General features: G+C 71.5%; 77 protein-coding genes and 4 pseudogenes. 41 read left to right on the forward strand and 40 right to left on the reverse strand.

Annotated features, from left to right (window positions below):
- Positions 1–138: 138 nt before the first annotated feature.
- Both AB0N07_RS20285 and AB0N07_RS20290 read left to right on the forward strand, forming a co-directional pair.
- On the forward strand, positions 139–492 hold the full coding sequence (locus AB0N07_RS20285) for a DNA-binding response regulator (protein WP_365836840.1): 354 nt from the start codon (positions 139–141) through the stop codon (positions 490–492).
- Positions 489–1757: a glycoside hydrolase family 5 protein gene (locus AB0N07_RS20290; protein WP_365836842.1), complete on the forward strand. Its 1269-nt coding sequence runs from the start codon at positions 489–491 to the stop codon at positions 1755–1757. The genes AB0N07_RS20285 and AB0N07_RS20290 overlap by 4 nt, the downstream gene beginning before the upstream one ends.
- A 58-nt stretch (positions 1758–1815) precedes the next feature.
- Here AB0N07_RS20290 and AB0N07_RS20295 read toward each other — a convergent pair whose 3' ends face one another.
- The 11 genes from AB0N07_RS20295 to AB0N07_RS20345 all read right to left on the reverse strand — a co-directional run bounded on the left by AB0N07_RS20295 (position 1816) and on the right by AB0N07_RS20345 (position 14799).
- Positions 1816–3747, reverse strand: a complete 1932-nt coding sequence (locus AB0N07_RS20295; RefSeq protein WP_365836844.1) for a glycoside hydrolase family 15 protein — start codon at positions 3745–3747, stop codon at positions 1816–1818.
- Positions 3748–4222: 475 nt separating this feature from the next.
- Positions 4223–4903: a response regulator transcription factor gene (locus AB0N07_RS20300; RefSeq protein ID WP_365836846.1), complete on the reverse strand. Its 681-nt coding sequence runs from the start codon at positions 4901–4903 to the stop codon at positions 4223–4225.
- A gap of 108 nt (positions 4904–5011) precedes the next feature.
- Positions 5012–5923: a phosphatase PAP2 family protein gene (locus tag AB0N07_RS20305; protein ID WP_365836848.1), complete on the reverse strand. Its 912-nt coding sequence runs from the start codon at positions 5921–5923 to the stop codon at positions 5012–5014.
- A 367-nt stretch (positions 5924–6290) separates the two neighbouring features.
- A complete protein-coding gene (locus tag AB0N07_RS20310; RefSeq protein ID WP_365836850.1) occupies positions 6291–7055 on the reverse strand; it encodes a methyltransferase domain-containing protein in 765 nt (254 codons plus the stop codon).
- Positions 7052–8620 carry an NAD(P)/FAD-dependent oxidoreductase gene (locus AB0N07_RS20315; protein WP_365836982.1) on the reverse strand — a complete coding sequence of 523 codons (1569 nt, stop codon included), beginning with the start codon at positions 8618–8620 and terminating at the stop codon, positions 7052–7054. Before AB0N07_RS20315 ends, AB0N07_RS20310 begins: the two co-directional genes overlap by 4 nt.
- A 457-nt stretch (positions 8621–9077) precedes the next feature.
- Positions 9078–11318, reverse strand: a complete 2241-nt coding sequence (locus AB0N07_RS20320) for a tetratricopeptide repeat protein (protein WP_365836852.1) — start codon at positions 11316–11318, stop codon at positions 9078–9080.
- 62 nt (positions 11319–11380) lie between these two features.
- The gene (locus AB0N07_RS20325) at positions 11381–12178 is read right to left on the reverse strand and encodes an oxygenase MpaB family protein (RefSeq protein ID WP_365836984.1); all 798 of its coding nucleotides are present in this window, start codon (positions 12176–12178) and stop codon (positions 11381–11383) included.
- Positions 12179–12247: 69 nt separating this feature from the next.
- A complete protein-coding gene (locus AB0N07_RS20330) occupies positions 12248–13426 on the reverse strand; it encodes an acyl-CoA dehydrogenase family protein (protein WP_365836855.1) in 1179 nt (392 codons plus the stop codon).
- Positions 13427–13570: 144 nt separating this feature from the next.
- Positions 13571–14323 carry a CbtA family protein gene (locus AB0N07_RS20335; protein ID WP_365836857.1) on the reverse strand — a complete coding sequence of 251 codons (753 nt, stop codon included), beginning with the start codon at positions 14321–14323 and terminating at the stop codon, positions 13571–13573.
- 25 nt (positions 14324–14348) lie between these two features.
- Entirely contained in the window at positions 14349–14417 is a 69-nt protein-coding gene (locus tag AB0N07_RS20340) for a CbtB-domain containing protein (RefSeq protein WP_365836986.1), read from the reverse strand.
- A gap of 10 nt (positions 14418–14427) precedes the next feature.
- A complete protein-coding gene (locus AB0N07_RS20345) occupies positions 14428–14799 on the reverse strand; it encodes a ferredoxin (protein ID WP_365836859.1) in 372 nt (123 codons plus the stop codon).
- 110 nt (positions 14800–14909) lie between these two features.
- Here AB0N07_RS20345 and AB0N07_RS20350 point away from each other — a divergent pair, with 110 nt between their 5' ends.
- Together AB0N07_RS20350 and AB0N07_RS20355 are read left to right on the forward strand one after the other, a co-directional pair.
- Positions 14910–15275, forward strand: a complete 366-nt coding sequence (locus AB0N07_RS20350; protein ID WP_365836861.1) for a DUF6479 family protein — start codon at positions 14910–14912, stop codon at positions 15273–15275.
- Positions 15276–15717: 442 nt separating this feature from the next.
- Positions 15718–16086: a hypothetical protein gene (locus tag AB0N07_RS20355; RefSeq protein ID WP_365836863.1), complete on the forward strand. Its 369-nt coding sequence runs from the start codon at positions 15718–15720 to the stop codon at positions 16084–16086.
- A gap of 331 nt (positions 16087–16417) precedes the next feature.
- Here AB0N07_RS20355 and AB0N07_RS20360 read toward each other — a convergent pair whose 3' ends face one another.
- On the reverse strand, positions 16418–17695 hold the full coding sequence (locus AB0N07_RS20360) for a chloride channel protein (RefSeq protein WP_365836988.1): 1278 nt from the start codon (positions 17693–17695) through the stop codon (positions 16418–16420).
- 254 nt (positions 17696–17949) lie between these two features.
- Here AB0N07_RS20360 and AB0N07_RS20365 point away from each other — a divergent pair, with 254 nt between their 5' ends.
- Both AB0N07_RS20365 and AB0N07_RS20370 read left to right on the forward strand, forming a co-directional pair.
- Entirely contained in the window at positions 17950–19341 is a 1392-nt protein-coding gene (locus tag AB0N07_RS20365) for a glutamate decarboxylase (protein ID WP_365836865.1), read from the forward strand.
- Positions 19342–19541: 200 nt separating this feature from the next.
- Positions 19542–19939: pseudogene (locus AB0N07_RS20370) on the forward strand (hypothetical protein); the annotation flags it as partial.
- 92 nt (positions 19940–20031) lie between these two features.
- On the opposite strand, the gene AB0N07_RS20375 reads toward AB0N07_RS20370, so the two are convergent.
- From AB0N07_RS20375 to AB0N07_RS20385, 3 genes are all read right to left on the reverse strand, one after another.
- Positions 20032–21642, reverse strand: a complete 1611-nt coding sequence (locus AB0N07_RS20375) for an MFS transporter (protein WP_365836867.1) — start codon at positions 21640–21642, stop codon at positions 20032–20034.
- A gap of 122 nt (positions 21643–21764) precedes the next feature.
- A complete protein-coding gene (ppdK, locus tag AB0N07_RS20380) occupies positions 21765–24473 on the reverse strand; it encodes a pyruvate, phosphate dikinase (protein WP_365836869.1) in 2709 nt (902 codons plus the stop codon).
- 9 nt (positions 24474–24482) lie between these two features.
- On the reverse strand, positions 24483–25385 hold the full coding sequence (locus AB0N07_RS20385; RefSeq protein WP_365836871.1) for a universal stress protein: 903 nt from the start codon (positions 25383–25385) through the stop codon (positions 24483–24485).
- A 164-nt stretch (positions 25386–25549) separates the two neighbouring features.
- On the opposite strand from AB0N07_RS20385, the gene AB0N07_RS20390 reads away from it, so the two are divergent.
- The 12 genes from AB0N07_RS20390 to hypE all read left to right on the forward strand — a co-directional run bounded on the left by AB0N07_RS20390 (position 25550) and on the right by hypE (position 37297).
- Positions 25550–26380, forward strand: coding sequence for a universal stress protein (locus AB0N07_RS20390; RefSeq protein WP_365836873.1), 831 nt, complete (start codon positions 25550–25552; stop codon positions 26378–26380).
- Positions 26381–26457: 77 nt separating this feature from the next.
- Entirely contained in the window at positions 26458–26964 is a 507-nt protein-coding gene (locus AB0N07_RS20395; protein WP_365836875.1) for a hydrogenase maturation protease, read from the forward strand.
- Positions 26961–29252 carry a carbamoyltransferase HypF gene (gene hypF / locus AB0N07_RS20400; protein WP_365836877.1) on the forward strand — a complete coding sequence of 764 codons (2292 nt, stop codon included), beginning with the start codon at positions 26961–26963 and terminating at the stop codon, positions 29250–29252. The genes AB0N07_RS20395 and hypF overlap by 4 nt, the downstream gene beginning before the upstream one ends.
- A 6-nt stretch (positions 29253–29258) precedes the next feature.
- Positions 29259–29516 (forward strand): HypC/HybG/HupF family hydrogenase formation chaperone, encoded by a 258-nt coding sequence (locus AB0N07_RS20405; RefSeq protein WP_365836879.1) that lies wholly within the window; start codon positions 29259–29261, stop codon positions 29514–29516.
- Between the two features lie 480 nt (positions 29517–29996).
- Positions 29997–31127, forward strand: coding sequence for a 4Fe-4S dicluster domain-containing protein (locus AB0N07_RS20410; protein ID WP_365836881.1), 1131 nt, complete (start codon positions 29997–29999; stop codon positions 31125–31127).
- Positions 31127–31591 (forward strand): cyclic nucleotide-binding domain-containing protein, encoded by a 465-nt coding sequence (locus tag AB0N07_RS20415; RefSeq protein WP_365836883.1) that lies wholly within the window; start codon positions 31127–31129, stop codon positions 31589–31591. The genes AB0N07_RS20410 and AB0N07_RS20415 overlap by 1 nt, the downstream gene beginning before the upstream one ends.
- A complete protein-coding gene (locus AB0N07_RS20420; RefSeq protein ID WP_365836885.1) occupies positions 31588–32394 on the forward strand; it encodes an FAD/NAD(P)-binding protein in 807 nt (268 codons plus the stop codon). Before AB0N07_RS20415 ends, AB0N07_RS20420 begins: the two co-directional genes overlap by 4 nt.
- Before the next feature lies 1 nt (position 32395).
- Positions 32396–33163 (forward strand): oxidoreductase, encoded by a 768-nt coding sequence (locus AB0N07_RS20425; protein ID WP_365836887.1) that lies wholly within the window; start codon positions 32396–32398, stop codon positions 33161–33163.
- Positions 33160–34533, forward strand: coding sequence for a nickel-dependent hydrogenase large subunit (locus tag AB0N07_RS20430; protein ID WP_365836889.1), 1374 nt, complete (start codon positions 33160–33162; stop codon positions 34531–34533). The genes AB0N07_RS20425 and AB0N07_RS20430 overlap by 4 nt, the downstream gene beginning before the upstream one ends.
- The gene (locus AB0N07_RS20435) at positions 34526–35146 is read left to right on the forward strand and encodes a CBS domain-containing protein (RefSeq protein ID WP_365836891.1); all 621 of its coding nucleotides are present in this window, start codon (positions 34526–34528) and stop codon (positions 35144–35146) included. Before AB0N07_RS20430 ends, AB0N07_RS20435 begins: the two co-directional genes overlap by 8 nt.
- 16 nt (positions 35147–35162) lie before the next feature.
- Positions 35163–36266 carry a hydrogenase formation protein HypD gene (gene hypD / locus AB0N07_RS20440; RefSeq protein WP_365836893.1) on the forward strand — a complete coding sequence of 368 codons (1104 nt, stop codon included), beginning with the start codon at positions 35163–35165 and terminating at the stop codon, positions 36264–36266.
- Entirely contained in the window at positions 36263–37297 is a 1035-nt protein-coding gene (gene hypE, locus AB0N07_RS20445) for a hydrogenase expression/formation protein HypE (RefSeq protein WP_365836895.1), read from the forward strand. The genes hypD and hypE overlap by 4 nt, the downstream gene beginning before the upstream one ends.
- 2 nt (positions 37298–37299) lie before the next feature.
- Here the strand turns inward: hypE and AB0N07_RS20450 are convergent, their stop codons facing one another.
- The 5 genes from AB0N07_RS20450 to AB0N07_RS20470 form a co-directional block, all read right to left on the reverse strand.
- Positions 37300–37908 carry a TetR/AcrR family transcriptional regulator gene (locus tag AB0N07_RS20450; protein WP_365836897.1) on the reverse strand — a complete coding sequence of 203 codons (609 nt, stop codon included), beginning with the start codon at positions 37906–37908 and terminating at the stop codon, positions 37300–37302.
- A 27-nt stretch (positions 37909–37935) separates the two neighbouring features.
- A complete protein-coding gene (locus AB0N07_RS20455) occupies positions 37936–39996 on the reverse strand; it encodes a discoidin domain-containing protein (RefSeq protein WP_365836899.1) in 2061 nt (686 codons plus the stop codon).
- 212 nt (positions 39997–40208) lie between these two features.
- Positions 40209–40718: a flavodoxin domain-containing protein gene (locus AB0N07_RS20460; protein ID WP_365836901.1), complete on the reverse strand. Its 510-nt coding sequence runs from the start codon at positions 40716–40718 to the stop codon at positions 40209–40211.
- 16 nt (positions 40719–40734) lie between these two features.
- A complete protein-coding gene (locus tag AB0N07_RS20465) occupies positions 40735–41466 on the reverse strand; it encodes a CBS domain-containing protein (RefSeq protein WP_365836903.1) in 732 nt (243 codons plus the stop codon).
- An 11-nt stretch (positions 41467–41477) separates the two neighbouring features.
- Positions 41478–44171: a GNAT family N-acetyltransferase gene (locus AB0N07_RS20470; RefSeq protein WP_365836990.1), complete on the reverse strand. Its 2694-nt coding sequence runs from the start codon at positions 44169–44171 to the stop codon at positions 41478–41480.
- Positions 44172–44548: 377 nt separating this feature from the next.
- Between AB0N07_RS20470 and AB0N07_RS20475 the strand changes: the two genes are divergently transcribed.
- The 10 genes and pseudogenes from AB0N07_RS20475 (at position 44549) to AB0N07_RS20520 (ending at position 54638) form a co-directional block, all read left to right on the forward strand.
- On the forward strand, positions 44549–45430 hold the full coding sequence (locus tag AB0N07_RS20475; protein WP_365836905.1) for a universal stress protein: 882 nt from the start codon (positions 44549–44551) through the stop codon (positions 45428–45430).
- 29 nt (positions 45431–45459) lie between these two features.
- Positions 45460–47784 carry a heavy metal translocating P-type ATPase gene (locus AB0N07_RS20480; RefSeq protein WP_365836907.1) on the forward strand — a complete coding sequence of 775 codons (2325 nt, stop codon included), beginning with the start codon at positions 45460–45462 and terminating at the stop codon, positions 47782–47784.
- A 399-nt stretch (positions 47785–48183) separates the two neighbouring features.
- Positions 48184–48681: a hypothetical protein gene (locus AB0N07_RS20485; protein WP_365836909.1), complete on the forward strand. Its 498-nt coding sequence runs from the start codon at positions 48184–48186 to the stop codon at positions 48679–48681.
- A 229-nt stretch (positions 48682–48910) separates the two neighbouring features.
- Positions 48911–49102: a hypothetical protein gene (locus AB0N07_RS20490; protein ID WP_365836911.1), complete on the forward strand. Its 192-nt coding sequence runs from the start codon at positions 48911–48913 to the stop codon at positions 49100–49102.
- A gap of 13 nt (positions 49103–49115) precedes the next feature.
- Positions 49116–50255, forward strand: coding sequence for a site-2 protease family protein (locus tag AB0N07_RS20495; RefSeq protein ID WP_365836913.1), 1140 nt, complete (start codon positions 49116–49118; stop codon positions 50253–50255).
- Positions 50256–50653: 398 nt separating this feature from the next.
- Positions 50654–50909: pseudogene (locus AB0N07_RS20500) on the forward strand (respiratory nitrate reductase subunit gamma); the annotation flags it as partial.
- Between the two features lie 323 nt (positions 50910–51232).
- Positions 51233–51907: a CBS domain-containing protein gene (locus AB0N07_RS20505; protein WP_365836915.1), complete on the forward strand. Its 675-nt coding sequence runs from the start codon at positions 51233–51235 to the stop codon at positions 51905–51907.
- 120 nt (positions 51908–52027) lie between these two features.
- Positions 52028–53053 (forward strand): 6-phosphofructokinase, encoded by a 1026-nt coding sequence (locus AB0N07_RS20510; RefSeq protein ID WP_365836917.1) that lies wholly within the window; start codon positions 52028–52030, stop codon positions 53051–53053.
- A 96-nt stretch (positions 53054–53149) separates the two neighbouring features.
- Positions 53150–53332, forward strand: coding sequence for an isochorismatase family protein (locus tag AB0N07_RS20515; protein ID WP_365836919.1), 183 nt, complete (start codon positions 53150–53152; stop codon positions 53330–53332).
- Between the two features lie 313 nt (positions 53333–53645).
- Positions 53646–54638, forward strand: coding sequence for a GAF domain-containing protein (locus AB0N07_RS20520; protein ID WP_365836921.1), 993 nt, complete (start codon positions 53646–53648; stop codon positions 54636–54638).
- Between the two features lie 718 nt (positions 54639–55356).
- On the opposite strand, the gene AB0N07_RS20525 is transcribed toward AB0N07_RS20520, so the two are convergent.
- The 4 genes and pseudogenes from AB0N07_RS20525 to AB0N07_RS20540 form a co-directional block, all read right to left on the reverse strand.
- Positions 55357–55695 (reverse strand): hypothetical protein, encoded by a 339-nt coding sequence (locus AB0N07_RS20525; RefSeq protein WP_365836923.1) that lies wholly within the window; start codon positions 55693–55695, stop codon positions 55357–55359.
- Between the two features lie 897 nt (positions 55696–56592).
- Entirely contained in the window at positions 56593–56811 is a 219-nt protein-coding gene (locus AB0N07_RS20530; RefSeq protein WP_365836996.1) for a hypothetical protein, read from the reverse strand.
- Positions 56812–56984: 173 nt separating this feature from the next.
- Positions 56985–57293, reverse strand: a pseudogene (locus AB0N07_RS20535) (NmrA family NAD(P)-binding protein); the annotation flags it as partial.
- Positions 57294–57478: 185 nt separating this feature from the next.
- A complete protein-coding gene (locus AB0N07_RS20540) occupies positions 57479–57604 on the reverse strand; it encodes a hypothetical protein (RefSeq protein WP_365836925.1) in 126 nt (41 codons plus the stop codon).
- Between the two features lie 280 nt (positions 57605–57884).
- On the opposite strand from AB0N07_RS20540, the gene AB0N07_RS20545 reads away from it, so the two are divergent.
- Positions 57885–59246 (forward strand): bifunctional o-acetylhomoserine/o-acetylserine sulfhydrylase, encoded by a 1362-nt coding sequence (locus AB0N07_RS20545; RefSeq protein ID WP_365836927.1) that lies wholly within the window; start codon positions 57885–57887, stop codon positions 59244–59246.
- The gene (locus AB0N07_RS20550) at positions 59243–60388 is read left to right on the forward strand and encodes a homoserine O-acetyltransferase (protein WP_365836992.1); all 1146 of its coding nucleotides are present in this window, start codon (positions 59243–59245) and stop codon (positions 60386–60388) included. The genes AB0N07_RS20545 and AB0N07_RS20550 overlap by 4 nt, the downstream gene beginning before the upstream one ends.
- On the opposite strand, the gene AB0N07_RS20555 is transcribed toward AB0N07_RS20550, so the two are convergent.
- Both AB0N07_RS20555 and AB0N07_RS20560 read right to left on the reverse strand, forming a co-directional pair.
- The gene (locus tag AB0N07_RS20555; protein ID WP_365836930.1) at positions 60325–60738 is read right to left on the reverse strand and encodes a rhodanese-like domain-containing protein; all 414 of its coding nucleotides are present in this window, start codon (positions 60736–60738) and stop codon (positions 60325–60327) included. The two genes, AB0N07_RS20550 and AB0N07_RS20555, sit on opposite strands and share 64 nt — an antisense overlap.
- A 425-nt stretch (positions 60739–61163) precedes the next feature.
- A complete protein-coding gene (locus AB0N07_RS20560; RefSeq protein ID WP_365836933.1) occupies positions 61164–61856 on the reverse strand; it encodes a hypothetical protein in 693 nt (230 codons plus the stop codon).
- Positions 61857–63903: 2047 nt separating this feature from the next.
- Here AB0N07_RS20560 and AB0N07_RS20565 point away from each other — a divergent pair.
- Complete coding sequence (locus tag AB0N07_RS20565) at positions 63904–64887, forward strand: GerMN domain-containing protein (protein WP_365836935.1); 984 nt, start codon at positions 63904–63906, stop codon at positions 64885–64887.
- A 47-nt stretch (positions 64888–64934) separates the two neighbouring features.
- Here AB0N07_RS20565 and AB0N07_RS20570 read toward each other — a convergent pair whose 3' ends face one another.
- Entirely contained in the window at positions 64935–65840 is a 906-nt protein-coding gene (locus tag AB0N07_RS20570; RefSeq protein WP_365836937.1) for an NAD-dependent protein deacetylase, read from the reverse strand.
- Positions 65841–66010: 170 nt separating this feature from the next.
- On the opposite strand from AB0N07_RS20570, the gene AB0N07_RS20575 reads away from it, so the two are divergent.
- From AB0N07_RS20575 to AB0N07_RS20595, 5 genes are all read left to right on the forward strand, one after another.
- Positions 66011–66376, forward strand: a complete 366-nt coding sequence (locus tag AB0N07_RS20575; RefSeq protein WP_365836940.1) for a hypothetical protein — start codon at positions 66011–66013, stop codon at positions 66374–66376.
- A 773-nt stretch (positions 66377–67149) separates the two neighbouring features.
- A complete protein-coding gene (locus tag AB0N07_RS20580) occupies positions 67150–68217 on the forward strand; it encodes a S1 family peptidase (RefSeq protein ID WP_365836941.1) in 1068 nt (355 codons plus the stop codon).
- Between the two features lie 222 nt (positions 68218–68439).
- Entirely contained in the window at positions 68440–69501 is a 1062-nt protein-coding gene (locus AB0N07_RS20585) for a hypothetical protein (protein WP_365836943.1), read from the forward strand.
- Positions 69494–72163 carry a lectin gene (locus tag AB0N07_RS20590; protein WP_365836944.1) on the forward strand — a complete coding sequence of 890 codons (2670 nt, stop codon included), beginning with the start codon at positions 69494–69496 and terminating at the stop codon, positions 72161–72163. The genes AB0N07_RS20585 and AB0N07_RS20590 overlap by 8 nt, the downstream gene beginning before the upstream one ends.
- A 29-nt stretch (positions 72164–72192) precedes the next feature.
- Entirely contained in the window at positions 72193–73542 is a 1350-nt protein-coding gene (locus AB0N07_RS20595) for a S53 family peptidase (RefSeq protein ID WP_365836946.1), read from the forward strand.
- 526 nt (positions 73543–74068) lie between these two features.
- Here the strand turns inward: AB0N07_RS20595 and AB0N07_RS20600 are convergent.
- The 3 genes from AB0N07_RS20600 to AB0N07_RS20610 form a co-directional block, all read right to left on the reverse strand.
- Positions 74069–74668: a hypothetical protein gene (locus tag AB0N07_RS20600; protein WP_365836948.1), complete on the reverse strand. Its 600-nt coding sequence runs from the start codon at positions 74666–74668 to the stop codon at positions 74069–74071.
- Positions 74669–74867: 199 nt separating this feature from the next.
- Positions 74868–75332 (reverse strand): cyclic nucleotide-binding domain-containing protein, encoded by a 465-nt coding sequence (locus AB0N07_RS20605; RefSeq protein ID WP_365836950.1) that lies wholly within the window; start codon positions 75330–75332, stop codon positions 74868–74870.
- 234 nt (positions 75333–75566) lie between these two features.
- Entirely contained in the window at positions 75567–77951 is a 2385-nt protein-coding gene (locus AB0N07_RS20610; RefSeq protein WP_365836952.1) for a phosphoketolase family protein, read from the reverse strand.
- Between the two features lie 50 nt (positions 77952–78001).
- Between AB0N07_RS20610 and ppk2 the strand changes: the two genes are divergently transcribed.
- Positions 78002–78805, forward strand: a complete 804-nt coding sequence (gene ppk2 / locus AB0N07_RS20615) for a polyphosphate kinase 2 (protein WP_365836954.1) — start codon at positions 78002–78004, stop codon at positions 78803–78805.
- Between the two features lie 14 nt (positions 78806–78819).
- On the opposite strand, the gene AB0N07_RS20620 is transcribed toward ppk2, so the two are convergent.
- From AB0N07_RS20620 to AB0N07_RS20630, 3 genes and pseudogenes are all read right to left on the reverse strand, one after another.
- Positions 78820–79692 (reverse strand): universal stress protein, encoded by an 873-nt coding sequence (locus AB0N07_RS20620; RefSeq protein ID WP_365836957.1) that lies wholly within the window; start codon positions 79690–79692, stop codon positions 78820–78822.
- Between the two features lie 29 nt (positions 79693–79721).
- Positions 79722–80061: pseudogene (locus AB0N07_RS20625) on the reverse strand (zinc-binding dehydrogenase); the annotation flags it as partial.
- Between the two features lie 102 nt (positions 80062–80163).
- Positions 80164–81069 carry a universal stress protein gene (locus AB0N07_RS20630; RefSeq protein ID WP_365836959.1) on the reverse strand — a complete coding sequence of 302 codons (906 nt, stop codon included), beginning with the start codon at positions 81067–81069 and terminating at the stop codon, positions 80164–80166.
- A 169-nt stretch (positions 81070–81238) separates the two neighbouring features.
- Between AB0N07_RS20630 and sulP the strand changes: the two genes are divergently transcribed.
- Entirely contained in the window at positions 81239–82933 is a 1695-nt protein-coding gene (gene sulP, locus AB0N07_RS20635; protein WP_365836962.1) for a sulfate permease, read from the forward strand.
- Positions 82934–82938: 5 nt separating this feature from the next.
- On the opposite strand, the gene AB0N07_RS20640 is transcribed toward sulP, so the two are convergent.
- Positions 82939–83163 carry a hypothetical protein gene (locus AB0N07_RS20640; protein WP_365836964.1) on the reverse strand — a complete coding sequence of 75 codons (225 nt, stop codon included), beginning with the start codon at positions 83161–83163 and terminating at the stop codon, positions 82939–82941.
- Between the two features lie 196 nt (positions 83164–83359).
- Here AB0N07_RS20640 and AB0N07_RS20645 point away from each other — a divergent pair, with 196 nt between their 5' ends.
- Both AB0N07_RS20645 and AB0N07_RS20650 read left to right on the forward strand, forming a co-directional pair.
- Positions 83360–83824 (forward strand): cyclic nucleotide-binding domain-containing protein, encoded by a 465-nt coding sequence (locus AB0N07_RS20645; RefSeq protein WP_365836966.1) that lies wholly within the window; start codon positions 83360–83362, stop codon positions 83822–83824.
- Between the two features lie 23 nt (positions 83825–83847).
- The gene (locus tag AB0N07_RS20650) at positions 83848–84534 is read left to right on the forward strand and encodes a CBS domain-containing protein (RefSeq protein ID WP_365836968.1); all 687 of its coding nucleotides are present in this window, start codon (positions 83848–83850) and stop codon (positions 84532–84534) included.
- Between the two features lie 34 nt (positions 84535–84568).
- Here the strand turns inward: AB0N07_RS20650 and AB0N07_RS20655 are convergent, their stop codons facing one another.
- Entirely contained in the window at positions 84569–85156 is a 588-nt protein-coding gene (locus AB0N07_RS20655; protein WP_365836970.1) for a hypothetical protein, read from the reverse strand.
- A gap of 228 nt (positions 85157–85384) precedes the next feature.
- On the opposite strand from AB0N07_RS20655, the gene AB0N07_RS20660 reads away from it, so the two are divergent.
- Entirely contained in the window at positions 85385–86086 is a 702-nt protein-coding gene (locus tag AB0N07_RS20660; protein WP_365836972.1) for a response regulator transcription factor, read from the forward strand.
- Here the strand turns inward: AB0N07_RS20660 and AB0N07_RS20665 are convergent, their stop codons facing one another.
- From AB0N07_RS20665 to AB0N07_RS20685, 5 genes are all read right to left on the reverse strand, one after another.
- Entirely contained in the window at positions 86087–86878 is a 792-nt protein-coding gene (locus tag AB0N07_RS20665; protein ID WP_365836974.1) for a universal stress protein, read from the reverse strand.
- Between the two features lie 123 nt (positions 86879–87001).
- Positions 87002–87991, reverse strand: a complete 990-nt coding sequence (locus AB0N07_RS20670; protein WP_365836976.1) for a nitroreductase family protein — start codon at positions 87989–87991, stop codon at positions 87002–87004.
- Positions 87992–88028: 37 nt separating this feature from the next.
- Positions 88029–88295 (reverse strand): SHOCT domain-containing protein, encoded by a 267-nt coding sequence (locus tag AB0N07_RS20675; protein ID WP_365836978.1) that lies wholly within the window; start codon positions 88293–88295, stop codon positions 88029–88031.
- Positions 88296–88420: 125 nt separating this feature from the next.
- Complete coding sequence (locus AB0N07_RS20680; RefSeq protein ID WP_365836980.1) at positions 88421–90790, reverse strand: glycosyl hydrolase family 65 protein; 2370 nt, start codon at positions 90788–90790, stop codon at positions 88421–88423.
- Entirely contained in the window at positions 90787–91512 is a 726-nt protein-coding gene (locus AB0N07_RS20685; protein WP_365836994.1) for a beta-phosphoglucomutase family hydrolase, read from the reverse strand. Before AB0N07_RS20685 ends, AB0N07_RS20680 begins: the two co-directional genes overlap by 4 nt.
- Positions 91513–91644: the final 132 nt, after the last annotated feature.

Here is a 91644-nt window from a genome sequence, read left to right on the forward strand (position 1 = left end):
GGTCTACCTCGATTGAGGTAGACCGAATTCGGCCGTTTGGTGTGCGCGGAATTCGGTCGCCCGTACGACGATTCGATCGCGGCTCCTTTTCTAATCTCGTGGGCACGGCAGCAAAAAGCCCTAAGGAGTCCGCCGCCCATGAAAAGAGTTCTCGTCGTGGAGCCACACCCGCAGGTGCGGGCGGCTCTCGCTGACCTCGTAGAGGACGAGCCCGGTTATGAACTCGCGGGCGCCGTGGCCACCGCAGCCGAAGCGATATCGCTGGTCGGCGCTGTGATCCCGGACGTGGTTCTGATCGACGCGGACACACCGGACCGGCGGTCCGGGCAGTTCGGCCATCAGCTCGGCGAACTCCTCCCGATGGGTCTGCTCGTCCTTCTCTTCGCAGCCACCGAACCACAAATGGAGTGCCCGGAATCGCCGGAGAAAACACCCCACACCAGCATTCTCAAGACCGCCGCACTCGAATTCCTGAGGAGTCTCAGCGCATGAATTCCACCTTTGAGAACCACCCGGACTCGACCCCGTCCACGCCTGCTAAGAGGCGAGGCCTCAGCCGACGCCGGCTGGTGCTCGGTGCCGCGGGAGCGGCCGTCGCGATCGCGGCGGTCGGCGGTGCCGTCACCGCGCTCACGGTGAACAACGCGGACGCCTCCGACAAGGGCAGTGCCGTACGCGGCCCGCTGCACACCCAGGGCGGCGACATCGTGGATGCGAGCGGCAAGAAGGTGGTCATGACCGGCGTCAACTGGTTCGGCATGGAGACCGGCACATTCGCGCCGCACGGCCTGTGGAAGCGCAACCTCGACTCCATGGTCGAGCAGATGGTCGACACCGGGTTCAACACGCTCCGGCTTCCGTACTCCAATGAGCTGTTCAATGCGAGCAGCAAGCCGAACGGCATCGACTACAAGCAGAACCCCGACCTCAAGGGGCTCAACGGCCTCCAGATCATGGACAAGGTCGTCCAGAGCGCCACCAAGCACGGACTGATGGTCATCCTCGACCAGCACCGCCCTGACCAGTACGGCCAGAGTGAGCTCTGGTACACCGAGAAGCTTCCCGAGAGCAAGTGGCTGTCGGACTGGAAGATGCTCGCCGAGCGCTACAAGGGGAACAACAAGGTCATCGGTGCCGACCTGCACAACGAGCCGCGCGGCCAGGCCACCTGGGGCGACGGAAATGCCAAGACCGACTGGAAGATGGCCGCGGAGAAGGCCGGCAACACCATCCACTCGGTCAACAAGAACTGGCTGATCTTCGTCGAGGGCAACGACAAGTTCAAGGACGAGTCGACCTGGTGGGGCGGCGAACTGCGGGGCGCCAAGGAGCACCCGGTCAAGCTCAAGGAGGCCGACAAGGTCGTGTACTCCGCGCACGACTACGGGCCCGGTGTCTACAACCAGAACTGGTTCATGGACAAGAACTTCCCCAACAACATGCCCGCCTTCTGGGACAAGCACTGGGGCTACCTGAAGAAGTCCGGCACGGCTCCCGTGTGGCTCGGTGAGTTCGGCGGCAAGCACAGCACCGGCAACAACACCGAGGCCGTGTGGCAGAAGAGCCTGATGCAGTACCTGAAGAAGAACGGCATCAGCTACACCTACTGGTGCTGGAACCCCGACTCCGGTGACACCGGCGGCGTCCTCAAGAACGACTGGACGACCGTGGACCCGGGCAAGAAGGCTCTGGTCTCGATGTACCAGGCCCCGGTGCCGGGGGCGAAGATCACGGGGACGCAAGAGGCAGCGAAGTAGTTGCACAGGCCGTGACAAGCGGCACCCAGAGGCCGCGGACGACGACGTCCGCGGCCTCTCAGCCGTGCACCGCGGCCTCCGCCCGCCCGATCGCCCAGGCCGCGTTGACCAGGCCGATGTGGCTGAGTGCCTGCGGGAAGTTGCCCAGCAACTGGCCTCCCATCGGGTCCACTTCCTCCGCCAGCAGCCCGACGTCGTTGGCACACGCGACTGTCCTCTCGAAGACTTCCCGGGCCTCGCCGACCTCCCCCATCAGGGCCAGCGCGTGGGCGAGCCAGAAGGAGCACATGAGGAAGGCGCCCTCCTCGCCCACCAGTCCGTCGTCGACCCGCTCATAGCGGTGGACCAGGCCGCTCGGACCGGTCAGCCGCTCCCGTACAGCGACGACTGTGGCCCGCGCCCGGGGATCGTCCGGCGCGGTGAACCCGGTGATCGGCAGCATCAGCGCGGAGGCGTCCAGCAGATCGGACCCGAACGTCTGACTGTAGGCCCCGGCGCGTCTGCTCCAGCCCTGTTCCTCGATCGCAGCCCGGATCACCGCGCGGGCAGACCTCCACGCGGGCACCTTGGCGGCGGCGTCAAGCTCGTCCGCCAGCGCGATGGCCCGGTCCAGCGCCACCCAGCACATGAGCTTGGAGTAGACGAAGTGCTGCGGGCGTCCGCGGACTTCCCAGATACTGTGATCCGGTTCGGACCAGTGGGCCGCTGCGGCATCGGCCAGACTGATCAGGAACCGCCGGCTGTGCCCGTCCAGCCGGCTCAACCGGCCGCGCAGCAGATGCGCGGCGTCCAACAACTCACCGTAGATGTCGAGTTGGCGTTGCCGCCACGCGTCGTTGCCGATGCGCACGGGCCAGCTGCCGCCCCAGCCGGACAGATGGCCAAGCGTGTGCTCGGTCAGCTCTCGCTCGCCGCCCACCCCGTAGAGCACCTGCAGCTGCTGGCCGTCGGCAGGCCCCTCGGCGGAGACGGTCCGCGCCATCCAGGAGAAGAACGCCTCCGCCTCACCCGGGCAGGCGGCGACCGACAGGGCGTGCAGGGTGAAGGAGGCGTCCCGCACCCACGAGAAACGGTAGTCCCAGTTGCGCTCGCCACCCACGGCCTCCGGCAGTGATGTCGTGGGCGCCGCCACCACAGCGCCGGTCGGCGCGAACGTCAGCGCCTGAAGCACCCGGCCGCTGAGGTGCACCGCGTCCCGCCAGGGCCCTTCGTACCGCTGGTTCAACGCCGCCCAGGCCCTCCAGGCATCCAAGGTGGTGGACAGGGCCGCCTCGATGTCAGCCTGTGTCCACAGGTGTGGTTGGCTTCCGACCGGCACGTACTGCAGAGCGAAAGCCGCCCGCTCCCCGGCGCTCAGCACCACCTGCCCGCGGGCCGTGGCCCGTCCCTCGATGCGCACCGGTGAGGACAGCAGCAGCGATCCGGAGCCGAACGGGCACAGCAGCCCTCCATCGGACGGCACCAGCGGCGACCGGATCGAACCGTATTCCGGTCTCGGGGCGTACTCCACCGCCACCCTGGCCGATCCCTGCGTGCACTCCACCACACGCAACAGCGCGTGGGGCACCTCGCGGCCGAGGACCCGGCCGCTCGCGTTCTCGCCTACCGCCAGCGCGTCGGTCAGCTGGACGGTTCCCGTATCGGTGCGGAACTCGGTGCGCAGCACCATCGTCGTGTCCACGTACGCCCGCTGCGCGCTGAAGACACCGGCCGGCCGGATCCACCAGTGCCCGGCGGAACCGTCCAGCAGTCGCGCGAACACGGAGGCAGAGTCGAAGCGGGGAAAGCACAGCCAGTCCACCGACCCGTCACGCGCCACGAGCGCCGAGCCCTGGCAGTCCGACAGGAGCGCGTAGTCCGCTATCGGCCGGGCCTGAGTACCCACGGCCGCAAGGGGGGTGGGCGAGCGCACAGGATGACCGTCCATCACGGGGCCCGGTGAGACTACTGCGGGAGCGGGGACCCACGCCCGTCCGGGGATCTCAGTCACGGCATCTCCCTGAATGCGAAGTGACACCGGCCCGAACGAAATGGAAACCCGTTCCATAGCGGGCGCATTCCATCACCTGAGCCCCGACATGGACACGCGAGCAACGACTTCCAGAGATCTTTACGGCGCGGCTCACGCCGAGTCGTGACGGCTGTCGTGGGCAGTGCCAGGCCGGGAGGAGAAGGGGTCCCGACGGCGATGCTTCGACGGCCGAAGCACGGGCGGCGGGCAGTCGGCAGCCCCTCACTCCGAAACCGCCGTACTGACGTGGCCTCTCCTGATCTCGGGGCGGCTCGACGTCCGGCAGCGCCCAAAAACCTACCGGAGCGCGTTTCGAGAAACGCCCCGGCGCACCTTCGCGGCGCGGCAGCCGAACGCGCCCCGCGGTGATCCGCCCGCTCAGCACATGCCGGCGGGGATCCCGGCGAGGGGCGTGGTGCCCAGCACTATCGGCATCGCTGCCGGAGGGAAGTCGTCACGCCGACCACTGGTACTCGTCACTCGGGACCATGCCACCAGCGAGCTCACCGGACGGCACCAATCCCAGCCGCAGGGCGTGCGCGACCGCCTGAGTGCGGCTGTGCACCCCGAGCTTGTCGAAGATGTGGCTCACGTACGTCTTCACCGTCTGCTGCCCGATGCGCAGCTCGCGCGCGATTTCCTTGTTCGCCTTGCCATGAGTGAGCATGACAAGGACCTCCGACTCGCGTTCGGTGAGCCGCTCCGGCCGGGTCCGGTCCGTGACCTGGTCGACCAGACGGGCGACGGCAACGCTGGAGACGTACGTTCTCCCGGCCGCCGCGGCCTTGACCGCGTGCCGCAACTCGTCGGCCTCCGCGTTCTTCAGCAGAAACCCTGTCGCGCCCGCCTGCACCGCCGCCATCACCGCGCCCCCGTCGCACGCGCTCGTCAGTGCCACGACCCTGACCTCGGGCAGCTCCCGGCGGATCTGCTCCGTGGCCTCGATGCCGTCCATGACCGGCATCATCAGGTCCATCAGCACCACATCCGGGTTGATTTCCCGGGCCAGCCGCACGGCCTCCCGGCCGTTGGTCGTCTCACCAGCCACCGCGATGTCGCCGTCAACGCTCAGGAAGTCACGCAGGCCTTGCCGGACCACCGCGTGGTCCTCCGCAATCAGAACATGCACTACCACGGGTGATCTCCGTTGTCGAGCATCAGCCAGGCACCCACCGCGGCTTCGCGCGGTACGCACCTCGAGGCCGATGCAGTCGGCATCGCCCCAGGTGTTCATTCCATGACCTCAGGCCGCAGGGAACATAAAGGGGGGATTTTGTGACAAACAGGGAACCCGCGGCGGCCCTCGCTCATTCCATACTCTCGGATGGAAACCGTTCGCTGTCGTAACGGGGTTCACCTGCGGCGACATCGACGCACGGAGCACTGATCGCGACGTGACCGCTCCGAGTGCCGAGGGCAACCCTGCAGCCGCCGACCCGCACCGCCCGTGACGCCGACGGCGCCTCGGCACCCCGCTGACGGGACCGCTCCGCAGGTGCCCGCAGAGCCCCCGGCCCCATTCGGCCACCCACTCGGCGAACCGCTCGCAGCTCGGCAGAGCCAACAGCACCAGCGCCCCGGCAGCCCAGCCGCCCAGTGCGTCGGTGAACCAGTGATAGCCCAGGTAGACGGTGGTCAGGCCGACCACCAGGGCGGCCAGCGCGGCCAGCACGCCCGCCGCCCGGCGGTGACGAGGGGCGAGGTGCGCGAGCGTCCCCCAGATGACGACACTGTTGGCCGCGTGACCGGACGGGAAGATGTCACCGCCCCGGAAGAGCTCGGCGGACCCGATGGTGTAGGCGTAGCTGGGCCCGAGACGTCCGGCGCCCAGCTTGACCGCACCTACGCTCACATTGAGCAGCGCCAGCGCCGCGAGGAAGACCAGCAGGGGGCGCGGATCCCGGCCGCGCCAGGAGCGCCACCCCAGCCATGACAGCGCCACCGCCACAGTCGGCCCCCGCTGCCCCGCGACAACCAGGACGTCCAGCACCCCCTGCAGCTGCGGCCATTGTCTGGACGGCCGCCACATGGCTATCCGCCAGTCGAAATCCAGCAGAGGAGAACGGGTGAGCACCATCATGAAGACGGCCACGTACGCCCCAGCCACCAGAACAGCGAGACTCGCTCGCCTCATCGGTAGAGCCAAGATGCTCATGTCGCACTCCCGGCCCCCTCGGGGACTCTGACCGCTCGCCCTCGACCCGGATCAGAGTTGCGACGTCTCCCGACGCAGCCGCATACCGAGGGGAAACCCGCACCGTTTCACCCAAGATTCCTTTTGCGTCACATATATTCCCACGAGTTCGGGCTGCCCTCACCCCGAGACTTCGTGGCCAGGAACGCCACCGGGCGTACGTCACCCGAGGGATTCCGCCGGCTCTCTGACGAGCGAGGCCGTCTTGTCACCGTGCTCGGCGGCGATCGCTTCAAAGGACGGTGCGATCTGGCGGCAGGACGGCACCACCGGTCACCAACACGATCCGGTCGGGTCGCCCCCTCCATCGCCTCGCTCGTCGAGTTGCCTACGCCCTCGCAGCCAGGACCGGTTGATAGAAACCGCTGGTGTCCGGCATGCGCCATGCGATGTCGGTGAAGCCGGCTGCGGTCGCGGCATCCGTCACCTCTTCCCGGCTCAGCGCCCAGGATGTGGTGCGGCGGACCCGCACCTCCCATCCCGCTTCTTCGGGCAGGAGCTGAAAGTACTCCTGGTCGTAGCGCTCGCCGTCGTCGTGCCAGTGCCACAGCTGGAAGGTGATCGACCGGCCGTCCGAACCGTGCGAGACCTGGGGAGGCTGGGAGGCGGGCCGGGTCCGGCGGAGGTCGTCGTAGTCCCGGAGGGTGAGCAGGAGCAGGCCGTCGTCCGTCAGCACCCGCCGCATCTCGCGCAGGGCCGCCGCCACATCCCGTGCCGTCAGCAGGTGGGCGAGCGAGTTGTCGGCGCACACGACCACGTCGAAGGCGCCCGGCGCGAAGGGAAGTCGACGCATGTCCGCCGCCGCTACGGGCAGAGCGACGCCGCGGGCCGCGGCCTCGACCGCGGCCCGCGCGGCGGCGACGGGGCTCACATCACTGCCGACCACCCGGTGTCCGGCGCGGGCCAGCCCGATCGCCTGGGTGCCGATGCCACAGGCGCAGTCGAGCAGCCGGTGGGGTCCGGTGCCGAGTTCCCTGCGGACGAGAGCGTCCAGGGTCGCGGCCTGGCGGGTCATGCTCGCATCCCAGTCCGGGAAGATGCGGTGGTAGTCGGCGGCGAGTGAGTCGTAGAAGTCGCGTGCCGAGTCCTTCACTCGCCCGTCGCCTCCAGCACCGCCATCGCCGCGTTGTGCCCCGGCACCCCGCTCACACCCCCGCCCCGCACCGCGCCCGCCCCGCACAGCAGCACGTTCGCGTGCCGGGTCTCCACGCCCCAGCGGCCCGTGCCGTCCTGGGCGTAGGGCCAGGCAAGTTCGCGGTGGAAGATGTTGCCGCCGGGCAGGCGCAGGTCGCGCTCCAGGTCGAGCGGGGTCTTGGCCTCGATGCAGGGGCGGCCGTCGGCGTCGGTCGCCAGGCAGTCGGCGAGAGGCTCGGCGAGGTGGGCGTCGAGCCCGGCGAGGGTGGACTTCAGGAGTTCTTCGCGTACGGAGTCGTTGTCGCGTTCGAAGAGCCGGGCAGGTGTGTGCAGACCGAAGAGGGTGAGGGTCTGGTAGCCCCGGTCGACGAGGTCGGGGCCGAGGATCGTCGGGTCGGTGAGGGAGTGGCAGTAGATCTCCGAGGGCGGCGCGGTGGGGAGCCGGCCGGAGGCGGCCTGGGCGTGGGCGGCGGCGAGTTGCCGGTAGCCCTCGGCGATGTGGAAGGTGCCGGAGAACGCCTCGCGCGGGTCGACGGAGTTGTCGCGCAGCCTCGGCAGCCGCTTGAGGAGCATGTTCACCTTGAGCTGGGCGCCCTCGGCGGGGGTTGGGGGCGTGTCGCCGGTCAGTTCGGCGAGGGCCTGCGGGGAGGCGCCCACGAGGACGTGCCGGGCGGCTGCGACGCCTTCCCCGTCCGGCGTGCGATAGGTGATCTCGGCGGTTCGGCCGTCCGTGTCGATGCGTACGGCCTCGTGTCCGGTGGCGAGGACGGCGCCCGCATTCCGGGCGGCCCCGGCCAGGGCGTCGGTCAGGGCGCCCATGCCGCCGACGGGGACGTCCCAGGCGCCGGTGCCACCGCCGATCACGTGGTAGAGGAAGCAGCGGTTCTGGGCCAGTGAGGGGTCGTGGGCGTCGGCGAAGGTGCCGATGAGGGCGTCGGTGAGGACGACGCCCCGCACGAGGTCGTCGGCGAAGCGGTCCTCGATCGCGGTGCCGATGGGCTCCTCGAACAGCGTCCGCCAGGCCTCCTCGTCGCCGATGCGGCGGCGCAGTTCGTCGCGGGTGGGCAGCGGCTCGGTGAGCGTCGGGAAGACCCGCTCGGCGACGCGGCCGGTCATGCCGTAGAAGCGCTGCCAGGCCTCGTACTCGCGGTCGGACCCGGTGAGCCGGGCGAAGGCCTCCCGGGTGCGTCTCTCGCCGCCGCCGACCAGGAGTCCGGTGGGGCGGCCGTCCCGTTCCACGGGGGTGTACGAGGAGATGGTGCGGGCGCGGATGCGGAAGTCGAGGCCGAGGTCGCGCACGATCTTCTTCGGCAGCAGGCTGACCAGGTAGGAGTAGCGCGACAGCCGTGCGTCGACGCCGGCGAAGGGGCGGGTGGAGACGGCGGCGCCTCCTGTGTGGTCCAGCCGCTCCAGGACCAGTACGGACCGACCGGCCCGGGCCAGGTAGGCGGCGGCGACCAGGCCGTTGTGGCCTCCGCCGACGATCACAGCATCGTATGTCCGGTGTCCCTCGTGTGCAGCCATGGTTCTTGGTAACACGCGATGATCGTCAGCGGCCAGAGGTGTACGGCGACGGGGTCGGCGCCCGCCCGACGCCCCCTGCCGGCGCAATGCCGCCACCCGGCGGTACAGCTCGACGGCCTCGGCGCCGCGGCCGAGCTGCTCCAGGCAGTGGGCCTCGTCGTTCCGGCCGGCGAGGGTGCCGGGGGGCCGGGCCTTGGACATGCTCGCGGACGGCAGCGGCACCACGGTGCACGGCCCACCCGTCGACCCCCGGCAGCGTCCGCCGGACGTGCGCCGCCGATGCTGTACCGCCACCCGGCGGTACAGCTCGACAGCCTCGGTGCCGCGACCGGCGAGCGTGCGGGGCGGACGGGCGCTGGGCATGTTCGCGCGCGGCGGCCACGCCCGCCGTGCCACGGCCCGGCCGGCCAAGGCCCACGACACCCCGGGTGCCCGGCCACCAAGAGCCTGAGGCGCCTCAGCGCCCGCCCGACGCTCGCTGCTGCCGCAGTACCGCCACCCGGCGGTACAGCTCGACGGCCTCGGCGCCGCGGCCGAGCTGCTCCAGGCAGTGGGCCTCGTCGTTGCGGCTGGCGAGGGTGTCGGGGTGGTCGGGGCCCAGGACGCGTTCGCGGGCGGCGGCCACGCGGCGGTATTCGATGAGGGCGTCGGACCAGCGGCCCAGCCAGCCGAGGCCGACGGCGACCTCGCGGCGGCTGACCAGGGTGTCGGGGTGGTCGGGGCCCAGGACGCGTTCGCGGATGGCGCAGACGTCGCGGGACTCGGCAAGGGCCTCCTCCCAGCGGCCCAGGCGGCCGAGGTTGACGCCGAGGCCGTGGCGGGCGCGCAGGGTCTCGGGGTGGGTGGGGCCCTGGACGCGGGTCCGGTCGTCGATCAGGGCGCGGTAGAGGGTGAGGGCCTCGGCGCTGCGGCCCAGGCGGCCGAGGCTGATGCCGACCTCGTAGCGGGCGGCGAGGGTGTCGGCGTGGTCGGGGCCGAGGGCCTGGGCGCGGGCCTCGGCGACCTCGCGGTAGGTCTGCAGGGCCTCCGGCCAGCGGCCCAACTGACCGAGGGCGTAGGCGACTTCGTAGCGGGTCACGAGGGTGTCGGGGTGATCCGGGCCCAGCACGCGGGCGCGGGCGGCGGCCACCTCGCAGGCCATGCGGTACGAGTCCTCCAGGCGCCCGAGTCTGCTGAGGTTGAAGGCGAGGTTGTGGCGGCAGCGCAGGGTGTCGGGGTGGTCGGGGCCCATGCCGCGCTCCCGTGCGGCCAGCACGGCGGTGTACACCTGGTGGGCGTCGAAATGACGGCCCAACTGGCCCAGCACGTAAGCCATTTCCTGGCGGGCGGCGAGCGTGTCGGGGTGGTCGGCGCCCAAGGCGCGGGTTCTCGCGGCGGCCACGAACTTGTACTCCTGCAGGGCGTCGGCGGCGCGGCCGGTGCGGCTGAGGGTGAAGGCGACCTCGTAGCGGCTGGCGAGGGTGTCGGGGTGTTCGGGGCCGAGCAGATGGGCGCGTTCGGCGGCGACCGCGCGGTGCACCTCGCCGGCCTCCGCCCAGCGGCCGAGTCGTCCCAGGCTGAGCCCGGCGTTGTGCCGTCCGGCGAGGGCGGTGAGGATCTGCGCGGAGGGGGCAGGACGCCGGTCGGGAGCGGGGTCCTCGCTCCGCCCGTTCGCGGGCCGCGGAATCCATTCGCCGGTCAGGCCCGCTCCGGCGTCCGGAGGCGTGCTGCCGAGGCCGGTGCCGGTGGCCTTGTGGCCGGTGGTCATGCCGCGGGTCCAGGAGGGCAGGCGAGGCTCACGGGAGGGGGCCTGCTCCGGCGGTCGGAGCACCGGCTGAGGGGTCACGACGGTCGGTACGTACGCCGGTGTCGTCCGGCCCGCAGTGATGCGGCGGCCCAACTCACGTGCGTCGTGCGGGCGTTGCTCGGGGAGTTTGGCCAGCAGGTCCAGGATGATCTTCTCTAGGTATTCGGGGAGCTCGGCACGCCGGCTGCGCGGCGGGCGGGGCGGGGTGTCGCGGTGGCCGACGAGGATCGCCCAGGCGTCGTCGAGGTCGAACGGCGGTGCCCCGGTGGCGATCTCGTACAGGACACAGCCCAGCGAGTACAGGTCGCTGCGCTGGTCGACCTCCGAGCCGCCGATCTGCTCCGGCGACATGTAGTGCGGGGTGCCCATGGCGATGCCGGTGCCGGTCAGCCGCGAGGTGAAGCCGATGTCGTGGCCGAGGCGGGCGATGCCGAAGTCACAGATCTTCACCGTGCCGTCCGTGAGCCGCATGATGTTGGCGGGTTTCAGGTCGCGGTGCACGATGCCCTGCTGGTGGGTGTAGGCGAGGGCGGAGGCGACCTGGTCGGCGATCTCCACGACGTCTCCGACCGGCAGCGGGTGGTGCTTGTTGTCCTCCAGGAGCTGGGAGAGGTTGCGGCCCTCCAGGAGTTCCATCACCAGGTAGAGGATGCCGTCGTACTCGCCGAAGTCGTGCACGACGGTGATCCCGCGGTGCTGGAGGGCGGCGGCCACGCGGGCCTCGCGGCGGAAGCGTTCCCTGAGGACCCGGGTGAAGGACTGGTCGTGGTGCGGACCGAGGGGCTTGAGGCACTTCACGGCGACATGACGGCCGAGCGACTCGTCGCGCGATCGCCACACCTCGCCCATGCCGCCCCGCCCGATCAGGTCGAGCAGCCGGTACCGGCCCTGGATCAGCCTGCTGTCCCCCATCTGCTGCGATCGCCCCCGTAACTTTTCGTCCCGGCCACCCCTGGCTCGTCCAGTATGGCGAGCTATCGCCCGAGTTTGTACGGTGCCGGGCGGGAGCCGGGGCCGAGCCGTGACATGGCGCGCAGGATGTGTTTGGGCGGGAGTTGCCAGCGCAGACGTGCGGGAATGCAGCGAAGCAGGGTGCCTGTGGCGCGCAGTTGCAGGGTGACGGTGTCGTGTTTCGGGGCGGGTCTGCCGTACAGCTCGTGGGCGTACGGCGGCAGGGTGGCGTACGCCAGTCGGGCCACGCGCCGCCACAGCACCTCGCGCGCGGGGACGAGGAGGGGGTGCGTCGGCGGGCGGAGCAGGAAGTCGTCCACCTCGCGTGCCTCGGGTCCGACGGCGAGTTCGGGCCGAACCTTCTCGAAGTAGGCGGCCATCTCCTCCTGGTCGGCCGGTACGGCGTCCGGGTCGAGGCCCACCAGGCGGGCGCCGGCGCGCTGTTCGCCGATGTAGCGGTCGGCCTGCGCGTCGGTGAGCGGGAAGCCGGAGCGGCGCGCGACCTGCAGATAGGAGTCGATCTCGGCGCAGTGCACCCACAGCAGCAGCTCGGGATCGTCGACGCCGTACCGCTCCCCCGTCGCCGGGTCGGTCGCCGACAGCATCGTATGGATCCTCCGGACGCGGGCGCCGGCCCGTTCAGCGGCCTCGGTGGTGCCGTAGGTGATGGTGCCGACGAAGTTGGCGGTGCGCATCAGCCGGCCCCACGCGTCGTTGCGGAAGTCGGAGTTCTGCATGACGCCGCGCACCGCCCGGGGGTGCAGCGCCTGGAGGTAGAGCGCGCGGACTCCGGCGACCCACATCATCGGGTCGCCGTGCATCTGCCAGGTCACCGAGGACGGTCCGAAGAGCCCGGGGTCACCTGTCTGGGTGTCCGTCACCTGTGCAGGCTAACGCCGCACCCTCGGCATCCCCAGACCGATCCACGAGATGATCTCCCGCTGGATCTCGTTGTTGCCGCCGCCGAAGGTGAAGATCACGGCGGAGCGGTAGCCGCGCTCCAGTTCGCCGTGGAGCACCGCGCCGGCGGAGCCCTCCTTCAGCGCGCCCGCCGCCCCGACGATCTCCATCAGCCAGGCATAGGCGTCCCGGCGCGCCTCGGAGCCGTAGACCTTGACCGCGGAGGCGTCCTGCGGGGTGAGCGTGCCGTTCTGAACGGCGTGCACCATGCGCCAGTTGAGCAGCTTCATCGCGTCGAGCCTGGTGTGGGTCTGGGCGAGGCGGCGGCGCACCCAGGGCAGGTCGATCACGCGGCGGCCGTCGGCGAGCTTGGTCTCGGTCGCCCACCGCTGCACGTCCTGCAGAGCGCGGATGGCCATGGTGCCGTGGGCGGCGAGGGTGACGCGCTCGTGGTTGAGCTGGTTGGTGATCAGCCGCCAGCCCTGGTTCTCGGCGCCGACACGGCGGGAGACGGGGACGCGGATGTTCTCGTAGTAGCTCGCTGTGGTGTCGTGCGAGGCGAGGGTGTTGATGAGGGTGCAGGAGTAGCCGGGGTCGGTGGTGGGGACGAGGAGCATGGTGATGCCCTTGTGGGGCGGGGCGTCGGGGTCCGTGCGGGTCGCCAGCCACACCCAGTCCGCGGTGTCGCCGTTGGTGGTCCAGATCTTCTGCCCGTTGACGACGTACTCGTCACCGTCACGTACGGCGCGCGTCTTCAGGGACGCGAGATCCGTCCCCGCGTCGGGTTCGCTGTAGCCGATCGCGAAGTCGATCTCGCCGGCGAGGATCCTGGGCAGGAAGTACGCCTTCTGCTCGTCCGTGCCGAACTGCATGATCGTCGGACCGACCGTGTTCAGCGCCATCAGCGGCAGCGGTACGCCGGCCTGGGCGGCCTCGTCGAAGAAGATGAACTGCTCCATCGCGGTGAGCCCGCGCCCGCCGTACTCCTTCGGCCAGCCCACGCCGAGCCAGCCGTCCGCGCCCAGGCGCCGGATGGTCTCGCGGTAGAAGCGCTTCTGGGCGGCCGGGTCGCCGTGCCGGGCGTAGGCGTTGTCCGGCACCAACTCGGCGAAGTACGAGCGCAGTTCGGTGCGCAACCGCTGCTGCTCGGGCGTGTATTCGAGGTGCACGGCGCCTCCAGGCTTCCCAGGCCGGTCCTGACGGCGCACACCGTAGAACGTGTTACAGAAATTGGGAATGGCGAGGGACACGGAAAGGGCCCCGGTCGTCGACCGGGGCCCTGCGCCCATTGCCGAGTGACCTGACGGAACTGATCAGTGGGCGACGGGAGTCGGCCGGGTGGCGCCCTTCGCGCGCACCGGCTTCGGGGCGAGCACCCGCTCCGCCAGCACCCCGAAGACCAGCCCGAAGGACGTCCAGAGGGTCGACTGGACGGCCAGGGCCGCCAGTCGGAACTGCCACAGCAGGGTGGCGGAGAAGTCCTTGGGGACCTCGTTGAAGGACGGCAGGAACGCGTGGGCGAGCCCGATGGCAAGGACGAGGAACGCGCCTGCGGCGAGCGTCGCGTTCCAGTTGTCCAGGCGGGGTTCCAGGCGCTTGCCCAGGATGACGGTGGCGACGGCCGGCAGCACGCTCAGCACCACCATCAGGAAGTACGCCGTGGTGCGTTTGCCGATGGTGTCGGGGTCGCCGACGGACGGCGGGTTGGCCGGGTACTTCAGGAACACGACGTACACGGTGATCAGACCGGCGGCCGCCAGGAGCAGCGCGCCCGCGCGCGGTCCGATGCGGCCGATGCGGCCGAGCGCGAAGCAGTACGCGAGGGCGGCGATGCCGCCGAACGCGACGCCGTAGACCAGGACACCGGTGGACAGGCCCGCGGTGGACTGCATCGTGCGGCTGACGGTTTCGACGCCGTGCTCGTGCGAGTGCGCCTCCTCGTAGGCGATGGCCGCATCCACGCGCGGTTCACCGAGGAAGTAGGCGACGACGAGGGCGAGCAGGCCCGCGGCGAGTCCCGCGAGCGTGCCGCGGACCAGGAGGTTGCGGACGGTTGCCGGGTTCACGGGCGGCTGTGCCTTCTCGCCGCCCTCAGTGGCAGGGGAAGCCGAGCAGATGGCGGGCGTCGTGCACCCACTCGTGGACGTTGTCGGTCGGCACGCCGTGAGCGTCAGTTCAGGGTGGCGAGGAATTCCGTGCACGCCTCGGCGCACTGCCGGCAGGCCTTCGCGCCGTCCTCGGCGCCCGGATGCCGGTCGAAGGCATGGGCGCACTCCAGGCACACGGTGCGGCACCACTCCACCTGGATGCGGATGGCGGCCTCGTCCAAGCGGTTCTGCTCGGACAGCACACGGCAGGTGGCGTCGCACACCTCCGCGCACATGATGCCCTTGCGTCGTACCTGTTCCTGCTCCTCCGTGCCGTCCGGGTCCACGAGGCTTGCGCGCAGAGCACACGCGCGTGCGCACTCGGTGCACGCCTGCGCGCAGGCGAAGCGGTCCTCCAGGAACCGGAAGAGCTCCTGCTGGGTCGTCGAAGTCACACCTTGCGGGTTGCCTTCGTCGATCGCCTCAAACACCGGTGACCGGGGTCAGGCCGACCCGGGCCGGGCCGGGTCGGTTCGCACCGGGTCCCATGGGTACCCGCGAACCCATGAGCACCTCATGGATGGACATCGCCGCAGGCCGCGGCGCACTCGGAATCGGCCTGGTCGTCGTGGGGGTGGCGGTCGTGGCCCTGCTGATCGGTGCCTTTCTGCTGGGCGCCCGTATCCGTCGCCGCGAACCCGCTCCCCCGCGCCCGGAGGATCAGCCGCAGCTGCCGGACGACGGCCCGGTCCGCGAGGTACGGGAGAACCGTGAGCCCGCCGAGATACCCCGCAGCGACCACCGGCTGACCCCGCACGAGCTGCCCGGTCACGGCAACTCGCCGAGCAGGACGAGTCCGTCGCAGCAGCGCAAGCGCTGGAGCGAGGGCAACAGCGGGGCGTTCGGCAGCGGCGGGCCGGGCAGCCGCTGACGGCGGCGGCCACCGTCCGCACCGACACCGGAAGCGCGTGAGCTGTCGGCCCGCTCGGAGCAGTTGCGCGGGCGCGGAGCCGACGTCGGGCGACCCCGGTGCGCTGAGCGCGCCCCCGCATGGCACCCCCGGCCGGCGGGGCAGGCCGACGGGCGATCAGCGGTGAGTGTCTCTGCGCACGGGACGAGCGCCCGGAGCCGACCTGCGGTGGCAGGCTGCACAACGGAACCCCGCTGCCACGAGCTGGTACGTCTCCCGCGGCGCGTGCTGTGCGCCCGAGCGGAGATCTGGACGAAGTACTCAAGGTGGGCGGCGATCCGCAGCCGGACTTCATTCGACTGGTCGCGCATGAGATGACTCGGACCGGTGATCACGGCAGCGTGGCCGAAGAGGCCGCCGCAGGCTTCTCGCTGACTTCCCGCACAGACGAGGACCCGTCACCATGATCTGCTGTCGCCATGTCGGACGCCGGGCCGGAGCCGTCGTTCTTCTGCTCGCCGCAGCGGGCTGCTCGGACTCCGCCATGGGTCAGCTCGTCTACACGACACCCGCCAAGCGGGAGGTGACGCTCCAGAGCCCGGCAGTCGAGGCATGCCATCGTCTGCCGGGCGGCGCCCACAGCGTGGTCAACTACACGCTCTACGACATCCGGCTCTACACCAACGCCCACTGTGTGCTGACACCGGCCGGTCAGGACCAGAGCGGTCAGATCGGCGGAGAGAGCTTCTATCTCGCGACACAGGCATCCGTCGCCTACACCCCCGGCCAGCCCCCGTGGCTGAGTTACTACGTCATCCCCGGTACCAGCTGAGTTCGCGACGGACACCTCTGAATGCAGCACGCCGCAGGGCGGCGCCGAAGGGTGCGGCCCGCACGTTCTCGACGACCAGCAGGCCGGCGGAGACACTGCCCGACCGGCACACGGGATTTCGCGTCGTCCGACGGTGCGCGGCGCCTGAGGTCGGCGTCGAGTGCCCTCAGTCCCGCGGCAGCCGAAGCGCCGGCGACGCTCCAGAGCGGAGCGGATGACAGGCTGCTCACCGCCGCGCCCCGGCGGCCTCCCCTGCCGGCTCCCGGCGACTTCCCGCAGGCGTCCGCCCGCTTTTCACTCATGACGGCCGCGACGCCCCTGGACGAGACGATCAGCCGGCCGGCGGCTCGCCGAACGCGGGGATCCTCGGCCCCTGCGGCAACAGTTGAACCACGACGAAGGACACCACTGCGGCGAGTACCACCAACACCGCCGTTTCCACATTGCCCAACAGGAGCACGACCAGGACCACGCTGCTCACGGGCACCCTCAGGGCCGCGGTCACCGACGCCGCCATCCCGACCGCCATCGCCGGCACCAGCCCCAGACCGGGCAGCGGCGACAGCAGGACACCGGCCGCCCCGCCCAGGAACAGGGCGGGGAAGACGGGCCCACCGCGCAGGCTGCCCAGACAGAAGGCGTACGCGAGGGCCTTGAACACGAGCACCGCGACAAGGGCGCCCACCGGCCAGGCATGCGGGTGCTGCGCCAGGACGCCGAGTACGGACTCCCCGGACAGGGCGGCCTCGGCCGGCGAACGGCCGGTGGCGATCGCGTAGAGAGTGATGCATGCCGCCGCTCCCAGCGCGCACAAGGTGGTGTTCCGTACGGTCCGGGTCGTCACGAAGCCGGCCACGAACCTTCCGCCCACGAAGACCCAGTGGATGAGAAAGGCGAGGGTCGGCGCGATCAGCAGGGCCCACAGGACGTCCGCCCAGTCGAGAGGCGTCGGGCTGGGCAGCCCGATGTTCAGGCTCCCGGTCTGCAGGCCGGTCCAGTGCGCGAACCCGGTGAAGATCAGGTCCCCGACTCCGCTGGCCAGCAGGGCCGGCAGCATCACCGCGAACAGCTGCGGCCCGCCCATCCCTGCCACTTCCATCAGGAGCACGGCCCCCACCACCGGGTTCCCGAAGAGCGCCGAGATGGCCGCCGCGGCCCCGGCGGCGCCGAGCATCGCCGTGCTCGCCTCGGTCCGGGGCGCCCGGAGCAGGCTCGCGAAGAACAGCGCCAGACCGCCGCCCAGGGCGATCAGAGGCGCCTCGGGACCCAGTACGACGCCGAGCGGCAGTCCGACCAGCGCCGCGAGGAGGACACCGGGCAGCGCTTTCTCCGTGAGCCCGCCGGAGTGCAGGCCGCCCGCCGGGATGTGTCCGCCCCGCCCGGGAAGCCGGGCGACCACCAGACCCACGGTCAACCCGGCCACCGCCATCAGGGGCAGCGCCCACCACCAGGGCGTCTGCTTCCAGCCCAGGTCCTTGGGCCAGTCGGTCCAGATCAGCTGCTCCAGCTGGTGGAGCGCCACGAGGAACCAGAAGGCGAGCAGCGCCACCGGAACGCCGATCAGCCCGCAGAACACCATCGTCCTGCGGTATTCGGGGCGGCGCAGCATCTTCTGCAGTTGGTCGGCCTCAGGAGGCTGGTTCCCCGGCGCGGACACGGCCGCTGCCGATCTCGTCCCGGTGATGGGGTCCTCCTGAGGTCAGGACACGAGAGGCGATTCAACCCATAACCTGACAATGTTATCCATTCCGCCATTCATAGCCCGCCGCCACGCTGACCCGAGATGGCCTACGCCCTCATGCCGAACCCGCAGCCGATCCGTAGCGTCTGATGCGGATCCGAGACCGATACGTGAGGTGACTGGTGGCCCTGCACAACGCCCAGCAGCCGGCGGCCGATCCGGCCGTCGACATCTTCGCCTCGCCCCTCAGTGAGCGGCCCCTGCCCAAGCGGTCGATGCCGGAGTTCTCCTCGGCGCCGCCCGTGGTCTTCCAGCTGCTGCGCAACGAGCTGCTCCTGGACGGCAACGCCGCGCAGAACCTGGCCACCTTCTGTACCACCTGGACCGACGACGAGGTCCGCCGCCTGATGGACCTGTGTCTGGACAAGAACATCGTCGACAAGGACGAGTACCCGCAGACGGCGGAGATCGAGTCGCGCTGCGTCAACATCCTCGCCGACCTCTGGCACGCGCGGACCGGCACCGGTGGCGATGCAAACGCGGTGGGGTGCTCGACCACGGGGTCCAGCGAGGCCGCCCTGCTCTGCGGCCTCGCCCTGAAATGGCGCTGGCGCGACCGAAGACGGGCCGCCGGGCTGTCCACCGACCGCCCGAACCTCGTGTGCGGGCCGGTGCAGGTGTGCTGGGAGAAGTTCGCCCGGTACTTCGACGTGGAGCTGCGGCAGATCCCGGTCGAGCCGGAGGCGACCGGCCTGCAACCGCACCAGCTGCGCGAGTACGTCGACGAGAACACCATCGGCGTCGTCGCGATCCTCGGCGTCACCTACACCTGCACCTACGAGCCGGTCGCAGAGATCGCGGCCGAGCTCGACCGCCTGCAGGCGGAGACGGGCCTCGACGTTCCGCTGCACGTCGACGCGGCCTCCGGCGGATTCATCGCGCCGTTCCTCCACCCCGATCTGGCCTGGGACTTCCGACTGCCCCGAGTGGCATCCATCAATGCCTCCGGCCACAAGTACGGCATGGCACCGCTCGGCGTGGGCTGGGCACTGTGGCGCGACAAGTCCGCCCTGCCAAAGGACCTGGTCTTCCACGTCGACTACCTGGGCGGCGACATGCCGACCCTGGCGCTGAACTTCTCCCGCCCCGGCGGCCAGGTCGTGAGCCAGTACTTCATGTTCCTGCGCCTCGGCCGTGAGGGGTACCGACGGGTCTACCAGACCTGCGCCGACACCGCGCAGCACCTGGCCCGCCTGATCACGGACATGGGCCCCTTCACACTCCTCTACGACGGCGCAGAGGCACTCCCGGCCGTCTCCTACACGCTGACCGACCCGGCGGCGACGAGCTGGAGCCTCTACGACCTCTCCGACCTGCTGCGGATGCGCGGCTGGCAGGTGCCTTCCTATCCGCTGCCGCCGAACCGCCAGGAGACGGTCATCCAGCGGGTCCTGGTCCGGCACGGCGTCGACCGCGACGAAGTCGAGCTCCTCGCCGACGACATGCGTAGAGCGATCAAGCACCTCGATGAGGGCCACCCTCGCGACGCGGACCGTACCGGCTTTCACCACTGACGGCCAGGACGGCTTGCAGGTGGGCAGGGGTGGACGGAGGCTCCAGGTGGTCCGGCCGCCCCTCTCACCAAGGCGGGGCCGGCATCCGGCCCGGCAGCGCCCACCCTCACGCGGGCCGGCGGGGCCGACTGCCCCTGGGCGCGGGACCGGGTGGGCGTTTCGCCCGGGAGACGGCCTGCCCAGCGGCCCAGGCTCGGATCGTGGAGCAGCGGGAGCAGCACGCCGAGGGCGTCGGCCCGTTCACCACCCGGCTCACCTGACGCGTGACCGGAGGCGGCGGGGCGGTCTGGGAGTCGCGGCCCGCGCGGCGCCGCGGTGTGCTCACCCTGCGCCCACCGGGTGAGGCGGGCGGGCGGCACGTCCGTGCCGCGGACTGTTCTTCAACACGGGCGGGTACGCCTCGCTGCTCCAGGTGATCAACGCGCCCCGTCACGTGATCGGCGGCAGGGCGCTGGTTGGCCGCCTCCGGCGCTGGTGGAGCTTCCAGCCCACGCGGGTGGACTGGCTGAGCGTTTTCCTCCTGTTCGCAGGCACCCTGGTCCTCGCCTCCGGGCATCTCGCCCTGGTCGAGGTCTGCCACGGCCGGCCCCGCCTGCTCCGGCGGTGTCCTCCAGATGTTCGAACGCCCGTAGAGCGCCGATGGAACCCACACCAGGTTGACGGACTCGGTGAACGTCCGCCCGCCGGCGGCTACGTCGAGCGGGGCTGAGTCCTCGGGATCCGGTTGGTGAAGAACAGCGCGAGGAGCGAGGTGAGGGCGAGGATCGCGAGTGCGGCACGCAGGCCGTCCAGCCGTGCGGCGGCGTTCGCGTCCAGCGCGGCCCGGGTCACCTTCGTGCTCGTGCCCGCCTCGTCGAGAGCCGCCGTGAGCTGAGCGTCCGACAGGAAGGGCACGCCACTTTCGAGTTCGACGCTCGCCTGGCTCTTGACCTGGGCCGGGATCTCGGGGTTCTGCTCGACGTTGGCGAGGAACGAACTGGTCAGCGCGGCGATCAGTACCGACCCGGCCAGTGCCGTACCGATCGATGAGCCCAGGTTCGTGACCGCGTTCTGGACGCCGCCCACTTCCGCACTCCGCTCGTCCGGCACCGCGGAAACGGTGACCGAGCCGAGCTGGGACGCCAGCGCGCCCATGCCCAGCCCGATCAGCAGGAGGGGAACGGTGACGACTTCTGCACCGGCGTCGGCGTCGAGCGCGGCCATCAGGACCACCGCTCCCGCGAACAGCGAGAGGATCCCGAGCCGCACCACCCGCCGCGGCGAGACATCCGGGAGGAAGCGCGGGATGAGGACCGCGGCGGCCAGCAGCGTCAGCGAGAGCGGCAGGATGCGGGCGCCGGTCTTGAGTGCGGACAGGCCGAGGGCCACCGACAGGTAGAGGGGTACGACGAAGAAGACCCCCATCTGCACGAAGTACTGGAAGAAGAACATCGTGAGCCCGCCGGTGAGTTGCCGGTTCTGCAGGAGACCGGGGTCCACGAGTGGTTCCCTGCGCCTCTCCGCGAGGCGTGCCTCCCAGCGGAGGAACAGCCAGATGAGGAGCAGTCCCGCCAGCAACAGCCAGACGACCAGTGAGACCCCGAGCCAGGAGGGCGTGTCGGGCTTCGGCTGGAACCAGCCCCATTCGTCCGAGCGGAGTACGCCGTAGACGAAGATCCCGAGCCCGGCTGCGGACAGCGCCGTGCCGACCAGATCGATGCGGGAGCGGCTTCCGGTCGGTGCGTCGGCGACACGGCGGCCGAGGGCCAGGATGGCGAGAACGATGGCGACTTCACCGGCGAACACCCAGCGCCAGGAGAAATATGTGGTCGCGACACCTCCGACGAGCGGACCGAGGGCGATCGCAACGGCTCCTGCGGCTGTGACCAGCCCGTAGGCGGCGGGACGGCGTTCGACGGCGAAGTTGCCGGCGACGAGCGCCACGATCGCGGGCAGGATGAGCGCCGCACCGAGGCCCTCCAGGAGCGACCAGCCGACCAGGAGCACCGGCAGGTTCGGTGCCAGCGCCGTGGTCAGGGATCCGCACCCGTAGATGACACAGCCGGTCATGAAGGCGCGTTTGTGACCGATCAGCGCGCCGACCTTGCCGCCGGGGATCATGAACATCGCCATCACAAGGGTGTAGGCGGTGATCGCGCCCTGGACCCCGGTCACCGTCGTGCCCACGTCGTCGGCCACCGTCGCGATCGAGACGTTCATGACAGAACTGTCCAGTGCCATCAGGAACTGGCCGGACGCGAGTGTCAGCAGGACGACCCGTGTGGCTGCCGAACTCTCGGATCCGCTTTCCCGTGGTGCCATGCGCGTATGGTCTCAGCGGCCGGGGCGGTCGACCCTCGACCCGCCACGGAGGTCGACCGGTTGGCGGCGAGTCCGCCGAACCTCGACGTCGGTCACCACCCACGGCAGCCCCGGCGCACGCGTCACCGGCTGTCGCTGGACGCGGTGGTGTCCATCAGGGCCGCGCGGCCCGCCTCCAGCCGGGCCGCCGGGATCCGGAACGGCGAGCACGAGACGTAGTCCAGTCCCACACGGTGGAAGAAGTGGATCGAGTCGGGGTCGCCGCCGTGCTCCCCGCACACCCCGGTCTCCAGGCGGGGGTTGACGGCACGGCCCGCCTCGACACCCAGCTCCACGAGACGGCCGACGCCCTCCTGGTCGATGGTCTCGAAGGGCGACACGGAGAAGACGCCCTTGTCGATGTAGAGCGGGAAGAACGACGCCTCCGCGTCGTCGCGGGACAGGCCCCAGGTGGTCTGGGTGAGGTCGTTGGTGCCGAAGGAGAAGAAGTCGGCCGCCTCGGCGATGCGTCCGGCGGTGAGCGCGGCGCGCGGCAGCTCGATCATCGTGCCGATCGGGCAGTCGAGCCTCAGACCGGTCTCGGTCTCGACCTCGCCGAGCACCAGTTCCGCCTCGGAGCGGGCCAGCCTCAGTTCCTCGACCGTGCCGACCAGCGGGATCATGATCTCGGCGCGCGGGGTGCCGCCGTCCCGCAGCCGCTCGACCACCGCTTCGGCGATCGCCTGCACCTGCATGGCCATCAGGCCCGGCACGGCCAGGCCCAGGCGCACCCCGCGCAGACCCAGCATGGGGTTCTGCTCGTGCATCCGCTCCACGGCGGCGAGCAGTTCCCTTTCGTGCGGGTCCGGGTGCTCGGTGCGGGCCAGGCGCACGGCCAGTTCGGTGCGGTCGGGCAGGAACTCGTGCAGCGGCGGGTCGATCAGCCGGATCGTCACCGGCAGCCCGTCCATCGCCTCGAGGATGGCCGTGAAGTCGGCCCGTTGCAGCGGCAGCAGGGCGTCCAGGGCCCGTTCGCGTGCGAGGTCGTCGCGGGCCAGGATCATCGCCTCGACCAGTTCCCTGCGCTCCCCGAGGAACATGTGCTCGGTGCGGCACAGACCGATCCCCTGCGCGCCCAGCGCGCGGGCACGGACGGCGTCCTCGGGTGTGTCGGCGTTGGCCCGCACCTGCAGGCGGCGCCCCGAGTCGGCGCGGGCGAGAGCGCCCAGCACGGCATCGGTGAGCGTGTCCGTGGCGGTTTTGGTCTCCAGGGCGCGTCCGACGTGGGAGGCGGTGAGCGGCAGGGCGCCGAGGTGCACGGTGCCCGCCGTGCCGTCGACGGAGACGACGTCGCCCTCGCGGACCACGGCGCCGGACGGAGCGGTGAACTGCCGCGCGAGCAGGTCCACGGCCAGTTCCTCCGCGCCGCACACGCACACCTTGCCCATGCCGCGCGCGACGACCGCGGCATGGCTGGTCTTGCCGCCGCGGCTGGTCAGGACGGCCTGTGCGGCGATCATGCCGGGCAGGTCGTCGGGGGTCGTCTCGCGGCGGACGAGGACCACCTGCTCGCCGGCCGCGGCACGCCGTACGGCCTCGGTGGAGTCGAACACGACGGCGCCGACCGCGGCGCCCGGCGAGGCGGGCACGCCGTGGGCGAGCGGTACGTCGGTGGTCTTCACGTCGAAGCGGGGGAACATCAGCCGGGTCAGCTCGGCGCCGTTCACACGGACCAGCGCCTCGTCGGCGCTGATCGTGCCTTCCTCGCGCAGGTCGTGCGCGATGCGGAAGGCGGCCTCGGCGGTGCGCTTGCCCACCCTGGTCTGCAGGATCCACAGCTTGCCGCGTTCGACGGTGAACTCGACGTCGCACAGGTCGCGATAGTGCTTCTCAAGGGTGCGCAGGTGGTCGCCGAGCTCGACGTAGGCGCGGGGGTCGAGCGACCTGAGCTCGCGCAGGGGCAGCGCGTCGCGCACGCCTGCGACGACGTCCTCGCCCTGCGCGTCGGGCAGATAGTCGCCGTACATGCCGCGTTCTCCGGTGGCGGGGTCGCGGGTGAAGGCGACACCGGTGCCGGAGTCGTTGCCAAGGTTGCCGAAGACCATGGCCTGCACGTTGACGGCGGTGCCGAGGTCCTCCGGGATGTGTTCGCGGTGGCGGTAGACGTGGGCGCGTTCGGTGTTCCAGGAGTCGAAGACCGCACGGACGGCGCGGGCGAGCTGGTCGGCCGGGTCCTGCGGGAAGTCCTCACCGGTCTCCTTGCGGATGATCGCCTTGAACTCCTCGGTGAGCGCCGCGAGTTCGCCGACGTCGAGGTCGTGGTCGTCCGCCATGGCGGTCCCCCCGGTCGAGCGAAGTCGAGACTGGGGGAGCGCGGCGATGGCCTGTTCGAACAGGTCGCCTTCCACGCCCATCACGGTGTGTCCGAACATCTGGATGAGCCTGCGGTAGGAGTCCCAGGCGAACCGCTCCTGCCCTGATGCCTTGGCGAGCCCGTTGACGGACTGGTCGTTGAGCCCGATGTCGAGGATGGTGTCCATCATTCCGGGCATGGAGAAGCGGGCGCCCGAGCGCACGGACACCAGCAGGGGGTCGTCGGGGGCGCCGAGGGTCCGTCCCATGACCCGCTCCAGGCCGGCCAGGGCCTGGGCCGCCTCGACGCCGAGTTCGGGCGGTTCCTCGCCCGTTGCCAGATAGACCTTGCAGGCGTCGGTGGTGACGGTGAACCCGGGCGGGACGGGCAGGCCGATCCGGGTCATCTCGGCGAGTCCGGCACCCTTGCCGCCGAGCAGGCCGGCCATGTCGCGGCCGCCCTCGGCGAACCCGTACACGTACTTCGTCGGCTTGGTCATCGCGGCCTCTCAGTCATGGGGTACGACGGCCACGGGGCAGCCGACGTGGTGGATGGCGGCGTGGGCGACCGGGCCGGTACGGGGGACGGTGGGCCGCCCGGTCCTGCGCCGGCCCACGACGAGCAGGCTCGCGCCGGACGCGGCCCGCACGAGCACGGAGGCCGCGCGGCCCTCGGTCACGGTCTCGACGACCCGCACCTCGGGGTACTTCTCGCGCCACACCTGGAGGACGGCGGTCAGGAAGCCGAGCCACTCCTCGGCCCGGTCCGGACGTTTCACCAGGCCGATGTCCCCGGAGCCGAGCCCGATCGGTGAGGGCTGCTGCCAGGCGTGCACGACCTTCAGCCGCGAGCGCCGCAGCCGGGCCTCCTCGAAGGCGAACTCGATCACCTCGTCGCAGGGGTCGGCGAGGTCGATGCCGAGGACGACGTCCCGGTACCCGGTGCGGGTGGACTCGGCACCGTCGTCGTCCGGCAGATGCTCGTCGGCGGCCTCCTCGCCGGACCGGACGAGGACGACGGGCCTGCCGGCCCCCGCCACCACACCCAGTGCAACCGAACCGACCAGGAACCCGGTGAAGCCGCTGAGACCGCGCGAACCCACCACCAGCAAGTCGGCGTGTTCGGCCGCCTTCAGCAGGGCGGCGGTCGCGGGGCCCTCGACCTGCTCCTGGTCGAGCTTCACGGCGGGGCAGGTGCGGCGGACACGGTCCTCCGCCTGACGCAGGGACCGCTGTGCGAGGTGGCGCTGTGCTGCGGTGGCGATCTCGCCGTCCTCCTGACGGGGATGCCAGTTCCAGGCGTGCACGAGCCGCAGCGGCCGGTCGCGGCGTACCGCCTCCCGGGCGGCCCACTCGGCGGCTGCGAGGCTCTCGGCGGATCCGTCGACTCCGGCGATGACAGGCGGAAGCATGGTGCGCACCTCCTGCGCTCGGTCTGCTCCTCGCTGCCAGCTTCGTACCGTGGCCTACCGGCGGGTATGGGCCGCCAGGTCTCCAACCGGGTCCGTTCGGCCCCTGCGCACGCCCGGGGCGGGCGGCGAGGGTGGGAAGATCCCCGCTCGGAAGGCGGCACACCATGCAACGAGTGATCATCGCCGGTGTCGACAGGTCTGTATGCAGCCGTGCCGCGGCCGAGTGGGCGACACGCGAGGCGCTGCTGCGCGGACTGCCCCTGCGGGTGGTGCACGTGGTACCACCGGCCCCCTTGGACCCGGTGGAGCAGTGGCCGTACCGTCCGGCGGCCGTGGCGGACCACGTGGAGACCGAACTCGTCGAGCGGCACCCGGCGTTGCGGGTGAGCGGCGAGAGCCACACCGGGATGCCCGCCCCGGTACTGCGCGCCGTGGGCGCGGAGGCGGAGCTTGTCGTCCTCGGCCTGCGCGGCGAGGACGGTGGCGCGGGGAGCACGGTGGGCGCCACCGCCGCGGCCCTGGCGGAGGGGTCCGCCGCGCCGGTGGTCCTGGTCCCCGGCCCGCTCGTCGACCAGCCTCCGCCGCGCCCGTCCGCCGGAGTGACCGTCGGCGTCGACGTCCGGGACCCGTTCGGCGGCGCGCTCGACTTCGCCTTCGAGGCAGCCCGGCTGCGCGGTGCACGGCTGCGTGCGGTGTACGCCTGGAAGCTGCCCGCGTCCGCCGCCGCTTCGCCCTTCCCCGTGCTGGAGGAGGACCGCGCCACCTGGGAGGACCAGGAGGTGCAGCTGCTGTCCGACGTGCTGCAGCCGTGGCGCGCGAAGTACCCCGACGTCGATGTCCTCGAGGACGTCATGCTGTTCCCCCCGGTGGAGGCCCTGGTCCACGCCTCGGAAGGTGCCGAGCTGGTGGTGGTCGGGCGGCGTTCCGCCCCCGGTGCCACCCTCCGGGAGCTGCTGGAGCGCTCCCGTAGCCCGGTGGCCGTCGTCCCCGCATGATCAGGGGAGGGTCGGCCCCCGCGCCTGGGTCGTTCGGCCCCTGTGGGGCCGGATGGCGCCGGCGCAAGGTGAGGACCATGAGGACGCGTACTCGGATCGCCGTCATCGGCGTCGGCAACGAGTTCCGGCGCGACGACGGCGTGGGCTGGGTCGTCCTCGCCCGGCTGCGGGAGCGGGCCGCGCAGCGGCCACTGCCGCCGGGGACCGTGCTCGCCACCTGCGACGGCGAGCCCGGACGGCTGATCGGGCTGTGGGAGGGCGCGGATCTCGCGGTGGTCGTGGACGCCGCCCATGCCCACCCGGGCATGCCCGGCCGGGTACACCGCCTCGAACTCGCGGGCGGCCTCCTGGCGCAGCCGCCGACGACCAGCTCGCACGGCCTCGGCCTCGGCGAGGCCGTCGAACTCGCCCGCGCTCTGGGCGTGTTGCCCGCGCACCTCGTCGTGTACGCGGTGGAGGGCGCCGAGAGCGCGCTGGGCACCGGCCTCTCCCCCGCCGTCGAGGACGCCGTGGAACCCCTCGTCCGGGCCGTCGAGTCCGAGCTCGACCGGTACCAGGAGACCGCGGCCGGGAGGCCGGCATGACCGTGCGGCGCTTCCATGTGGAGGGGATCGTCCAGGGCGTCGGCTTCCGCCCGTTCGTGTACCGCACCGCGTCCGCGCTCGGCCTGGACGGCTGGGTGGCCAATGTCGACGGGCATGTGGAGGGCGAGGTCGCCGGACCGCTGGGCACGATCGACGAGTTCGCGGCCCGGCTGCGCACCGACGCACCGGCCCTTGCCCGGGTGCGCCGCGTCCGGCTGAGCGGCGAGGGCACACCTGAGCAGGCGTACGGCCGGGGTTTCCGGGTACGACACAGCGCGCCCGTCGGTGTGGACGCGTCGCCTCGTGAGATCCCGCCCGACGCGGCGATCTGCGAAGCCTGCCTGGCCGAGCTGCACGACCCCCGCGACCGTCGCCACCGCTACCCGTTCATCAACTGCACGGACTGCGGGCCGCGCGCCACGATCATCGAGGAACTGCCCTACGACCGGATCCGTACCACCATGCGCCGCTTCCCGCTGTGCGCCCGGTGCGCAGCCGAGTACGCCGATCCGGGCGACCGGCGCTTCCACGCCGAGCCCGTCGCCTGCCCCGCCTGCGGTCCCCGGCTGGCCTGGGCGGACCTGCGCGGAGAAGAGGCGCTGCGAGCAGCGGTGAAGACCGTCGAGTCCGGCGGGATCGTCGCGCTGAAAGGTCTGGGCGGCTACCAGCTCGTGTGCGACGCGGGCGATCCGGCGGCCGTGTCGGAGCTGCGGCGCCGCAAACACCGGCCGACAAAGCCGTTCGCCGTCATGGTCCGCGACCTCGGCACGGCCGCCCGCCTGGCACAGATCGGCGCCACGGAGGAACAGGCCCTGATGTCCCCGGAGCGCCCGGTGGTGCTGCTCGCCCGGCGCCGGTGGCACGGCACCGCCCCGCTCGCCCACGAGGTGCACCCCGGTCTGACCCGCGTGGGACTGTTCCTGCCCACCACCGGCCTGCACCACCTGCTCCTCGACGAGCCGGCCCGCCCCCTCGTGGTGACCAGCGGCAACCTCAGCGACGAGCCGATCGCCGTCGACGACGCCGGGGCCCGGCGCACGCTGGCCGGTGTCGCGGACGGCTTCCTCACCCACGACCGGCCGATCCGCTCCCGCTACGACGACTCGGTGGTGCAGTTCGCCGGGAGGATCCGGATCACGGTCCGCCGGGCCCGCGGGCTCGCTCCCGCCCCCTTGCCGCTGTCCGTGTGTGAACCGGTCGCCGGGGCCGGTGCCCAGCTCAAGCACACCTTCACCCTGGCCGCGGACGGCCGGGCCCATCTCGGCCCGCACACCGGAGACCTGGCCGATGTGGCCGCCCACGAAGCGTTCCTGGCCTCGTACGAGCACCTCAAGGGGCTCACCGGCATCGAACCGGCGGTCCTCGCCCACGACCTGCACCCCGGGTATCTGTCCACGCAGTGGGCCGAGGCGCAGCCGCTGCGCCGCATTCCGGTGCAGCACCATCACGCGCACGTGGCCGCCTGCGCGGCCGAGCACGGCGTGCGGGGACACTTCCTCGGTGTCGCCTACGACGGCCTGGGGCTGGGCGACGACGGCACCCTGTGGGGCGGCGAGATCCTCGTCGCCGATCTGAGCGGCTACCGTCGCGTGGGCAGGTTCGCGACCGCGCCTCTGCCCGGCGGCGACGCGGCGGTACGCCATCCTTCCCGCGCGGCACTGGGCCATCTGTTCGGCGCCGAGGCGCTGGGCTCCCCGCGCCCGTATCCCTGGCTCACCCGGGTCTTCACGGACCGGCTCGATCCGGCCGAGCCTGCGGCCGTGCGCGCGATGGTCGCCCGGGGCGTGAACTGCCCACGCGCCTCCAGCGCCGGACGACTGTTCGACACGGCCGCCGCGCTGCTGGGGCTGTGCGACCGGGCCGGCTACGAGGGCGAAGCGGCCGTCCTTCTCGAAGCGGCCGCGGGCGCCGGGCACGCCGCGGCCCTGGCGCATCGGGTGGTCCGGGCGCAGGGCCTGTGGGTGTACGACTCCACGCCGACGCTGGCCGATCTGCTGCAGCGGCGGCTGGACGGGGAGCCGGTGGCCCGGCTGGCCGCGGCCTTCCATGTGACGCTCGGGATCGTCACCGCGGAGCTCGTCGCGCGGGCCGTGGCCGAGGGCGCGCCGCGCACTGTGTGTCTCGGCGGTGGTTGCTTCGTCAACCGCCGTCTGCTGACGGAGGTGCGGCGGCGGCTGCACGCGCAGGGGCTGCGGGTGCTGGTCGGCGGTCAGGTTCCGGTCGGGGACGGCGGCATCAGCTACGGCCAGGCGGCGGTCGCTGCCGCACGCCTGGCCGGGGAGAGGTGAGCGCACATGTGCCTGGGCATCCCGGGACGGGTCCTGGAGACCCACGACGACGCGGGGCTGCGCATGGCCACGGTGGATTTCGGCGGGATCCGGCGCGAGGTCTGTCTGAGCTGCACGCCCGAGGCGGATGTGGGGGCGTACGTGATCGTGCACGTCGGATTTGCGATCACCTTGGTCGACGAGGCGGAGGCTCGGCGGACGCTGGACGTGCTGCGGGCCATGGCGGGGGCCGTCGAGGGGGAACTGGGCGAGGCCCTTCCCTAGCGCTCGGCCGGCAGAGCGGTGGGCGGCAGGCCGCGTCTCGGCCGCAAGCCACGTGCCGGCCACCGCACGCGCCGGACGCACCGCGAGCCACGCTCGGCCCGGCGCTGCATCCAGCGGGCGCTCGCCAGGCACACTGCCTGGCGAGCCAGCAAGCCACATGCCGGCCGAGCCCACCTACCGGCCGCAGCCCACGTGCCGGCCGCGGCGCGGGGCGAGGGCGCCGCGAGCCACGCTCGGCCCGGCGCTGCATCCGGCAGGCGCCCGCAAGCCACGTACGGCCGCAGCCCACGTGCCGGCCGCAGGTCGTCTGTGGCGGCTGTGGCTGGGTGCGCCCACGCGGTGGAGCCGCACATCGGTGCCCCGCACCCTTTCGGGGCGTTGCGGGTCCGGTCGGCTTGTGCGGCTGGGCCAGTTGGCCCCTGCCTCAGGTGGCGGCGCCGTCAGAAGCTGAAAGTGGAGCCAGCGACGAGGAGGAGCGACATGAGCGCAGCCCCGGCCGTCCTCGATCGGGACGGGCTCAGTGCCCTGGTCGCGGTGCTGGTGGCGGACGGACGGACTGTCGTCGGGCCGACCGTCCGTGACGGGGCGATCGTGCTGTCCGAGCTGGATTCGGCGGATGCGCTGCCGTACGGCTGGGGTGTCGAGCTGGAGGCCGGGCGGTACCGGCTGGTGCCGCGCGAGGACGGCGCCGCCTTCGCGCACAGCGCGGGCCCGCAGTCCTGGAAGAACTTCCTGCACCCGTCCCGGGAGCGGCTGTGGAGTGCCGACCGGACGCCGCAGGGCGACGTGACGTTCACCGCGCACGAACCCGCGGCCCCGGCGTACGCCTTCCTCGGTGTCCGGCCCTGTGACCTGCGGGCCATCGCCATCCAGGACCGCGTGCTGACCGGCGGCCGGTACGAGGACACCGGCTACGGGAAGCGGCGCCGAGGCGCGCTGCTGATCGCCGCCGAGTGCACGGAGCCCGGCGCGACCTGCTTCTGCATCTCCACGGGCGGTGGGCCCGCCGCCGACCCCGGCTACGACCTGGCGCTCACCGAGGTGGTCGACGAGGCCGGGCACCGTTTCCTGGTGCGCGTGGGCAGCGAGGAAGGCGCCCGGCTGCTGGAGCAGGTTCCGCACCACGGCGCGGACCTGGTCACGGAGGCCACCGCCCGCGCCTCGGTGGACGCGGCCCGCGACCGGATGGGCCGCTCGCTGCCCCCGGTCGACCTGCGCTCCCTGATGGGCGCGAGCCTGGACGCCGAACGCTGGAACGACGTGGCGGAGCGCTGTCTGACCTGCGGTAACTGCACCATGGTCTGCCCGACCTGCTTCTGCACCACCACGGAGGAGGTCACCGATCTGACCGGTGACCACACCGAGCGCTGGCAGCGCTGGGACTCCTGCTTCGACCTGGACTTCTCGTATCTGCACGGCGGCTCGGTGCGCCACTCGCCCCGCAGCCGCTACCGGCAGTGGCTGACCCACAAGCTCTCGACCTGGCACGACCAGTTCGACACCACCGGATGCGTGGGCTGCGGGCGCTGCATCGCCTGGTGCCCGGCCGGCATCGACATCACGGAGGAAGTGGCCGCACTGCAGGCCGAACGCGAAACGGAGTCGGACTGATGCCCCCGTCGATCGCCCTGCGCATGAACCACGCCCTGCCCGCCGAGCACCGCGAGCGGCTGCTGCGGGTCGGCCGCGAGGTCGGCTTCCCGCAGGGCAGCCGCCTCTTCGAGGAGGGCGGGCACGCGAACCGGTTCTGGATCATCCGCGGTGGGACGGCCGCCCTCGACATCCACGTTCCCGGCCGCCGCCCGCCGGTCGTCGAGACTCTCGGCGTCGGCGATCTCCTCGGCTGGTCCTGGCTGTACGAGCCGTTCGTGTGGCAGCTCGGCGCGGGGGCCGTCACGCCCTTGCAGGCCTACGAGTTCGACGCCGTCGCCGTCCGTCTGATGTGCCTGGACGACCCCGGGTTCGGGCGTGTCGTGGAGCACTGGGTGGGCCGGGTGCTGGCCCACCGCCTGAATGCGGCCCGCGCCCGGCTGGTCGACCTGTACGGCATCTACGACACGAGGGACGAGCGATGACCGCCGTGCCGGTACCCCACCGGGTGGTCGCCCGCCGGGCGGAGACCGCCGACACGGTCACGCTGCGGTTCGAACCGGTGGCCACCGCACTCCCCGACTTCCTGCCGGGGCAGTTCGCGATGGTGCACGCGTTCGGCCGTGGCGAGATTCCGGTGTCGGTCAGCTCCGTGCAGGCCACCGGCGGTCTCGCGCACACCGTTCGCTCGGTTGGCGCGGTCTCCGACGGGCTGTGCGCGGCCCGGGTCGGCGACGTCCTCGGCATCCGCGGTCCCTACGGCACCAGCTGGGAGTCGGCGCGGGCACGCGGCCGTGACGTCGTGATCGTGGCGGGCGGTATCGGTTTCGCCCCGCTGCGGCCGCTGATCCTGGCGGTGCTGGCCGAGCCGGCCGCGTACGGGCGCGTGAACGTCCTGATCGGTGCGCGCACCCCGAGCGATCTGATCGCCCGCGCCGAGGTGGCGAGTTGGGCCACCGCGTACACCGGCGTGACGGTGGACCGGCCCGAGGTCGACTGGCGGGGCGATGTCGGCGTGGTCACCCAGCTGCTCGGGCGGGCGCAGTTCTCGCCGGAGGAGACGACGGCGTACGTGTGCGGTCCTGAGCCGATGATCCGGGCCACGTCCCGCGAACTCGCGCACCGCGGGGTGCCCCGCGACCGCATCCAGGTCTCGCTGGAGCGGAACATGCGCTGCGCGACCGGACACTGCGGCCATTGTCAGCTCGGTCCGCTGCTGGTGTGCCGGGCGGGTCCCGTCGTGGACTGGGAATGCGCGGAACCCCTGCTCTCCGTAAGGGAGTTGTGAGATGACCGCCACGAAGACCAGGCCCCGGCTCGCGGTGTTCAAGCTGGCCTCCTGCGACGGCTGCCAGCTCACCCTGCTGGACTGCGAGGACGAACTCCTGGCGCTGGCCGGCGAGGTGGACATCTCGCACTTCCTGGAGGCGTCCAGCGCGGTGGATCCGGGCCCTTACGACCTCTCCCTCGTCGAGGGTTCGATCACCACGGCCGAGGACGCCGAGCGCATCCGGACGATCCGCGCCGCCTCGCGCCGCCTGGTGACCATCGGGGCGTGCGCCACGGCCGGCGGCATCCAGGCCCTCAGGAACTTCGCGGACGTCGACGAGTTCCGGCGCACGGTCTACGCGCACCCCGAGTACATCTCCACCCTCGCCACCTCCACCCCCGTCTCGGCCCATGTGGACGTCGACTTCGAGCTGCGCGGCTGCCCGATCGACCGCAGGCAGCTCATCGAGGTGATCACCGCGTTCCTCGCCGGCCGCACGCCGGACGTGCCGAACCACAGCGTGTGCTTCGAGTGCAAGGGGCGTGGCACGGTCTGTGTGACGGTCGCCCACGGCACGCCGTGCCTCGGCCCCGTCACGCACGCCGGGTGCGGAGCGCTCTGTCCGGCGTACCACCGCGGCTGCTTCGGCTGCTTCGGTCCGTCCGGGTCGGTGAACCTGCCCGCGCTGATCCCGCTGCTGCGCCGCGACGGCCTCGACGAGGACGACGTGGTGCGGTTCCTGCACACCTTCAACACGGCTGCTTTCGACGAGGAGTTGGGCAAGTGACGCATCGCGGATCCCGTGTCCTGCACGTCGGCTCGCTGTCCCGGGTCGAGGGCGAGGGCGCCCTGCGTCTCAAGGTGCACGACGGCACGGTCACCGACGCACGGCTGGAGATCTATGAACCGCCGCGCTTCTTCGAGGCGTTCCTGCGCGGGCGTTCGTACACCGAGCCGCCGGACATCACGGCGCGGGTGTGCGGGATCTGCCCGGTGGCGTACCAGATGAGCGCGTGCGCGGCGATCGAGGACGCGTGCGGGGTGACGGTCGACCCGGTGATCCGGGACCTGCGCCGGCTGCTGTACTGCGGGGAGTGGATCGAGAGCCAGGTCCTGCACATCTATCTGCTGCACGCCCCGGACTTCCTCGGCCGTGCGAGCGCGATCGAGCTGGCCCGCACCCACCGGGCGGAGGTCGAACGCGGGCTCAGGCTCAAGAAGGCGGGCAACTCCCTGATGGAGCTGATCGGCGGGCGGGCCGTGCACCCCGTCAACGTACGGCTGGGCGGCTTCCACCGGTTGCCGACGCGTGCCGAACTGCGGCCGCTCGCCGAGCAGTTGAAGCATGCGCTGGACGACGCGTGGGAGACCGTGCGCTGGGTGGCCGGCTTCGAGTTCCCGGATGCCGAGGTCGAGGCCGATCTGCTGGCGCTCGCCGCTGCGGACACGTACGCCATCGAGGGCGGCACCCCGACGGTGCTGCGCGCGGACGGCTCCACCGCTTCCTTCCCGGTGCGGGAGTTCACCGGGCATGTCGCCGAGACCCATGTGGAGCACTCCACCGCGCTGCACTCGCGGCTGGACGGACGGCTGCATCTCACCGGCTCCCTCGCCAGGTTCGCGATCGGCGGTGCACGGCTGTCGCCGGTGGCGCTGGAGGCGGCCGTGGAGGCGGGGCTGGGCGATCCGCGCGAGGGCGCGGTGTGCCGCAATCCGTTCCGGTCGATCCTGGTGCGGGCGGTGGAGAGCGTGTACGCCGTCGCGGAGGCGCTGCGGATCATCGAGGCGTACGAGCCGCCCGTACACCCGTACACGGACGTCCCTCCGGTCGCGGGCGTCGGCCACGGCGCCACCGAGGCGCCCCGCGGGCTGCTCTATCACCGCTACGAACTCGACGCCGACGGTCTCGTGACGAGTGCACTGCTGGTGCCGCCGACGGCACAGAACCAGGGTGCGATCGAGGACGACCTGCGTCGGCAGACCCAGCGTGCGATCGGCGAACGCGACCTGGACGACGCCGAATTGACGGCCTTGTGCGAGCGGGCGATCCGCAACCACGACCCATGCATCTCGTGCTCCACCCACTTCCTCGACCTGACGGTCGTCCGTACCTCGTCGGACACCTCGCAAGACATTTCGGGAGGCTGCGATGCCTGAATCTCCGTACACCGTGAGCGATGTGATGACGCACACCGTCGTCGCCGTCGGCAGTGAGGCGCCCTTCAAGGAGATCGTCGAACTGCTCGACCAGTGGAAGGTCAGCGCCCTGCCGGTCCTGGCGGGCGAGGGCCGCGTCGTGGGGGTGGTCTCCGAGGCCGATCTGATGGCCAAGGAGGAGTTCCGGGACACCGAGGAGGGTGATCCGGAAGTACGGAGGAAGGCCGGCGCGATCACCGCGGGCGAGCTGATGAGCAGCCCGGCCGTGACCGTGCACGCAGACGCCTCGCTGGCCGAGGCCGCCCGGATCATGGCGCGCCGGCACGTCAAGCGGCTGCCCGTCGTGGACGGGGTCGGCCTGCTGCAGGGTGTGGTCAGCCGCAGTGATCTGCTGAAGGTCTTCCTCCGTGACGACGAGGAGATCGCCGAGGAGATCCGGCACAGCGTGCTGGGCCAGCTCCCGGTCACCGCTCCCCTGACCGTGGGCGTGAAGGAGGGCGTCGTGACACTGGGCGGCTCCCTGCCCGACCGGATGCTCGTGCCTGTGGTGGCGCGGGCGGTGCGGGCGGTGGAGGGGGTCGTGGACATCCGGCTCGATCTCACGCATCGATGACACGCGCGGAGGGCCGATGAAGTACCTCGACGAATACCGCGATCCCGTCCTCGCCCGGCGGCTGCTGGACGAGCTGCGGCAGACCGCCACCCGGCCCTGGCGGATCATGGAGGTGTGCGGCGGGCAGACCCACACGCTGGTGCGCCAGGGCATCGACGAGCTGCTGCCCGCCGGGATGCGGATGATCCACGGACCCGGCTGCCCGGTCTGCGTGACCCCGCTGGAGACCCTCGACCGGGCCATGGCGATCGCCTCCCGGTCCGGCGTGATCCTCACCAGCTTCGGCGACATGCTGCGCGTGCCCGGCACGGACACCGACCTGCTGTCACTGCGGGCCCGGGGCGCGGACGTACGGGTGGTCTACGCCCCGATGGACGCCGTACGCCTGGCCGCCGACCAGCCCGACCGGGAGGTGGTCTTCCTCGCGGTCGGCTTTGAGACGACCGCGCCGGCCAATGCGATGGCCGTACTGCATGCGGCCCGCCTCGGACTGACGAACTTCTCGATGCTGGTCAGCCATGTGCTCGTGCCGCCCGCCATGACGGCGCTGCTCGACGACCCCGACTGCGAGGTGCAGGCGTTCCTCGCGGCCGGGCATGTGTGCGCGGTGATGGGCTGGACCGAGTACGAGCCGATCGCCGCCCGCTACCGCGTACCGATCGTGGTCACCGGTTTCGAGCCGCTGGACCTCCTGGAAGGCATCCTGATGGCCGTACGGCAGCTGGAGGCCGGCCGGGCCGAGGTGGAGAACCAGTACGTGCGTGCCGTGCGACGGTCCGGCAACACCGACGCCCAGGACGCCGTCCGCACGGTCTTCCGGGTCACCGATCGGGCCTGGCGGGGCATCGGGGCGCTGCCCGACAGCGGCCTCGAACTCGCCGAACAATACCGGCGGTTCGACGCCGCCCACCGCTTCGACGTGGGCGGGCTGTGCCCCGTCGAGGACGCGGAGTGCATCGCGGGCGCCATCCTCACCGGGGCCAGGCTGCCCACCGACTGCGCGGCATACGGGACGCGCTGCACCCCCCGCCACCCCCTGGGCGCGCCGATGGTGTCGTCCGAGGGCACCTGCGCCGCCTACCACGCGGCCGGACGCACTCCGACGAGGAGCACGGCATGAGCATCCAATGCCCCACCCCGAACCACGAGGACGAGGTCGTCCTGCTGGGCCACGGCGCCGGCGGACGCCTGACGGCGGAGCTGCTCGACCGACTCGTGCTGCCCGCCGTGGGCGGCGGCACGGGCCCGCTGGAGGATGCCGCGCCGCTGCCCGGTCATCCCGGCCTGGTGATGAGCACCGACAGCTTCGTCGTCAGCCCGCTGTCCTTTCCCGGCGGGGACATCGGATCCCTCGCCGTGCACGGCACGGTCAACGACCTCGCGATGCGGGGTGCCTGGCCGCTCGCCCTGTCCGTGTCCCTGATCGTCGAGGAGGGCCTGCCGCTGGCCGAACTGCGCTCCGTCATGGCCTCGTTGGGCAAGGCGGCGCAGGACGTGGGCGTGCCCGTGATCACCGGGGACACCAAGGTCGTGGGCCGTGGTGCGGCCGACCGGCTGTTCATCAACACCACCGGCGTGGGTCAGCGGCACGAACTGCTGCGCCCGTCGGCCGCGTTGGCCCGGCCGGGCGACGTGGTGCTGCTGTCCGGGCCGGTCGGGCTGCACGGCACGACCGTGCTGAGCACCCGTGAGGGGCTCGGCTTCGAGAGCGACATCGCCTCCGACACGCGGCCGCTGCACCGGCTGGTGCGCGCCCTGGCACCACTGGGTGCCACGATCCATGTGCTGCGCGACCCGACCCGGGGCGGGCTGGCCGCCGCACTCAACGAGATCGCCCGGGACTCGTCCGTCGCCGTGGAGATCGAGGAGAGTGCCGTCCCGGTGCCGGAGGCGGTGGCCTCCGCCTGCGACCTGCTCGGCCTGGACCCGCTGGTCGTCGCCAACGAGGGCTGCCTGGTCGCCTTCGTCGACGCCGGCGCGGCCGAACGGGCGCTGGCCGCCCTGCGGTCGCTGCCCGAGGGGGCGCAGGCGGTGCGGATCGGCGAGGTGCTGCAGGAGGGGCCGCGCGGGAGGGTCACCCTGCGGACGCTGGTCGGCGCCCGGCGCATCGTGGACATGCCGCTGGGCGAGCAACTGCCCCGGATCTGCTGAGGCTAGGCCCGCCGAACGTCGTCGTGGACCAGGCCGGCGATGTGGGTGGTGACCGTGTCGAGGATGTCGGCCCAGGCCGATTCGTCGCCGAGGACGAGGTAGTTGAGGGTCAGCCCGTCGGTCATGGCGGCCAGGTAGCGGGCCAGCACCGTTGCCGGGACGGCGAGTTGAAGGTCCATGGTGCGGCGCAGTCCGTCGAGGAGCTCGGTGTAGGCGGCGCCGTACAGCTCGTACTGCCGTCGTGCCAGGTGCTCGAAACCCGGCTCGCGCAGGGCGTACTGGGTGAGTTCGTAGGTGAGCATGTGCTCGTCGGGGTGGGAGCGGACGTGGTCCCAGTACGCCTGGAAGCCGGCCCGGACGGTCTCCACCAGCGTGGTCCTGGGCCGCAGGGCTTTCTTCACCACGGTCACCGAGTGGTCGGTGAGGGTGGTGATGACGGCCTCGACCAGGGCCTGCTTGGAGTCGAAGCAGTAGTGGAAGACGCTCAGGGACACGCCCGCCTCGGCGGCGATGGACCGGGTCGTCGTCCTGGCGACGCCGTCCCGGGCCATCGCCCTGATCGCCGCTTCCGTCAGCTGTCTGCGCCGCTCGGCCGACGGCATGCGTGCCATGTGCGTCCTCGGTGGTGGTGACGGACCTCAGGCGCTGTGGACGCCCACTTCGTACAGCGAGTATCCCCAGTCGGTGCCGCGCTGCAGACCGTGGATGCGGACGTAGCGGGCCGGTGTGCCGGTGAAGCGGGCGGTGTCCAGGCCGCCGTCGCCGGATGTGGTGGACCAGACGGTCTGCCAGTCGGTGCCGTCGGTGGAGAGTTCGATGCGGTACGACTTGCCGTAGGCGCGCTCCCAGGCCAGTGTGACCCGGCCGACCCGGTGGGTTGCGCCCAGGTCGACCTGCCACCACTGGTCGTCGCTCCAGTCGCTCGCCCAGCGGGTGCCCTCGTCACCGTCGACGGCCCGGCCCGGCTGATAGCTGGTGAACGGGTTCCACTCGGACGAACTGGCGGTAGCGGCCGCGCCCTTGGCGAGGTCGACCGATGCCTGGTGCTGCTCGGTCGCTCCCCAGGTGTCGAGGTAGGACTCGGCGCCGCGCATCAGGTCGTTCACCACGCCCTGGCCGCCGTTGAGACGGATGTCCTCGATCCAGTCGGGGATCATGCCGACGTGGGCCGCACCGTCGGTGTTGAAGTCGAAGGTGCGCTCACCGGTGGTCTGCCGGTCGATGACCGAGCCGCCGTCGGCACTCTTGAAGGGGTAGGTGACCTTGTTCGGGGCGTCGGCGCCGCGGGGGGCCGGGTGGTCGCCGATGCCGTTGAAGTCGGTGCCGTAGCCGTAGCCCACGTGGTACTTGTCGCGCAGCGCCTTCGTGCGGGCGGCCTCCGCGACGAACCCCTGGGAGCCGTGCATGTACTGGGCGACGAAGCCGCCGAGAGAGTAGACGCGCTCCGTCCAGTTCAGGTCCATCCAGCTGTGCGAGGAGAGCACGCCGGGGTAGGAGGCGGCCTCGAAGATGTCCAGGGCCTGACCGACCGCCTTGACACTCATGTGGTCGATCTCCAGCATCATCTTGCGTTTCATCATGCCGCGCACGGCGTAGGCGCCGAGGTCGGTGAGTCCGCGTTTGTTGCACTGTGCGTCGGAGTCGTACGTGGGGACGTCCACGCCCGCCGGGAGGTCCTTCGCCGCGGCGGAGGAGGCGGTGCCGATGGGGTTGTCGTGCTGGGGTCCGGAGCACTTCTCGGTCTGCCAGAAGGTGCCGGTGGACAGGAACTGGCCGACGTTGATGGCCGTTCCGAGGCCTCCCGAGTCGAAGCGGACGCCGCACAGCGCGTTGTCGAACTTGTGGCACAGGAACATCGAGCGCACGCCGAGCCCGTACAGCTCGTCGAGGCCCTTGTCGATGTCGGCCTTGCTGCACTGCGGTATGTCGAGGATCTGCTTGCAGCCGAACGGCTCGGAGGTCTCCACGCCCAGGACGACGGCCAATCTGCCCTGCCTGATCACCTCACGGGCCTGTGCGCTGTCGGTGACGATCCGGAACCAGCCCTTGCCGGGGCCGCCGTACATCCTGTCGATGTAGTCCTGCAGTTGGTACGTCAGCTTCGCCTGCAGCCGGATGGAGGTCATCTCGTCGCAGCTGCGGTCCTTGAAGGGGTAGACCGAGCAGATCATGCCGTTGGTGACGAGGTCGTTGACCAGCACCCGCTGCCCGCCGCGCCAGGCCCGCTCCAGCCAGGCGTAGTAGTTCGCCTGATGGGTCATCGAGTCGTACGCCGGCCAGTCCTTGAAGGTCGGCCAGCCGACCGGGTCGTGCCTGCCGTCGCCGCCGTGGGTGATGTAGTCGAAGATCGCGAGGGAGCCGTCGGGGTAGTGCTCGGGACAGTCCTTGAGCGCGTCGGCGACACCTGCCTCCGAGAACACCTTCCCGCAGATCAGCCGCCCGCCGAAGGCCTCGTTGGAGAACAGGTGGTTGTGCGCGTCGACGAATCCGCGTACGTCGCCCGCGGAATCGGTGCCGGTGAACGGCTCACCGGTGATGTTGATCCGGGCGTCCGGGGCAGGGCGCGAGGTCGGGATCCACCAGTCGTTTCCGGCCGCGGAACTCGGCGTGGGGCCGAAGGTCAGGGTCAGGAGGAAGAGAAGCAGCGACAGCACGGTGACGTTCTTGCGTCTGCGGTACGAGCGTCGAGTCGGCGTCACGGCCCACGTCCCTCGGTCTGCGGGATCGCGCGGTCGATCAACCCACAAGATTGTCATGACCAGCGCAAGATATGGGACGAGGATGGGTGCGGGCACCTTCCGAGTCAAGGGACCGGGACGCTTGACCTGATGACACTCCTCTTCCGCCGGCCATGCGCCACGAGGCCGTGCCCCTCAGCTGCCCGCACCGCGTTCAGTGCGTATCCCTCTGTTCAGCTCTCCGCCCGTTCCGCCACCAGTTCACCGGCGACGTGCGCCGACCATGCCTGGATCTCGGGGAAGTTGCGGAAGTCCCCACCCTTTCCGTTGCGCACGATCATCTTGGCGATCCGGCCCTTGGCACCCTCCTGCAGGCAGCCTCCGAAGGTGACGTGTCCCCTGGCGTCGAGCCGGGTCATCGCGCGGCGCACACCCGGCACGGGCGGGATGTCCCGCTCCGAGGCCGAGGCGTCGAGCGGGCCGCTGCTGAAGAACCACAGCGGGCGCTCGGCCAGTGCGCGGCGGTGCCGGCGCACGAACCGGCGGGCGTCCTTGTGCCAGCGTCCGGCGTACAGCCCGCCGCCGACCACGACGGCGTCGTACCCCGTCAGATCGACGACGGCCCCGGCCGGCAGTACGGCGGCCGTGAGTTCCTCCTTGCGCAGGACCTCGGCCACGGCCTCGGCGATCTGCGCGGTCGATCCGTTCGTCGTCCCGTAGGCGACCAGCACGTTGCCCGGCATGGCGGTCCGCCTCCTCTCACAGCTTGCGCAGCCAGTCGTCGGCCACGCCGTGCAGGGCCTGCTCCTGGGGCTGGATCTTGGCGTCGTCCAGCCGGTAGGTGAGCCTGTCGACCACGGCGACCACTCCGTCGATCTGCCGGGTCATGGAGACGGCGATCTCCGTCTCGCTCTTGCGTTCCAGCTGGCCCGAGAGCGTGACCACGCCCTCCACCACCTGGACGTCGATGCTGCGCGGCGGCAGCCACAGCGCGTGCACCAGCACCTCTTCGACGACCTCGGTGCGGATGTCCGCGTCGGACCGCAGGAAGACCTGGAGCAGGTCGCGGCGGGTGACGATGCCGACCAGCCGGTGCTCCTCGTCGAGGACGGGAAGCCGCTCTATGCGGTGCTGCGCCATGGTCCGGGCCGCCTCGACGATGGTGTTGTCGGCGTGCACCGTCAGCGGCGGCTCGGTCATCAGCTGACCTGCCGTGCGGGCCCTGACCTTCGTGTCCCGCTGCCGGGACGCACGGGTCATGGAGGCCGGCCAGTGGCGCTTCTTCGGCTCGAACGGGTCCGGCGTCTCGGCCTGCCGGACCATGAGATCCGTCTCGGAGATGACACCGATGACCTTCTCGTCCTCGTCGACCACCGGCAGTCCGCTGATGCGGTGCTCGCCGAGCAGCCGTGCCACCTCTTTGAAGGGGGTGCCGTACGTCGCGCGGACGACCTCCGTGGTCATCACGGAGCCGACCTTGTTGTGCTTCATGACGTTCCTCCTCAGCGCAGGCGGCGCAGATACGGGTCGTGCGGCCGGCGCGGCAGCAGGCGCACCCGTGCGTCAAGCACGGTCACTCCGCCCGGTGTCGCGAGTACGGGGTTGAAGTCGGCCTCGGCGAGCTGCGGCAGGTCGCCCGCCATCCGGGACAGGCGCAGCAGCAGCTGTTCGAGGCCTTCGAGGTCGACGGGCCGGGCACCGTTCGCGCCGAACAGGAGCGGAGCACAGCGCGGCGCCGTGATCAGGTCGTGCACGTCGTGGTCGGTGAGCGGGGCCAGGCGGGCGGCATGGTCGGCGAGCACCTCGGTGGCGGTGCCGCCGAGGCCGAAGAGCACGAGCGGGCCGAAGACCTCGTCCTGGACGACGCCCGCGAACAGTTCGGTGCCGCGGTCGGCGAGCGGCTGCAGCACCACGCCCGTCAGCAGGCCGGCGAACCGGGTCTCCAAGTCCCGGAAGGCGGCACGTACTTGGGAGTCGCCGCGCAGGTCGAGATGGACGGCGTGTTCGGCGGTCTTGTGCAGCAGGCCGGGCCAGTGGCCCTTCATGACCACCCGGCCGTCGGCGCCGCGCAGCCGGTCGGCGGCGAGGACGGCGTCGTCCTCGGTCTCGGCCCAGGCCCACGGCAACTGGGGTATGCCGTAGCAGTCGAGGAGTGCGGCGCACTCGCGCGGGCCGAGCCAGCCGCCGTCCGGGTGTGCGTCGAGGTAGGTCTCGACGGCGGAGCGGGCGCGTGCCGTGTCGACGCCGTGGAGGGCGGGGACCGTCCCGGCGGGCCGGGCGAGCCATTCCGTGCGGCGCACAGCGTGGGCCAGCGCCCGTGCCGCCGCCTGCGGTTCGGCGTACGACGGGATGGTGCCGCCGTCGGTCGCGGGCAGCAGCTCCACGGGCAGCGCCTGTTCGAGGCGTACGGCGACCACCGGTTTCGGGCGGGGTCCGGACCGCCGGGTCACGGCCCGTACCAGGTCGTCGCCGGTGGCCGCGGCCACCGCGGTGGGCACCAGGGCGACCAGGACGGCGTCGGCGTCGCCGTGCTGCACGAGGCGGTCGACGCACTGCGCGAGCTGGTCCTCCGTGACGGCCGCGGTGGCGTCGACGGGGTTTCCGGCGGCGGCGCCGTCGGGCAGCAGGGCGAGCAGGTCGTCGACCAGGTGCGGGGTGGGCGCGGGCACGGAAAGTCCGGCCTCGGCGCAGGCGTCCGCGGCGAGAACTCCGGCCCCGCCGGCGTTGGTGACGATCGCGATCCGGGGCCCTGCCGGCAGCGGCTGGGAGTACAGCAGGGCCGCGGCGTCGAGGAGTTCACCGACCGAGCGGGTGGCGGTGATGCCGGCCTGGGTGAACAGCGCCGCGCGGGTCATGGTGCGGGTGGCGGCCGCGGCGGTGTGCGAGGCGGCGGCACGCCGACCCGCGTCGGTGCGTCCCGCGTCGACGGTCAGCACGGGCATACGGCGTGCCACGCGGCGGGCGGTGTGGGAGAAGGCCCGGGGGTTGCCGAACGACTCCAGGTGCAGCAGCGCCAGGCGGGTGCGGCCGTCGCTCTCCCACCACTGGAGCATGTCGTTTCCGCTGACGTCGTACTTGTCGCCGAGCGACGCGAAGGTCGACACGCCGATGCCCAGCCGGGACAGCCCGTCCAGGAGGGCGATGCCCACCCCGCCCGACTGCACGGCCACGCCCGCCGTGCCGGGGCGCGGGTGGTTCGCGGCGAAGGTCGCGTCCAGGCTCAGTTCCGGGTCGGTGTTGGACAGGCCCAGGCAGTTGGGGCCCACCAGCCGCATGCCGTAGGTGCGGCAGGCCGCCAGCAGGGCCTGCGCCTGGTCGGCGTCGAGTCCGGCGGTGACCACGAGCAGGGCCCGTACGCCCGCCTTGCCGCACTCCTCTGCGGTGGCGGGGACCGCGGCGGCGGGTACGGCGACGACGGCGAGGTCCGGTGTCCGGGGCAGAGCGCTGACCGAGGGGTGGCAGGGCACGCCGAGGAGGGAGGTCGCGGCGGGGTTCACCGCGAACATGCGGCGGGTGTAGCCGCCGGCCTTGAGGTGGTGCAGGATCGCCCGGCCCACGGAGCCCGGTTTGCGCCCGGCCCCGATGACGGCGATGGCCCGCGGCCGCAGCAGGGGGCGCAGGCTGAGCACGTCGGCGGCCCGGCCGCGCTCCTCGACCGCCGAGAAGTAGCTGTCGTCCTCGTCCAGCGCGATGGTGCAGCGCACCTCGGGTCCTTCGAAGCGTCGGCCGATGTGCAGGCCGAGGTCGGCGAAGAGCCGGAGCACCTCGCGGTTCTCGCTGAGCGCGTCGGCGGTGAACGTCGTGATCCCCTCGGCGCGTGCGGCGGAGACGAGGTGTTCGACGAGGAGGGTGCCCACACCGCGATGGTGCAGCCCGTCGGCGACCGCGATGGACATGTCGGCCTCGGTGCCGAGGCCGCCGGTGTCGTACTCGGCGAGACCGATCACCTGGCCCGCCCGCTCGGCCAACAGCGCGCGGTATCCGGGACGGGGCGCGGCACAGGCACGATCGGCGGCCATTTCGGCGGAACGCCGGCTGACACCGAAGAACCTCAACCGCAGGTTCTCCGGGGACATCTCCTCATACAGCCCCTGCAGTTGCTCGTGGTCGGCAGCCCCCGCGGGACGGATGCACACCGTGGTGCCGTCCGCGAGCAGGGCGTGGACCGGGGGCTCGCTGGTCGTGTGGTCCGTCATCGCGGTCTCCTCCAGGTTTCTCTCCACCTCGAACGTCCAGCGGAACGGGGCGGGGTCCCAGGGGCTGACCGGCGGTGACACGGGGGCCGGTCGGCCCTCGGGCCGGTTGCTCCACCGTTCGCCCGGCCTCGCAGGACCCATCGGTACGGCGTGCACGACCGGTCCGGCGAGCAGCACCGGCAGGACCGTGCCGGCGACGTCGCCCGGGCCCCCCGCCACACCTCCGAAAGCCGCAGTCCGTCACACGGCACCACGTCGCAGTGGGCCGTACGGGCCCAAGGGGCGCACCGTCCGGCCCTCCCTCGCCGGTCGTACGGCGGCCAGCCTTGAGGGAGGGACATGCGCGGCATTCGCCACGCCGACACCGGAGGTGCGCCATGACCGGACCCGTCGTCGTCGGAGTCGACGGCTCCCCCGCGAGCACGACAGCCGCGTGGTGGGCGGCGCGCGAGGCCGTGGACCGGCAACTGCCGGTGCTGCTGCTGCACTCCTGGACCACCCAGCCGCTCGACGTGCCCGTCGCGCAGGAAGCCCTCGACAAGCAGCGCTACGGAGGACGGGTCCTACAGCGGATGGAGGCCGAGCTGCTGCACCGGCACCCCGAACTGTCAGTGGTCACGGAACTGCTCTCCGAGCCCGCCTCGAAGGCCCTCGTGAACGCAGGCGAGACCGCTGCGCTCCTGGTGCTCGGCTCGCGCGGCCACGGCTCCGTGGCCGGCTTCCTGCTCGGCTCCGTCAGCCTGCACGTCCTGGGCCTGGTCCAGTGCCCCGCCGTGACCGTGCGGGCCGGCGATCCCTCCGTGGAGGACGGCTGGGGCCACCCGGCGGCGCTCGGCCGGCGGGAAGTCGTCGTCGGTGTCCAGGAACCTCCCCCGGCCGCCGATCCGCTGCTGGAGTTCGCCTTCACCACAGCCGAGGTGCACGGAGCCGGGGTGCGTGCGGTCCGGGCGCTGCCGCTGGCGTCGCTGGTGACGCATCCGCACGCGGACCGTCCCGGGCAGGGCTACGAGGCGGACGAACTCACGCGGCTCGCCGCCGACCTCGCACCGTGGCAGGAGAAGTTCCCCGGCGTCGAGGTCGTCGACCACGTCGCCCGGGGTTCCGCGTCCCAGGTCCTGCTCGCGGCGTCCGCGCGCAGCACGCTCACCGTGGTGGGCCGCAGGCGCCACCCCTCGCCGCTCACCTGGAAGCTCGGTCCCGTCGCGCACGCGGCCCTGCACCACCTGCCGTGCCCCGTCGCCGTGGTACCGCACGACTGACCGCACCGCCCGCCCGATCGAGGCTTGTCATGGACCGAAGCACCAGCGGGAAACAGCAGCGGCGCAGGCCGTTCGGGGCGCCGGGGCTCGAATCCGTCCTGCTGACCGTGACGGCGGCCGCGCTCGTCGCGGGCGGCATCGCCCGGCTCGCCGGCGCTCCCGGTCCCGCGGATCTGTGCTGGGCTCTGGGCACCGTCGCCGCCGTGGGCCCGGCGCTCGGCTGGGTGCTGGCCGACCTGCGGCGCGGCCACGCCGGCGTCGACGTGATCGCTGTGCTGGCGCTCGGCGGGACCCTCCTGGTGCACGAGTACCTGGCCGGAGCGCTCATCGCGCTGATGCTCGCCACCGGCCGCACCCTGGAGGCGGCGGCGCAGCAGCGCGCCTCCCGTGATCTGCGTGCCCTGCTGGAGCGTGCCCCGCGCACCGCGCGGCTGCTCACCGACGACGGGGTGAGCACGGTCCCGTCGGCGCAGGTCGCCGTCGGCGATCTGCTGGTCGTGGGGCCCGGCGAGGTGGTGCCCGTCGACGGCCGGGTGGCCGGGGCGGAGGCCGTGCTGGACGAGTCGGCGCTGACCGGCGAGCCGCTCACCGTGCGGCGCGCGCAGGGCGAGTCGGTGCGCAGCGGGGTGGTCAACGCGGGCGGTGCCTTCGAGCTGCGCGCCACCGCGACCGAGCAGGACAGCACCTACGCGGGGATCGTGCGGCTGGCCGGGCAGGCGGGCGCGGAGTCGGCTCCCGTGGTGCGGCTGGCCGACCGGTACGCGGCCTGGTTCCTGCCGCTGTCCCTGGCGGTCGCCGGGCTGGCCTGGCTGCTGAGCGGTTCCGCCGTGCGGGCGGTGGCGGTGCTGGTGGTGGCGACGCCGTGTCCGCTGCTGCTGGCGGCACCCGTGGCCGTCGTCTCCGGTCTGTCCCGGGCCTCCCGTCTCGGGGTGGTGATCCGCGACGGAGGGGCGCTGGAGAACCTCGGCCGGGCCCGGACGCTGCTCCTCGACAAGACGGGCACCCTCACGGCCGGCCGCCCCCGCGTCCTCGACGTGGTCGCCGCGCCGCGCTGGCAGCCGGCTCAGGTGCTGCGGCTGGCGGCCTCCCTCGACCAGTACTCCCCGCACGTCCTGGCCGAGGCCGTGGTCGACGCGGCCCGCGAGCGGGGGCTTCGGCTGTCCGTGCCCGATGACGTGTCGGAGGAGCCCGGCCGGGGTGCGGCCGGTACCGTGGCCGGGCGGCGGATGACGATCGGCCGGCGTGCCGGGTCCGCCGAACTGCCCACCTGGGCAAGGGCGGTGGACAACCGGGCGGTCCTGGACGAGGCGGCCGTGGCCTGGCTCTGCGTGGACGGCAGCCCCGTCGGCGCTGTGCTCCTGCGCGATCCGATACGCCCGGACGCCCAGCGCACGCTGCGCCTCCTGCGCGCGGCGGGCATCGAACGGCTCGTGATGCTCACCGGCGACCGCGCCGAGCCCGCGCGCGAGGTGGGCGCCGTCCTCGGCCTCGACGACGTACGGGCCGGCCTCGCGCCGGCCGACAAGGTCGCCGCGGTGCGCGCCGAGCGCAGGCGTGCCGTCACCGTGATGGTCGGCGACGGCGTCAACGACGCCCCGGCCCTCGCGGCCGCCGACATCGGCGTGGCGATGGGGGCCCGGGGCTCCACGGCATCCTCCGAGGCCGCCGACATCGTCCTGACCACCGACCGCGTGGACCGCCTGGCCGACGCCGTGGCGATCGCCGTACGGGCCCGGCGCATCGCCGTGCAGAGCGCACTCGGCGGCATGGTGCTGTCCCTTGCCGCCATGGTCGCGGCCGCCTTCGGCCTGCTCCCACCGGCCGTGGGCGCCCTGCTGCAGGAGGGCATCGATGTCGCGGTGATCCTCAACGCGCTGCGCGTGCTGCGCGACGACCGGCGGGGCCGGCCGCTGCTCACACCCTCGGCCGAGGCCCTCATCCACCGGTTCGCCGCGGAACACGACGACCTTCAGGACGTCCTGGACGCCGTACGCGACGCCGCGGACCGGCTGTCGGACGGGGCGGGCCCGCAGTCCCTCGCCTCGGTGGGCGAAGTGCACCGGTTGCTCACCGAGCGCCTGCTGCCGCACGAGGAGGCCGAGGAGCACCAGTTGTATCCCGCGCTCGCCCCGGCCCTCGGCGGGCCCGAGGCGACCGTCACCATGAGCCGTGCGCACGCGGAGATCGCACGACTCTCCCGCCGCATCGCCACCCACCTGGCACTGGCCCGCCGCGACGGCTCCCTGTCACCGGAGCAGCTCGACGACCTGCGGGCCTGCCTCTACGGCCTGCACACCGTGTTGCGCCTGCACTTCACGCAGGAGGAGGAGAGCTACTTCTCCCTCGCGCCCTGAGACCCCCCGCGGGCCACGCCCATCGGCGAGGAGACGACATGACCGATCCCCCGCGAAACCCGGACACCGCACGGCCCGTCCTCGACTGCGCCCGTCTCGTACACCCCGACGCCGGGAGCTTTCCGTACCGCACGCCCGGGCCGTCGACGCGTGGACGACGCTGCTGTCCCGGAACGGGGACCTGTCGGCGATCATGCGGGACCTGGCCGTCCTCGCGGGCTTCGCCGTGGTGCTCCTCACCTGCGCGTCACTGGCCCTGCGGCACCGGCTGATCGCCGGTGCCGGGGTGTGACCGACCGACCCATCACATCGGGCCGGTCGGCCCGCGGCGGCGGCAACTTCCCGCCGGTGTAATGGAGTTGAGGAACAAACGTGCACTGCTGCAGAGAGGGGAAGGACATGATGACATTTCGCGCGCTGCGCCGTGTCACGCTGGGCGGCGTGCTGCTGGCCCTGGCGGCGTCGACACCGGCGGCCGCGACCGGCATCCGTACGGCCGCCGGGCCGACCACGGCCGCGGCCACCGCTCCGGCCCGCAAGGGCAGCCCGCGCTCCGCCGTCGACCGGGTCGCCGACTTCTACGGCGCCTACATCGACGTCCTGTACGACTCCGGGCGGGGCCGGCTGGCCGACGCCCTGCGCGCCCACTGGCTGACCGCCGGGCTGCGCGCGGACCTGGCGCGGTGGGAGGCGGCCCACCACAAGGACGGTGTGCTGCGCGCCAAGGGCGTGCCGGTCGCCTGGGAGGTCGTCTACAACGACAGCGGCATGGGGCACTGCTGGACCAGGGTCACGCTCACCTGGCAGGACTCCGCCGGCCGGGTCCGTCGTACCCATCTGATGATCCAGTCCGACCTCGAGACGCAGCTGATCTCCGGCATCCGCGTCGACGGCTGACCCGGCACCGGACGGGTCGAAGGGTCCTGACGGCCCCCGGAAGGACCGATCGGCCCATGCCGGGGCGGGGCGTCCCGTGCCCACTATGTCCCTACAGCCCCGCCCGAGAGCGCAGTGCCGGAGGTGGCCCATGAGCACGGTTCCCTCACGCCGGTCGTCCAGGCGTCCTGCCACCGTTCTGCACCTGCCCTGTGCCCGGCGCACCGTCGGTGTGGAGGCTGCGCTGCGAATGCCCACCGTGATGGTGCTGGTGGTCGAGGACACGTGCACCGTGATCGCCCTGCGGGACTGGGAGCGGCGCGAGCCCCCTCACTGGCGCCCGTGGGCCCGCCGTCACTGGTACGCGGAGGGCCGGCGGCTGCGGGCCAAGGAGCTGCGGGTGAGAGAGCTCGCCGCGCAGAGCCTGGACGCTCCCGACTGACCGGGGAGGTGCGGTGAAGGAGACGCTGGCGCTGGGGCGGATCGCCGGTGTCCGGGTCGGTCTGCACTGGAGTGTGCTGGTCATCGTCGCCCTCGTCACCGCCATGCTCGCGGGCGGCCGGTTTCCCGACGCACACCCGGGCCACTCCGCGTGGGCGTACTCGGCCCTGGCGCTGCTGACGGCGCTGGCCTTCCTCGCCTCGCTGCTGGCCCACGAACTCGCGCACGCGGTCGTCGCACGACGCAACGGCGTCCAGGTCGAGGGCATCACCCTGTGGATGCTCGGAGGTGTCGCACGGCTGCGCACCGAGGCGCCCACGCCGGCGGCCGAGCTGCGCATCGCCGGGGTGGGACCGCTGACCAGTGCGGTACTCGGCGCGGCACTCACGGGCCTGGCCCTGTGGCTCGACGCGCTCGGTGTCTCCGCTCTGGTCGTGGAGGCGGTCGCCTGGCTCGCCGCGATCAACCTGGTCCTCGCGGTGTTCAACGCCGTTCCCGCCGCTCCGCTGGACGGCGGCCGTCTGCTGCGGGCGTTCCTGTGGCACCGCACCGGCGACCCGGTCCGGGCCACCCGCAGCGCCTCGGCGGCGGGACGGGCCCTGGGTTGGTTCATGGTGGTCACCGGCTTCGCCGCGGTGCTGTTCCGCGGCAACCTGTCGGGGCTGTGGCCCGCGCTGGTCGGCTGGTTCCTGATCGCCGCCGCCACCGAGGAGGCCCGCCATGCCGAACTGGGCGGTGTCCTGGCCGGCCTTCGGGTCCGTCAGGTGATGACCCGCGACCCGGTGACGGTTCCCGCCACGGCGACGGTCGCCGCTTTCCTGGCCGAGGGCCCCTTCGGGGCCTACCGGCACTCCGCCTTCCCGGTACTGGCACCGGACGGCGCACCGGCCGGCCTGGTCACGGTCAGGCTCGTCGACCGGGTTCCCCTGCAGGCCCGTCCGACGACCACGATCGCCGACGTGATGCGGCCCCTCTCCGATGTCGCGACCGCAACACCCGACGAGCCGGTCGTGGACCTGCTGCCGCGCCTCGAGACGAGCGCGGACCGTCGGGCCCTGGTCCTCGACGCGGGGCGTGTCGTCGGCATCGTCACGCTCGCCGACGTCAGCCGCGCGGTGTCCTGGCTGACGGCCACGACACGGCCGCGGGCGTGAAGCATCCGGGCCGCTAACGGGCGCGAGGACGGCCACAGGGCAACGGCCGAACCGGCTCGCCGAAAGGCCACTTGCCAGAGGCCGTCGGCCCAAGCGGAGCAAGGGGTGCGCCGCCGCAGTGGGGCATGGCCTTGCTGGCGCCAGCCCAGCGCTATCGGGGCACCGGCTGGGACATCGACGGCGGCGAACTGCCCGACCATCTGCCGGTGGTCCTGGAGTTCGCGGCACTGCCGCCCGCCCACCGAGGACGTCGGACTCGACCCCTACGGGGCCTACGGAGACCGGGAGTTCGCCCCGCCGCAGACCTTCGTGCCACCGCCGCCCGCCCCACCGACCCGCATGCCCTCCAGCGCGGCCGCCCGTACGGAAGACGCCCGACGAACGGCGCATTCGCCGCTCTGGCCGCCGCCTCCGCAAGCGGCGCCGACCTGCTGCTGTGGGTCGCCTTCCCGTACATCTGCCTCGCCGTGTTCGTGGTCGGGCACGTGTGGCGCTACCGGCAGGACCAGTTCGGCTGGACCTCCCACGCCAGTCGGCTCCTGGAACACCGCCGTCTTCGCTGGGGCGGCCGGCATCAGGGAGCACGCGTACCACACCACGGCCGTCTGGCTGCGTTCGGTGGCGGGCCCGGCCATGGCCACGGGGCTCGGCGTAGCCGCCGCCGAAGACGTTGTGCGCGGCGGTGGCGCAGATGCCCGGCAGGACCGTGGCGGACAGCAGCGGGAAGACCACCGGGAGACCGTCCCCGGCGCGCCGCGTGAGCGCGGTCCGTCGAGAGGAGCGTTCGGACCACCGCCGGCGTTGAACATCGCCGGACACTGTTCTGGCATCGTCGGCGCGCTCAGGGCCGAACAGCCCGCTCTCCGGGCCATCCGGCCCTCAACGGGGTCTGAGTGGCTCTCCTGCCGACGGCTTCGTGCTGCGAGGCTTGACATGTGATCGTCGCCACCTGCCACCCCCGAGAAGGGAGGAGCGCCATGCGTCACCGCACCGTCGCAGACCTGATGACCCGGTCCGTCGTCCGCGCCCGGCGCGACATGCCGTTCAAGGAGATCATCAAGCTCCTGGCGGACCACGACATCACCGCCGTACCCGTGGTGGACGAGCTGGACCACCCCATCGGGGTCGTCTCCGAGGCCGACCTGCTGCGCAAGACCTCCACCCAGGCCGACACGTCCGGCCGCATGCCGATACCTCACCCGGAGGCGTGGGAGCGGGCCAAGGCCGAGGGCGTCAGCGCCGAGGAGCTGATGTCGGCTCCAGCGGTGTGTGCACACCCGGAGTGGACCGTGGTGGAGGCGGCCCGCCGTATGTCGGCCCACAACGTCAAACGGCTGCCCGTGGTGGACGAGGCGGACCGGCTGCTGGGCATCGTCAGCCGCGGTGACCTGCTGCGGATCTTCCTACGCCGTGACGACGCCATCCACGACGAGATCACCCGGGACGTGCTGCACGAGACCCTGGGCCTTGCTCCCTCGGAGGTGACCGCTCAGGTACGCCAAGGGCAGGTGACCCTCGGCGGGTCCGTGGAGACGAAGAGCCTGATCCCGCTCATCGAGCGGCTGTGCAGGAGCGTCGACGGTGTGGTCTCGGTCTCGGAGCACATCGCGTACCGGACCGACGCCTCCCGGAGCCTCCCCCTCGGAACCTGAGCCTCGCGCGGCGCCCTGCTCTGCTTGGGCGCAAGGTCGCCCGGCGGACCACCGTCGCTCATGATGGAAAGGGAGTCGAACGGCACTTGGAGTTCACGTCCACGGGAGGTGAGCGACGCCATGAAGGTGGGAGTGCTGACTGGCGGCGGTGACTGTCCCGGTCTCAATGCCGTGATCCGCAGCGTGGTCCGCAAGGGCATCCAGGAGTACGACTTTGAATTCGTCGGCCTGCGGGACGGCTGGCTCGGTGCGCTCCGGGGCACTGTCGTGCCGCTCGGCATTCCCGAGGTGCGGGGGATCCTTCCCCGCGGCGGAACCATCCTCGGCTCCTCCCGCACCAACCCGTTCAAGCACGAGGACGGGGCGAAGCGCATCCGGGACACACTGGCCGCGCACGAGGTGGACGCACTCGTCGTGATCGGCGGCGAGGACACGCTCGGTGTGGCCACCGAGCTGAGCCGTCAGGGGATCCGTCTGGTGGGCGTACCGAAGACCATCGACAACGACGTGTCCGGTACGGACTGCACGTTCGGCTTCGACACCGCCGTCGGGATCGCGACGGAGGCGATCGACCGTCTGCACACCACCGCCGAGTCGCACATGCGCACCCTGGTGGTGGAGGTGATGGGGCGGCACTCCGGGTGGATCGCACTGCAGGCCGGTGTCGCGGGCGGAGCCAACGTGATCCTCGTTCCGGAGCGGCCGTTCGACATCGACCAGGTCTGTGCGTGGGTGAAGAGCAGGTTCAAAATCAACTACGCGCCGATCGTCGTGGCGGCCGAGGGAGCCGTCCCCAAAGAGGGCCGGATGATCCTCAAGGACCGGACGCTCGACGAGTTCGGCCATGTGCGGCTGTCGGGCATCGGCGAGTGGCTGGCCCAGGAGATCGGGGAGCGCACGGGCACGGATGCGCGCACCACGGTCCTCGGTCACATCCAGCGCGGCGGCACCCCGAGCGCCTTCGACCGCTGGCTGGCCACGCGCTTCGGGCTGCACGCCGTCGACGCTGTCAACGACGGTGACTTCGGCAAGATGGTGGCCCTGCGCGGCACCGAGATCATCCGTGTGCCCCTCGCCGAAGCCACCGCGCACACCAAGCAGGTGGATCCGGCGCTGTACGACGAGTTCCGGGTGTTCTTCGGCTGAACTCTCCACCCAGTGGTGCAGTGCAGCACGGCGTGGGCAACCGCTCCCCGTGATGTCTTCGGCAGGGCCGGCGCGGGATGCAGCAGGACCACATCGATGCACCTCAGTTCCTTCTTCGGGACCGACCTGGACGCACAACTGCGGCAGACGGGCCGCCAGGACCTCGTCCTCGTCGGCTTCATGACGCACATATGCGTCGACTCCACGGCACGTGACGCCTTCAACCTCGGTTTCGGCCGACAGGGGACCGTTGCGGCCGTCGTCGAGGGCGAGGGGTAGCGCCGGCCGCCAGGACCAGCGCGCCCGCAGCTGCCGCGGCGGTGTCCGCGCGGCGTCGACGGTTCGGCGGCGGGGTGGTGGTGCCGGGCGACGGGATCTCCCCCGCGGGCTGCCCTCCACCCTCCGGCTCGACGGTCGCCTCAATAGGCAGGTGCCGGCTCCACCAGTCGCACGAGGCCCACGTTCAGTGACGGTGCGGTCGCCCGTCGGGGGCAGGGCCGACACTGCCCCGTGGCACAGCTGTTCGGTACGGCCTCGCGGACGTAGCCTGATGACGACGGGAGACGGACCCGAGCGAAGGCATGTGGTGTGCATGTCCGTGAACACCTCCCAGAACCTCCCAGGACGGCTGCACGAGGTGACGGCGTCGTACCGTTCGACGTGGCTGCGACCACACGGAGACGGGCTGGCCCCCAGGCTCGACCATCTCCGCGCCTACCTCGACCTCGCCCTGGACGAGCCCGCTGCCGTCCAGAAGGTGCAGGACGCGGCGGCCGAACTGCGCGAGGTTCCCCACCTGAGCGCCGTGCTTCCCTCGATCACCGACACGGCGGTGGCACACATGGGCGCCGATTTCGGGAACATCCAGGTCATCGACCCGCGCGACGGTTCGCTCGTCCTGGTCACCCAGTCCGGCTTCCGCGACGGGTTCATCGATCACTTCTCGGTGGTCCGCGACGCCAGTTCCGTCTGCGGCCAGGCCGCCCGGCAGAGCACCCAGACGGTCGTGGCAGACGTACGCGCCGACCGGGCCCTGGAACCGCACCAGCAGGTCTTCCGTGCCGCCGGCGTCCGCGCCGTCCAGTCCACCCCGCTGATCGACCCGGCGGGCCGGATCATCGGCATGATCTCCACCCACGCGTCACAGCCCGGCCGACCGTCCGCACGGGACCTGAAACTCATGGAACTCTACGGCCGGCTCGCAGGCGAGATCATCGCACAACACCTCGACGGGTCACCTGCCACCGGCGACGGCCTGGCCATCCGCCTGCCGGACGCCACCACCCTTCCCCGGCTCGACAACGCATCCGTCGAACTCCTCATGCGGCAGGTACTGTCCGACACCATCAACCGGATCTTCTCGGCAGGACTGAACCTCGCGGGCACACTGCAACTCGTCACCCACGACGACCACGCAGCGCGGCGCGTGCAGGACGGCCTGGACGAACTCGACGAAGCGATCCGCCAGATCCAGCGGGCCGCGCTGGAAATCAGCACCCGTCATTCCGGCCGGACCGGAGCGGAAGGCACCGATCGCCGTCCTTCCGAGGCACGACTCGTGCCGGGCGGCCGACCGGGCGTGTGAAAAGGACCAGGAGCGAACAACCGGGACGGCAGGGCCGTCAAGGGTGCTCTCGTCCTGCCGGGTGATCCGTCGGGTCGGCCACCCGGTGGCCGACGGGACAGCCGCACCAGGGAGCGCCTGAATGTGCGCGGCCCACGCCCCGGGGCCTCCGAACGGGCGTACCAGCCTATTGACGTATACGACTACGACGGATCATCAGCCGGTGAGAACGGACGGGCTCGGACGGGCTCGGACGTCCCCGCGTCGAGAGGTGTGTGATCATGCCTCGCCCCTGTCGCCGCCGGGATCGACCACCAGCGATCCGGGTACCACCCGTGTACTGAGGACCTGCGGCCTCATGCGAGGAAGTCCAGGACGCGGATTCCGTAGACGGCCGTCACGGTGATGAGGCGGCAAGGAGCCGATATGCGCAGCACGTGGCGGCAGTGTGACAGATCGGCTGGTCGCCCTTCCCTGCACACCGACGACGCGTACCTCGTCGAGTGCGGGCCACCCCGGCCGGGGACCGGGAACTGCCTATCACAAAGCACAAGGCGCCAAGCCCCGCCACGTCGAGATCGCCACCTGACCGCCGCCGCGGCGTGAAAGGATCGGGGTACGCGGCCCAGCCGGCCGCTGCGGCCAGATCGGTATCCCTTCCGCACCGGCCGGTGGGCAGCAACGGTCCGCCTCTGACCGGGGAGGGCCCTGTCGACTGCAGCGTCGATGGACGTCACCCTCACCCGGGAGCGGGCGGCAGGACGGAGGGGGCCGCGCCGAAGGGCAGCCGCTCTTCGGCGCCGTCGCCCGCGGGGACCGCGGTTGTCCGGCCCGGCTGCCTCCCGGAAGCGGGTGGCACCGGTGCGCCCGGAACATCACCCACGAAGCCGAATGGCAGCCCGTGCTGCTCCGCCAGTGCGCGTGCGAGTCGCAGCACGCTGAGGCCGCTCGCACCCAGATCTCCGATGTGCCGCAGATCGACCATCACGGCGGTGCCTCCGGCGCGGATCGCGGCGTGCAGCAGACGGCCCAGATGGGGTTCCGCGGCCGGACCCACCTCCTGCCACACCTCGATCACAAGGCATCCCGCGTAACAGCGGATCGCGACAGGTGAGGGGCCCGGGCCGGGATCGGCGGCTCCCGTCGCCCGCAGCCGAGACGGCAACACCTTCCGTCGACTTCGGCAAAGGAGTGCCGCCCGCGGGCGGAGGGTGAGAGGAACGCTCCACGTCATGGTGCCCCCTGAGCAGGTCCGGAGAGGTGGAATCGCCGCAGTGAACAGAAAGTCTCCCGCCGTGGACCGCCAGGCGGCAGGGTCCGATGGTCCCGGACCGAGAGACAACTCCCTTCAGCGGTGCCGCGGTCGAGCACCTCCGGGGCCATGGCGTGCACGCGACGTCGGGAGATTCGCGCGTTTCGTGAGCGGCGAAGTGATGCACCCCTGGTCGCGCGGTCCACGCCCGGTGGCGTACGGCTGACCGCCGTGCGATGAGACTGTGACCTGCTAGGACGGGTTGCGGAGGCGATCGGAGGAGGTCAGAGGCAGCGACCTCTGCAACTGGCATCCGGGCGACTTGAGTCAGCCGGTGTGAATCACCGGTGGACCACTCTGGCGGCGCTCTGTTTCGACCTCGGTCGAGCTGCGATGGGACACCCGCCTCCACTCGGGGCCATCACGCCCCTCTCTCAACGAAGCGCCATCGAATTCCGCGGCATCGTCAGCCACGCCCAACTGCCGTCGGCCATAACCGATCTCATTCGGCTCGGAGACCTCACCGCATGACGGTCAGCGCAGCAGGGGCAGCAACTGGTCTCCGACACGGCTGATCTCCTGCTTGTAGGGGGTGTCGGAGAGGACGAAGTGGGTGATGCCGAGCTTGCGGTAGTTCTCCAGCGCCGTGGCGACGTCGGCGGCGGAGCCGACCAGCCAGGTGGTCCCCGCTCCCCCGCCGCCGAACTTTCCGGGCGTGGTGCTTCACAGTCCCGGAGACGCGGTTTCGACGAGCCGCTTCCGCAAGGAGTCTGCGCCGGATTCGGCGAGCCAGTGCGCGAGGGTCCGCAGTCCGGGATGGATCATCCTCAGCGCCTCGATGTCGGCGTGCCGGCGCGAACCGGCTGCCCGGCGTCCCCGCACCTGGGCGATCTCGGGGTTGAGTGCGGTGGCCTCGGCGTGGGTGATCTGCTCATGGCGCACGGTGACCCCGGTGGCCTCGCTGATCGCGGCGACCGCCTCTGGACAGGTTCGTCCGGCGGGAAGATGTTCCGGTGCACGCCACGGACGATGCCGTCGAGGCCGATGGGCGTCGAACCGAGACAGTTCGACATGAACCGCACCGGACGCAACACGGTCACCGACCGGATCCGTTCACGCAGGTAGTCCTCGATGTGTTTCTTTCCCTCGGAGCCGCCCGGGCGCTCCGGTGTGGACGCGACTCCGGTGAACACGACGTGCTCGACTCCCGCCGCGGCCGCGGCATCGGTCAGTGCCCGGCCCCGGGCGAACTCCAGCTCCACGTCCGAGCCGGCCGGCCCGAAGGCCACGGGCGGTACGGCGAACAGTGCCGCTGCCCCCTCCAGCGCGGCGGGCAGACTCGACGGGTCGTCGAAGTCGCCGCGCACGAGCTCCGCTCCGGCGGTTTCAAGTGATGTGGCGGCGGGCGCGGTCGCGTCCCGCACGAGGGACGTGTCCGTGCAGGCCAAGGTGCTCGATCTAGTCGGTTCCGGTGCGCGTATGGCCGCGGAACTGGGGCGAGTTGAGGTTCTCGATCTCCAGTCGCCGCTCCTCGGGCAGCGCGAAGAAGGCGTCACGGTCGGCGTCCGGGGCGCGGAAGCGGGAGAGGTCACGAGCCGTGGAACGGCGATCAGCGACAGACCTGGTCGAACTGGTCGGCGCGGCGGCTCACCCAGAACGGGTCGAGCAGCACCGTGTATGCCGTGCCCGTGGTCTCCATGACCGGGTCGAAGCACACCCGGGAAGGTGCGTCCACCACGCATCCCGCAACGTGAGACACCCTCGTTGTGCTGGTGAATACCGCCGCCGTTGTGGTTATCTAGCTGCATGACCGTGCTCGTGACCCGCCGCCACGTGGACTACGTGCGTGTCACCACCACGGGTTGTTCCGCCGCGAGCTGACGCCGCGCTCCGGCTTCTGACCAGCATCTTTCTCACCGCTTCAGGCTGACCGCCACCCTCCGTCGGGGGCGGCTTGCAGCGCTGCGGTTCCCTCACGCCTTCCCACTCTCACCACCCGCACAGGGAGAAGCACCATGAGCCAGCCCATCGACTCCGTCACCGCCGGCCACACGCCCGAGGAAACGTCCGCCGGGCCCGACACCTCGGCCTGGTCGTTCGAGACCAAGCAGATCCACGCCGGGGCCGCGCCCGACCCGACGACCGGCGCCCGGGCGACGCCGATCTACCAGACGACGTCGTTCGTGTTCCGGGACACCCAGCACGCCGCCGACCTGTTCTCGCTCGCCGAGCCCGGCAACATCTACACCCGTATCCACAACCCCACCCAGGACGTCTTCGAGCAGCGGATCGCCGCCCTGGAGGGCGGAGTCGCGGCGGTGGCGCTGTCCTCCGGGCAGGCGGCGGAGACCCTCGCGATCCTGACGCTGGCGAGCGCAGGGGACCACATCGTCTCCAGTACGTCGTTGTACGGCGGCACTTACAACTTGTTCCGGCACACGCTGCCGAAGCTGGGCATCGAGGTGTCGTTCGTGGACGACCCGGACGACGCCGAGGCCTGGCGGGCCGCGATCCGGCCGAACACCAAGGCGCTGTTCGCGGAGACGCTGGGCAACCCGCGCGGCAACGTGCTGGACGTGCGGGCGGTCGCGGACGTGGCGCACGCGGCGGGCGTGCCGCTGATCGTGGACAACACGGTTCCGACTCCCTACCTGTTGCGGCCCATTGAGCACGGCGCGGACATCGTCGTGCACTCGGCGACCAAGTTCCTGGGTGGTCACGGCACCGCGATCGCGGGTGTCGTCGTGGACGGCGGCACCTTCGACTTCGGCGCCCACACCGACCGATTCCCCGACTTCACCGAGCCCGACCCCAGCTACCACGGTCTGCAGTACTGGCCCGCCCTCGGCCCCGGCGCCTTCGCCATCAAGCTCCGGGTGCAGCTGCTGCGTGACCTCGGCCCGGCGCTCTCCCCGCACTCCGCGTTCCTGCTGCTCCAGGGCGTGGAGACACTGAGCCTGCGCATCGAGCGGCACTCCGCGAACGCCCAGGCCCTGGCCGAGTGGCTGGAGCAGCGCGACGAGGTCGCCGCCGTCCACTATCCGGGACTTGAGTCCAGCCGCTGGTACGAGGCCGGGCAGAGGTACCTGCCGCGCGGTGCCGGTGCCATCGTCTCGTTCGAGTTGCGGGACGGCATCGAGGCGGGCAAGCGGTTCGTGGACGCCGTCGAGCTGTTCAGCCACCTCGCCAACATCGGCGACGTCCGCAGCCTCATCATCCACCCGGCGTCCACCACCCACAGCCAGCTCGACGAGGAGCAGTTGGTGGCCACCGGCACCTCCCCCGGCCTGGTGCGGCTGTCGGTCGGCATCGAGAACCTCGCCGACCTCAAGGCCGACCTGGAGGCAGGGTTCCGCGCGGCCAAGGGCGCGTCCTGAACACCGTACTGACGCCCTCCGAGGTCCCCCTCCCGCCGGCCACCGGGGCCTGGCGGGAGGGGGACCCGCCCGGGCGTCGTCAGTGGTACGCCCGCGAGAAGCCGCTTCCGTTGGAGGCGGGCGGTGAACTGCCGGGCACGCGGCTGGCGTTCGAGACGTGGGGGCGGCTCGCGTCGGACGCGTCCAACGCGGTCCTCGTCCTGCATGCCCTCACCGGGGACAGCCACGTGGTCGGCCCCGCCGGACCCGGGCACCCCACCCCCGGCTGGTGGGACGGCCTCATCGGACCGGGACGGGCCCTGGACACGGACCGCTGGTTCGTCGTGGCGCCGAACGTCCTCGGCGGATGCCAAGGCAGTACCGGGCCGTCGTCGCTCACACCGGGCGGCCGCCGCTGGGGCGGCGATTTTCCCTTCCTGACCCAACGTGACCAAGTCGCTGTCGAGGCCGACTTGGCCGACGCGCTGGGTATCGCCCGTTGGGCGCTGGTGGTCGGCGGCTCGATGGGCGGGATGCGGGCACTGGAATGGGCCGTGTCGTATCCCGAGCGCACCGGCGCCCTGCTGCTGCTCGCCTCGACGGCCGCGGCGAGCGCCGAGCAGATCGCCTGGGCGAACATCCAACTGCACGCCATCCGCGCCGACCCGCACTGGCGCGGCGGCCACTACCACGACACCGGTCAAGGACCGCACGCCGGACTCGGACTGGCCAGGCGGCTCGCCCACGTCACCTACCGCAGCGAGCCGGAGCTTCAGGTCCGCTTCGGTCGTACGCCCCAGGGCACGGAGGACCCCCGGAGCGGCGGCAGGTACCAGGTCGAGTCCTATCTCGACCATCACGCCGCCAAGTTGGTGCGCCGCTTCGACGCGGGCAGCTACGTCGTCCTGTCCGAGGCCATGAACAGCCACGACGTCGGCCGGGGCCGCGGCGGCGTGCGCGCCGCCCTGCGTCGGGTGACCGCCAGAACACTCGTGGCCGGGGTCGCCTCCGACCGCCTCTATCCACCGTCCCAGCAGGCGGAACTGGCGTCAGGCATCCCCACCGCCGATGACCTCCGGCTGATCGAATCCCCCTACGGTCACGACGGCTTCCTCATCGAGGTGGAGCAGGTCGCCGCGCTCGTGGGAGAGCTCGTCCGCTGAGCGGGTCCGGGGAGATCCCAGCCCGCCGACCGACTCAGCCCGCCGAGTTCCAGCGGCAGCGCCGGATCCTTGGACCACTCCTCCAACGACCCGTCGTAGACGGCGATGCCGTCCCGGCCGTGGAGGGTGAGGGCGAGTGCCGTGGCCGCGGCCGACATGCCGCCGCCGCAGTGCAGGACGACCGGCGAGTCGGCGCCGTGGAGGACCGCGCCGACCCGAGCGGCGAGTTCGGGGCCGGGCGGCATGCGGAAGTTCCGTACTTCGCTGACACGTACCTGGAGTTCGTCGAGCAGCTCGTCCAGCCGCAACATCGGCAGCGTCCCGCCGTCCTCCGCCCCGACCGCACCCACGACTGCCTCCGCCCACTTCACGGCCGACGGCCCAAGCGTGCACCTAATTCACGATATTCACGAGAGAACGGGGCACGGCTTGGACCACCGGACCGGACGAGTACCCCGTCGACAAGCCTCGCCAGGTCAGCGCCCTCGCCCGTCGCCGGGCAGATGCCCTGTGTCCGGCTGACATCCCCCTCCGCACGCCGGAACCCGTCAAATCGAGGGAATTGCGCCTGGACCGCTTTGTTTCCGTCTCGACCGTCGAGCACATCGAGTTCCACGCGGTTGACGGGCTGCCCGTGAGCGCCTTCCACGGTGAGATCGACATCGCCGCCACCGCCCGGGTCCTGCCGGAGCTGGACGCCGCGACCGCGCTCGGAGAGGCCCTGGACCTCGGCGTCCCGGAGACCGCGGGCCGGCCCCGGCGCCTCAGCGACGTGTCAGGCTGCCGCAGCGACCCGGGTACGCAGGTTGTGGAACTGGCGGGTCTGCATGATGAAGTGGGCGGGTTCGCCCAGCAGCAGGTCGAACGGCCGGGTGAGCCGCCGCGGGCGGCCCTGTCCGCGGGTGCGGACCACCAGACGGGTCTTCCCCTCGGCGGTCGGCCGCAGGTGGAAGCCCCAGACCCCGTCCATGCGCGCCAGCGGGAGAGCGTCCCACTCCGGGTCGAAGGAGTGGCCGGAGGGCAGACTGAGGTCCGAACGCAGCACCAGGGTCCGGTTCGGCTCCAATCGGGCCACGGTGAACCAGGACTGACCGTCTCGCGTCGCCTGCAGCCGCTGCCCCTCCTCCAGGGTCTGCCACTCGGGCGCGATGCGGTCCGCGCTGGGTTCGCCGAAGTGGTCCAGGAGGTCCCAGCTGTACCAGCCGCCGCGGTCGCCTCCCATCTGCACCAGCCAGGGCCAGACCTTCTCCGGTGGCGCCGGAAGGGTGGTCGCCATGGTCGAGATGCCGTCGGCGTCGGGGAAGAGTTCGTCGCCGGGGTAGACACGGGCGGTCTCGTCCCGTGTTGCGCCCCAGGTCAGCAGTCGCGGCCTGAACCACCGTACGTAGAGCGCCAGCACGGCCGAGGCCGCCATGAAGGGGAGCAGACCGGCTCCCGGTCGCCGACTGCATGATTTCTGCTCGGACATCGTGTCCTCCCTGGTCACCGGGGAGCGGGCCTGGTGTGACAGGTCTCCAAGCCGCAGCGCAGAAGACCGGTGCGCGGGGATGGACGGGCCGCGCACCGGTGGTCGTACGCAGGGTGCCTGACCACCTGGCGCGGCGGTCCTCGATGCGGTTGGCGACGGCGCCTCGGCGTGGAGCCTGTCGCTTCATCTCTGCATATCGGGTGCAGAACGGCCCGCGCGAGGGCCGGTCGGCCCTGCGCCGGGTCCGATTGTCCCGGCGGCCACCGCCCTGCTGGACCCGGCAGATCGATCGAGACAGTCCAGCGACCCGCCGACCGCGCCCTGGAAACAGAGCCCAAGGGCGAGCGCCGGGGCGGTGGCCGGTGGCGCAGTCTCGCCCTCGGACTGTGGTCAGACGTCCGGCACGGCGCCGTGCGCGGCACCTTCCGCTCAGGTGAGTCGGCCGCCGCGGCAGCGCTTCCATGTCCGGCCTCCAGGCCTCCCGCATGGTTGCCCGAACAGGCAGATGCCGGGCCCGCGGACCGACAGAGCCCCCTCCGACGACGACGTCGTCATCTGTCGGCCTCACGCAGGCCCGGCACCGGGGCGGGACGACCCGGCCCACCCCTTTCCCGGGGAGCCGCCGTAGCGGCCCGCGCCGGTCCCCAATCCGGCGCCACCCGCAGGACTTGCGCCTTGGCCGCCACCCTGAACGGCCAGGGGCCACGGAGGGCGAGGTCCCCGGAAGGAACCTCGTCACCGCTCGCCTCGCGGGCTCACCCATCACCCTCACACCACAGGCCGCGCTGGAGCAGGGGCCGAACGGCTCACCACGGGACCGACCGGCCCACCTCGCCTGCGGTCACCGCGCATCCCGGGCCCGAGAAACCGCCTCTGACCAGCGGAAATGGAGAATCCCTACTGGAGCACCAATACCCCAGCGGTAGATCGGACCCGGTCTTCCACGCGAGGCGGAGCTGCTCTGCGGGATCGACGGCCTGGCGAGCAGCCGCCTGGCAGGCCGGTTCCCAGGGCGTCCGGTCATTTGAGTGCGAGCCGAATGCGCGCAGTGGTGCCGGGTCGGCTCGCTGGTCACCACTGTGTGTGCTCCGGCGACCACTGGCTCCTGGTGGAGCAACTCGCGAAGAAAGCGGAGAGGGTGCGGGCTCCGGCCGCGAGGCCGGCGTTGGCCGCTGACCGGAGCCATCCATGTATCGGCGGCCGTTGATGGTGATCGGTGGCTGGATGCCCCGGAAGGGCGTGCGTGCCGGTCTCGGCGTCCATCACGGGGATGAGCAATTGCCGGTCCGGCCATTGCTCTGCGCGGACCATGGCGCGCGTCCGGGCGACATGGTCCCACTCGGCGCCGCGCCTCGGCCGGGTCCGAGGCGGCATTGCCGAGCACGGCGAACGCCTCGCCCAGCCGGCGCCCCTCCACCTGGGACGGAGCGCTGTCGGAGTCGGCGGGGCGCACTGGGGTGGCGAGACGGTCGGGGCCCCGGTCGGCGACCGGCAGTGCGGCGGTGATCGCGTCGGCCGAGGTGCCGACGATCAGATCGTCCTCGCCGAGATCCACCCCGCCGCGGCGCGGTCCGCGGGCAAGCCCAGACGTCCAGGCCGTGCCGACGAGACCTCCGGCGCCCAGTACGAGTGCCCGGTCGAGTCAGTTCCGCGGGACCGAGAGGATGATCCACCGTGGGGCGCCCCCAGCTCCCGTCCGACGGGAGGCCACGCCGGCGCGGGCGACCGATTACGTACTGGCGCACGACCTGGCCGGGTTGCATCTGCGACCGCCGACCGCAGCTAGTACCTCCCGCCGCAGACGGCCTCTCCGGAGGCACGCCTGCGCGGCATCCGGGCCTGGATCGGCGCACCCGAGCGCGCCCGTTCGTCCGCCTGTTCTTCGCGGTGCACACGCGGGGGACTTGACGGCCCGTCAATCGCACTCTCCCCGGCACAGGGCCGAACAGCCCCTGGATGCACGCTGTTCGGCCAGGTGACGGGTGCCGATCAGCCCTGGAAGCCCGGCCGCGGCAGAGCTTGAATGAAAGTGTCTCAGGAGGCTGCCATGAACGATGAAGCCCTGAGCGCCCACACCGGCCCATGCCACCGCAGAGCACTCACCGCGGTGTTGACGCTCCCCTTCCTCACACTCGCCGCATGCGGCACGAGCGGCGGCACGAGTACGCCGGGCGGGATCGCCGAATCCTCCCGGCCCCCGGCTGGTACGACCTCCTCGGGAGGTACCTCCGGAACACCCGCACCCTCCGCACCGTCGACATCCACCGCCGCGACACACTCCGCGCCCTCGACAAGTGGCGGCACCGGCACCACCGCGAAGCAGGTCCGCACGGCGGTGTACTTCCTGCACGGCGAACACGTCTCGCCCGCCCCGCGCACCGTGACCGCTCCGGCCACCGCCACCGGAGCCGTCCGCGCCCTGCTGGCCGGCCCCAACCGGTACGAAGGCAGCCACGGGCGCACCACGGCCATCCCGTCCGGCACGACGCTGCGCTCCGTCGTGGTCCGCAACCACGTCGCGACCGTTGACCTCTCCGGCCGCTACGACGACGGCGGCGGCAGCCTGTCCATGCAGGCACGCCTTGCTCAGGTCGTGTTCACCGTGACCCGGTTCCCGTCCATCCACTCGGTCCGCTTCGAGCTCGACGGCAAGCCGGTGAAGCACTTCGGCGGCGAGGGCATCGTCCTCAACAGGCCCGTGGGACGAGCCGACTTCGAGGACCTGGCCCCGGCCGTCCTGATGGAGTCCCCGCTGATCGGCGACACCGTGCACACTCCGCTGCGGGTCTGGGGCAGCGCCGATACGTTCGAGGCCGTGTTCCGTCTGAAGGTCACCGACACCACGGGGCACACCGCAGCCGACGTGCGTGTCGAGGCCACCTCCGGCACCGGCACCCGCGGCACCTTCGATGTGACGTTCCCCTACAAGGCTGCCCGCACCGGACCGGGCCTGCTCACCGCGTACTACCTGTCGGCCAAGGACGGCAAGCCCGTCACCGTCGACACCGAGCCACTGACCGTGAACCGCTGACGCCGGCCGTCCCAGGACAGTGCGAGGGGGCCGCGCAGCGCGCGGGCTCAGGCCCCGGCCGCCGCCTCGTCGTCGACGGGAACGCCCAGTCGGCCCGCCACCGTGGTGAGGGCCGCTCCGAGCGGTAGGTCGACCCGGGTGACGGCGTGGCGGTCGCCCCGGGTCATGTCCCGGTTGATGATGAGCACCGGTTTCCCTGCCTGCGCGGCCTGGCGGACGAACCGCAGTCCGGACATCACCGTCAGCGAGGATCCGAGGACGAGTAGTGCGTCCGCCGCGTGAACGAGGTCGCGGCACTGTTCGACCCGGTCGCGCGACACCGCCTCGCCGAAGAACACCACGTCCGGCTTGAGGATCCCGCCACAGAGTGTGCAGGGCACGACCTGGAAGTCTCCGACCTGGTCGTCGGTGAGGTCGGCGTCACCATCAGGGTTCATACCGGCGGCGACCGGCGCGAAAGCGGGATTGGCCTCCTCCAGTCGTCGGGCGAGTTCCCTGCGCGCGATGAGGACGCCGCACCCGAGGCAGACCACCCGGTCGAGGCTGCCGTGGAGTTCGACGACGCCCTCGCTCCCGGCCGCCTGGTGCAGCCCGTCCACGTTCTGGGTGATCACGCCGGAGAGCAGTCCCTGCCGACCGAACGCGGCCACCGCCCGGTGCCCGGCGTTCGGTCGCGCCCGGCCGAAGGCCCGCCAGCCGAGGTGACTCCGTGCCCAGTACCGCCGCCGCGCGTGCGCGCTGTCGGTGAAGTCCTGGTAGAGCATCGGGGTGTGCCGGCTCAGGCTGCCGCCCTCACCTCGGTAGTCGGGGATGCCCGACTCGGTGGAGATGCCCGCACCGCTGAGCACCAGCACCCGGCCTGCCGCCAGCGCGTCGACGACCGACCGCAGGTCCGTCGTGCTCGGCGGCGGGTCCTCGGCGGGGGTCCAGCTCAGGGTGGGGCGCATGCGCATAGCGCCAGGGTACGAAACCCGGCGAACGATGCCGCCACGCCAAGGCGCGCCGGCCGATCAAGCAGCGGCCTCGGGGCTCCACGGTGACGACGTCGTATCCCGGATCAGCGAACGGGCTTCCGTCTGGATCGGCCGTGCTGTTGTGCGGGCACCGCCATGGGCAACAGGCGATGACGCGGCCCGGGGGACTTCTGGTCGAGAACGGGAGTGCGGGCGGCAGTCACCACTTGATCTGCGACGAGAAGCACACTCCGGTCAAGGTCATCACCACCGCGGCCAACGTCAACGACGCCACCAGACCCCGGCAATGGTCGACGGCATCCCGTCCGTCGCCGGAAAGCCCGGTCGTCGTCCGCTGGGCACGCCTCGATCTGCACGGCGCGCTCGCCCCCTGGCCACGGCATCGGGGCGAGCCACCGCGCCCGGATCCGCGTGACCTGGCCCGTCCCTACCGGCCTCAGTACAGGCCGGTCGTGATCGTGTCGGTACCGGCGACGAAGGCGCTCGCCGCAACCGCGTACGTGAACCGGGCGTGACGTTGTTCCGCCGGGTGACGTCCCGGAAGCCGGCGCGGTCCGCCCGGGGCTTGCGCCGCGGTACAGCAGCAGCCGGAACGGGCCGAGGCAGCGGCCGAGGGCCGGGCCACGTCCGGCACACCACATCCCGCGAAGCCGGTACGGCCCTTCGGGCACCGTCGGCGGACTGCCGGTACGGCAGCTCGGACACCTCACCGATGCCCCTGCGGTCGGGGCGCCTTCCGCCGGGTCCTGCCGCAGGCCAGCGTGTACGGGCTGGAGGACGGGAAGTCGACGGGCGCACGGCGGTCCTTGGCACCGTCACGCGCGAGGTGGTCGCCGACGGCGTGCCGGCCCCCTCGCCGGGGCCTCGAACCGGCATTGCCACGTTTTTTCACTTCCGCGAAGCGCAGTTGACCGAAGTGGGCCTGACCTGCGCGCTCGGCGCGTCCGGTGCCAGAACAGGCGGTCCGGAAAACGAACGGGACCGCTGTCTACCGGCCAGCCCGGCGGAAGTGTCGAGTGGCTGGATGCCGGGCGGGATGGCCGTCGCGCGGTGTCGCGTCCCTGGTCATGGGGGGCGATCGGTCCTGTTCCCCGAGGAGTCGGAGTACCTGCCACCTCAACCGCGCGGCCGGAAAGGTGCCTTGTGGGAGTGGGCGGCGCATGGCGATACTCATCGACGCTTCAGTTGGCATGGTCACGCCAGCAAATCAATCCGGCGCCATGCCCTCCCCGATCCCTCCGGTCCTGCCCGCCCAGCGGGCGGGACGCCCCCCTCAGGAGGCTCACTCGTGACGAACCGTCCGACATCCACCGCCCGCCTCACCCTCGCGGGCACCGCCGCGGCGGCCCTCGCCGCCACCGCCGTACTGCTGCCGGGCGCCGGCGCGGCCACCGCCGCACCCGACGCACCGGCCCACCAGGCGAGGGCCGCAGCCGCCCTCGCCGCCCGGCTCGGCGACCGCGCCGCCGGCTCCTACTACGACGCCGCCTCCCGGCGGATCGTCGTCGACATCACCGACCGGTCGGCCACCCGGCAGGTCCTGGCCACCGGAGCCGTCCCCAGAGTCGTGCCCTACTCCACGGCCCAACTGCACTCCGCCATCGCCACGTTGGCCAAGCAGGCCCGGATCGCCGGCACCGCCTGGTCGATCGACCCCCGGCAGGACAAGGTCGTGGTCACCGCCGACCCCACCGTCACCGGAGCGAAGCGCACCCGGCTGAACGCGGCGCTCAAGGCGCTCGGCGGCAAGGCCGTCCTGCGCCACGCGGCCACCCCCTTCAGGCCGCTCGTGGCCGGCGGGGACGCCATCTGGGGCAGCTCGGTGCGCTGCTCCCTCGGCTTCAACGTCACCGTGAACGGCGCCCCCTACTTCCTCACCGCCGGACACTGCGGCAACGCCTCCTCGACCTGGTCCGACTCCCAGGGCGGCAGCGAGGTCGGCCAGACCGTCGACTCCCAGTTCCCCGGCACCGACTACGCCCTCGTGCAGTACGACGACTCCAGCTCGTCGCCCGCGAGCGAGGTCGACCTGTACGACGGCAGCAGCCAGCAGATCACCGGCGCCGCCGACGCCTACGTCGGTGAGTCGGTCCAGCGCAGCGGCAGCACCAGCGGCCTGCACAGCGGCTCGGTCACCGGCCTCGACGCCACCGTGAACTACTCGGAGGGCTCCGTCTCCGGCCTGATCGACACGAACGTCTGCGCCGAGCCCGGCGACAGCGGCGGCGCCCTCTTCGACGGCTCCTCCGCGATCGGCCTCACCTCGGGCGGCAGCGGCGACTGCAGCTCGGGCGGCGAGACGTTCTTCCAGCCGGTGACGGCGGCGCTCAGCGCGGAGGGGGCGACGATTCCGTAGCCGCTCCAACTCCCTTGGGTGGCCGCTCACTTCGGCGAGCGGCCACCTCGCGGTCGCGGCTTGTACGACCGGCGGCGTCGGCATGTCAACCGCCCAACTTCCTTTTCTCCCTAGGGATTCAGGCTCGGGACGGCAAATTGTTACCGAGGCGTAGCGGATGTCCATCCCGCACCTCTAAGCTCCGGCCGTCCCCCGAGCACCACGAAAGGGTTTGGCATGCTCATGATTCGCCGAAGAATCCGCGCCGCGCTGCTGACGGCCGTGGCCCTGCTGCTCGGTGCGGTGGCGTCATCCACCGCGCACGCCGCCGACCTGGGCGGGCAGACGCTGGCCGGTGTGTCCGGGACCGGCATCCACAACACGTACGACGACAAGTCCACGTACACCTACCTGGCGAACGCGCTGGACACCGGCACCTCGCTGGTCGAACTCGACACCTGGCACAACGTGTTCAACGGCAAGTGGGACGTGAGCCACAGCAACCCGCTGGGCAGTAACAACAACTGCGTCCAGGCGTCCACGGCTGCCGACCTCTACACCGGCGACCGCAACCAGAACCTCGACAGCTGCCTCGACGACATCCGGATCTGGCTGCAGGCCCACCCCACGAGCCACCCGCTCATGGTCAAGATCGAGATGAAGAACGGGTTCTACGACACCCTCGGCATGAACCCGACCGAGTTCGACAGCTACGTCAAGGCGCACCTCGGCAGCGTGCTCTACACCCCCGCCGACCTGCTCACCAAGAGCGACAGCACGAAGTATCCGGACCTGGACACCGCCGCCCGCGCCGACAACTGGGCCACCTACGGCTCGCTCGCGGGCCGCGCGATCGTGGAGATCATCCCCGGCACCTTCGAGCAGGCCGTCAGCCCCGCCTCTTCGTGGTCGGACGTGGTCTACGCCCAGCACCTCAAGGACCTCGCCGCCGCGGGGAACATCAGCCAGGCAGCCGTCTTCCCGAGCGTCCTCGGCGCCCAGGCCGTCGACCCGCGCACCCGCTACAGCGACACCACTCTGCGCCCCTGGTTCGTGGTGTTCGACGCGGACGCCGCCGCCTGGGTCGGCGACGGCAACACCGAGTGGTACAACACCAACCACTACCTGACGGTCGTCACCGACGCCTACGGCGTCTCGCCCGCGCTGAGTTCCTCCGCGCCGTCGCTCGCCGACGCCCAGGCAAGGGTCGCCGAACTCGCCGCCGACGGAGCCTCGTACATCTCCACCGACTGGATCACCGCCCCGGCCGACGGCGTCCTCAGCGACGTGCTGGCCCGTGGCTGAGACAAGGCGCCGCCGCGCGCTCCTGCGGACCCTGACCACGGGTGCCGCGGCGCTCGCCCTCGCCGTGTCCGGCCAACTGGCCGGCGCGGCAGGGGCGGTGGCGGCCACGGCCGACCCCGCGTCGCTGGTCAACCCCTATGTCGGCACCGGCGGCAACGGCGACTTCAGCGCCGGCAACACCTTCCCCGGCGCCGATGTGCCGCACGGCATGCTCCAGTGGTCCCCCGACACGACGTCGCGTCCCAAGGGCGGCGGATACAACTACGCCGACTCGGCGGTCTCCGGCTTCAGCCTCACCCATGTCTCCGGCGTCGGCTGCGACGCGGCCGGGGACCTGCCGATCCTGCCCGTGGTCGGCGCGCTCGGCTCGAACCCCGCCGCAACGACCGAGTCCTTCTCCCACTCCGACGAGCAGGCCTCGCCGGGCAGTTACTCCGTCAGCCTGGGCAACAGCACGAGTGCGGCGCTGACGACCACCACGCACGCCGGGATCGGCCAGTTCACCTTCCCGTCCTCCACCCAGGCGAACCTGCTCCTCAAGGTGCAGGACACCCAGACGCCGTACGCCTCCTCAACGCTTGCCCTGAGCGGCGGTGACACGGTGACCGGGTCGATCACCAGCACCGGCTTCTGCGAGGACAACACCCCGATCACGCTCTACTACGCGATCACCTTCGACCACCCCTTCACCGCCTCCGGCGCCTTCAGCGGTGGCGAGTACCTGACCTTCGACACCACGAGCAGCAGGACGGTCGAGGCCCGCGTCGGCATCTCGTACACCTCGGCCGCCGAGGCCGCGGCCAACCGGGACGCCGAGGTGAGCGGGAAGACCTTCGCGGACGTCAAGTCCGCCGCGGCGTCCGCGTGGAACACCGCGCTGTCGAAGATCGCCGTCACCGGCGGCACCTCGGACCAGCGGACGGTCTTCTACACCGCGCTCTACCATGCCTCTCTGTTCCCGTCCGTCATCAGCGACACCGACGGCTCCTACCGGGGCTTCGACAACGCTGTCCACACGGTCGGCAGCGGTCACTCGGCGAAGTACGCCGACTTCTCCACCTGGGACACCTACCGCTCCCAGGCCCAGCTCACCGCGCTGCTCGACCCGTCGGCCGCCTCCGACATGGCGCAGTCCGTCATCGACGACTACCTGCAGGGCGGCACCCTCACCAAGTGGGGCATGGAGACCGCCGAGACGCACATCATGGTCGGCGACTCCGCCGTACCGCTGCTCGCCGCCTACTACGCCTTCGGCGCCCGGAACTTCGACACGGCCACAGCCCTGTCCGCGATGGTCAAGGAACAGACGACGAACACCGACGCCACCCCCGGCGTGACGTACCTCGACTCCTTCGGCTACCTGCCCACCAACTCGCTCTACGGCTGCTGCCACGAATACGCCACGGTGTCCACCCAACTGGAGTACGACACGGACGACTTCGCGCTGTCCGTGTTCGCGGGCGCGCTCGGCGACAGCGCCACGCAGAAGAAGTTCCAGGACCGGGCGCAGGACTGGGAGAACATCTACAACACGTCCTCCGGCTACATCCAGCCCCAGCACTCCAACGGCCGCTGGATGGACGGCTTCAACGCCAAGCTGATCACCGGCACCTCGTCCAACGACTTCGCCGAGGGCGATGCCTTCACCTACACCCCGATGATCCCCTTCAACCTCGCCAAACTGGCGTCCCTGGAAGGCGGCAACGCGTCGATGGCGTCGTATCTCGACGGTGTGCTCGGCGGGTTCCAGGGCCTGGGCAGTGTCATCGGTACCCAGTCCAACATGGGCAACGAACCAAGCATCGGTTTGCCCTGGGAGTACGACTGGGTGGGAAAGCCTTACAAGACGCAGTCCACCGTGCGCGCCGTCCAGGACCAACTGTGGACCAACAGCGCCGGCGGTCTGCCCGGCAACGACGACCTCGGCGAGATGAGCGCCTGGTACGTGTGGTCCGCCCTGGGCCTCTACCCGGAGATCCCGGGCACCGCCGACCTGGCCCTCGGCAGCCCGGTGTTCACCTCGGCGGTGGTCACGACGGGCAACGGCCACACGCTCACCGTCAACGCCCCCGCGGCGGCGGACGGTTCGCCGTACGTCCAGTCGCTCACTCTCAACGGCGGCACCTGGAACAAGGCGTACGTCCCGGCGTCGTACCTCAGCGCCTCCACGGAACTGGACTTCACGCTCTCCTCTTCGGCGAACACCGCCTGGGCCGCGACGGGCCCGCCTCCGTCCTACGACGGCACCCCGGGCACCGGAGTCGCCCAGCCCAGCGGCCCGATCACCGAGACCGCCACCGGTAAGTGCGTGGACGACGCCGGCTCCGGCACCTCGAACGGCACCGCCATCCAGATCTACACCTGCAACGGCACCGCCGCGCAGACCTGGCAGGTCGTCCCCGACGGCACGCTCCAGGTGCTGAACGACTGCATGGACGTGACGGGCGGGGCGACCGCCTCCGGCACCAAGGTCCAGCTGCACACCTGCAACGGCACCCAGGCCGAGCAGTGGCAGAAGGACGCGTCGGGCGAGATCGTCAACCCGGCATCCGGCCTCTGCCTCACCGACGCCGGCAACGGCGCGACCGACAAGACACAGTTGACGATCGCGGCCTGCGCGGACAGCGCCGGCCAGCGATGGAAGGTCCCGTCGTCCGCGTGACCCCGCCCCTCCCGGTCGAAAGGCCCCTCATGAGATCTGTCCTGGTCACCTCCTTACGGCGCCGCGCCCTGCTCACCACGACCGCAGCCGCCCTGTCGGCCCTCACCCTCGCGGTCCTCCCGAGCTCGGGCGCACCCGGCAGTTCGGCCCCGGCGGCGTCGGCGGCCTCGACCCGCACCGTACGGTCACCGCAAGACGTCCTCGGCCGGCAACCGCAGGCGCTCAACCCTGTGTTCAGCAGCCCGGTGAGCACCAGCGAGTGCCGCAAGCAGATCAACCGGGGCTGCTACTCCCCTCTCCAGTACGACAAGGCGTACGACCTCTCGCCCCTGTATGCCGAGGGCATCACCGGCAAGGGCCGCACGATCGTCATCACCGACTCCTTCGGCTCACCCACCATCCAGCACGACCTCGAGGTCTTCGACAAACAGTGGGGGCTGCCCGACACCCAGGTCGACGTGCTGAAATGGGGCGACGTCCCGGCCTTCGACCCCACCGACCCCGACATGAACGGCTGGGCCGACGAGACCACCCTCGACGTGGAGGCCGCCCACGCGGTGGCGCCCGGCGCGCGCATCGTCCTCGTGGAGACCGGCGTCTCGGAGACCGAGGGCCCGGTGGGCATCCCGGAGATGCAGAGCGCCATCAACCACCTGGCGAAGGAAGGCAGGGGCGACGTCGTCTCCATGAGCTGGGCCACCAGCGAGGCCCGCTTCCCCGGCTTCGACCTCGGCGACTACACCAGCCTCACGACCCTGCGCTACGGCTTCCAGGCGGCCGCCCGGCACGGCGTCACCCTCACCGCCAGCTCCGGCGACGGCGGCGGCCACGCCAACCGCGTGGACGCGGCCTGGCCCGCCGGCGACCCGCTCGTCACCGCGATCGGCGGCACCGAGCTCTATCTGGACGACACGGGCAACCGCCTGAAGCCGGACGCGGCCTGGTCGGGAAGCGGCGGCGACCACTCCAAGGTCTTCCCCCGCCCCTCCTACCAGAACCCCGTCGCCTCGGTCGTGGGCCCGCACCGCGGCACGCCGGACATCAGCATGGCGGCATCCCCGGACGGCGCGCTGTGGCTCTACTCGTCCTACGACCCGACCCGCACCGGCTGGACGGCGGGCGGCAACGGCACCAGCGAGTCGTCTCCCCTCTTCGCCGCCGTCGTGGCCCTCGCCGACCAGCTCGCAGGCCACCGCCTGGGCCAGGTCGACGGCCTCCTGTACCGCCTCTACGGCCGCCCGAACACCGGCCTGGTGGACGTCACGACCGGCAGCACGGGCACCAACGGCTTCACGGCGGGGCCGGGATACGACCAGGCGACGGGGCTGGGGACGGTGGACGCCACGAAACTCGTCCATGCTCTGGCCGGACGGCGCTGACCCGGCGGAGCACTCATGTCCGTGTCGGTGTAAAGACCCGATGGCACAAAGGGGCTGCCGCCCGAGGACCGGGGCGGCAGCTCCGGCAGCCCTACGCTGATCAGCCCGGTACTCTGCACACGCAGCGCGCCCTCGCGCCCGCGGCCTGGCCGATCGGATCGGCCAGGGTCGAGCTCGACGACGAGGCGTGCGGAGCGCTCCGGAGCCTGAACGTGAGGCAGCCGAAAGCCATCCGTGCAGGTCAGCCGAAGCCATGCAACGCGGCAGGGCACCCGTAACGCCCACACCGCACAGCATGCTCACCGGCAAAACCGCCGGTCAGGAGCCCTTCGCGGCCCGTTCGAGGTTCGCCGCGCACGGGGGCACCCGGTCTCCGCCCAGCCGAACGGGTCGGGAAGCGAACGGTCGGCCCGGAAGACGTTCGATCATGCCGCTCAGGTCAGCCTCCTCCTCCCGTCTCCGATTCAAGCGTCACGCGTCGCAACGGGCACCCGCCGGGGCCGACCGGCCCCACGGGTCGGGCCTGTCACCCGCTCATCTTCTTCCGCCACTGGGGGCCGACACGCTCCCACTCGGCCTCCCACGCGCGTATCCGCCACCGGTCCAGCCGCAGCCGTGCCACCCGTCCGCAGCCCAGGGCCACGCCACCGGCACCCGTCGCGGCCAGCAGACCCGTCAGCGCCGACTGCACACGTGCTTCCCGCTCGGTGGGAGGCCGGATGGCCAATTCGCCGCGGCTGTCGATCCACACGGTGACCGAAGCGCCCGCGGTGCTGCTCGGGGCGACCCGAGTCAGGCCCGTGTGGGTGGATCCGTCGGCGGTGGTCCAGCGCACCTTGCCCCACACCGTGTCGCCGCCACCACCGTCGATCGACACGGTCTCGGTCGTGTCCGCGTTCTCGGTGAGCTCCGCCGGTACGGCGTGCACGGTCGCGCGTCGTGCGGCAAGGCTGTCCTGCATGGCACCATCCGCCGCCGAGCCCGCGAGCAGGCCGCCCACCAGGGCGACGATCCAGGTGGCAAGGACGATCCAGGCCTCCACGGAGTCGCTGTGCCGGTGCAGTGGATTGTGCCTCCACCGCCAGAACCGCACGTTCTTCACCCGCGTGGGACGCGTCCGTGCCATGGCTGGACACCCCTTTGTCTGCCGATGCGAAGATCTCGCGCGCGGTGGAGCGTCTGCAGAGGCCGAGCAGGCGTGGCTGTCAGGCCGAATGGCCGGCCGGCAGGCCCGCTTGCTCCCCGGAACCGCTCCGTGGGCAGCACGTCGGTCTCGGACCCCGTAGGCACGCCCCGGTGCGCGCTGTCCGCGACGGGAAGGGGCGTCATCCCCGGGCTCCGCTGCCGTAGGGCGCGTACAGGTCGAGCAGCCGGGTGCGCGCCGCGTTCAGCCTGCGGACCACGGCTTCGCCGACCCAGAGCGCGATCGACCGCCCCATCTCGGGATCGGTCTCGCACATCCTCCGGACGGCTTCGGCGTCGAACTCGTGGGCACGCACCGGGCCCACCGTCCGGGCGCCGAACCGCCACACATGGGGTTCGTACAGCCAGGACCAGCCGAGGAGTTCACCTGCCCCCAGGGTCTCGATCACAGCCGCACGGCGTCCGGGCACCCGCATGTCGAGGGCGACGGTGCCCGACTCGATGATCCAGAAATGGTCGGCCCGTCCGCCCTCGTTGAACAGCCGAGTGTCCGACGGGTAGCACACGTCGTGCGCCATGATCATGAGCCTGCCCCGGTATTCCACGGGGAGTTTCCTGGTCGAGCAGGGTGTGGTCGCGATGGTCATGGCTGTGCCTCCTCGTGCGCCGGGCCGACGCGGCCGACGTCATGGAGGACGTCGCCTGCTTTCAGGCTCGGTCATGGAAGCCGCGAACACATGGGCCGATCGGTCCCCGTCAAGGAGCCCACCGGGGCACGTCCGACAGGCCGGTGTTCACCTCGTGCCCTCGGTCGCGGTCCCGGGCCACCACGGCTGCCGCCACAGAACCAGGCACGCGTTCGCCCGCTCCCGGGGCACCGCTCAGCCGCTCCAGGTCCACTCCGCAACCTCCGGCAGGTCGGTGCCGTGGATGCGGATCCAGTCGTGGTGGCGCAGGCGTGCGTCCTCCATGCGCTGGCGTACGGCCGCTGCGCGCACCGCCAGCCCGGGCACGCGGTCGATGACGTCCATGACCAGCCGGTAGCGGTCCAGGTCGTTGCGGACGACCATGTCGAACGGCGTGGTCGTGGTGCCGGACTCCTTGTAGCCGCGCACGTGCAGGTTCTGGTGGCCGGTGCGCCGGTAGGCGAGGCGGTGGATCAGCCACGGGTAGCCGTGGTAGGCGAAGATCACCGGCTTGTCCTCGGTGAACAGTCCGTCGTACTCGAAGTCGCTCATGCCGTGCGGGTGCTCCTCGCGGGGCATCAGGCGGGCCATGTCGACGACGTTGACCACGCGGACCGCGAGGTCGGGCAGGTGGCGGCGGAGCAGCTGGGCGGCGGCCAGCACTTCCTGGGTGGGGACGTCCCCCGCGCAGGCGAGGACGACGTCGGGCTCGCCGCCGTTCTCGGTGCCCGCCCACTCCCAGATGCCGGCTCCGCGGGCGCAGTGGGCGCGGGCCTGGTCCATGGAAAGCCAGTCGAAGCAGGGCTGCTTGCCGGCCACGATCACGTTGACGTAGTCACGGCTGTGCAGTGCGTGGTCGGCGACGGACAGCAGCGTGTTGGCGTCCGGCGGCAGGTACACGCGTACGACCTCGGGGCTCTTGTTGAGGACGTGGTCCACAAAACCGGGATCCTGGTGGGAGAAGCCGTTGTGGTCCTGACGCCACACGTGCGAGGTCAGCAGGTAGTTGAGGGAGGCGATCGGTGCGCGCCACGGCAGCTGCCTTGAGGTCTTCAGCCACTTGATGTGCTGGTTGACCATCGAGTCGACGATGTGCACGAAGGCCTCGTAGCAGGAGAACAGGCCGTGCCTGCCGGTGAGCAGATAGCCCTCCAGCCAACCTTGGCAGGTGTGTTCGGAGAGGATCTCCATCACGCGGCCGTGCCGGTCGAGGTGCTCGTCGACCGGGAGGTGCTGGGCCTGCCAGGCCTTTCCGCTGGCGTCGAAGACGGCCTGCAGCCGGTTGGAGGCGGTCTCGTCGGGGCCCACGATCCGGAAGTCGCGGCGGGCCGAGGTGTCCTCCATGACCTTTTCCAGGAGGTCGCCGAGGACGCGGGTGGGCTCGTGGAGGGTCGTGCCCGGCTTGTCGACGGGCACGGCGAACCGGTCGAGGGACGGGACGGGCAGGTCGCGCAGGAGCAGGCCGCCGTTGGCGTGTGGAGTGGCGCCCAGACGCCTGGCCCCCTCAGGGATGCAGGCGAGGGCGTCGGCGACCGGCCGGCCGTCGGCGTCGAACAGCTCCTCCGGGTGGTACGAGCGCAGCCACTCCTCCAGCTGCCGCAGGTGCTCCGGGTTCTCGCGCACGCCGGCCAGCGGTACCTGGTGGGCGCGCCAGGTGCCCTCGACCTGCACCCCGTCGACCTCGGCGGGGCCGGTCCAGCCCTTGGGCGTGCGCAGCACGATGACCGGCCAGTGCGAGCGCTCCGCCACGCCGTTCTCGCGGGCCGACTGCTGCAGCGCGGCGATGCGGTCCAGCGCGTCGTCCATCGCCTGCGCCATCGCACGGTGCACGGTGGCCGGGTCGTCGCCACTGACGTGGATCGGCGAATGGCCGTAGCCGCGCAGCAGCTCGTCGAGCTCGTGCTCGGGCAGCCGCGCGAGCACCGTCGGGTTGGCGATCTTGTAGCCGTTGAGGTGGAGGATCGGCAGGACCGCCCCGTCGTGAACCGGGTCGAGGAACTTGTTGGAGTGCCAGGAGGCGGCCAGCGGGCCGGTCTCCGCCTCGCCGTCGCCGATCACACAGGCGACCAGCAGGTTCGGGTTGTCCAGGGCCGCTCCGTAGGCGTGCGAGAGCGAGTAGCCCAGTTCACCGCCCTCGTGGATCGAGCCGGGGGTCTCCGGCGCCACATGGCTCGGCACGCCGCCGGGGAAGGAGAACTGGCGGAACAGACGCTCCATGCCGGCCCCGTCCCGGCCGACGTCCGGATATGTCTCGCTGTAGCTGCCCTCCAGCCAGGAGTTGGCCAGCACGGACGGTCCGCCGTGGCCCGGGCCCCAGATGCACAGGGCGTCGATGCCGCGGGCCTTGATGACGCGGTTGAGGTGGGTGTGGACGAGATTCAGACCGGGCGAGGTGCCCCAGTGGCCGAGCAGCCGCGGCTTGATGTGCTCGGGCAGCAGCGGTTCGCGCAGCAGCGGGTTGGCCATGAGGTAGATCTGTCCGGCGGACAGGTAGTTGGCGGCACGCCAGTGCGCGTCCAGGGTGCGCAGTTCGTCGTCGGTCAGTACGGTGCTGCTGTTCTGGTGTTCGACCTTGGTCATCGGGCACTCCGGAAGTCATCGGCATGGGGCAACGGGGCGGTGGAGGCGGCATGGCCGGCAAGAAGGCGGCGAAGGTGCCGCTCAAGACGTATGAGAAGGAACTGCTTCGCCTGCAGACGGAGTTGGCGAAGCTGCAGGAGTGGGTACGTGTGGAGGGCGCCCGCCTCGTCATCGTCTTCGAGGGACGGGACGCGGCCGGCAAGGGCGGCACCATCAAGCGGGTCACCGAGCACCTGAACCCCCGTGTCGCCCGGATCGCGGCCCTCCCGAAGCCGACCGAGCGCGAACGCACCCAGTGGTACTTCCAGCGGTACATCGAGCATCTGCCGGCCGCCGGGGAGATCGTGCTGTTCGACCGGTCCTGGTACAACCGGGCCGGGGTCGAGCATGTGATGGGCTTCTGCACCAAGGAGGAGTACCAGCTCTTCCTGCGGCAATGCCCGATCTTCGAGCGGATGCTGGTGGAGGCCGGGATCGTGCTGCGCAAGTACTGGTTCTCGGTGAGCGACACCGAGCAGCAGGCGCGCTTCCGCAGCCGTATGGAGGACCCGCTGCGGCGCTGGAAGCTGTCGCCGATGGACCTGGAGTCGGTCACCCGCTGGGAGGCGTACTCCCGGGCCAAGGACGCGATGATGGTGCACACCGACATCACCGAGGCGCCGTGGTTCGTCGTGGAGAGCGACGACAAGCGCCGGGCACGGCTGAACATGATCGCCCATCTGCTGGATTCCCTGCCGTATCACGACGTGCTGCCCCCGGTGCTGGAGCTGCCGGACCGTCCGGACTCGACCGGCTACCAGCGCTCGCCGCGTGACCTGCAGACGTACGTCCCCGATCACGTGGCGACCCTGTAAACCGGACACGGCGCTCACACCCGCTGCGGTACGACGGCGACCGGGCACGCGGAGTGGTGCAGTACCCCGTGGGCGACGCGGCCGAGCTGGAGCCCGAAGCGTCCCTCGCGCCGCTTGGCACCCACGACCAGCAGGTCGGCGTCACGGGAGAGGTCCGCCAGGACCGTGCGGGCGTGGCCCTCGACGGTGCGGCGGTGCACGTCGGCGTCGGCCGGCACGTCGTGCAGCGCACCCTCCAGCGCGGCCACGGCGCGCTCTTCGTGCAGTCGGGCGGGTTCGCCGGCCATGAGCGGGTGGTCGGTGCTCTCGTGCGCGGGGCACCGCCAGGCTCGTACGGCCTCCAGACGTGCCCCGCGGCGGCGCGCCTCGTCGACGGCGAAGCGCACGGCCGACGACTCGGCGCCGTCCTCGCCGACGCCCAGGACGACACGTCCGTGAGTGCCCGGCACCGCCTGCTTGTCGTGGTTGCCGCGCAGCACGATCACCGGGCAGTCGGCGTGCGCGGCCACGGACAGGCTGACGGAACCGAGGAAGAACTCCGCGATGCCGCTGCGGCCACGACTGCCCACCACCAGCGCGGAGGCCTGACGCCCCTCGTGCACCAGGGCGTACTCGGGCTCCTCCGCCAGCGCGACCGGTGTCACCTTCAGGTCCGGATGGCGCTCGTGCGCCCGCCGGGCCGCGAGGTCGACGACGTCCTGGGCGAGCACCGACTCGGACGGCTTGCCGAGATCCGTGGCGAGGGAGGTGCCCTCGTAGCGCTCCCAGAGGGAGGCGTACACGACCCGCAGCTCCACTCCTCGCAGCATGGCCTCGTCGGCGGCCCAGTCGACGGCCCGCATGCTCGGCTCGGAGCCGTCCACGCCCACGACCAGAGGGAGTTCCATCGCTTTCACCTTTCCGTGCCGAGCTCGAACGTCTCGTGGATGACCCTCGTGCGGCCCGCCGCATGCAGCTGGAAGACCTCGGCGAGGTCCTGCCGGGTGCCCACGATCGAGCCGATCACCGAGGTACCGTTCAGGACGGTGCCGAAAATCAGGACCTGGATGGTGCCGTGCGTCGGCAGTGCAACCATCACCAGCTTCCCGCCGCGCCGCAACCCGGAGCCGACGTCCTGCCTGCGGGCGTCGGTGACGAGGTCGGCGCCGAGTTCCCTGGCCAGTTCGAGCTTCTCGTCGGTGGGGTCGACAGCCGCAACGGTGGCTCCTGCGGTCTTCACGTACTGGACGGCCAGGAGGCTGGCCTAGGCCGCCGATTGCCCGGCTCGGGGTCGGACCGGCCTCGACGACCGGAGGGGCGCCGAGGGCTCGTACGACTGCTGCCTTCATGGTTGTTGAGCTCCTGTGAGCGAGGGGACGTCAGTCGTGGGCCACGACGGCGACGGGGGCGGTGGCATGGTGCAGGGCCGCGTGCGTGATGGGGCCGATGTGCGGACCGAACGTGCCGTGCCGGTGCCGCCGGCCGACGACGACCAGGGAAGCATCGCCGGAGGCGTCGACCAGGAGGCTCGCGGGGCTGCCGTAGCGGGACTCCTCGGTGATGGAGAGGTCCGGGAACTTCTGCCGCCAGGGACGCAGGACGTCCGTCAGGGCGTCGGCGTGCTGCCGGGCCAGCGACCGGTGGAGCTCGTAGTCCGCGGGGACGCCGTAGGAGATGTACGGCGACGGGTTCCAGCCGTGGAGGACCCGCAGTGAGGTGGACCTGCGGACGGCCTCGTCGAGGGCGAACTCGATCAGTGCCTCGTCGGGGGAATCCGTGTCCAGGCCGAGCAGCACGGGCAGGTAGGGAGCCTCGGCGGACGGGACGCCCACCGGGTCTGGCTCGTGCTCGTCCGCGGCCTGCTCTCCCGCGCGGACCAGGACGACGGGGCGGTCGGCGTGCGCGACGACCTCGTAGCCGACCGAGCCGATCAGGAAGCCGCCGATCCCGCTCAGGCCCCGGGAACCCATGACGAGCAGTTCGGCCTCCTTCGCCTGGGCTGCCAGGATCTCGGCGGGCCGGCCGCTGAAGTGCTCGGAGATCACCTCTACGCCGGGGTGACGCAGCCGCAGTCCTTCAGCGGTCTCGCGAGGAACGCGCTCGGTCCAGTTCTGGAGCGTCTCGGCTCCGAGCAGCGGTGCCTGCGCGATCGGGTCGGGTGCGGCCTCCCAGACGTGCACCAGCTTCAGTGGCAGGCCGCGCAGGCCCGCCTCGCGGGCGGCCCATTCGGCAGCGGCGCGGCTCTCGGGTGACCCGTCCAGGCCCACGGTTACGGTACGGGGCATCATGATCTCCACCTCCCGGTTCGATCCGATCCCAGCGTCGGCTCCGGCAGGGGGTGCGGTGCAGGGGCCGCTGGTCCTGAGCGGGGGCCGACCGGCCCCATCGCGGGGAGGGAGCTGCGGCGGTGCGCGCGGCCGTTGGATCCTGGGACCGGACGGCGAAAGGCGGGCCATGGTGCGAAGATCCGCAGGGCGGTTGCTGCCGGGGCTCGCCATGCTGCTCGGTTACCGGCGGGCGTGGCTGCGCGGCGACCTGCTGGCCGGGGTGACGGTGGCCGCCTATCTCGTGCCGCAGGTGATGGCGTACGCAAGCGTGGCCGGACTGCCGCCGGTCACGGGACTCTGGGCGATCCTGCCCTCGCTCGCGCTGTACGCCCTACTGGGCACGTCACGGCTGCTGTCGGTGGGCCCCGAGACGACGGCCGCGCTGATGACGGCCACCGTGGTGGCTCCGCTCGCCGGTTCCGACCCGGGCCGCTACGCCACGCTGGCCGCCGCGCTCGCGGCCACGGTCGGTCTGCTCTGCCTGGCCGCGCGGGTGCTCCGCCTGGGCTTCGTCGCCGACCTGCTCTCCCGCCCCGTCCTGATCGGCTATCTGGCCGGCGTGGCGCTGATCATGGTCGTGGACCAGCTGACCAAGCTGACCGGGGTTCCGACGACGGGTTCGAGGTTCTTCCCGCAGCTGTGGTCCTTCATCCGGCACCTCGGCCGAGCCCACCCGGCCACGGTGTTGCTCTCCGCCGTGACGATCGTGCTCCTGTTCGCGGTCCGGCGATGGCTCCCCCTGGCGCCCGGACCGCTGCTGGTCCTGGTGCTGGGCACCACGTCCGTGGCCGTGTTCGACCTGGACGGCCGGCACGGCATCAAGGTGATCGGTGCGGTCCCGGCGGGCCTGCCCGACTTCGCCCTTCCGGACCTGACGCAAGTGCCGCACCTGGTACTGCCCGCCCTGGGTGTCCTCCTGGTCGCCTACACCGACTTCATCCTCACCGCCCGCGGCTTCACCGTCGCCGACGACGACGGCCGGGAGCTGGACGCCAACCAGGAGTTCACGGCCCTCGGCGCAGCCAATCTCGGGGCTGCCTGTCTGCACGGCTTTCCGGTGAGCAGCAGTGCCAGCCGCACCGCGCTCGCCTCCTCGACGGGGGCGCGGAGCCAGGCGTACTCGCTGGTGGCGGGTCTGGTGGTGGTCGCGGTGCTGCTGCTCCTCAGCCCGCTGTTGACCCACACGCCGTCGGCCGTGTTGGGCGCGATCGTGGTGTACGCCGCCGTCCGCATGATCGACGTCGCCGGCTTTCGCCGACTGGCCTCCTTCCGGCGGCGTGAACTGCTGCTGGCGCTCGGCTGCCTTGCCGGGGTGCTGACTCTGGACATCCTCTACGGCGTGATCGTCGCCGTCGGGCTGTCCGTGGCGGAGCTGCTGAGCCGGGTGGCGCGCCCGCACGACGCCGTCGAGGGGCTGGTGCCGGGCGTGGCCGGCATGCACGACGTGGACGACTACCCACAGGCCCGGACCGTCCCGGGCCTGCTCGTCTACCGCTACGACTCCCCGCTCTTCTTCGCCAACGCGCAGGACTTCCACCGCCGGGCCCTGGCCGCGGTGGACGAACAGACCACCCCGGTCCACTGGTTCCTCCTCAACACCGAGGCGAACGTGGAGGTGGACATCACCGCCCTGGACGCGGTCGACGAGCTGCGCCGCGAACTCACCCGCCGTGGCATCGTGTTCGCCCTCGCCCGGGTCAAGCAGGACCTGCTGGACGACTTGGAGGCGTACGGGCTTGCCGAAGCAGTGGGCAGGGACCTGATCTTTCCCACCCTGCCGACCGCCGTGGCGGCGTATCGGTCGTGGTGCCGCGAGGGTTAGGCCAGTCAGTTCTTCACGGGTGTGCGCACGACGGGGCGGCGCGCCGTCGTCCCGGTCATCCCGGTCGGTGCGGACGTCCCCGTGTCCGACGGCCGCCGTGCGGCACGGCGCTGCTGCGCCCGCAGGACCAGCGCATCGAGTGCCGCGCTGAGCACGAAGGTGACGGCCATGGCGGTCACCAGGAGGACGGCGAACTGCCGCCAGAACTCCGGAGTCAGGCTCGTACCCATGGTGTTCCCCCTTTCCGCTCTGTCGGGTGGCTCTCTCACCACCATCGAACCGCGGCCGGGCGGGCGGCACAGCGTGCCACAGGGGTGGGACGCACCGCCGGTCGGCCTGATCCTGGGGCCGGGTGGCCCCTGGTCCGGTCCGCACTGCGCGCCCACGCTGGGAGTGGTAGTCCGTACGCCTGAGTGGAGGCACGCCATGAACGCACCCGCAACCACGAGCATGCCGCGGGCGCTGCCTGCCCAGCACCGGCAGCGGCTGATGCAGGTAGCCCGGGAGGTGTCGTTCCCCGAGGGCACCCGCCTCTTCGAGGAGGGCGGTCGCGCCGACCGGTTCTGGATCATCCGCACCGGCACGATCGATCTCGACATGCGCGTGCCCGGCCGCCGGCCCGCCGTCATCGAGTCCCTCGGGCACAACGAACTGGTCGGCTGGTCCTGGCTGTTCGCCCCGTACATCTGGCACCTCGGAGCCGAGGCGGCTTCGCCGCTGCGGGCGTACGAGTTCGACGCCACGACCGTGCGGACGATCTGCCAGGAGGATCCCGAGTTCGGACGGACCATCGCGCGCTGGGTGGGCGAGGTCGTGGCACACCGGCTGCAGGCGGCCCGGGTGCGGCTGCTGGACCTCTACGCCCCGTACGGCAGCGGGACGCTCCTTTGAACACGAGCGATCAAGGAGGCGTCGTGCACGCATTCCCGCACATCGTGAGTGACGTGATGACCCGCACCGTCGCCGCAGTCGGCCGCGAGGCCGCCTTCAAGGACATCGTGCGGACCATGCAGGACCGGAAGGTCAGTGCGGTGCCCGTGGTGGACGGCGGGAACCGGGTCGTGGGGGTCGTGTCCGAGGCCGATCTGCTGCCCAAGGAGGAGTTCCGCGACAGCGATCCCGACCGGTACACGCAGCTGCGGCGGCTGTCCGACCTCGCGAAGGCCGGCTCGGTCACCGCCGGCGAGCTGATGACCTCACCCGCGCTCACCGTCCGGGCGGACGCCACCCTCGCGCAGGCCGCGCGGGAGATGGCCCGGGCCCGGGTCAAGCGTCTGCCGGTGGTCGACGACGGCGGGAGGCTGGACGGCATCGTCAGCCGGGCTGACCTGCTCAAGGTGTTCCTGCGGGACGACGAGGAGATCGCCGAGGAGGTTCGGCGGGAGATCGTCTCGTATCTGTTCACCACACCGCTCTCGGAGGTACGCGTCGAGGTCCGCGACGGGGTCGTGACGCTGGGCGGCCGGGTCCGCGACACCTCCCTCGTGCCGGTGGCCGCGCGCCTGGTCCGGGCGGTCGAGGGGGTCGTGGACGTGGAGTTCGCACTCGACGGACACGACGAATACGACGATTACGACGGACGCGATCGGCCGGCGATCTGATCGGCGCCACCGTCCCGGTTGCCGGCCAGTCGCCTCAGCCCGTCCTGTGCCCCCATTCCCGTCCGACCCGCTCCCATTCGGCTCCCCACTGCTCGGTGGCCCGCCGCTGCACGCGCAACCGCACCAGCCGGCCGCCGCCGAGAACCGTCAGCCCCGTCGCCAGCCCGACTCCGGCGCCGGCCAGCACGACACGTGTCGCCGCCTCGTCGGGATTCACGGGTGCCGACACCAGGCGGCCGCGTCCGTCCGTCCAGGCCTGGACCCCACTGCCCGGCTTCACCGTGGGCTGCACGTCCACCGTGCCCGTACGGACCGTTCCCTTCCCGTCGCTCCAGCGCACCGTCGCCAGCACCCGGTCGTAGCGCACACCGGTGACGACGTCCCGCCCGCTTCCGGCCACGGTCTTCACGACCACCGCCGACACCGGCCGACGGCCCGCCCGGTCCTCGTTCACCACGCGCTGCGCGGCCTGCGCCCCGACCGTCCCGGCGGCCACCGCTCCGGCCGTCGCGGCCGTCCAGGCGGCCAGCACGATCCACGCCTCCACCACATCGCTGCGCCGCCGCAGCGGGTTGCGCCGCCAGCGCCACCCCAGGACCTTCGCGCGTCTGACCTTTCGCATCGGTCACACCCCCTTACGGGCGCAATGAGGACGCACACACCTAAAAGGTCTCACCACATCGCCGTCGGCGGGAGGGGCAGCAGGCCCTTCGCACGGCGCGGCGGACCGGGTGGCGTGGCGACGAGTGGGGCCAGTCGGCCCTAGTGCGTCCGGCCCCCACGCGTGATGATCGTCGTGACGTGCGGCCTGCCGCCCGTACGTCATACACCCGGGGAACGAGAGGCCGACATGACCGAAGCACGCACCTTCACGGCGCAGGACCCGATCCGCGTCTTCCTGCTCGACGACCACGAGGTCGTCCGGCGCGGGCTGGCCGACCTGCTGGACGCCGAACCCGACATCAGCGTCGTCGGCGATGCCGAGAACGTCGCGCATGCCCTCGTCCGCGCACCCGCCGTGCGCCCCCACGTCGCCGTCCTGGACGTCCGCCTGCCCGACGGCGACGGCATCTCCGTCTGCCGGGACCTGCGCAGCCGCATGCCCGAGCTCGCCGTGCTGATGCTCACCTCGTTCGACGACGAGGACGCCCTCCTCGACGCCATCATGGCCGGCGCATCCGGCTATGTCCTCAAGCAGATCAAGGGCTCCGACCTGATCTCGGCGGTCCGTACCGTCGCTTCCGGCCAGTCCATGCTGGACCCGGCCACCACCGCCCGGCTCATGCGCTCCCTGCGCACCGAACCCGCCGAAACCCCCTCGGTGGCACCCGAGTTGGCGGGGCTGTCGCCGCGCGAGCGGGAGATCCTCGCGCTGATCGGGGACGGACTCACCAACCGTGAGATCGGCAAGCAGCTCTATCTGTCGGAGAAGACCGTCAAGAACCACATCTCCCGGCTGCTGGCCAAGCTCGGTGTGCAACGCCGTGTGCAGGCCGCGGTCCTCGCCACACACCTGGACCAGCCGGACACGGGCGACCGACCCACGCACTGATCACACCTTTCCGGACGGGACCAGAGCGACGGGGCAGTGTGCGTGCCGCACGATCGCCCGGCCGCCGGGGCCGGACAGCGCGGCCGCACTGGCGTTGCGCCGGCGCACACCGACCACGACGAGCTGCGCGCCGATGCTCGCCTCGACCAGGGAGCGGGGGCGCCGGCTCCGGACCGGGCGGGTGCGCACGGCGACGTCCGGATACTGCTCGCGCAGCCCGGACAGGGCGCGGACGGCCGCTGTCCTGTGCAGGACCACCAGATCCGCACCGCGCTCCGAGGCCTCCGCGAAGGCGAATTCGGCGGCTTCGCGGGCCCCTGGTGACTCGTCCTGCGCCAGCACGACGGGGCCGGTCCGGCTCTGCCTGCCGCACACCACCAGCACCGGGCATCCCGCACGGGCCGTCAGACGACCGGCGACCGAGCCGTGCAGGCGGTCGCGCATGCCGTGCGCCGGGCGGCTCCCCACCACGGTGAGCGAAGCGGCGCGCGAGGCGGACCCGAGCACCGTCGCCGGCTCGCCGACAAGGACTTCACGCGTGATCGCCAGGTCGGGCGCCACCCGGCGGGCCCGCCACTCGGCATCGGCCAGTGCCCGGTTCACCCGGTCCCGTAGGCCGCCGCCGTCCGGATCCCAGGGCGCCACACCGGCCGGCACCAACTCCTCGGACCACGTCAGGGCGTGCGCCAGCTCAAGACCCACTCCGCGCCGGGCGGCCTCCCACGCCGCGGCTTCCACGGCCGTCAGACCCGCCGGCGAACCGTCCACTCCCACCACGACCGGACCGTTCATGGTGCCCCTCCCCTGTCCGCAGTTTTGGCGGTTCTCAGCCTTGGCCTGCCAGGCCTTGGCCGCACTGGGCCGACGGGCCCCGGGGGCGCACCGACCGGCCCTCCCGGGGGCCCGAGCGGACCCTCAGCCGATCTCCAGTACCTCGTGCACGGGGCGTCGCGGTGTCTCCGTCCCCGCGGGCCCGTAGCCGAGGCGCAGCACCATGTGGACGAAGCCCATCGCCGAGCGTGGATCGCGGGCCAGCTCCCGCAGCTCCGCCTGCTCCAGTGCGTGGGAGGTGAGGGAGGTGGCCAGGCCGTCGAGCGTGGCCCGCAGGAGGACTCGTTCGAGCGCCTGTCCCGCGCGCAGCCAGTCGTCGGGGTGGTCGTGGTGCGTGCCCAGCAGCGCGAGGTGCGGCGTGGTCTCGAAGACCGCGACCGGGCGGCCGGGCACGGCACGACGGCCGGCGAAGTCACGGACCGGGGCGCGGCCGCCCTGCTTGCGCGGACCGAAGGCCTCCTCGGGAATGCCGTCCACGGCCGTGCCGGCGCTCTCCGCCCCGATGCGGGTCCACCGCTGCACGTCCTGGAGCCGCTCGGGGTGCAGGCTGTCGCGCCCCTCGACGTCGCGGACGTGCTCCAGCAGGGACTCCACGTGCCAGGCGTCGGGGAAGGCCAGCTGTGCACCCTCCCGGAGGGCGGCCTCGCGCAGGACGTCCCGGACCGCGGCCGGGATCGGCTTGTCCTGGAAGGGATGGCGGCTGGTGTGCCGGCGGGCGATCGCCGGGAACAGCGTCGCCAGGTCACGGTCGGGCCGGTCGCAGTCGTTGAGATGTACGACGGCGAGCAGCTCCCGGTCGGCGGGATCGGGCAGCAGGTGCACATCGACGTGCAGGCCGCTGTCGGCCGCGGCGACACGTAGGTTGAACAGCGCCGCGCCGCAGCCGATGTGCAGGCCGCGGTTGTTCGGGTCGGTGCGCGGCATGGCGCGCTCGAAGTCGGCACGCAGTTCGACCGTGCCGACCTTGGTGTGATGGCGGAATCGCCACGGCTGCGCGTTGTGCAGGGAGGGCGCGGCCGTGGCGGCGGCCACCAGGGCCGTGACGTTCGTCGTGTCGAGTGGTTGCGCCGACATGGGGCGCACCTCCCCTCGGACGGGCGGGGCGGTTCGGTCAGTGTTTGGCGAGGGTGGGGCCGTCCCCGCGCAGCACGGCCAGGCTTCGGCGGTACTGCTCCTCGTCGATCTCACCCCGGGCGAAACGCTCGGCGAGCAGCTGCTCGGGTGAGGCAGCGGGAGGGGTGCGTGGGGGCTCGGGGGCCCGGTTCAGGGTGCGGAAGAGCAGCACGGCCACGGTGATGAGCAGGGCCCACAGCAGGACCGTACTGATCGACATCGTGAACCAGCCCCACCCGTTCATGTCGTGACCGTTCCAGTACATCGCGGACCGCTTCCTCTGTCTCGGACTGCTTCTCACAGCCACCCTCACACCCCGCACGACCAGCGGGTATGGGCCGCCCGGTGACGACCCGGGACCATCCGGCCCAAGCCCGGACCCGTTCGCCCTCAGTCCCCGAGCAGCAGCCTGCCCGTCTCCCCCGGCCGCAGGCAGACCGCCCGGTCGGGCAGCCGGATGTCGATGGGCGTGCCGTCGGACGACGGCACCGCGATCTCCAGCAGACCGCGCTCCAGCCTCAGCCGCACGCCCCAGTGCTCGTGGTAGCGCAGCGCGAACCCGTACGAGGACAGCTCGGGCAGCGGCACCGGATCGAGCCACAGCGCGCCGCCCCGCGTCTCCAGACCGGTCAGTCCGCGCTGGACGAGGTCGAGGGTGCCGGCCATGGCGCCCAGATGGATCCCCTCACCGGTGGTGCCGCCCTGGACGTCGGCGACGTCGCCCCTGAGGGCTTCCAGGCAGAACTTCCACGCCTCCGTCCGCCGGGCCCGGGCCAGGACCCAGCCGTGGACCAGCCCGCTGAGCGTGGAGCCGTGACTGGTGCGCTGCAGGTAGTGGTCGACGGTGCGCCGCCACATGTCCTCGTCGAGCCGCAGGCCCAGCCGGCGGAACAGGCCCTGCAGTTCGGCCGGTGCGAAGAGATAGCCGAGCATCAGGACGTCGGCCTGCTTGGAGGCCCGGTAGCGGTTGACGGTGTCGCCCTCCGCCTCCAGGATCCGGTCGAGGCGCCGGATGTCGCCGTAGCGCTCGCGGTAGCCGTCCCAGTCGAGTTCGACGAGGTCGCCGTAGCCTTCGAACTGGCTGATGACACCGTCGTGGAAGGGCACGTGAAGAGTGCGGGAGACGTCCTCCCACTGTTCGAGTTCGCCACCGTCGAGGCCGGTGCGTTCGACGAGTTCACGCCGCCGCGGCTCGGGCAGCGACTGCACCAGTTCGAGCGTGTGCGTGAGGACCCAGGCGGCCGTGACGTTCGTGTAGGCGTTGTCGTCGAGGCCGGGCTCCGAGGCGCCGGGGTAGGCGTCGTGGTACTCGTCGGGGCCGACCACGCCTTTGATGCGGTGGCGTCCGAGCTTCTCGTCGTAGACGGCCGAGTCGGCCCAGAAGCGGGCGATCTGCAGCAGCATCTCGGCGGCCTTTGTGTTGCGGAACTCGGTGTCTCCGCTGGCCTCGCAGTACTGCCACACGTTGTACGCGATGGCCGAGCCGACGTGGTGCTGGAGCCGGGAGTGGTCGGGCAGCCAGCGTCCCGAGCGGGGGTTGAGGTGCAACTGCTGGGTCTCCTCGCGTCCGTCGCTGCCGCTCTGCCAGGGGTACAGGGCACCCCGGCGGCCCGCCGACCGGGCGGCGGTGCAGGCCTGTTCGAGGCGACGGTGGCGGTAGCGCAGCAGAGCGCGGGAGACCTCGGGGAAGTGCAGGTTGAGGTAGGGCAGGACGAACAGTTCGTCCCAGAAGACGTGTCCGCGGTAGGCCTCGCCGTGCAGTCCGCGGGCGGGTACGCCGACGTCGAGGTCGGCGGTGTGCGGGGAGAGTGTCTGCAGGACGTGGAAGAGGTGCAGCCGCAGGATGCGGCCCGCCTCCCCGTCGACATCGAGGTCGGCGCGACGCCAGAGCTGGTCCCAGGCCGTGAGGTGGGACTCGAGGAGTTCGTCGAAGCCGGGCGCCCGGGTCACCCGGTCGACGGCGGCGAAGAGCGGGTCGCTGATCGCCGGGTCGCGCGAGGTGTGCAGGGCGACCGTCTTGTCGACGACGGCGGTGTTCCCGGCGGCCAGGTCCAGGCTCAACCGCTGGACGGCGCGCGGAACTTGGTGGCTGATCGTGACGGACGTGTCTGCGGTCAGGCGGGCCGCCATGCCGATCCGGATGTCCGAGGTGCGGGTACGGCAGCGCAGCCAGACGGTGTCGGGGGCGGCGGTTCCGGTGTGCACGTGGGTGAGGTGGCGGCCGTCGAGGTCCCGGTAGCGGGGCACGCCGCTGTTGGTGACGCCACCGTCGAGGGCCGCCTCGACATCGAGCCGACCGACTCGTCCTTCCGCCCTGAACTCGGTGCGCAACGCGGCCAGATGGGGGTCGCCCATGTGCACCAGCCGTTGCTGACGCACCGTCAGCGCCCGCTCCTCGCCGAGGTCGTACTTCGTCCGGCGCTCCAGCAGTCCCGAGGACAGCTGCAGGGTCTCGCGGTGCTCGAGCACGGTCGCGGTGTCAGGTGTGAGCCACCGCCCGCCGGGGAGGCGGAAGCGCAGCGGCAGCCAGTTCGGCAGGTTGACCATGTCCTCGTTCTCGACCTGGCGGCCCGCCACGTCGGAGGTGAGCCGGTTGTAGCAGCCCGCCACATACGTGCCCGGGTAGTGCACCTCGTCCGCGGCGCACTCGGGCAGCGCTCCCCGGGTGGCGAGGTAGCCGTTGCCCAGCGTGCACAGCGCCTCCCTCAGGCGCTCGTCGGCCGGTTCGTAGCCGTCGTACTCCCAGGTCCAGCCCGTCACTTCGGTTCCCCTCGTACGACCAGTTCGGCGAGGTCGGACACGACGATGTCGGCGCCGTGCTGCAGCAGCCGCTGCCCGGTGTCCGGGCCGTCCGTGCGGTCCACGCCGATCACCAGGGCGAACCCGCCCCGGCGGCCCGCCTCGACGCCCGCCAGCGCGTCCTCCACTACGGCAGTGCGTACTGCAGGGACGCCGAGCCGGCGGGCCGCCTCGAGGAAGAGGTCCGGGCGCGGTTTGCCGTGCAGCCCCAGCCGGGCCGCCTCGCCGCCGTCCACGAGCACGTCGAAGAGATCGAGAACCCCGGCCCGGTCGAGCAACTCACCGGCGTGGCGGGACGCGGAGGCCGCGGCCCGGGGTATCCCGGCGCGGCGGAGGGCATGCACCAGCCGTACCGTTCCCGGGTACGCGTCGACGCCGTGGGTGCGCAGGCTCTCGGTGAACAGGCGCTCCTTGTCCGCGGCGACGGCACGCACGGTCTCCTCCGACGGGTCGAGGCCGCGTGCGCGGAGGAAGGCCGCGGCTCCGTCGAGTCGGGACTTGCCGTCCACGTGGCGCAGGTAGTCGTCGCGCACGTCGAAGGGGCGGCGCAGTCCCGGGTCCTGGGGCGGGTGAGCGCGCAGGTAGGCGTCGAAGGCCGTCTTCCAGGCGGCGGCATGCACCCGGGCCGAGTCGGTGATGACGCCGTCGGTGTCGAAGACGACGGCTCGCACGTCCCGCAGCACCGGTGCGGGGCTCTCCGCGGGGTGTGGCGATGTGCGGCTCCGCCGCGGGGCGTTGTCCCGTCGATCGTCCGCGGCGTCGTCGTGGCTGGTCGCGCCCCGCGGCGGAGCCGCAGACGGATACGGCCCCGCGCC

The sequence above is a fragment of the Streptomyces sp. NPDC051172 genome, from assembly GCF_040682555.1.
Taxonomy (GTDB): domain Bacteria; phylum Actinomycetota; class Actinomycetes; order Streptomycetales; family Streptomycetaceae; genus Streptomyces.

What these genes read in the sequence shown, in the direction of transcription:
- AB0N07_RS20605 (WP_365836950.1), bottom strand. Translation starts at nt 75,332, where the DNA reads ATGACCATCGCGACCACACCCTGCTCGACCAGGAAACTCCCCGTGGAA.
- AB0N07_RS20450 (WP_365836897.1), bottom strand. Translation starts at nt 37,908, where the DNA reads ATGGCACGCATGCCGTCGGCCGAGCGGCGCAGACAGCTGACGGAAGCG.
- AB0N07_RS20285 (WP_365836840.1), top strand. Translation starts at nt 139, where the DNA reads ATGAAAAGAGTTCTCGTCGTGGAGCCACACCCGCAGGTGCGGGCGGCT.
- AB0N07_RS20425 (WP_365836887.1), top strand. Translation starts at nt 32,396, where the DNA reads ATGACCGCCACGAAGACCAGGCCCCGGCTCGCGGTGTTCAAGCTGGCC.
- AB0N07_RS20515 (WP_365836919.1), top strand. Translation starts at nt 53,150, where the DNA reads ATGCACCTCAGTTCCTTCTTCGGGACCGACCTGGACGCACAACTGCGG.
- AB0N07_RS20305 (WP_365836848.1), bottom strand. Translation starts at nt 5,923, where the DNA reads ATGAGCATCTTGGCTCTACCGATGAGGCGAGCGAGTCTCGCTGTTCTG.
- AB0N07_RS20350 (WP_365836861.1), top strand. Translation starts at nt 14,910, where the DNA reads ATGAGCACCTCATGGATGGACATCGCCGCAGGCCGCGGCGCACTCGGA.
- AB0N07_RS20645 (WP_365836966.1), top strand. Translation starts at nt 83,360, where the DNA reads ATGAACGCACCCGCAACCACGAGCATGCCGCGGGCGCTGCCTGCCCAG.
- AB0N07_RS20670 (WP_365836976.1), bottom strand. Translation starts at nt 87,991, where the DNA reads ATGTCGGCGCAACCACTCGACACGACGAACGTCACGGCCCTGGTGGCC.
- AB0N07_RS20675 (WP_365836978.1), bottom strand. Translation starts at nt 88,295, where the DNA reads ATGTACTGGAACGGTCACGACATGAACGGGTGGGGCTGGTTCACGATG.
- AB0N07_RS20630 (WP_365836959.1), bottom strand. Translation starts at nt 81,069, where the DNA reads ATGCCCCGTACCGTAACCGTGGGCCTGGACGGGTCACCCGAGAGCCGC.
- AB0N07_RS20410 (WP_365836881.1), top strand. Translation starts at nt 29,997, where the DNA reads ATGAGCGCAGCCCCGGCCGTCCTCGATCGGGACGGGCTCAGTGCCCTG.
- hypD (WP_365836893.1), top strand. Translation starts at nt 35,163, where the DNA reads ATGAAGTACCTCGACGAATACCGCGATCCCGTCCTCGCCCGGCGGCTG.
- AB0N07_RS20470 (WP_365836990.1), bottom strand. Translation starts at nt 44,171, where the DNA reads ATGACGGACCACACGACCAGCGAGCCCCCGGTCCACGCCCTGCTCGCG.
- AB0N07_RS20610 (WP_365836952.1), bottom strand. Translation starts at nt 77,951, where the DNA reads ATGACCAAGGTCGAACACCAGAACAGCAGCACCGTACTGACCGACGAC.
- AB0N07_RS20665 (WP_365836974.1), bottom strand. Translation starts at nt 86,878, where the DNA reads ATGAACGGTCCGGTCGTGGTGGGAGTGGACGGTTCGCCGGCGGGTCTG.
- AB0N07_RS20415 (WP_365836883.1), top strand. Translation starts at nt 31,127, where the DNA reads ATGCCCCCGTCGATCGCCCTGCGCATGAACCACGCCCTGCCCGCCGAG.
- AB0N07_RS20475 (WP_365836905.1), top strand. Translation starts at nt 44,549, where the DNA reads ATGACCGGACCCGTCGTCGTCGGAGTCGACGGCTCCCCCGCGAGCACG.
- AB0N07_RS20390 (WP_365836873.1), top strand. Translation starts at nt 25,550, where the DNA reads ATGCAACGAGTGATCATCGCCGGTGTCGACAGGTCTGTATGCAGCCGT.
- AB0N07_RS20485 (WP_365836909.1), top strand. Translation starts at nt 48,184, where the DNA reads ATGATGACATTTCGCGCGCTGCGCCGTGTCACGCTGGGCGGCGTGCTG.
- AB0N07_RS20360 (WP_365836988.1), bottom strand. Translation starts at nt 17,695, where the DNA reads ATGCTGCGCCGCCCCGAATACCGCAGGACGATGGTGTTCTGCGGGCTG.
- AB0N07_RS20490 (WP_365836911.1), top strand. Translation starts at nt 48,911, where the DNA reads ATGCCCACCGTGATGGTGCTGGTGGTCGAGGACACGTGCACCGTGATC.
- AB0N07_RS20465 (WP_365836903.1), bottom strand. Translation starts at nt 41,466, where the DNA reads ATGAAGCACAACAAGGTCGGCTCCGTGATGACCACGGAGGTCGTCCGC.
- AB0N07_RS20405 (WP_365836879.1), top strand. Translation starts at nt 29,259, where the DNA reads ATGTGCCTGGGCATCCCGGGACGGGTCCTGGAGACCCACGACGACGCG.
- AB0N07_RS20385 (WP_365836871.1), bottom strand. Translation starts at nt 25,385, where the DNA reads ATGCTTCCGCCTGTCATCGCCGGAGTCGACGGATCCGCCGAGAGCCTC.
- AB0N07_RS20570 (WP_365836937.1), bottom strand. Translation starts at nt 65,840, where the DNA reads ATGCGCATGCGCCCCACCCTGAGCTGGACCCCCGCCGAGGACCCGCCG.
- AB0N07_RS20660 (WP_365836972.1), top strand. Translation starts at nt 85,385, where the DNA reads ATGACCGAAGCACGCACCTTCACGGCGCAGGACCCGATCCGCGTCTTC.
- AB0N07_RS20640 (WP_365836964.1), bottom strand. Translation starts at nt 83,163, where the DNA reads ATGGGTACGAGCCTGACTCCGGAGTTCTGGCGGCAGTTCGCCGTCCTC.
- AB0N07_RS20420 (WP_365836885.1), top strand. Translation starts at nt 31,588, where the DNA reads ATGACCGCCGTGCCGGTACCCCACCGGGTGGTCGCCCGCCGGGCGGAG.
- AB0N07_RS20315 (WP_365836982.1), bottom strand. Translation starts at nt 8,620, where the DNA reads ATGGCTGCACACGAGGGACACCGGACATACGATGCTGTGATCGTCGGC.
- AB0N07_RS20355 (WP_365836863.1), top strand. Translation starts at nt 15,718, where the DNA reads ATGATCTGCTGTCGCCATGTCGGACGCCGGGCCGGAGCCGTCGTTCTT.
- AB0N07_RS20520 (WP_365836921.1), top strand. Translation starts at nt 53,646, where the DNA reads ATGTCCGTGAACACCTCCCAGAACCTCCCAGGACGGCTGCACGAGGTG.
- ppk2 (WP_365836954.1), top strand. Translation starts at nt 78,002, where the DNA reads ATGGCCGGCAAGAAGGCGGCGAAGGTGCCGCTCAAGACGTATGAGAAG.
- AB0N07_RS20560 (WP_365836933.1), bottom strand. Translation starts at nt 61,856, where the DNA reads ATGTCCGAGCAGAAATCATGCAGTCGGCGACCGGGAGCCGGTCTGCTC.
- AB0N07_RS20395 (WP_365836875.1), top strand. Translation starts at nt 26,458, where the DNA reads ATGAGGACGCGTACTCGGATCGCCGTCATCGGCGTCGGCAACGAGTTC.
- AB0N07_RS20510 (WP_365836917.1), top strand. Translation starts at nt 52,028, where the DNA reads ATGAAGGTGGGAGTGCTGACTGGCGGCGGTGACTGTCCCGGTCTCAAT.
- AB0N07_RS20620 (WP_365836957.1), bottom strand. Translation starts at nt 79,692, where the DNA reads ATGGAACTCCCTCTGGTCGTGGGCGTGGACGGCTCCGAGCCGAGCATG.
- AB0N07_RS20595 (WP_365836946.1), top strand. Translation starts at nt 72,193, where the DNA reads ATGAGATCTGTCCTGGTCACCTCCTTACGGCGCCGCGCCCTGCTCACC.
- AB0N07_RS20435 (WP_365836891.1), top strand. Translation starts at nt 34,526, where the DNA reads ATGCCTGAATCTCCGTACACCGTGAGCGATGTGATGACGCACACCGTC.
- AB0N07_RS20565 (WP_365836935.1), top strand. Translation starts at nt 63,904, where the DNA reads ATGAACGATGAAGCCCTGAGCGCCCACACCGGCCCATGCCACCGCAGA.
- AB0N07_RS20290 (WP_365836842.1), top strand. Translation starts at nt 489, where the DNA reads ATGAATTCCACCTTTGAGAACCACCCGGACTCGACCCCGTCCACGCCT.
- AB0N07_RS20505 (WP_365836915.1), top strand. Translation starts at nt 51,233, where the DNA reads ATGCGTCACCGCACCGTCGCAGACCTGATGACCCGGTCCGTCGTCCGC.
- AB0N07_RS20655 (WP_365836970.1), bottom strand. Translation starts at nt 85,156, where the DNA reads ATGCGAAAGGTCAGACGCGCGAAGGTCCTGGGGTGGCGCTGGCGGCGC.
- AB0N07_RS20545 (WP_365836927.1), top strand. Translation starts at nt 57,885, where the DNA reads ATGAGCCAGCCCATCGACTCCGTCACCGCCGGCCACACGCCCGAGGAA.
- AB0N07_RS20325 (WP_365836984.1), bottom strand. Translation starts at nt 12,178, where the DNA reads ATGCACGGCGACCCGATGATGTGGGTCGCCGGAGTCCGCGCGCTCTAC.
- AB0N07_RS20480 (WP_365836907.1), top strand. Translation starts at nt 45,460, where the DNA reads ATGGACCGAAGCACCAGCGGGAAACAGCAGCGGCGCAGGCCGTTCGGG.
- AB0N07_RS20375 (WP_365836867.1), bottom strand. Translation starts at nt 21,642, where the DNA reads ATGGCACCACGGGAAAGCGGATCCGAGAGTTCGGCAGCCACACGGGTC.
- sulP (WP_365836962.1), top strand. Translation starts at nt 81,239, where the DNA reads ATGGTGCGAAGATCCGCAGGGCGGTTGCTGCCGGGGCTCGCCATGCTG.
- AB0N07_RS20600 (WP_365836948.1), bottom strand. Translation starts at nt 74,668, where the DNA reads ATGGCACGGACGCGTCCCACGCGGGTGAAGAACGTGCGGTTCTGGCGG.
- AB0N07_RS20320 (WP_365836852.1), bottom strand. Translation starts at nt 11,318, where the DNA reads ATGGGGGACAGCAGGCTGATCCAGGGCCGGTACCGGCTGCTCGACCTG.
- AB0N07_RS20575 (WP_365836940.1), top strand. Translation starts at nt 66,011, where the DNA reads ATGACGCGGCCCGGGGGACTTCTGGTCGAGAACGGGAGTGCGGGCGGC.
- ppdK (WP_365836869.1), bottom strand. Translation starts at nt 24,473, where the DNA reads ATGACCAAGCCGACGAAGTACGTGTACGGGTTCGCCGAGGGCGGCCGC.
- AB0N07_RS20585 (WP_365836943.1), top strand. Translation starts at nt 68,440, where the DNA reads ATGATTCGCCGAAGAATCCGCGCCGCGCTGCTGACGGCCGTGGCCCTG.
- AB0N07_RS20460 (WP_365836901.1), bottom strand. Translation starts at nt 40,718, where the DNA reads ATGCCGGGCAACGTGCTGGTCGCCTACGGGACGACGAACGGATCGACC.
- hypE (WP_365836895.1), top strand. Translation starts at nt 36,263, where the DNA reads ATGAGCATCCAATGCCCCACCCCGAACCACGAGGACGAGGTCGTCCTG.
- hypF (WP_365836877.1), top strand. Translation starts at nt 26,961, where the DNA reads ATGACCGTGCGGCGCTTCCATGTGGAGGGGATCGTCCAGGGCGTCGGC.